The following is a 115,343-nucleotide window of genomic DNA, read 5'->3' as shown; positions in this document are numbered from 1 at the left end:
TTAAATTTAGGATCGTTCATCCAGTCATATTGACCGTGCATCACGTTATGACCGAGTTCCATGTTTTCCATAATTTTAGAGAAGCCTAACAGACCTGTTCCTAAAATCCATGCTGGTGGGAACCAACCTGCAAACAAACATGCACGACCTAAAAAGCTACTATAACGAATTGCAGCATAAACACGGCGGATATATTTAGCGTCTTTCTCACCCAAATCATCCAATACTTCTTGCTTGATCTGATCGAGCTCTTTTGCAAATGCATCAAGTTCTGCTGGAGTCAAATCTCGATTTTTAGGATTTTTAAAATATTCGACTTTCACTGGCATATTCATAAGAGTTCTCTCTTAAAGATCAATAACTAGATCGGATTGTGCTGAGTTCACACAAATTTTGAGTAATTGGCTTGGTTCAGTGTTTTCACTACCGTTAAGTAAATTACGTGTTGAACCTTGTGATTTATTACAAACACATTTATTACAAATTCCCATACGGCAACCATGAGTTGGTTTAAGGCCTTCATGTTCAAGGCTAACCAGAATTGACTGGCCTTTAGGAATTGCAATTACCTTATTAGACTGGGTTAATGTGACATTCACATAACCAATATCATCAGCAGAGCTTTCATTTGTTAAGCTAAAGGCCTCTGTTAAAACGGCTGGAGATTTTTCAAAAAGTTGCTCAACTGTCGCCACAAAGCCAGAAGGTCCACACGCATAAATTGTGCTGTTTTCTACATCATCAACTAATGCTAAATGCTCTGTATTTAAACGCTCATCATTTGGGGTTTCTTGTGTATAGAAAACCTGATAATTAAAGTTCGGATATTGCTGTGCAACTTTTTCAAAGTATTCAACAAAAGCCGCATCTGAACGTTGTTTCACCCAATATAAAAGTTGTACCTGAACTTTATCTAACTGCTGACTTTGTTTAATCGCAGTAATTAGGCTCAACATTGGGGTAATACCACTACCCGCAGCCAACATAATTAAATTCGGTGTTTTGATGTTTTGTTGCATGTCACCATAAGGTTGACCAAGCTCAAAAATATCACCGATTTGGCTTTCAGAAATAAACCAGTTACTCACGATACCATCAGCAACTTTTTTTACGGTTAAACGTAAGTGCTGCGCATCTATTTGCGTCAAACTATAAGTACGTTCATAGCGACGACCAGCAATTTCAACAATCACAGGATGATGCTGGCCTGCAACGCCCATTTTTACTAGGCGGTTGCATTTTAGCGTTAGGCTCACCATGTCGTGAGCGACAAATTCTTTTTTTACAATTTGAACAAGGCCATGTTTTACAGACCATAAAGGATTAACTTTTTGTAGCCAGAAATTAGCCATTTCTTTATCAAAGATGGCTTGTGTCAATGAATTGAATAGAGAATTTCTCTTTTCGATTGCTTGCATAACTGAAGGCTCTGTCGCTCTTTTTTAATTATTATACACATGTATATATATTTGTATATACACCCGTACTTTTAATTACAATTTCACAAGTTCAGCTTCTAAGGCTATAATCCTGAGAGTTTACAAATATATTGAACAGCATGACCCAATCTTCACTTTCTCAGAACCTGAATGACACACCTCAACAACAAGATGTCATTGAAATTAAAACAGCTACGCGTTCTGTTGGAAGAAAAGCGACAATTACTAAAGAAGAACTTTTTCAGGCCGCTTTAAACCTCATTGGTCCGCAAAAAAGTATTGCTTCATTGAGTTTACGAGAAGTAGCTCGAGAAGCAGGAATTGCGCCAAATAGTTTCTATCGACATTTTAAAGATATTGATGAATTAGCAATTTCTCTAATTGACCGCGCAGGTATCGTTTTACGTAAAATTATCCGTCAGGCTCGCCTACGTGCTTCTTTACAAGAAAGTATTATTCGTAGTTCTGTCGATATTTTCCTTCAACAACTCGATGCCGATGAAGGTAATTTAAGTTTATTACTACGTGAAAGTTTTACAGGTTCTGCTTCTTATAAGGCTGCCGTAGACCGCCAGCTCAACTTTTTTCAGCAAGAGCTACAAGAAGATTTAATTCGTCTTGAACGCTTAAATAACAATCACCTGTATCACCCAGACCTTGTTGCTAAAGCAATTACTCAACTTGTGTTTCACATGGGCGCCAAAGTGATTGATTTGCCGATCAATCAACGTGCAGAAGTTGCTGAACAAACCATGATTATGATTCGGATGATTTTAGAAGGTGCACGTCATTTAGATGAAGCAAAAATTCGCTAAAATGATCTAATGAATGGCTTGTTGATGAACAGGCCATTTTTACATCTAACTCCTCTATTTTCCAATAAAAATATAATTCACTGATTGAAGCGAATAGCTTGCCAGAGTATAAATAATCATTCCGTTTGCTCTTTCTCCTATATTCCCAACGATCTCAGGGATCCACATGCAAAATTTGAATAATCGTCAAAGTCTGATTGCAAGCTACATTCTAATGGGCATCTTTTTGCTTTCGGTTATCCCATTACATCTATTAGCAAGTTTTTTTGCAGGCTTTCTCATTTATGAAATTATTATTAGTTTAAGTTCGGTTGTAGAACGTTATATTGATGGCCAAAGAGCCCGTATTTTTATTAGTATTTTACTCAGTATCGTCACCATCTCACTTATTGGTTTTTTCATAACGAGTCTGATTAGTTTTGTTGTATACGATCTAAAAGGCGTCGGATTACATAGTATTAATAGCAAGGTTGATCAAACCCTCCTTCATTTGCAAGCAGAGATCACAAAATATCTTCCAGGTTATATTCCTGATAGCGTGACAGATCTAAAAGACGAAATCTTTGCATTTATGAAAGATAACGTCACCACCCTAAAAAACACCAGTTCCGATATTTTGCATAACTTCGTGACCATGGTCATGGGATTAATTATTGGTATTTTGGTGGCGATACATGGTTTTCATCGCCGTACGCCTCAGCCTGTTTTTAAGTCACTGCTTATCCAACGTATTCAAAAATTATCAATTTCATTTAAAAATGTTGTTTTTGCCCAAATAAAAATTTCAGCGATTAACACGCTGCTCTTTATTTTATTCGCCTTTATTTTATTGCCGCTTTGGGGAGTTCACCTTCCTTTTGCCAAAACTTTAACTATTTTGACCTTTATGTTTGGTCTCATTCCAATTTTAGGAAATCTACTTTCAAACACTTTAACGTTTATTGCAGCTCTTACCATTTCCCTAGGACTAGCAGGAGCAGCATTATTTTATCTCGTTCTGGTTCATAAACTTGAATATTTTATTAATGCTAAAATTATTGGGCATAAAATCAATGCAAATGCATGGGAGATTTTATTAGCAATGCTAGTATTTGAGTCAATTTTTGGCTTAGGCGGTTTAATCGCAGCTCCAATTTTTTATGCTTATTTAAAGTTAGAATTAAAAGACGCTGGTCTTATCTAATTCAAAATCGATATATAAAAAAAGCGCCCTCTCGGCGCTTTTTTCATTTTGAGTAAGTTACGGTTTAACCACAACTAACACTTGAATTGCTTCTGGTGTAACAGTTAAACCATCAAGTAAGCTCAAGCCTTCTTTTTGCAGTTTCTGTAAACGTTCAATTTCGTCTTGACGAATACTTGGGTTGAACTGTTTTAGATAAGTTAAACGGTCAATTTCATATTGCCATTTATTGCCATAATGCTCTTTTGCTTGTTGCTGAAGCTGCGGTAAATCAACTTTCGCAATTTCTAACGCTTGTTTATAGCGCTGCTCAATGATATCACGACGAGCTTTAACTACTTGGCGGCAGCTATTGCCATCTAAGTGATGTAAATATGGTTTTAAAATTGTCGGATCAATTTTTTCAGATAAATCCTGACCATTTTCACTTAACAATACACGGATAAGCTGTTTCGGCAAGCTTGATGGCAAGTTCAAAGATTTAGGTGCAATAACATCTACTTTAAACCAGACTTCAATTAATACTGAGCCCTGCTTTAATGCATTAGATTTAAGTACAGCAACATTGGTACTACCAAATGATTGCGTACGGATCATTTCCATAACACTTTCAATGAATGGATGCTCTAAAGTTAAATATTGAGCATCTTCACGAAGCTGAGCTTGATCGCGATAGAAAGTTGCTGTCATACCTTCTTCGTCTAAAGCCAAACCTTGCACTTGCATTTGGTCGGTTGGTTTAATAATCACCGTACCATTACTTTGCTCATCAAAATCGATATTGGTTGATGACATGAAACGCTTCACAAACATTGGTAGCGTTGTATTGTCGTCATAATCTTCAAGAGCTTGAACAATTTCTTGTGCCACAATAGGACGACATGAATTATATTCAAGTAAACGATCTCGGCCAGCTTGAAGTTCAGCTTCTAAGGCTTGACGTTGAACATTCACCTCTTCAAGCAAATCTTCAAATGTTTGACCTTGGTCTGCAAGTAAGCAGTCTTTTAATTCAACAATAAAATTCTCTTGCAGCGTTTGCGCTGTCGGAGAAATATTGCTGAAAATATTCAGTGCTTCGTTATACCAACGGAACATACGCTCTTGAGCTGTTCCCACAAGGTATGGCACATGAATTTGGATACGGTTTTCTTGACCAATACGGTCTAGACGTCCAATACGTTGCTCTAAAACATCTGGGTTAGCTGGTAGATCAAATAAAATTAGATCACTAGCGAATTGGAAATTACGGCCTTCCGAACCAATTTCCGAACACAATAGAATCTGAGCGCCATAGCTTTCTTCAGCAAAATAAGCAGCAGCTTGGTCACGTTCTAGTAAGCTCATGCCTTCATGGAACATTGCAGTACGAATACCTGCATGCAAACGCAATACATTTTCTAAAGACTCAACCACTGGTCCGCTACGCGCAATTAAAAGCACTTTTTTATGCTTAAGATCTTTGCGTAAAATTTCCATTAACCATGGCACACGCGGATCATTTTGCATCCATGAACCATCAATTTGTGCTTCTTCAGGCCACATCTGCTCACGCAGTTTGCCATCTTTTGACCAATCTTCTGGTGCTGGTAATGGTGCTGGCTGACAATCACGCCCTGGGAAGCCCTGAATGGCTTCACGTGTATTACGGAATAAAATACGTCCAGTACCGTGACGGTCTAATAATTCGTGAATTGCTCTAAAGCGTTGATCAGGCTGGTCTTCAATAGTGTGACCTAACAAACCTTCTAAAGCAGATAAATGCTCTGGCGTTAAAGCTTGATCAGACATGAGTACTTCAGCAATTTTTGCAGTTTGCTGATATTGGGTCTCTTCATCTAAAAAGCGTTCTAAACTACTAAAACGCTGTGGATCAAGTAAACGTAAGCGAGCGAAATGACTTTCTACACCTAATTGTTCAGGTGTTGCAGTGAGTAATAGTACCCCTGCTGTATTTTCAGCGAGCTCTTCAATTAAATCGTAACGATCATTACCGCCTTCTTCTTCGCTCCACATCAAATGATGTGCTTCATCGACTACGAGCAAATCAAAACCAGCTTCTATGGCTTGCTCACGCAAATCATCATGGTCAACCATTAAGTCAACGCTGGCAATAATGCATTGCTCAGTCAAGAACGGGTTAAGCTCTGGATCATGTTCTTTAATAGATGCGGTACGCGTTAAATCAAACAGAGAGAATTGCAAGTTAAAACGGCGACGCATTTCAATCATCCACTGATACTGAAGAGAATCAGGGACTAAAATCAGAATACGTTCTGAACGACCAGTTTTAAGCTGTTGGTGGATAATTAAACCAGCTTCAATTGTTTTACCTAAACCAACTTCATCGGCAAGTAAAACACGAGGAGCAAAACGTTTACCAACTTCATGTGCGATATAAAGCTGATGAGGAATCAGGCCAACACGTGCACCGACCATCCCACGTAGAGGACTGGTCTGCATTTGTGCTTGCATCAACATCGCTTCAATACGCAGGTCATACCACTCTTTATAGTCAACTTGACTTGCAAGCAAACGGTCTAAAGGTTTAGATAATTGAATTTGCGCACCAATACGTGTTTCATTGAGTGCTTTACGCTCTTGCTCGCCATTTTCTAAAGTACGAACAACGTTGTAACGCAAAACGCCATGACGATCTTCAACAGACTCAACGATCCACTTCTGGCCTTCTTGATCTTGAACTTCATCATTCGTATTGAAGATGATACGAGATAGTGGAGCATTGTTACGCGCATAGACACGTGTCTCATCACTTTTGGGGAATAAAATGCTGACAGATCTTTCATCTACATCAATAAGAACACCTAAACCGAGCTCAGTTTCTGTGTCTGATAGCCAACGTTGACCAATAGCATACTGCTGCAATTTTTCCACCTTTCTCTCAAGTTCGCACTACATATTGTACGATGCAAATTAGCTTATTTTTGCATCTTTTTATGTAGTCTTTAAAGCAAAATTTTGAAGCAAAAACCAATTAAATCGCTTTGCTACAAAAAATCACGCATTAAAATTTTTACATTAAAACGGTACAGGACAGTCAAAAGTTAATGTTTCTGCTGTGACAGGATGATTAAAACTTAACTGTTTGGCATGCAAACATAAACGCGGAACAAGTTGCTGCTCCGGTGTTGCATACAGCGTGTCACCTACAATTGGATGCCCAAGATATTGCATGTGTACACGGAGTTGATGAGATCGGCCCGTAATTGGTGTTAATTTCACACGAGTTACAGGCTGTCCCTGAATCTGAAAATGTTCTATGGCCTGCCAATGTGTTAAAGCAGGCTTATTGTGAGAAGCGTCGACAATATGTAAAGGTGGTCGGCTTGGGTCATAGATGACAGGAATATCTACAGTCCCCTCACCTTCTAAATGACCTGCGACAAGCGCTTCATATATTTTTGAAGTCTGACGATCTTGAAATTGACGTGCAATTGCACTTTGACCGCGCTTCGATAAACCAAATACTAAAATACCTGAAGTATCTCGGTCTAGACGATGAATGAGCAAAGTTTTAGGTTCAATCGCAACCAACCTTGTCAAAACACTATCATGTAAATCACCCTTACCAGGAACACTTAAGATGTCCGAAGGTTTATGAATCACCATAAAATCATCATCACGATAGATCAGATGTTCACTTAGAAAATCACTCAAAGTTGTATTCCCAAGGTAAGATGAAAAACAAGCGGGCAATAATAAAAAGCTTACGTCCGAATTACAATGCCGTTCGGGTAAATTAACAGCAGAATTTGCAAATATTATGGATCACTTGAGGTCTATAGTCAGTCAAGGCTTCAATAACTGCATAATATGTTGCAATGTCGGTGCTTGCATTATCTCTTCAGCACTTAAGCTCGCACCATTTGCACGCCATAGATCGACCAAATAATTCACAGCAGACTGATCTAGTCCGTAGTTTCTTAAATCAATTTCAGGATGGATCTCCATAGGATGTCGCCCCACCTGCTCAGCAATTGCCAATAAAATTCCTTTATCTGACAAGATATAAGAGGACGGCGTACTTAAAGACCATAACCGCATTAAGCTCTGCGTATTTAAATGTTTTATATGGTCAAAACTGATCTTTTCAACCCATTGGATATGCTGCTCTAGATTAGCCGCCAAGATCGCATCATTTACAACACTGACCTGATCTGTAATCGATAAAACAAGCTGCATGACTTGTTTAAACAGAGGCGACAAATCACCTGCCATCATAACTTGGGCTTTAGTATTTGATGACAAACGCTGACCAAGCTCCAACATGGTTTGTTGAAGCTGAGATGTCTCAATAAAAATAATTGGAATTTCGAGTGATTGAGCACGCTTACTCAACAGTTCCAAATGGTTCGCCAATGGTTGCTCAGACCAACCTGGTCGTAGTTTAAGCTCATTGAGCCCAACCATGAGCAAAATACTTTGCACTGACTCTATTGACCAATTTGAAGTACTTGCAGCTAATTGGATTTTTCGAGGAAAGGGATAAAACATTGTTCTCTACAAATATAAAAATAGCTCAAATTAAAAAGCCCGTTTAACACGGGCTTTTTTGCTTACTTCATTTCAGCGAATGTTTCTTTTGCAGCCTGAATCGTAAATTCAATATCTTCATCAGAATGTGCAGATGAAATAAAGCCTGCTTCAAATGCTGAAGGTGCCAAGTTTACCCCACGCTTTAACATGCCATGGAAGAACTTTTTGAAAGCTTCAATATCACATGCCAACATTGAGTCAAAGCTTGTAATGTCTTCTTGGTCAGTAAAGTAAAGACCGAACATTGCGCCAGCTTGCTGAGTCTTAAATGGAATCCCGGCTTCATCAGCTGCAGCTTGTAAGCCTGCAAGTAACTTTTCAAGTTGAGCAGATAATTTGCTGTAAAAGTCAGGTTGGCGTAAATGTTTAAACATCTCAATACCAGCACGCATAGCAAGTGGGTTACCAGATAATGTACCTGCTTGGTATACACCGCCCAAAGGTGCGATACATTCCATGATTTCACGCTTACCACCAAATGCACCAACTGGTAGACCTGCACCAATAATTTTACCTAAAGTCGTTAAATCAGGTTTAACGTTATAAACCGATTGCGCACCACCTAAAGCAACACGGAAACCTGTCATCACTTCATCAATAATGAATACAGATTTATATTCATCACAAATATCACGAATGGCTTGTAAGAAACCGTCAATTGGTTTCACCATATTCATGTTGCCCGCGACTGGTTCAATAATAACGCCCGCAATTTCATGGCCGAACTTAGCAAAGCATTCTTTTAATGCTGCAATATCGTTGTAAGGTAGTGTTAAAGTGTGTTTAGCAAAATCAACAGGAACACCTTTCGAAGTCGGTTCACCCTCACCTAAAGTAAGTAAGCCCGAACCTGCTTTTACTAAAAGTGAGTCAGAGTGGCCATGGTAACAACCTTCAAACTTCACAATTTTGTCACGGCCAGTATAACCACGCGCTAAACGAATAGCCGTCATGGTCGCTTCTGTACCCGAGTTAGTCATACGCACCAATTCAATGGATGGCATGATTTCACAGATAATATCTGCCAGTGTTGTTTCGTGTACTGTTGGTGCGCCAAAACTTAAGCCATCTTCTGCTGCTGTTTGTACAGCCTTAATAATCTCAGGATGAGCATGACCTAAAATCATTGGTCCCCAAGAACCAACATAGTCAACATAACGCTTACCATCCACATCCCACAAATAAGCACCTTTTGCTTTCTCGATGAAAACCGGTGTTCCTCCAACGCCATTAAAGGCACGTACCGGAGAGTTAACACCACCTGGAATGTGTTTGCTGGCTTGTTTAAATAACTGTTCTTGCTTTGGAGATAAACTCATGGAAATGCTCGTCTTAAATATCTAAAAAATAATTTTGAAAGCTTAAGAAAATAATTTTGCCCACGCCTGTACACGGGCAGGAATTTCAGCAGTTGATCGACCTAATATATCACTAATGACTGCACAGAGGTCAGCTCCGGCCTCAATCACAGGTTTTGAATTTTCGACAGTCAAACCACCAATTGCACAAATAGGTAAATCATATTGAGCTGCTGCTTGCTTAATCACTTCTATACCTACATTGCCAGCTTCCGGTTTAGTGGCAGTTGCATAAACCGCACCAAAGGCAACATAAGTTGCGCCATCGGCAATTGCTTTTTGGGCAAGTTCTAATGAGTTTAAGCAAGTACGGCCAATAATGACACCTTCTGGTAACTGCGATTTTGCATCGGTGATTTCACCATCACTTTGACCTAAATGCACACCTAAACCAAACTGAGCAGCCAGTTTTAGGTCATCATTAATGACAAAAGGAACCTGATATTTTTCACATAATTGTTTGATCTGTTCAACTTCAGCAGGCTGGTCGGCTTTGTCTACTTTTTTACGGCGGTACTGTAAAATTGCGATTTGATGAGTTACGAGCGCGGCGTCTAATTTTTCTAATAATAATTGGATTGGGTCATCATTGGTAATGAGATATAAACCGCGCATACTCTACTCTCGCTTTTTAAAAACTTCGCTAGTATAACGGATTTATAAGTCATCATAAGTACCGATTGATATAGGCTTATCAGTACCAATCGGTATATTTAGAATAGAAATAAATATTAGCTCGGAATTTTATCGTGCTTACGGTCAATCAAACTTAATCGACCAGTCGCAACGTCAGATAGCATTCGCCAATCAGAAATAAAGCTATAGAAAGGTTGTTTAAAACTGGCAGGCTTATTTTTTTCAAACACAAAATGCCCAACCCAAGCATTTGCATAACCCGCTACCAAACCATAGAGTACATATTTGGCTTGTTTCTTACGGACTGCTTTTGAAAAAAAGTATAGACCAATGCTACTGCCCACCACATGCAAACGTCTGCTCATGATGTTACGGTGTTCAGTTAAATAAAAACGATAAAATTCCTGATAGTTTTTAATCGGCAATTCAAACTCTGGCTGAGCTTCATGGCTAAAGTTTATTGGTGCATTCACGATCATCTTCCTGATTTTTATTTGATCAAAACGTCACCTGATTGTACACCTAAATAAAAGTGTAGCGTCATATGTTTGATTGTAACTTTCTCTATCAAAACCATTATTTTTAGAGCTAAGCTATTATACTTATTCAAGATAGTCTAAATACCTGATTCAGGGAGATATATTATGATCGAAGTCGAACTAAAGTTTCAGTTACCTGAATCGAAGAAAAAAACTGTCCAGCAATACTTAAAAAAACATAAAGCAAAGAACATTCACTTACAGGCAAAGTATTACGACACTCCTGATCGATTACTTGCAAAAAATGGTATGGCCTTACGTTTACGTAAAGAAGATGATCAATGGGTACAAACATTTAAAGCCGCAGGTCAAAGCCATCTCCACCGTGTTGAAGAAGAAACTTATTTAGGCGTTTGTGATCAAGAACCTGACTTAAACCTTGAGTTATATCAAGATAATAAAGTGGTAACTGATTTACTTAATGCGGCTTTAGGAACAGAAGCTGAAAAACTAAGTTTGCAGTTTGAGACTGATGTACAGCGCACCTACCATGTGTTTAAAGCAGATAATACAGCGATTGAAGTTTGCTTAGATGATGGTGTCGTAAAAACAGCGGATGCACAAAGTGTAATTTGCGAAGTCGAATTTGAACTCAAGCAGGGTGCAGTGAAAACGCTTATTCAATTTGCGCAGCAATGGATTAATCGTTATTCACTTTGGCTTGATGTAAGAAGTAAAGCCGAACGTGGCAACTTATTAGCACTAGGGCAAGCTGCCTCACCTGCTGTTCATGCTAAAACTTTGACATTAAATAAAGATATTACTGCTGAACAGGCTCTAAAAAAGATTGTCGAAAACTGTTTAGGGCAATTCTTACCAAATATGGCTGTCATTGCCGATGGGGTTGCGGAAGCTGAGCATATCCATCAGGCACGTGTAAGCTTACGTCGTTTACGTAGTGCCTTTAAGCATTTTGCAGGTTGGTCAAGCGAGCTAAATCTTGTTTGGGAAGAACAAATTGCTGAGCTTTTCCGTAAACTTGGAGACACTCGTGATGAAGATGCGATTCGCACCGAAGTGTTACCTATTATTCAACAACACGGTTCACCTGAACTTTTACTACCAGTTTCAGCCCAGCCCTCAAAAGAACTCTCAACAATCTTTACCTCTGCGGACACGATTAAGCTATTACTCGATTTATTAGCATTTGCTTATTCAGAAGAAGATTCAGACAGCAAAACAGGTGGATTAAAAAAATACATTAAAAAGAGTTTAGATAAGTTACATCATAAAGTGATTAGTAATGCTGAACACTTCTCTGAGCTTGAAGTGACTGAACAACACAAAATAAGAAAGCAAGCTAAGCAGTTACGTTATTGTGTTGAGTTTATTTCGAGTCTTTATCCAAATAAAAAAGTACAGCAATATTTAAAACAGCTACAACCTGTGCAAAATACCCTAGGTCAATATAACGATTTGTTTATTGCAGAAGGTATTTTTAACAATGTGGTTGAACAAGATCCGTCTTTCTGGTTTGCCTTAGGTTGGGTCAAAGCCAAACAGCCACAATTACAAAAGCGCTCAGCAAAAGCTTTACAAGCTTTTGGTGAGGTTGAAACTTTCTGGTAATTTATAAAAAGTCGCTGTAAACGTGCAGCGACTTTTATCGGTATTTACCAAATACTTTCCATACGCCGTTATCTGCTAAGGGATCACTATAGCTATCGCTGCGTTGCTTTCTTGGCTTATCACGAGCATCTACCAATTTAAAATGCGGTTCAACCCCTAGCACAATCCCATTGGTGTAAAACCGTGAACGTGTATATTCGCTTTGTCCATGCTGGAATACATAGGTTCTTAAATCGATGAATTCACGGTGAGCAACCAGAGCCGCGGTATCATCACTTTGCAACCATTCTTGCATCGTAAATATCTGGTCTGTTTCAAACTGCCCGCATTTTTCAATAAGACTCGCAACACCGCGGAAAGTTTTAGATTCTTTTGCACGTGTTTTATTAATCCGAATTCGGTCTACATGAAAAAAGAATAGCGGTAAATTTAAATGACTTGGCAGATGAATGGCATCTGGTAATTCATCTTCCATAAATGGCTGAAAAAGCTCTTGTGCCCTTTCAATTAGCCCCTGCCATTGTTGATAATAATTTTCGACTTCTTCTTGCAAGCCATAATAAATCGGCAATCCTTCAACATGCTCTAAATATTGAGGTGGGAAAACATGCTGGCGTAATAAAGCAATATCTGTCTTTAAACTTTGAATAGCAATTGCATCTTGCATATTAGTCTCTCCTACCAATACTTAGGCTATTTACAGACTAAGTCAAAGGTTTTGTTTCCGCAAGCGTTTGCCTATAATAAGCAGCTCTATTTTTGCGGGAATAAGTCATGTCTCAAAAGATTAATGCAACAGATATTACTGAAGAAGAAGCGTTAAATGCGGTTTTCTTTGAGCGTGCGGATGAATTCATTAAACAAGCCAATGATTTTTGTCGCCCGCCAAAAGATAAAAAAGTTGATCCGGCTGAGCTACGTGGTCAAGTGAGTGCTGCAATGTTATTTGCTACTGCCCGCTTCAATACATGGGTAGCAGCAAATAACTTTAAAGATGGTAATGAAATGCGTGATGCGAAAGATCAGGTTATGTCTTACCTTCTTCAGCAATTTCAAATGATGCTTGAAGATAACTTCGATGAATATTGTGAACAATTCGAAAATTATTTACGTTTCCGTAAAAATGAAGATTTTCACGCGCACAAACATGATCATTAATGTGATTTAAAGACCCAAATAAAAAGCCACATTTGAGTGGCTTTTTATTTGCGAGAAGACTTTATTTCTTTGCGGCCTGACCATATTGATCAGCCATCACTTCGACCAAATGTTCAGATTTAATATACTTCTTAATTACTCTGTTAACGTCAGCAACAGTCAATTTAGTTAACTCTTGGTCATGACGAATTCGGTCTTGCAATGTTTTGTTTGTTTCAAGCTGTAGATTTAACATGCCATGAATATTACGTTCATCTTCTAAAGCCGTAACTCGTTTCTTCATGATATCTGCTTTAGCAGCTTCAAGCTCTTGCTCAGTTACTCCATTTTTAACCAAGTCATTTAACACTTTGTGTATTGAAGCAGACACTTGTGCTGAGCGACCTGAAGTATAATTTGCACTAATACTCAAAGCTCCTACATTCGTGTCACGATCAAGTTGTAGCCCGCTTCCAAAACCATACACCAGCGCATTTTTCTCACGAAGCTCTTGAGCCAAACGTGATGAAATTTGAGACTCACCTAAAATATAGTTCATTAAAATGAGAGCAGATGCATCTGGATGGTTTTTCCCAACTGGAATTGAAAGCACACTTTGGTAGCTACCAAATTCACGTTGCTCTGATAAAACATGAACTTGCTGTGCTGGAAAATCAACGTGATCAATCAAGATTTTTTGATATGGTTGCTTACCGTTCCAACGACCAAATTCCTGATTTAGTAATTTCTGCATCTTCTTCGCATCAAATTCGCCTGTAATGGCAATTTGAGCATGGTTCATTGCAAAGAAACGCTCATATAACTCTTTCACTTGCTCTTGAGTTGCATTTTTCAACTGCTGTTTTGCCAGTTCAGGTTCGAAGTGATAACGCAAATCACCCGGTTGATATTCTTCAAGTAAACGTGAAAGTGTTAAACCCGCCACTACATCTGGCTCAGTATAAGGACGATCTAGGCTTGATAAACTTTGCGATTTAATTAAATCAAATTGAGATTGTTCAAATTTTGGATTTTTCATCACATCAAGAACAAACTTGAAAAACTCATCAAATTTTTCTGATTTAGACTGAATATTAATGGTCATGCCATTGCCGTCAGCACTTGCATAAGCTGCACCGCCTGCATCAATTGATTTATCGGCAATATCTTGCAAACTGTATTTATCAGAACCACGAAGCAATAAGTATGAGGTTAGATCAACTACCGTACCTTTATTAAATAAAGATTTTTCTGTTCCGAAGTCCATCGTAATCGTTGCATAAGTACGATCATCACGTGTTTCAACTGGGAATAAAGCATACTTCATTCCATTTTTTAGTTTTCCACGGATAATCTTCTTCTCATTGCTTTCAACATATTGCTTTGAAGTTTTTAAAAACTCAGCAACTTCTTGTTGATATACCTTCGGATCTTTTAAAGGCTCGGCCTTTGCTTCGACCTGATCTAGAGTTTTAGGTGTCTCTTTTGAATTTTGCTGTTGCGCTTTTTTCTGGTCTTCAGGTGTTGGCAAAATATCGCCATCAATACGATGATCAGCCACAAGGAACTGTTTTAAAGTTTGATTCACATCATCTAGCTTAACTTTTTCTACAGAATCTAAATCTTTAAAATATTGATCCCATTGCCCGCCAGCGACGGTGTAATCACTTAAACGTGACCCCAGTGCTACCGCATCTTTCGTGATTAGATCACCTTGAGTTTTCATTAAACTTTTAACACGATTTAATTCAACTTCAGTAAACGGCTTCCCTTTTTCAATGCCTGCTAACAAAGAACTTTCAACTTTTTTAGGGTCATTACTTGGTGAATAAATGGCGCCTAGAAACACCACATTAAAATCTTGGTCTAACCAAGTACTAGCTTCAACATTTGTGGTAATACCTGTTTCCACCATATTTTGGTATAGGTGGCCACTTGGTTGCATGGTATATAACAAAGGAGCTAAAGCGAGTGTCGGCTGAATTTTAGTATTTTTACCATTCATATAGATATGGAATTTAGCCAGATCACTGCCCTTTTTCACCATGAATTGACGATTTCTTATTTTTGTAGAGTCAAGCACAGGAATCTGTACAGTTTTAGGAACCGCTCTTGCCGCAATTGGACTAAAATATTGATCTATTGTTTTTAAGACATCAGTCTTATCAAATTTACCTGAAATGACCATAACAGCATTATTAGGTGCATACCAGCTACGATAAAACTGGTTCAATTCAGGCATTTTAATAGATTTAAGTTCAGGCAAATCACCAATCGGTAAACGACCTAAATATTGGTTACCATAAGCTGACTTCCACATTTGATCCATCAGCACAGCAAATGGCTGATCCATGCGAACTTCGCGTTCACGCTTTACGATTTCAATTTCGGAAGGAACAAACTTTTCTTGAAGAACTAATTTATCCATACGCTCAGATTCAAGATACAGTACCTGATCAAGCGCAGTTTTTTCTGGACGAACGATATTAGTATATTTTGTTGAATAATAATCGGTGCTGGCGTTTGTCATCAATGTATATTGATCTAAACGACGCTGGAATTCTTCCCCTTTAACATTTTGTGTCCCCTTAAAAGCCAAATGCTCAAGCAAATGAGCTAAGCCGCTTTTACCTTGCGGGTCATTTAATGAGCCAGTTAAATAAATGGTATTAATAAAGATTTTATTTTCTTTGTCATTCGGTGCAAGCACAATCCGAAAACCATTATCTAATTTATATTCCTCAATATTTTGCTTACTTTTTACTAGTGTAGTTTGTGCCCAAGACGCAGCACTTAAACCAAGAATACATAGGGAGAGTGTCAGTTGTTTAAACTGCATAAACATATAAATACCAATTAATTTGAATAATAAAAAATCAATAGTTGTGGGACTATAGTAGGAAATTTGAACTAACTTTCATAGTAAAGTTTTGAAAAAAAAGCCGTTTATTTAAACGGCCTTATATTTTAAGGAAAAATTTCAGCTTGCATATAAAGCTTCCCATACCCTGAAACTTCAATACGTTCCTGATTCAGGACATTGCAATATAAAACGCCTCCACGGCTAGAAGCCTGATAAGCAATAATATTATTTTTAGCAAGTTTCTCTGCCCATAATGGCGCTATTGCCGTATGAATTGAACCCGTAACAGGGTCTTCTTCAATGCCCGCGACAGGGGCAAAATAACGCGATACACAATCATATTGTTGATCGGCTTTTGAGGTGATGGCAACATCCATCCCTGCAGTAGTAATCGCAGTCCGTTTACCCAAGGCTTTAAGTAAGTTCATGTCAGGCTGCTCATCTAATACGTCCTGCACTGATTCATACTCAACAATGTAGGCTTGAACATTTTGATAAACCGCTTTAAAAGGCTTTGTTAATGCTTGACGTAAAATAGCTGGATAATCTTCAACTTGATGAGCTTTGCGAATTGGAAAATCCATTCTGATTTTGCCATCTTCATCTTGGTGAACTACAAAAAGACCTAAGTTTCGTACATGGAAATTAATGGTCTTTTTCTCGGTAAAATCTTTAAATAATACGAAAGCGCTGGCAAGCGTGGCATGCCCACAGAAATCAACTTCAACCGTTGGCGTGAACCAACGGATTTCATAGTTTTCAGAGTCTATAATTTTTACAAAAGCAGTTTCAGACAAATTATTCTCAAGTGCTATCTTCTGCATTAAATCTACATCTAACCACTCTTTTTCAACAACGACAGCGGCTGGATTTCCACGAAATAACTCTTTTGTAAAAGCATCGACTTGATACATTTTCATGATAGTGCTCTCTTTTGTAATAGGCCTATTTTCGAAAATTATTTAAAAGAAAAACAGATACAGTTTTTTTAAAATTAACATCACAGTGGCAATTTATGCATATAAAAAAACGGCTCATCCAGAATAGAGAGCCGTTTTTTTATTGATTTTTAATGATGTTGAGTTAACTCAATTTCATCTTCACTGTTTAATATTTCTTTATCAGTCTGACTCATCAATTGGCTCGTAACAACACCAGCAGTCATCGAACCATTTACGTTTAACGCAGTACGTCCCATATCAATGAGAGGTTCGATTGAAATAAGAAGTGCAACCAACGTTACAGGTAAGCCCATAGCAGGAAGCACAATCAACGCAGCGAAAGTCGCACCACCACCTACCCCAGCAACCCCAATTGAACTTAAGGTCACAATACCAACTAATGATGCAATCCACATTGGGTCTAAGGTGTTAATACCCATGGTAGGTGCAACCATCACTGCCAGCATTGCAGGATACAAACCCGCACAGCCATTTTGACCAATGGTGGCACCAAAAGAAGCAGAGAAACTTGCAATAGATTCAGGCACACCTAAACGACGAGTTTGTGTTTCAATGCTCAGTGGAATACTTGCTGCACTTGAACGGCTAGTGAATGCGAACGTTAAAACTGGAGCAACTTTCTTAAAGAATTTAAGCGGAGAAACACCGGTCATAGTCAAAATAATGGCATGTACGACAAACATAATCGCCAAGCCTAAATAAGATGCAACCAAGAAACCGCCTAGATTTAAGATATCTGCAACGTTTGAACTTGCCACGACTTTTGTCATAAGCGCAAATACGCCATATGGTGTAAGAGTCATCACTAAGCGCACAAGCTTCATTACCCATGACTGTAACGTCTGAATTGCAGTCAGAATACGTTGACCTTTTTCAGCATCATCCTTCATTAGGTTAAGCGCTGCTATACCTAAAAAGACGGCGAAAATAACTACACTGATAATTGATGTTGGGTTTGCACCAGTCAATTCAGCAAATGGGTTACTTGGAATAAAGGAAAGAATAAACTGCGGCACACTTAAATCGGTAACTTTGCCTACATAGTCTGTATTAATCGCAGTTAAGCGTGCAGTTTCAGCAGCACCTTGCACCAAACCTTTTGCAGTTAAGCCAAACAGGTTGGTAACAAATACCCCTACCAGTGCAGCAATCAGCGTTGTAAAGAGTAAAGTACCGATCGTATAAAAACTGATTTTGCCTAAAGAAGATGCTTGGTGTAATTTTGCCACCGCTCCCAAAATAGACACAAATACCAAAGGCATCACGACCATTTGTAAAAGTTTTACATAGCCGTTTCCAACGATATTAAACCAGCTAATAGATTCAGCAAGAATCGGATGGCCACCGCCATAAATCAAATGTAGTCCTAAACCAAACACCACACCTAGAACTAAGCCAGCCAGAACTTTTTTCGATAAGCTCCAGTCTGTTTTACGTGTTTGGGCGAGTAAAAATATTAACCCGACAAAAACCACAATATTGATGATTAAGGGTATATTCATTCCCAAACTCCAAATTATTGCTTGTGTCATCTTTCAAGGGGGCATATTTGACCATAGCCAGCCTATATAAACTACCCTTTTCCACAATTTTATAGCATCAAGATGATTACAAACCTCTGTGAGAATATAAAATGACTTTTTCATACATATATATCACTTTTAATTTATAAATTAAGTTGGATATTTACGTATGAAAATCAATCACAACCTAAGCAACCTTTAATTCAAATTGTTGCTCAATAAAATGAATAAACTGCTTTAAATTGCTTCCCCATGTTTCAGGCGACTGGGCAACCAAGTAGGTAGTAAAATGAGCGGATTCAGTATTAAGTTCAAAACAACTTAATGACACTTTCTCGACTACTTTGTTTAGATATGACTTTGGCAATAAAGCAAAACCAACGCCTAATTCCACACAGCTTACAATCCCGTCCAGACTGCCCATTTCTATAATTTGTGAAGGCGGAACACTGTGATCATTTAAAAATAACTCGATTGCATGACGATAAGAACAACCTTGTCGAAACGCAATAAATCGGGTCTTTGCAAGCTTGACAACATCTGGAAAGTGAGTTTGCTGTTTCGGACAAACCAAAACCAATTGTTCTTGCCAAACAGGTAAACTATACAACTCTGGAATTAAATATTTAGAAGCAACAAAAGCACAGTCGACCTCTCCTTGCTGCACAGCGCTTAACAAATATCGTGTCGGGTGAGTTTGCAGCTCAATCGGCAAATTCGGATATTGCTGCATACATTGATTGAGTAATTGAGGTAGACGTATTGCTGCTGTCGTTTCCATACTGCCCAAACGAATGGTTTCGTTCGGGTCAATATCACCCTCTTGAAAGATTTTTTTCGCTTTATTATGTAGAGCAATCATTTGAACAGCATAACTATGCAGCTGTTGTCCGGCATTCGTTAAAGTCACAGGGTTATTACGATTGAATAAAATAACCCCTAACTCTTCTTCAAGTTTTTTCACATGGCTCGTGATATTCGATTGCACCGTATACATTTTTTGTGCAGCCAAGGAAAAACTTCCACTCTCTGCAACAGCTAAAAAAAACTCTAGAGACTTAAGTAACATACCACCATCTCAAAACAAGATAATAACTATCATATTAAATCATTTTTAAAGATTTAAAAACTCGCTTTTAATAATAAAAAAATTGAGCGTCCTCTCATGTCTACGTTTTATCGAATGAGCTTAATTGTCTTTTTGGCAACTTGTTTGGGAATTGGTGTTTTTAGATTTTCCTATACTGCGCTTATGCCCATCATGATCGAGCAATACCAATGGACTCACGATTTTGCCAGTTACTTAGGGAGCGCAAATTTATTGGGATATCTCATTGGTGCCTTATTAGCGCTCTTAAGTATTAAAGAAAAGTACATCCCACCCATGATTGTCTTGTCGGCTATAGCTGGCAGCCTCAGCCTACTAGGCTGTTCATTTATGGATATGCCTTTGGTGTGGTTCATTTTTTGGCGTACGATTTCAGGTATTGCTGGCGGCTTACTTATGATTTTGGCGCCTAGCTTTGCAATGAAATACACTCCCAACACGCAAAGATTAAAAGTTAATTTCTTAGGATTTAGCGGGATTGGTGTCGGCGTTTTATCCGCCACTATTATTATTCCTCTACTTAAAAATATGCCCGTACATTATGTTTGGAATATTTTCGCGGGTCTTTCTCTATTAGGAAGCTTAACTCTTTATCGATTATTAACTCGTAATACTGCCCAGATTATTAAGCCGCAATCGACCACTATACAAGCCTTACAAAAATCACGTTTAGGCCTTGTCATTATTATTGCCTATATGTGTAGTGCCTTTGCATATATTCCACACTCTTTGTTTTGGATGGATTATTTATCTGGAACTCTGCATTTTCCCCTACAGCAAAGAAATCTATTTTGGGTTCTCTATGGAGTGGGAAGCTGCATTGGTGCACTTGTCGCTTATTGCTTAAGCAGACTAATCGGATATCTCCAGGCCATTAAATGGTTATATACCATTTACAGCTTAGCCGTTGTTTTGCCGTTCCTTTCACATACCGCATCTTTACTGGCCTTATCTTCGCTTCTGACAGGCTTACTGACTCCCGCAACCGTATTTATTAGTTCTTATAGTCTGCTACAGATTTATGAGCACCGTTCTCAAAAGCTTTGGAGCCTTGCCACCATTGGCTTTGCCAGTACTCAACTTTTGGGTGGTGTTGTCATTAGTACTTTGCATCATTTGCATTGGTCTTATGCACATCTCTTTCTTTTGGGTGGAACCGTTCTTCTCTTTGCGATTTGCCTTTTAATTCCCCTACGCCCTTCTTTCACCTCAACTCTCGGAGAAACCAAATCGTGAAAACTCTGCTCTTTCCTTTATTTCTAGTTGCTTTCGTTCTTGTTATTCAAGCCCTAGACCAGAGTTATCAAAAGAAAATCGGCTTTATTAAAACTCCGAAACATCCCGAATTTATGCAATAAAAAAAGCCCTCAACCGAGGGCTTTTTAATAGAAGATTACTCTCCCATATGTTTAATAATTGCATCACCAAATTCAGAACAACGTAACAAGGTTGCACCCGGCATTAGGCGCTCAAAATCGTAAGTTACGGTTTTGGCAGCAATTGCTCCAGAAATTCCTTTAATGATCAGATCAGCAGCCTCTGTCCACCCCATATCACGCAGCATCATTTCCGCAGAAAGAATAATAGAACCAGGGTTTACTTTATCCTGACCTGCATATTTAGGTGCTGTGCCATGCGTTGCTTCATACACAGCAATAGCACCACCAATATTTGCACCCGGCGCAATACCAATACCTCCGACTTCCGCTGCCAAAGCATCAGAAATATAGTCACCGTTTAAATTTAGCGTGGCAATCACAGAGTAATCGGCTGGACGCATGAGAATCTGCTGTAAAAATGCGTCTGCAATGACATCTTTGATAATGATGTCTTTACCCGTTCTAGGGTTTTTAATTTTAACCCATGGACCACCATCAATCAGTTCTCCACCGAAACGATCTAGAGCCAATTCATAACCCCACTCTTTAAATGCGCCTTCGGTGTATTTCATGATATTGCCCTTGTGAACCAACGTCACAGAAGGCTTGTCATTTTCGATTGCGAACTGAATGGCTTTACGGACTAAACGCTGTGTTCCTTCTTTCGATACAGGTTTAATTCCAATGCCACATCCTTCAGGGAAACGGATTTTTGTGACACCCATTTCTTCTTGAAGGAACTTAATGACTTTTTTTGCCTCTTCAGAATCAGCTTTCCATTCAATCCCTGCATAGATATCTTCCGAGTTTTCACGAAAAATCACCATATCGGTTAATTCGGGGTGTTGAACGGGTGATGGAACGCCTTCAAACCAACGCACTGGACGTACGCAAACATATAGATCTAATTCTTGGCGCAATGCAACATTGAGTGAACGAATACCGCCACCTACTGGTGTGGTTAAAGGACCTTTGATTGATACAACAAACTCGCGAAGTGCTTCAAAAGTTTCTTCGGGCATATAGTTGCCATAAATTTTATTGGCTTTTTCGCCACAATACACTTCCATCCATTCGATCGAGCGTTTGCCACCGTAAGCTTTTAAAATAGCAGCATCTACGACTGCTTTCATGGTTGGCGTAATATCTACACCAATACCATCACCCTCAATGAAAGGAATAATTGGATGATTTGGTACGTTCAGTGATAGGTCTGCATTTACTTTGATTTTGTCGCCGTCGGCAGGAACCACGATCTTCTGATAACCCATTGTGTAGATTCTCCCTTTTATAATACTTAAATAACTAAAAATAATTATCGATAAACAATACTTTCAACTTTTATTAACGCATAATAGCTTAATCGAATTTAATTCTTTTTGAGATTTATGTGGGAAATAAGCAAATTTCGCACTTAAATATAGCTCAATGTTTTCTCTAGTTATTTGAAAGAAGAAGCCATTTTTTATGAAAATTGTGATTCTCAACAAACCTTATGACGTTCTCTCCCAGTTTCGTAAAGACGAAGCGCACATGACCGTCTCTGACTTTGTTGATGACCCGACTTTGCGCTTGGCAGGCCGTCTCGATATGGACTCTGAGGGTTTAGTTTTTTTAACCGATCATGGTGGTCTGAATCAGTTCATTACCAACCCTGCAAATAAAAAATACAAAACGTATTTAGTTCAAGTTGATGGCGATGTAACCGAAGAAGCGCTTGAGCAACTTCGTAAAGGTGTAGAACTGAATGATGGTATGACGCTTCCTGCCAAAGCCATTAAAGTCAGTGAACCTGAATGGCTATGGGAACGCAATCCACCCGTACGTTACCGTGCAAATATTCCGACATCTTGGATTGAGATTTCAATTTGCGAAGGCCGTAACCGCCAAGTTCGTCGTATGACTTCTGCGGTAGGTTTTCCAACTTTACGTTTAATTCGTACTAAAATTGGCTCAATTGACTTAGTTCAACTTGGTTTAAGACCGGGTGATGTAAAAGAAATTGAACCATTACTCTACCCTGACTTTAAAGATGTACCAGCTGAACAGCCTTATCGCTCACGTTCATATGTGAAAAAGCCAGGCGGTACTGGTGGTAAACCAATGGTTCGCAAGAACAAAGATGGTTCTGCGAAAAAATCTGGTACAAAACGTATTTGGCAAATGGATGAAAGCGAGAAACCACGTCGTAAGACCAATGGTACAACTCGCCCAAATACCAAAGCACCACGTGGTCGTGGCCGCAATGGTCGATAAGATTTAATCTTTTAAAAGCTCACATCAGTGGGCTTTTTTAATATCTTTTTTAAGAAATAAAAAACCGGTGCATATGCACCGGCTCTTAAGCTATTTACTAACGAGTGAGTAATTAAGCCTCAACTGTTGCAAGAGCTGCATTGAATGTAGCACTTGGACGCATTACAGCATTTACTTTAGTTGGGTCAATTGCGTAGTAACCACCGATGTCCGCTGGTTTACCTTGTACTTGAGCAAGTTCAGCAACAATCTTCTCTTCATTTTCAGCTAAAGCTTTAGCAAGAGGAGCAAATTTAGCTTTCAACTCAGCATCTTCGTTCTGAGCAGCAAGTGCTTCAGCCCAGTAAAGTGACAAGTAGAAGTGGCTGCCACGGTTGTCGATTTCACCAGTACGACGTGATGGAGACTTGTCATTGTCAAGCAATTTACCAGTCGCTTCATCAAGTGTCTTCGCAAGTAACTTAGCACGAGCATTATTTTCTTTAATGCCCATTTCTTCTAAAGATACTGCAAGCGCAAGGAACTCACCAAGTGAATCCCAACGTAAGTGGTTTTCTTCAACAAGTTGTTGTACGTGTTTAGGCGCTGAACCACCAGCACCAGTTTCGTACATACCACCGCCCGCCATAAGCGGAACGATAGACAACATTTTTGCAGAAGTACCAAGTTCCATAATTGGGAACAAGTCAGTTAAGTAGTCACGTAAGATGTTACCAGTCACAGAAATCGTATCTAGGCCACGTACTACGCGCTCAAGTGTGTAACGCATTGCACGTACTTGAGACATGATTTGGATATCAAGACCAGTCGTATCATGATCTTTTAAGTACTTTTGTACTTTCTTGATCAATTCGTTTTCGTGTGGACGGTACGGGTCAAGCCAGAAGATTGCAGGCATACCTGAGTTACGTGCACGAGTTACTGCAAGTTTAACCCAATCACGAATCGGAGCATCTTTAACCTGACACATACGCCAGATATCGCCTTCTTCCACATTTTGAGTCAATAACACTTCACCAGTGTCAAGATCGGTAATGTTTGCAATACCAGCTTCTGAAATCTCAAAAGTCTTGTCGTGAGAACCGTATTCTTCAGCTTTTTGAGCCATCAAACCAACGTTTGGTACTGTACCCATAGTCTTCGGATCGAAGTTACCATGCCATTTACAGAAATTGATCATTTCTTGGTAAATACGGGCAAATGTTGATTCTGGCATTACTGCTTTAGCATCGTATTGCTTACCATCAGCACCCCACATTTTACCACCAGCACGAATCATTGCTGGCATAGAAGCATCTACGATGATGTCGTTTGGAGAGTGGAAGTTTGTGATGCCTTTTGCCGAGTCAACCATTGCAAGTGCAGGACGGTGTTCTTGACAAGCATGTAAGTCTTCAATGATTTCTTCACGTAATGAAGTTGGAAGAGTTTCGATTTTCTCGTACAACCCAGCCATACCGTTATTAACGTTAATGCCTAATTCGTCAAATAACTTACCGTGCTTTTCGAAAGCTTCTTTGTAATAGATTTTCACACAGTGACCGAAAACGATCGGGTGTGAAACTTTCATCATTGTCGCTTTTACGTGTAAAGAGAATAAAATTCCCGCTTCTTTACAATCATCAAGTTCTTTTTCATAGAAATCACAAAGTGCTTTCTTGCTCATGAACATTGAATCAATGATTTCACCTTCTTGAAGCGCAACTTTTGGCTTAAGAACAATGCTCTTACCACTATTCGTGATAAGTTCCATTTTCACATTACGTGCGCGATCAAGTGTCATTGATTTTTCACCATGGTAGAAGTCACCTTCTTCCATATGTGAAACGTGAGTTTGTGACCACTGTTTCCACTCGCTCATTGAATGAGGGTGTTTTTTCGCATAGTTTTTAACTGCTGCTGGAGCACGGCGGTCAGAGTTACCTTCACGAAGGACAGGGTTTACTGCTGAACCAAGGCACTTACCATAACGAGCTTTGATTGATTTTTCTTCTTCAGTCGTTGGATTTTCCGGATAATCTGGAATTGCATAACCTTTTGATTGAAGCTCTTTAATACATGCAGTTAATTGCGCAACAGACGCACTAATGTTCGGGAGTTTGATAATGTTTGTATCTGGATCTTGTGTAAGACGACCTAGCTCTGCAAGGTTGTCGGATACCTTTTGCTCTTCACTTAGGTAATCAGCGAATTCTGCGAGCACACGTGCAGCTACAGAGATGTCACTTTTAATAATCTCGATGCCAGCTGGCTTGGTAAAGGTCTCAATGATCGGCAGTAGCGAATAGGTCGCCAATAATGGCGCCTCATCAGTCAGTGTGTAAATAATAGTTGACTTTTCACCAGCCATATATAGCCCCTTCCGTTTGATTGAGTGTTGAGGACCGAGCTTGTGGCCCAGTGCCTACGAACCGATATGCTTAAATAAAACCCTGAGAGTATCGGCTCTCATTGTCTTCCAGTCAACGAAATATCCAGTGATAACGACATTTCGCAGCGAAATAATAAATAATTTAAATCTATTGATAATATTCCTATACCCAACTTTAAGTAATACATAATTCATCATTACTTTTTTAGGGACTGAATACGATTAAATTACATGAGATATCTTTCAGAGTTCTGACAATTATTATACTTTTCATTCAAAACAAACTCAAAGATAAAACGAATCTCATCGTTTAGCAGCACTTAAAAAATAAAAAACCGACGTACAAAACATCGGTTTTTTATAAACTATTTATTTGTTATTTAAGCTTTTAACCATTTTTCAGTTTTAGCCTGATCTTCAATAATAAGTTCAACTTCAGTTAAATCAGATGTAGCACATTCAACTTCAAAAGATAGTAACTCATCGCGACGGAAAGCAAACACAGTATAAGTACCGCCCTGCTTTGCATACTTCTCAACAAGTTTAGTGGTCGCTTTTAGCCCATCAATTGCAATAATTACATCATTGGCAGAAATACCTGCTTTAGCTGCTGCGCTATCACGGCGAGTACTTTGCACGAGTACACCTTCAGGCTTATCAACAAGTTTCAAACCAAGTGGCAAAGATTTGTCAGTTTTAACTCTATAACTTAAGCCAAACTCAGGGAACAGTTGATCAAGTGGCAATTCATCAGTGGTATTAATCAAATGATTAATTTGTTCAATCCAGCTATCACCCGTCAGTTCTTTACATAAATCAAAAATGGTTCTTTCGTTTACTTGCATACCATTTTGAGTGTTTTCATATAACCGACGCATTAAAGCATCAAGACTAGAACCCCGTAGACGTAAACCTAAATCTAGACATAATGCTACAAGCGAACCTTTATTGTAGTAACTAGTGCCCGCATTATTCGAGTTTTCATCTTGGCGATAAAATTTAATCCACGCGTCAAAACTTGACTCTGCAACTGTTTGAACAAAACGACCTGGGTTTTGCAAATAACGGTCAATTTGTGCTTTGAGTAAATCAAGATAAGACTTCTGAGAAATTACGCCACTACGTAATAAAATCAGGTCATCGTAATATGAAGTAAAGCCTTCAAATATCCAAAGTAAAGAAGTATAGCCTTCTTGATGCAAATTATAGTTTGCAAAGTTTTCTGGGCGGATAAACTTGACTAACCATGAATGAAAATATTCATGACTACATAAGCCTAAAAAGCGTTGATAATCTTTAGAAGGTTCAGTTGGTTCATTCGACTTTGGCAAATCATCACGCGGTGTAATCAAGCTTGTGCTATTACAATGCTCTAATCCACCATAACTATTACCTGTTGCCATGGTCATAAAGGTATAGTTTTTAAATGGTGCCGAACCGAACATATTTATTTCAGCTGCACAAATCTTTTCAATATCGGCTTTTAGGCGATCAATATTGGTATTGTGCGAACCAGAAATTACGAACTCATGTTCAATGCCGTTCGTCTCAAAACTAAAGCGTGTTTGATCAGCCAATTCAAATGGACTATCGATCAGTTGATCGTAGTGATCTGCTTTTAAAGTAAATCGACCTTTAACTAAGCTTTTTGAAGCTAAGCCTGTTGCTAACTGAAAATGCTTTAATTCATCCGGCAAGAAAACTTCGACTTCACAAGCAGACTGCTCCTGCCCCTCTAACGCTAAACATACACACGCAGGATTAATATATAGACGAGTCTGGTCTACATACGCACCACGGACAGACAAATCATATGCATATACATCATATTCAATCGTCATTAATTCGTGGTCTGTATTAAATAAACGCCAGCGATTCTTGCTCGTTTTTTTAATGTCCAGTAGACGTCCAGCTTCATCATAAGCTTTAACGGATTCAATATGTTTTGAGAACTCTCGAATTAGATAACTACCCGGAATCCACGTTGGTAACCAAAGTTCCTGATTCGGGTTGGCTAAAAAACGAATTGTCACGTGAACGAGGTGCTGTTTGTAATCATCGAACTCAATTTGATAATGCAACATAAATTCTTCAATTTAAAAATAAGAACGGCTTCACATTAGATTATCACTTTTTTGTATCGTCTTGCGTAGATGTATTTTTTGGCAACAATTCCCACTAGCCTTCCACGAAAAAAAGGCATAGCATGCTGTGCATCTGTGTCCCGTATTTGCCAGTGAAAGTTAAGGTCATCCGTGAAATTTTTTCTATCTCTTTTTACCCTCTTTAGTATTTTTTGTACTACCCTAACCAATGCTGCATTACTCAATATTGCACCTGAAAGTGTTGAAGCTGCTGCATGGACTATTGTAGATACTCAATCGGGTCAAATCATTGCTGAGCATAATAGCCATGTTCAACGTGCACCAGCATCTTTAACCAAAATGATGGTTGCATACATTGCCCTAAAAGAGATTAAAGCTGGAAAACTGAAAAAAGAAGAAATCATTACTGCAACTCCAGTGGTTAGTGTTGTGCAGTGGGATGAATCACAAATGTATCTTAAAGCTGGTGAACAAATTTCAGTTGATCAGTTATTGGCAGGTTTAATCGTGATGTCTGCTAATGATGCAGCCGTGACTTTAGCTGAAAAAATCTCTGGTGATGTTCCGCGCTTCGTACAACGTATGAATCAGGAAGCTCAAGCTTTGGGTATGAAAGATACTCATTTTAGTAATCCTGCCGGAATTACGATGCCTGATCATTTCACTACAGCACACGACCTTAGCTTATTAAGTCAGGCATTAATTAAACAAACCCCTGAATATTTACATTATTCAAAAATGCCAAGCTTTAGCTATAACCAACGCTTCCATCATGCGACAAACCTTGCGCTCAAATATGACCCATATGTAGATGGCCTTAAAACGGGATATACCAAAGCAGCAGGTTATAACTTGGCACTCACAGCTTCACGTCCTTCATTCTCATCTGACTTAACTCAAAGACGTTTATTAGTCATTGTTTTAGGTACACCGAGTGCTGTAAAACGCGCTGAGATTGCAGATAAATTAATGAATCTTGCTTACGCCTATACACGTGATGAAGTGATTATTCCTGAGCAGAAATTAATTGCTGAACTACCTGTTGTAAAGTCGACTTTAAAAATGTTTAAGGTTGAAACAAAGCAACCAACAATTGTAACGACATCTTTATATGCAGACCCAGCACCAATTGACTTAAATACTTTTGATAATGTGACTCAACGCGTTCAAGTACTTGATAGCAATCAACAGCTCAATGTGATTACTCCACTTGAAACGACTCAGACCCATGTAAACATTGAACTCAATGAAAAACAATTAACTGCGCCATTAATGAAAGTCGTAAGTTTGGCAACAGTATCGATTTATCAAAATAATCAACTTATCCGCAGTCTTCAAATCGAAGATAACGTACATATTGAAGAAGCCAATATTTTCCAAAAAATCGCAATGTGGTTTTCTAGCCTCTTCTCTATTTTTTCATCAAGTGAACATAGTGCTGCTAAACTCTACCCAGTAGATTCGCACTAAAAACATCAAATTGTGCACAGACGCACAATAATTTTTATAAATAAAAGATGGCATAATTTAGCCATCTTTTTTTATAGAAAAATAATTAGGTGAAAAAAATGACCCAAAATTTACATCATATTGTAATTGTTGGTGGTGGTGCTGGCGGCTTAGAACTGGCAACACAACTCGGTGAAACTTTTGGGAAAAACCGTAAAGCAAAGATTACATTGGTTGACCAAAACCTTACTCATATTTGGAAACCATTGCTTCATGAAATTGCTGCTGGCTCTTTAAATCCACACGAAGAACAAACTAACTATTTTGCGCACTCAGAAAAACATCATTACGAATTTGTGCTCGGAACATTAGTTGGGGTTAATAAAGATAAAAAATTAATTGAACTAATGCCCCCTCAAGTGTCTAAGGATCAACAGAATCATTCGCAAGAGCTAAGTTATGACACACTTATTTTAGCGCTTGGTTCGGTATCAAATGATTTTAATACCACTGGAGTGCGTGAAAACTGCCATTTCCTTGATAGCAGAAAACAAGCCGATATTTTCCAGCAAGATTTATTACATCTTTATATTGAAGCTCAAAATCAACCCAATCAACGAACTTTAAATATTGGAATTGTTGGTGCGGGAGCAACAGGTGTAGAGCTGGCAGCTGAGTTAATTGAAACAACTAAAAACTTTTATCGATATGGTTTAAAGAAGATTCATCCAAACCAAGTCAAAATCACACTGATTGAAGCTTCTGAACGTATTTTACCTGCTCTAAGCGATAAAACTGCTGAACACAGTGCTGGGCAACTCAAAAAAATGGGCGTTGAAATTTTAACTCAACACCGCGTTGAAAAAATTGATGAGCATTGCATCTACTTTAGCAATGGCAACCAACTCAAAAGTGATATTACCGTTTGGGCCGCAGGCGTAAAAGCACCAAAGGTATTAGAAAGTTTTACCGATTTTAAACGCGATAACATTAACCGCCTGATGGTCTATGCAACGTTGCAGACCTATTCTGATCCAAATGTATTTGCGTTTGGTGACTGTGCTCATTGCCAACTTGATGCAAGACATCCTCCACTTGGCCCACGTGCTCAAGTTGCAAGCCAACAGGCCAGCTTCTTAGTTGATGCTATGGCTGCTCGACTAAATGGCCGGTCACAGCCGATGTTTACATTTAACGACAAAGGTTCTCTCGTGTCTTTAAGTCGTCATACAGCCGTTGGAGAATTACTTGGAGATGTCAGCGTACAAGGCTATATTGCAAAAACAATGTATGTCTCTTTATATCGTTTACATCAAGCAACGATTCACGGATATACTCAGGCTGGACTACTCACAATGAAAGATTTACTTACAAGACGTGTACGTCCAAAAATTAAGCTGTATTAAGTTGAATTTTTTAAGTTCGTCCCTATTTATATAAAAACGCATCAGAAAAAGTGCCAAAGATTAAGATTTTGTAGTCTACAAAATTTATTTTTCACTTTATGATGTACGCTTCAATTGATTGAATGGATCAAAAACATGACTGCTATTGCAAATAACCACGTGGTTTCATTCCACTACAAATTAACAAACGCTGAGGGTGAAACACTTGATCAATCTCAAGGTGAACCACTTGCCTATTTGCACGGTGCAGGCAATATCATTCCTGGTTTAGAAAATGCATTAACAGGTAAAACTGTTGGTGAAAAATTCACTGTTAACGTTCCAGCTGCTGAAGGTTATGGCGAATACAACCCAGACCTAGTACAAGAAGTTCCAGCTCAAATGTTCCAAGGTGTTGAGAACATTCAACCTGGTATGCAATTCCAAGCTCAAACAGATGACGGCGTACAGATCGTTACTGTTAAAGCGGTTGAAGGCGACAACGTTGTTGTTGATGCTAACTTCCCACTTGCTGGTCAAGATTTAACTTTTGAAGTTGAAATCGTAGAAATCCGTGATGCTTCTCAAGAAGAATTAGATCACGGTCACGTACACGGTGCTGGTGGTCATCACCACTAATTCATCTTTAAAGATGATAAGGGCAAAGCTTCGGCTTTGCTTTTTTTATGTATTTATTTTTATATAATATTTTGATAATAATCCTTTAACTCACCTCACTCTATAAGGGCCAATTTTCATGTCAAACGTAAATCAGCTAATTTGGTTTCGTCAAGATTTGAGAGTTCGAGACCATGCTGCTTTATGGCATGCCTCTCAACAAGGGCCTTGTATTGGGTTAATTATTTTATCGCCTGAACAATGGAAAATGCATCACGATGCGCCTATAAAAATTAATTTCTATTTACGTCAACTTCAACAACTCAAAAAAGAACTAGAACAACTTAATATTCCCCTTATTATCCAAGTCATTCCTTACTGGAAAGATATCGCTGATTATATTGGTGAACTTAGCACTCAACTTAATATTGAAAATGTCTATTCAAATATAGAGATCGGCGTTAATGAATTAAAAAGAGATAAAACTGTACAAGATTTTTTAAATCAACAAGGTAAAGAGCTCTTTTTATTCCATGACCGTACGATTTTTCCTTTATGCTCTATTCGCAATCAGTCACAGCAGCCCTATCAGGTTTTCGGTGCATTTAAAAAAGCATGTTATTCAAAATTGGATATCAGTGGTTTACCTCAATGCTATCCAATTCCTGAAAAGCAAAGTAGCTATCCAGCGTCTTTTTCAAAAATAAACAGCTTAACTCTAGAAGATATTGAAGCTTTTTTTGATCCTTCTGTTTCTAAAGAGCAACAAGGCTTATGGCCAGCTGGAGAAAATTTTGCTCTAGAGCAGCTCGACATATTTATTAAAGATCGTTTATCTGATTATAAATTAGAACGTGACTTTCCCAATGTAAGAGGAACTAGCCAACTTTCCCCCTACTTAAACATTGGGATTTTGTCTATCCGCCAGTGCCTGCAAGCTCTTTTTAGGGCTGAACATGGCAACTTTCATTTGACAAATGAAGGCCAGCAGACTTGGTTAGATGAACTCATTTGGCGAGAATTTTATCAACATATTTTATTTGATTTCCCCCATGTTTCTAAACATATTCCGTTTAAAAAAGACACTCAGAAAATTAAGTGGAATCACAACCCAGAGCACCTAATTGCATGGCAAACGGGCCAGACAGGTATACCGATTATTGATGCTGGAATGCGTCAACTTTTAAAAACGGGATGGATGCATAATCGTGTTCGCATGATTACCGCTATGTTTTTATGTAAAAACTTACTCATCGATTGGCGAGTAGGTGAACAATGGTTTATGGAGCATTTAATCGATGGGGATTTAGCAGCAAATAATGGTGGCTGGCAATGGTGTGCTTCTACCGGAACTGATGCCGTACCTTACTTTAGAATTTTTAACCCTATTGCTCAATCAAAGAAATTTGATCCAAATGGAGATTATATTCGTCAATGGGTTGAAGAATTAGCTCATCTAGACAATAAAGCCATTCATGAGCCCTACTCGACTAAAACGAATATTCAGTTAAATTATCCAAAACCAATTGTAGATTTAAAGGAAACTCGTCTTAAAGCAATTGAAACTTTCAAGAGTATTTAAATAAGAATTACGTCTTAAGTGTTTATTTTTAATTAAAAAATAATAACAGTATTTGACTATAGTGAGACTTTGTTCTACAAATAAACATAATAGATACTTAAAAAAGGCCATAAACAACAACAACTTCGCAATGTCTCACATTTAGTAATAAAAGTATAAAAAAATTAACATTACAATAAGGTAGCTATAGCTCACATGCAACAAAAGAACCCTGGAAGAACACTCGTCTTATGGATTATCGCAGCTCATCTATTTATGGGCATGGTGGCGTATGAGTGGTTACCTGTAAGTTTTAGAGGAAGCTGGATTTTTATTCTCATTCTTTTAATTTCTGGAGCTTTTTTACAAGTTGGTGCATCCTTAATTGTGGGCTTACTCGCTTTTATCGGTGTTGCAGTATATTTTCTACTCGACTTAGGGGCTCAGACGCATATTGAACGTCAGCTTCTTTTACTTTTTATTATTCCCCTCATTCCTCTTTTTCTGAGTGCTGTTCGCCATAATATTGAAATTAACGTTCAAAAATACCGCGATATTCAAAGTTATGACCGTAATTATCGCCGTGATATTTTCCCGCTTAGCGCACTCAAGTATTTTCAACGCAGTTTCTTTAAGCTTCTTGATCATCATCACATTCAAGACTATGAAGTCTTTGAAATTAGTATTCTCAACCGAAGCTTAATTAAAGAAATGTTAGGCGACGATGTGTGGAAAACCACTCAAAATGAAATGATTAAAATTTTGAGCCAACATCATCCACAAGAAATCGTTTTCCAGTTTGCTGATGATGATCTTGAAACTATATACAGCATTGTAATTCGCAAGCAAAAAACGGATGAAGAACCTGAATTTATTAAAAAGCTAAAAGAAATTATGACTTTGCGGCTTGAAGTCGAATATAAAGTTATTCAGATTCCACCTGAAGAGGAGATTACTTAATGTCTAATCTTCTTAATATTTGTGGAATTATTATTGCATCTAGTCAGTATCCTGATGCCACTTTACAGCAGTTCTATCGGCAATATTATCATTGTGAGATTAAAACGGAACAAACAAAAACAGAAGTTCAGAGTACCGATGATCTTTCAATGTTTTTTCCATATCAGGATACATGGTGGCCTATCTTTACAATTGACCAGATCAGCTCGGATAGCTTTCAACGACTTATTCATAAAGGGTTCAAGCCTGGCATTATATTGCCGGATGAAGTTTTTAGCTTTTCTCATTATTTCTTGCTCAAAGAAGCAGTCAGCCAAGGTGCGATTCCGATTGCACTTTATAAATCAGAGCAACCTCAATATTTTGCGGCTAAAGCCACATTTTCGACTGCAATTGGGTTGCGCCCAATGGCTGCTTTTGTCTCAACGGGATGGGATGAAAATTTAATTTCACAGACCGCTGGTAGTTATATTATTCAATTTAACCCTTCGCAGCTCCCGTTACCCTCTAGAGAAATTAAGCAAAAACAGCATTTATTTTATTCGGCTAAACGTTTTAACGGTCATATTTCTGGGTATGAAATTATTATTAATCCTCCTGCTGATCTACCCACAACAAATATTCGATATCCTCAACTCGGAATATCTTGGAAATTTAATAAGATTAATTACATAAGTACGCCAGAGCATGTAAAAACTAATTTCCTTGGATACATTTTTATCGGTTTAAGTACTGTTGTAGTTCCACTCGATCTAATTCTGACGAGTACCTACCCTGACCTCCTTGGTACGTTTGGTAGCTATATTTCATGGTTCTCTCTTGTAATCGGGTTGATTTTATTAGTCTTGCTCATCTCGTCTATTATCAGGAGGGTTAAATCAAATGGCTCCCATTGATATTCTCTTCTTATTTGGATTTTTAGGGATTTGGATTCCACAAGCATTTTGGGCGTGGTTAAGTTATCAAGCTTGGAAATATTCAAAAACAGCAGAAAAAGAGTTACAAAACCTTCCAATACCAGAGAGATGGCCCGTTTTGAGTGTCTTGATCCCTGCCTATAATGAAGGTGTTGTGATTGAAGATACTTTGCATGCAATTGCTCAACAAGATTACCCAGCCGAAGCATATGAAGTTTTACTCATTAATGATGGGTCAAAGGATAACACCCTAGAAATCGCCGAAAATTTGGCAAAAATTTATCCTTGCATAAAGATTGTTAATGTTCCTAAAGGAATGGGGGGGAAAGGTAAATCTAGAACGCTTAATAATGGCCTCCCCCATGCTAGAGGCGAATTGATTGTTGTCTATGATGCGGACAGTACACCAGAACCCGATTGTGTTCGCTTGCTAGCTCAAACCCTACTTGCCGATAAAAAATTAGTAGCCGTTAATGGAAAAGTAAGAACACGTAATTGGCAAGATAGTATTTTGACCCGATTTATTGCCATTGAGTTCATCTTTTTCCAATGGATTTTCCAAGGCGGTCGTTGGCAACGTTTTGAGCTATCGACATTAATGGGTACTAACTATGTGATTTGGCGTGATGCTTTAGAAACCTTAGGCGGTTTTGATGAAAAGTCATTGGTCGATGATACAGAAATGAGTTTTAGGATTTTCATTGGTCAAAAACGGATTAAATGGGTGCCCTATGCAATTGGTTGGCAGCAAGATCCTCCATCTCTGAGTGTGTTTGTTAAACAGCGTTCACGTTGGACCCAAGGTAATTTTTATGTGACTCGTAAATATTTACCCGTCGCATTAAGAACGCCTTTTCCTATCGGAATTGAAATTCTTAACAACATTATGTGCTACATACTTTTTGTACCCGCTTTATTCTGGAGTCATATCACGTTAACCCTTGGCATACTTGATATTGCGGGTATTTCAGTTCCAGGCCCATTCACAACTCTATGGGGACTGTCATTTTGCCTATATGTGGCACAAATGTGGTTTACGCTTTCACTCGAAAAAGTTAAACCAGAACTCTACTTTTATTCAGTTCTATCTTACGTAAGTTACTCACAAATATTTCTATTTATTGTTTTTAAAGCCGCATATGACATGCTTAAAAATAAAATACAGGGCAACTCCCTTCAATGGTACAAAACGGAACGTAGCAAGGAGAAAAAATAAATGAAAAAGACTTTTGATCTTTACAAAACAGCTCAAGTGCTCCTTGCCAGCACCAGTCTTATGCTCGCCATGTCTGCTCATGCGTATACATGGGAACTGGACGATATTAGTACTTCTACTAAATACACAGTCGAGCCTCATTTTTTCTATATTGGCAAAGGTGCCCAGTGGCAAAACATTCAATTTTCAAGTGATTATTCCACTGAAAGCGATACAACTTTACTTGTAAAATATGATGATAAACTCATTTATAACACTACCCTAAGTGGGGATGGTCAAGTCAAATTTGATATTCCAGCAAGTCAGAGTGGTTTTCACCGTTTAGATTTTATTATTCAACAATATGCGAAACCGACTACGCTGAATCAAACCAAAGAAACATTCTGTACAGAAGATATTGATCACCTAACTTATTTAAGTAATTCCCAGCTCGACTTTACACCTATTCGTAATGAATATCGCTTAAAAGATTTGCCAGATGCTTTATATAACCCACAAGCGAGACGGCCTACTCCATTTGTTGGTATTTTAAAATACAACCGTAAAGAGATTATAGAAGCCTCCATGCTCGCCAGATTAGCAAGTTCATGGACCTCCATAACACCTGTTGAATGGGTTGATTCAGGACAAACCAATTTAAATCCTGAAACAAACTTTATTATTGAAGTTATTCGCTCAGCAGCACCACTAAAAGGCGGAGCACTAGTACAAATTGCAAAACCTGTAGAAGGTGTGCCTACCTTATCAATTACTTATCATACTCAACAAGATTTAACGAGCGCAGTAAATGGACTAATTAATTCTTCTTATGTACAACAATTGAGTACAGGAAACGCAGTTTTTCCAAATACAATATCTAATCCAACATGGGCTCAATTTAAAAAAATCGATACACTCGCCGATTTAGGTATTCAAGATTTCAGATTAAATCACGCTGAAAAAAACTTATTTCTTGATTTCCCTGCGGTATGGCAACCAACCGATATCTTGCAAGGACAAATCGCACTTCGTATTCAAAGTGGTTTATTACAAGGTTCCAATATTACAGCTTGGATTGATGGAGGACTTGCTGGAAGCATGAAAACAGCCGACCTTGCTTCAGACCCAGTAAACCGTCAGTTCAATATTTTTGCAAAAGCTATTTCTAATACGACAAATTTTAGTCTAAAGCTGGAAAATTCAGTGATAGCCAATTCCCAATGTTTACCTAACGCACATGGTTCACTTTGGATTGATACAGCCAAATCTACTGTAAAGCTACCTCATAAACTTAAAAATGGTGTAGCCGCAATTTCAGTGACTTTAGCAACAACCCCCACAATTGCGGTTGATGGTCAATCTGGTGCATTAAATATCGCGATTGTGTTAGGTCAAACTGCGAAAAAAATGCTTTTAACCCAAGCACCAATGCCTCTCAACCTAGTCCGTTATTCACCGAGCGCGCCACAATCTGTAAATGTCCGCGTTAACAAAGATATTTATCAACAACAAGTACTAATGCATCAGGATATTATTTATGCACCTGCTGCCCAAAATGGTTTTATTGTCAGTTATAACAATAACCGCTTTGATGTGATTACCGACTCACAAGGTGGCGCACAAACGTTTATGCACCTTTGGGAAAAAATACAACATAAAATTCCAAACAACGTGACGAAAATGCTGGTTTCAGAAAATGGAAATATCTATGTTTTACAAAAACTCATTGTCGGAAATCAAAAGGCGCCTCTAGTCCAACAGTCTTCTTTCTTCTTATTAGTTGTGATTATCTCTGCAATTATGATAATAATTATCTTCTTGTGGTACTGGTTAAGACGAAATAATGAGAAAACAGATACCAATTAAAATAGCTGCTTTTATTATTTTAATTATATGTAGTGTCATCGTATATGCGGGGCTTTTCAAACATCAAGGTCAAGCCCCTCATATTGAAGGTGTTTTCTGGCAACCTGACAATAACACTACTCCTCCAGAAGGAAATTGGCACTATTTAGGTGTTGATACATTTGTTCCCCAATGGTCTGTTGTTGAATCTAAATCTTGGTGGAAAGAATCAAATTTTCCACAATGGGAAAAAGCTATTAATTTAGAAAAGATTAAACAAGAACCTTGGGCAAAAAATCTCATATTGGGCTTAGCCGGTGAATATAATGAACCTAAAGCTCGGGCTAATGTCATTGAATTAGGCGAAAAATCTGCCCAAATTATAAAAGAGCAAAAAACAGCATTTAAAGGTTATTACTTTCCGGTAGAAGCAGATCCAACTTGGCTACGAGTCAGTGCTTTAGGTCATGTGTTATCGAAGCTTCCTTCACCAGTCTGGGTGAGTATTTATAGTGGCGAAACTGAGCCTGAAAATTATGATTTATGGGTTAAAAGCTGGCTGCCTGACCATACGGGAGTTTTTTTCCAAGATGGTGTTGGCGTAGGCGTTCGATCACCTAAACAGGCCAAACATATTTTAGATCAGCTTGAAGATAAACTTGGAAAAGACAAAGTAATTATAGTATTAGAAGCTTTTAGAGTGAAAAAGAATGGGCAATTTAGAGCCGCATATCCTTGGGAAATTATTTCTCAGCTAAAAGCATATGAAGGTAAAACTGTTTATATTTTTGATGGTCCTCATTACATGAGCCGCTGGTGCGTTAATATTGTGAGCTTATGGTACCGCCTCACTTATGGTCATGCCAACAAAACCATAAATGAGACGAGATCCTTAAATCATGATTATGCCAATTCATAAGATTTAGCAATTTGATTGAGAATACGTTGAGCTGCTTGCCCATCGCCGAATGGGTTTTCTACATGCGCCATTTTTTCATAGTGCTGTTGGTCAGTGAGTAACTTTTCAGCTTCTTCAATAATTTTTTCTTGATTTGTCCCCACCAAAACGCCTGCCCCCACCTCAACCACTTCTGGTCGCTCGGTAGTGTCCCGCAAGATTAAAACTGGCTTATTAAATGATGGACTTTCTTCTTGTAAGCCTCCCGAATCCGTCAAAATAAAAGTAGATCGGTCTATCACTGCCAATAGACTTGGGTAGTCTAATGGTTTAACAAGATGAATTTGGGAATGGTCTTTAAACTTATCATGGACTACGTCATGGACGGCTGGGTTTAAATGTACAGGCCAAATGAAATGTAAATCAGGATGTGCTTGAGCTAAGTGCTCAACCGCATTGCAAATATTTTGAATTCCACCGCCAAAATTTTCACGACGGTGGGCAGTAATAAGTACTACTTTGTCATCTTGCTTTAATTGAATTCCATAAGGTTCAAGCCGGTTCTTCAAATCAGATTTTTCAGCAATTAATTTACGCCCTAAATACACCGCATCAACAACTGTATTGCCTGTAACCGTAATGAGCTCTGACGGAATTTGTTCATTGAGTAAATTTCTTTTTGATTGTTCAGTCGGGGCAAAATGCCATTTAGTAATACGTGAAACCAACTGACGATTTCCCTCCTCTGGAAAAGGATGATCTAAATCATAAGAACGTAAACCAGCTTCAACATGCGCAACAGGGACTTTCATTGAAAACGCGACTAAGCCAGCTGCTAAAACAGTTGTTGTATCACCCTGAATAACAATTGCATCTCGTTTTTGCCCATCAGTGTATACATTCTCGATTTGGCTCAAACCATGAATTAAGAGCTGATTTAAACTTTGTCCAGCATTCATAATTTTAAGACGGTGGTCAATTTCAACCCCAAAGAAATCTATCGCATCTCTTACTAGTTCGTCATGCTGTCCAGTAAAAATCACTTCAACTTGAAAGCGAGGGTCTTGTTTTGCCAATAAAATAACAGGGGCAAGTTTGATTAATTCAGGACGGGTTCCAAATACAATAGATATAAAAACTTTATTCACTTTAGAAATCCTTATAAAAAACGAGTTCTACTCGAGTATTGTTGTAATGATCTTTCGTATTTACTGGCACATCTTTAAAGTAATTGCCATATAGTCGTTCAACACGTAGTTTTATTGGTTGATAATTAAAAGGCTGCCATGAAATACCTGGGCCATATTCAAATAAATTATTGTAATATTCATCTTTACTGTCAGCTAAGCCATGCAATTTCATATAAGCTTGTACAGTGCCTGTTTCACCCTTATAGACATTCAAACCCGTACGTAAGCGTAAATCGCCAATAACATTATAATCTTCTCTAGAATAAGTCGCAGCATTGCCATATAAATCAGTGAAGTACTCATTAAAACAAAGTGACTGATCACAATTATTTTGAGAATACCATTCTTGATAACCTGTCACCCCACCGACAACACTTTCACGAAATTTATCTCTATTTCGATCAATCAGATCGTAACTTCCACCTACTTCTAAATACATGCGCACAGGTATAGAAGTCCAAGGTTGATAATTAGCACCTACACCTAGAGTTACTGCATTTTCATCAATAATTTCAGGTCGTACACCACCTTGAGATTGAGTATCGCGGTTTAGATTTAAAAAGCCATACACCTGCGCTCGACCATTATCGAGGTTCTTACCATAGCGAGCTTTAAGTGGGAAAATTACATCGTCGTAACGTGATTCATATGAAGGCGCAAAATACACATCACGGAAATAAGTTTTGACCTCTCCTCCACTCAGATTTTTTATAGCCTGTGTCGCTTTACTCGCAATATCAGCATCTTTAGATTGGGTAAGTTCCTTAAAAACCACCAAAGCCTCTTTGTTATTTTTTTGAGAATTCAGTAGATAAGCTTCTTGGAGTTTTAAATTATCATCTGCTGGATCTAATGCCTCTGCTTTTCTTAGACTTTGCAAAGCTGCATCTTGTTTCCCTAGTCGAATTTGTAAATAAGTTAAGCTTTTCCAAACTTTAATATCTTGTGGCGTCATCTCTCCAAGTTCTAATAATAACTTCTCGGCATTTTCAGGTTGAGTCTTTTCAATTTTATAAAATTGATCCCATTTATCATAAATTGGATTACCTGGTTTATATTCTTGATTAACAATCTCTTGTGCAAAACTAGTCTCAATACTTAAGAGGCCTAAAGCTGGACAGATCGAACCAACAACGATAAAGGAACGAGTTATAGATTTTATTGTTTTGCTATTCATTGGGACCTCTAGAGTACAATAGGTAGAATGCTTGCGTAGCAATCAAATTAAAATTTAATCAATAAGTATTATAATTAAACCCATAAATGACACTGTTTATATAAGTAGATGAGTTCTTTAAATTGTTCATTTTATCTCCTTTAATATTATGTTTTAAAAAGTTCTTATCTGTTTGTTTTTCCTATAATGACACATTTTTTAATCGTATTATTGTAAATAATCTTATAGGATAAGATAAAAATTTATAACTACAAATAGGGGAAAACATGTCCTTTTCTCAACATCCAGAACATCATTTTATTCACCGCTCAGGGTGGTTAAGGGCGGCCGTTTTAGGGGCAAATGATGGAATTATTTCTGTTACTAGTCTAATTATGGGAATGGCTGCAAGTGGGGCTTCTGCTCATACACTTCTTATTGCATGTATTGCTGGTTTAATTTCCGGTGCAACCTCTATGGCTGCAGGAGAATATATTTCAGTAAAATCACAAGAAGATATTGAAAAAGCCGACTTAAAATTTGAAGAACAAGAACTTAAAAAGCATCCGCAGCGTGAACTGGACGAACTCACTCAAATTTATATATCCAGAGGCTTAGCACCTGATTTAGCGCTACAAGTTGCTACTGAACTTACAAATCATGATGCTTTAGGGGCTCACGCGCGTGATGAAATAGGTATTCATGAAAATACCGCAGCAAATCCTATTCAAGCCGCATTAGCTTCAGCTGGCTCATTTTCATTTGGGGCATTGTTTCCTATGCTGGCTATTTTACTCAGTTCAGATATATGGATCGAAAAAACAGTCTTAATATTTGGCATTATTTCATTAGCTTTTTTAGGAGCGCTATCAAGTCATTTCGCAGGTACTTCCAAGCTTAAAGGGAGTCTACGCATTACCTTGTGGGGAATTTTAGCGATGGGCTTTTCAAGCTGGATCGGCTCTTTATTTCATGTTACTCCACTTTAAAAAATCAGAACTTATCAATGTTTAAGAACTAAATATTTAAAAACTAAATGCCCAATATTATTTGCTCTTGGTTCTGCTTTCACGTTATGGTGAACAGAAAGAAATGAGGTGAATAAAATGGACCTATTACAACAACTTGAAATTAAACATCCAATTTTTCTTGCCCCTATGGCAGGTGTATCTACACCTGAACTTGCAGCAGAAGTTTCTAATCAGGGTGGTCTTGGGTCCTTAGGTCTAGGTGCAAATACGGCACAAAGTGCACGTGAACAGATTTTAAAAACCCAAACACTTACAGAAAAATCATTTCAGGTTAATTTTTTCTGTCATCAACCCGAGCAACTTAATCTTCAAACTTCTGCTCAATGGATTGAATATTTACGCCCACAATTTGAAAAGTTCGGAGAACAGCCTCCTCAAAAGTTAAACTGTATTTATCCAAGTTTTCTTGATAACGATGATTTTCTAAATGTCGTATTAGAAACCAAACCTAAAGCGGTAAGTTTTCATTTTGGAATTCCCCATCCCCATCAAATTCAGGCATTAAAAGATGCCGGAATTATCACGATGGTGTCTGCTACCAACTTAGTTGAAGCACAAGCCATTGAAACGGCTGGTATAGATATTATTATTGCTCAAGGGATTGAAGCAGGCGGACATCGTGGAATCTTTAATAAAGCCTTTGATGCAGCAATTAAAACGAGCGATTTAGTACACCTTATTGTCAAGCATTGCAAACCACCTGTGGTAGCTGCAGGCGGTATTATGAATGGAGCACAGGCACGGCATATGTTGAGCTTAGGAGCTGCTGCGGTTCAACTCGGAACAGCATTTGTTCAATGCCATACATCAAATGCATCTGCCGAGTATCGTAAAGCTTTATTTAATGAACCTGTAACACAAATCAGCGCCAGTCTTTCTGGGCGTCCAGCCCGTGGCCTGCTCAACCATTGGCACACACAAATTGATTTACCTAATCGCCCTCCTCAACCCGAATATCCATATGCATACGATCTAGCCAAGCAATTAAATGCCATTGCAAGCAAGAATAAAGACTATGGCTTCGGTGCTTTTTGGGCGGGTAGTAATGTCTCTCAAATACGAGAGCTAGATGCTGCTGATCTGGTTAACCAGTTAGTTGTAGAAATGCTAGAAGATGAGTAAATCTTAAAAAGCCAGTAATCATATACTGGCTTTTTATTTAATGGGTTTCTAGTAAGTTAACCTGCTCAACCTGAACATCACTCATCAAATTGCCTTCAGCTAATAACTGATTAAAATAATTTTCGACTACTATTGCCTGTTCAGCAGTGCTTTCAACTTTATACATATTTTGGCGGAATTCATTACTCGAACGTAATCCTTTGGTGTACCAAGCAATGTGTTTACGGGCAATACGGCAGCCAGAGTATTCACCATAAAATTGATAAAGTTCTGATAAATGTCCTAGTAACACCTGCTTCACCTCTTCAATATTAGGTGCAGCTAAGTGTTCACCAGTTTTTAAATAATGAGCAATTTCACGAAAAATCCATGGTCGACCTTGAGCAGCTCGACCAATCATAATTGCATCTGCCCCAGTATAGTCGAGTACATATTTTGCTTTTTCAGGACTATCAATATCACCGTTCGCAATAAGTGGAATATTGATTAATTCTTTAACATGTTTGATCAAATCATAACGCGCTGTATTTAAATACATGTCTTCGCGAGTACGGCCATGTAAAGCTAGCGCGGCAATCCCCGCTTCTTCTGCCCTTTTTGCGACTCTTAAAATATTTTCCTGACCATTTAAAAAGCCCAAACGGGTTTTCAAAGTCACGGGAACATCAACAGCAGCGACCACTGCATCAAGTATTCGGGCCACTAAGTCTTCATCTTGCAATAACGCTGAACCTGCGAGTTTATTACATACTTTCTTGGCAGGACATCCCATATTGATATCAACAATTTGCGCGCCATTTGCTACTTGATAACGTGCAGCCTCTGCCAATTGCTCAGGATCAGAACCTGCAATTTGAGCAGAGATTGGAGCGAGTTCACCATCAAAGTTCGCACGGTAGAGGCTCTTTTTGCTCATCCGCAAAGTTTTATCAGCAGTCATCATTTCACTGACTGCATGGCCTGCGCCAAAATACTTGCAGAGTGTTCTAAATGGACGGTCAGTAACTCCCGCCATAGGAGCAACAATTAAATTATTTGACAGTTGATAGGGACCAATATACATATATATTCATACAATTGATGATCAACATAGTATACTTCATCCGCTTAATCGGCTCATCTTTTTATGCAGGTGCTTTCCTCGCCATGAACAAACCGTTGTCTTCCCGTTTTTTATTAAAATCATTCGGCATGGCTGCCGTATGCATGAGTTTAGCTGCTTGTGGTGATAAAGCTTGGTGGTCAAACAATGATGAGCCTGAACTAGAAAGCCAACAGATTAAACGTCTAATTCCATCGCGTGTGCATGACCGTGAGTCATGGGCTAAAGATATTGATGACATTATGAAAGACTTGGATATTCCTAAAACCAAGAAAAATGTCTGTAGTATTGTGGCTGTAGTGGATCAGGAATCTAACTTTGTTGCCAACCCTCAAGTGCCTGGGTTAGGACAAAAGGCAGTTGAAGAAGTTAGTACACGTTTAAATGAAAAATTTGAAGATAAGCTTGGCAAAACCGTTGGTGGAACAATTGCTGGTTACTTTGAAGAAGTTCTAAGAACTCAGCCCTCTCCTGATAACAACTATATGAGTCAAATGCGTAAAGTTAAAACCGAGAAAGAACTCGACTTACTTTACCGAGAAATTTTCGACTTCATGGCTAAACACTATCATGTGAGTGCCTTAACTGGTGCAGCCAAATTGGTTGGTCAAGATATTGGCGAGAAAATGAACCCTATTACGACTTTGGGCTCAATGCAAGTTCATATTAATTATGCGAAAGCCAATAAGCGTTCGAGTATGAGTACTGCTGCGCTCCGCGATGACCTATATACTGAATACGGTGGTTTATATTACGGCATACATCGTTTAATGGTTTATCCGGCAGACTACGATAAAGCCATTTATCGTTTTGCGGATTATAACTCTGGTATGTACTCTAGCCGTAATGCAGCTTTTCAAAAAATGCTAAAAGAACTTACCGATAAAGATATAAGTCTTGATGGCGATCTACTTCTTTATACAAAAGATGGTGATCCACGCGCAGCTCAAAGCGAGTCAGAAAAAGAACTGATCACGGTATTTGCAAAAAATAATGTATTGGTTACCCCACGACAAATCCGTGATGATCTTAAATTAGAAAAAGAGAAAAAGTTTGAAAGTACTCAAACTTATATTGCGCTGACTAAACTTTATAAATCAAAAACTGGCAAAGAACCACTCTATGCAATTATGCCTCAAGTGGTAATTTCTGGGCCTAAATTAAGTCGTGATTATAATACCAATTGGTATGCAACCCGCGTAAACGGACGATATGAAACATGTATGCAACGAGCGAAACGAATAAGACTATAAAAAGTCTCGCCCTGTTCGATTTTGATGGAACCTTGTGTAGTAAAGATAGTTTTACAGGGTTCATCTTTTATGCTTTATCTAAGCGTCACATTGTTAAGCAAGGCTTGAAAATTCTGCCATGGATTCAAGCCTACTATCTTAACTTTTATCCTGCCCATGCTATGCGTGCTAAGTTATTCCGTAGCATGTTTAAAAATACGCCTGCAATTGAATTACAAAAATTAGGTGAAGAATACGCACAAGAGTTAGTCTCTGCGCTTTCGCCTGAAATTTTTACTCAGTTACAACATCATCAATTGCGTGGTGATCAAGTCGTATTAGTTTCAGCTTCAATTGATGTCTATCTTGCTCCACTTTGCAAGTTACTAGATATCGAGTTGATTTGTACCGAAACTCAAATTAAAAACGGCAGGATGACGGGTTACTATTCTACTCCAGACTGTAGTAGTGAACAAAAGAAGTTAAGGATACATCAGCAATATACGCTACAGCATTACCACCAGATTTATGCTTATGGTAATAGCTCGGAAGACTTAGACATGCTTAGTCTTGCCACACATCCATATATGGTAGGTGAAGATCGTGTTTTACCTCGTTTAACGCCAGAAAAAAAGCTCGCATAAAGCGAGCTTTTTTATTTGAGCAAAACTTAATAAATTGCCATATGATCACGATGAATCATTTCAAGTGAACGAGCTTCACCAAGTACTTGATAAACCTTATCTGAGGCTAAGCCTTTAATAATTTCGGCTGATCGTGAGCTAAAGTTCACTCGACCTACCGCAATACGTTTACCTTGTTTATCGACACATTCAACCACATCACCACGATCAAAATGTCCTTCAACATTTTTAACTCCAACAGGGAGCAAACTGCGATGTTTCAATTTAATCGCTTCAACAGCACCATCATCAATCACAAGACGACCTGCTGTTTGTAAATGAGCAGCAAGCCACTGTTGATGAGCAGTCATGCGGTCTTTATCTGTAGTAAATAAAGTACCTAGCATCTCACCAGCCATCGCACGTGACAGGACATTATCACTTTCACCACTCGCGATGAGGGTTGGGCAGCCCGATTTAGCAGCTAAACGTGCAGCACGAACTTTAGTGACCATGCCACCTCGCCCGAGCACACCACCACCGCCGGCCATATCGAATAAATCATCATCCATGGCACGAACAGTAGAGAGTAATTTAGCATCAGGGTTATGACGCGGATCTGAGTCAAACATACCTTGCTGATCGGTTAAAATGATCAGCAATTCTGCATGAACCTGACCTGCCACCATAGCAGCTAAAGTATCGTTATCACCAAAACGGATCTCATCGGTAGACACCGTGTCATTTTCATTAATGACAGGAATCACACGCCAATCAATCAAGTTTTGCAAAGCATCACACGAGTTCAGATAACGACGGCGATCTGCCAAATCATCATGAGTCAATAAAACCTGAGCAGTACGAATACCGTGGTTTTCAAGCACACTAGACCAAGTATGAATTAAGCCCATCTGCCCAATTGCAGCACAGGCTTGTAGACTGGGTAGATCGGTGGGTCGACTCGCAAGCTTCATACGAACCATACCTTCTGCTACAGCTCCTGATGACACTAAAATAATCTCGTGTCCGGCATTGTGTAGATCTGCAATCTGTTTCGCCCAATGCGAAATAGCATCTAGATCTAAACCTTGCCCATTAGCTGTAAGTAAAGATGATCCGATTTTAACAACGATTCGTTTACACTCACTGAGCTGACGTTGCCCATCGACCACTTCTATCATGTTTCCCTCGGTTTTCTAGTCACGAACGTAGATGACTTCTACATCATTGTCGTCTTCATCATCGTCAAAATCGTCATCATCGTCCATCATGCTTTCGAGACGTTGTGCTCGACGCATTGCACGATATGCTTCTTTTGCCGCAATGGTTTGTTCACGTGTTTCAACTTCTAGTTGTTCACGGAAAGCTCTTACTTCTGCTGCGTATTCAGGATCTTCAACTTCGCGTTCACGTTGCTGTTCAATCTGATCCATCAAGTAATACACAACTTCTTTTGTACCTTCGCTTAATAAGCCCGATGTCTTAAAGACAGGTCCAGTCCACTCTAGTTCATCTAGAATGTGCTGACACCACTCTTCACGGCTTTCTTCAGCAATCTGATCAAGTTTGTTGAGTACTAAAACAACTGGTAATTTAGCCAAAGTTGGTGAGAACTTAGCCAACTCATTCATAATCGCTTTTGCATTATGTGCTGGATCTGAACCATCAATTGGTTGTACATCAATAATGTGTAAAAGAATACGCGTACGTGCCAAATGTTTAAGGAAACGAATTCCTAAACCTGCACCTTCTGCTGCACCCTCGATTAACCCAGGAATATCGGCCATTACAAATGAACGATGGCGGTCAGCATCGACTACACCCAAGTTTGGAACCATGGTTGTAAATGGATAATCTGCCACTTTTGGTTTTGCAGCACTTACAGCACGAATAAAAGTAGATTTACCGGCATTTGGCATACCAAGCAAACCAACATCTGCCAATACTTTTAATTCAAGACGAATTTCGCGGAACTCACCTTTTGTACCAGTCGTACATTTACGCGGTGCTCGGTTAGTTGATGATTTAAAGTGAGTGTTACCTAAACCACCTTCACCACCACCAGCAACCAGAATTCTTTGGCCGTCTTCAACCAAATCGCCAATAATATCGCCTGAATCTGTATCAACAATTGTTGTACCAACGGGTACTTTTAAAACCACATCTTCACCACCACGTCCAGTACAGTTAGCACCTGCACCGTTTTTTCCACGCTCAGCACGGAATTTACGTGTGTAACGGTAATCGACTAGCGTACTTGTATCATCATCAGCTTGAATATAGATACTTCCACCACGTCCGCCATCACCACCATCTGGGCCACCAAATGGTACAAATTTTTCACGGCGAAAACTGGCTACGCCATTGCCACCGTCGCCAGCCTCTACGGTAATGACTGCTTCATCAACAAAGCGCATCTGCCAATCCTCTAAAAACTCTAAAACCGCCTATTCTGCCATATTTTCATAAAATTCTCGAATAGAAAATGGAACAATTCCATTTATAACGATCTGTTTTATCTTTAATCCAGCAGATGCTTTTAGTTTTGCAAATAAGATCCTTATAAAAAATAAAATTTAGCCAATTTATTTAATTATCAAGGATGAACATTGCGCAGAGGTAAGGTCATTTGCATATCAAGATTTGCTTTTGTTTTTGGCACAGAATTATACATGATGGCATTAAATGAAGAGACATTCCCCATTTCCATAGGATCATTTATGTTTAGGCTTGGTTTAAACTGATGTTTCACCGATAAATTTACAGGTTCATCGAATTCAAAATAAACCGGACCATCAAAAACAATTTTAACGGGAACGGTATAACTACGTTTTAAATTAAAAGGCACATCTAATTTAATAGGGATATCTAATTTAAGGGGAAATTTTGGTAAAAACTTACTTTGATAAACCAAGTCTGTGGTGGTTTCTAAAGGCATAACCTGATCAATTTTTAGAGTCGTTGAATAATCGACACTTACCGTAATAGGTGTTTCTACAGCAAAATTTAAATCTGCCAAATATTTCCCTTTTAAGGGTAAAGTTAATTGGCGATCTATATCTAAAGTTGTATCAAGTTTACCAATAGACTGAACCTGCAAAGTATTACCAACTTGAATTTTTGTTTCTAAAGAGTCAGGTAAACTAATATCGGCATTATGAGCCGAAACGACTAAATTTGCTTGAATATTGAGATATACCCAAAACATAATAGCGGCAAGTATCATCATTAAAAAGAAACTGATTAACATACTCTTGAGTGAACGGAACATTAGCATCCACCCTATTGATCAGTTGTCTTTTGTGATGTTTCTGAACCTAATACTCGATTTAATCGCATAGTGGACAGAGGAATCTTTAACTCACCATTTGCAATCTTAACAGGCAAAGTATTTTTCACATCAACTGAAGCATTTAATGCAGTTTTAACAGGTACATTTAAATTCCCTTCGATTGGGATATTCGTGTCTAATCTTGCTTTTAAAGGAATATGTAGATTTTCTTTTAATACCGTGCGTACTGGGGCATCAAATTTTAAATGAACCTTTTGCTCAAGTGGGACATTAATATCAATTGGCACATCAAGTTTTAGTGGAATTGTCCCTTTCAATGGCAAGGTAATATCACGTCCTAAAACTCGCACCTGAACCTTGGTATCAATTGGTAGATTTTGCTCAACTTTTAATGTTTCTTTGACCGGAATGGTTGTGCTAATCGGCACCATATTATCGAAGTAAACACGCGGAGTTAATGTTTGTGTTAAAGGAATATTCAGTTTCTCATCAATTGGAATACTGGCATTTACGCGCCCCTTTACATCCACATTTAAAGCATCTTGTACTTTAACCTTAACCTGTAGAGGCTCTTGCAAATCAATAGCAACTGCCTGATTTTTCAGTGGAATATAAATATTAAAGTGCTTAAATACCCATATTGCAATGAGTACACCACATAAATTGGCAATAATGATGAATATAAAAACGACCAACAAACGTTTAAACTGCGACAATTCCAATCCCTTACTATTTTCTTTTTTTCCTTAATTTGTATTCTCATTTATTTACAAAAAATAGTCAGCATATATTTTGTACGGTTGTAAAAAAACCCAGTCTAAACTGGGTCTTTTTGTGAAAATATTTTATAGATCGTTAAATGATCTTAAGCATTCAATTCTGCTGGAATTTTTTTGTAGCTTACGCCGCACATTTGTTCAGCGATACGTAATACCTGACAGCTATAACCAACTTCGTTATCGTACCAAACGTAAGCAGTTAAACGGTTACCAGAAGTAATCGTTGCTTGAGCATCGTATACACCTGCTGTACGAGAACCAATAAAGTCACTTGATACGACTTCAGTCGAGTTGGTATAACCAATTTGACCTTGAAGGCTAGAGTTAATCGAGATTTGACGAATGTATTCATTCACTTCTTCGCGATCAACTTCTTTATCAAGTGTTAAATTCAAGATTGCAAGAGATACGTTTGGTGTAGGAACACGTACAGAGTTACCAGTTAATTTACCTTTCAATGCAGGTAATGCTTTAGCAACTGCTTTAGCTGCACCAGTCTCTGTAATTACCATGTTCAAAGTAGCAGCACGGCCACGACGATCTGCTTTATGGTAGTTATCGATTAAGTTCTGGTCATTTGTAAATGAGTGAACAGTTTCAACATGACCGTTAAGAACTTTATATTTGTCATCCAATACTTTAAGAATTGGAGTAATTGCATTTGTTGTACAACTTGCAGCAGAGATGATTTTGTCTTCATCTAAGATATCTGTGTTGTTTACGCCAAATACAACGTTTTTCATTTCGCCTTTACTTGGTGCAGTCAATACAACACGTGCAACGCCTGGGCATTTCAAGTGTTGGCTTAGACCTTCAGCATCACGCCATTTACCAGTGTTGTCGATTAAAAGTGCGTTTTCAATACCGTATTCAGTATAGTCAACTTCACTTGGGCTAGACGCATAAATCACTTTAATGAAGTTACCGTTAGCAATGATTGCTTCGTTTTCTTCATCAACAGAAATTGTACCAGCGAAAGTACCGTGAATAGAGTCACGGCGAAGTAAAGAAGCACGTTTTGCCAAGTCACCGTCAGAAGACTTACGTACAACAATTGCTTTAAGGCTTAAACCACGACCTAAACCTGATTGGCTAATGATTAAACGAGCCAAGATACGACCAATACGACCAAAACCGTAAAGAACTACATCTTTAGGTTGTTCAGAAGTTGCGCTACCTTTGATTGACTCAACTGATTGAGCAACAAAAGCATCAACATCACCGCCTTTTTCTTTATATTCAACAGCAAGTTTACCGATATCAACTTCTGCAGAACCAATATTTTCAACTTTTGCTAAAGCTTCTAAAATTGGGAAAGTATTTACAACAGAAAGCTCAACGTCTACAACACGTGTACGACGGTGAGTTTTCAAAATTTGGATAACAGAACGGTTAATTAAAGAGCGACCGTAAACAGATACGACAATATTTTTTTCACGGTATAATTGACCGATTAATGCAATCATACGTTCCGCGATTTCTTCACGGTTTTTCCAACGGCCTTGGTGTTCAGCGTGCAGGGCGATGATAGTGTCTTTGCTCACAGATACGTCCTCTAATTAATTATATCTAGGCGTGATTTTTAAAACCCCGTAATTGTAATGGAATTATTGGCAAGAATGAATCAAAAGCTGACGTTAGTGACTAGATTTTCCTAAAATTCATCATAAATTCATAAAATACCTATAATTATTTTTTATTATCTTATTGTTTAAAGCAGCTAAATTTTTGCTTTTTCTTACTTTTTAGGTTCTGACAACCTAATTGAACTCATCATTTTTTAATCTTTTTTGATATTTCGTGATATTAAGTTGCAGATTTTGGGCTTTTTGCCGTTGTTGATAAAGATGAATTGCCCCTTCTAAAACGAGTACAAAAACAGCACACCAAATCGGAATATAAGTGAACCATTCTTCCTGGCCAATGCTCTCCCCTAAAACTAAAGAAGCTAAAGCAAGTAATACAGGTTCCAAATACCCCAAGAGTCCAAACACAACTAAAGGTAGAAAGCGACTTGCCAGAATATAACTTCCCAGACCAATAGCACTTAAAATTCCAAGCCCAATAATGATCAAAGAAAGACTTGGTTGGTCTATAAATTTACTGTATGGTAGCAAACCTGTATGAGTTAAATAAATCGCAACGGGCATAATAATGACCAAATCCCACCAAAAGCCCCCTAAATTATCTGTTTTAATTTTTTTACGTAATAAAAAGTAGGCAGAATATCCAACTGCTACCAATGCAGTTTCCCACGCAATACTTCCTAAACGCCATATCTCATGGCTAACACCAATGACTGCAAGAATAATTGCTACCCATTGAAATTTTGATATTTTTTCGCCATACAACACACTTCCAGCTAAGACAAGAACCAGCGGTAATAAGAAATATCCCAAAGAGACTTGTAACCCACGCCCATGCATCGGCCCCCACAAAAAAAGCCAAAGTTGTACTGAGGTTAAAATAGAGGTTGTGATTAATAATAATAGTAAAGAAGGCTTAGCCAAAATACGTTGATAGATATTTTTGATATAAGCTAAATCACCACTCCACCACATAAATAAAGTAAGGAACGGTAGTGTTGCAATAATGCGCCATCCAAAAGTTTGCTCACTATCGAGCTGGCTTAATAATTGAGTATAAAAATAAAGTACACCAAAAGTGAATGATGCCATGACAGACAAGATCACGCCCTTAAACATCATTAACCTCTTAGACTTTAATAAAAACAACTCACTACAATACTTGATTTATCCACTATAAAAAAGAAAAAACCATGTAAAAACATGGTTTTTTCTTAATCAGACATATACCACTATTCTTTATGTTCTGTACGAATAACATCTCGAATATCAAAACCCAATGTTTTTGCATAATTTAAATATTCATCCACCACTTCTTGCTCTGGATGAGGGTTTCTTGATAGCACCCAAAGGTATTTACGTGAAGGCTCCCCGACTAAAACAGTCTGATAGTCTTCATCTAGCTTTAAAATCCAGTAATCCCCACGGATTACCGGAATCCATCTTACAGCTTCCGGTAAAAAACTTACCTTCAATTTGGTGTTATATGGCGGGTTAACCACAAAGGCCTCCCCGATAGATTGCTGTAATTGTTTTCTATTATCGTAGCAGCGATTATCTACTACTACATTTCCATTTTCGTTTAAGGTGTAGGTTGCAGATACATTATAAGCACACTTTTTTTGGAAAAATGCAGGTTTACGCGCGACTTCATACCAAACACCTAAATATCGGTCCAGTTCAACTTTATAGACAGTTTGCAAAGGTTTCGGCTGGGCATAGACATAGGTTCCAACAGCCAAACCAGCCAAAACGACACCGCCCAACGCAATTTTAGCCAAACGCCAGCTGGCTTGCGGAACATTATTTCGAAATGCCATTGTTGCCCTCAACGATTAGTTGTGAATACAAAAGAACTCAAATATCTACAGTAGCTTGTTTTTTAAACACATTATGTAGCGTTATGTATTCGTTTATTGCAACATTTGCGCTTTCAGTCGAATGATTTCATCACGTATCCGTGCTGCTTGCTCAAACTGTAAATCTTTCGAAGCTTTTAACATCTCTTTTTCAAGCTTAGTAATATGCTTACTAAACAATTTTGGGTCAGAGAGAATATGTCTTTCGTCAGCACTTAAAGCTTGTGCTTGTTCAAGCACCTTCTCATCAATTTCGTCGTCTGAAAGCACTTCGCCTGAATCAATTTCTTTGATGACCTGACGAACAGCACTACGTGGCGTAATACCATGCAACTCGTTGAACTCGATTTGTTTAGCTCTACGGCGTTCAGTCTCATCTATTGCTTTTTGCATAGAATCAGTAATTCGGTCAGCATATAAAATTGCTTTACCTTTCACGTTACGCGCGGCACGACCAATTGTCTGAATGAGTGAGCGTTCTGAACGTAAAAAACCTTCTTTATCTGCATCTAAAATAGCAACTAAAGAAACTTCTGGCATGTCGAGACCTTCACGCAACAAGTTAATACCGACTAGAACGTCGAATACACCTGTACGTAACTCATGAATAATTTTGACACGTTCAACCGTATCAATATCCGAGTGTAAATAAGCGACTTTAACCCCATATTCTTTTAAATAAGAAGTCAGATCTTCCGCCATACGCTTTGTTAAAGTGGTCACTAACACACGTTCATTTAGGTTCTTACGAATATTGATCTCAGAAAGAACATCATCAACTTGAGTTAATACAGGACGAACTTCAATTTCAGGATCGATTAGTCCTGTTGGACGTACCACCTGTTCAACCACTTGGTCAGACTTTTCTAGCTCATATTTAGCAGGTGTTGCACTGACAAAAATGGTCGTCGGTACAATGCGCTCCCACTCTTCAAATTTCATTGGTCGATTATCAAGTGCGCTTGGTAAACGGAACCCGTAATTCACTAAATTTTCTTTACGTGATCGGTCACCTTTATACATCGCTCCAATTTGCGGAACTGTAACGTGTGACTCATCAATAATCAGTAATGCATCTTCTGGTACATAATCAAATAAAGTTGGAGGCGCTTCACCAGCTGGACGGCCCGATAAATGACGTGAATAGTTTTCGATACCATTGGTATAGCCCAACTGTTGCATCATTTCTAAATCATAACGGGTACGCTGCTCAATACGCTGGGCTTCCAGCAATTTGTCATGTTCACGGAAGAATTTAAGTTGATCTTGTAACTCATCTTTAATTGTATCAATAGCACGAGTTAGATGATCTTTCGGCGTTACATAGTGGCTTTTTGGATAAATCGTAACACGTGGAACTTTACGGACCATTTTACCCGTTAACGGGTCAAACCAACGGATCGAATCGACCTCGTCATCAAATAGTTCAATACGAATCGCATGTTGATCAGATTCGGCAGGGAAAATATCAATAATTTCGCCGCGAATTCGATATGTACCACGTAAGAACTCAAGTTCATTACGCGTATATTGCATTTCAACCAAACGTCGGATAATTTCATCACGACTTACGCGGTCGCCCTCAACCACATGCAGTAACATTTGCATATAAGCATTTGGGTCACCCAAACCATAAATTGCAGAAACCGATGCCACAATAATTGCATCACGACGCTCTAATAAAGCGCGTGTTGCCGATAGTCGCATCTGGTCAATGTGATCGTTAATGGCAGCATCTTTTTCAATAAAAGTATCTGAGGATGGAACGTAAGCCTCGGGTTGATAGTAATCATAGTAACTTACGAAATACTCAACCGCATTATTAGGGAAGAACGCTTTAAACTCTCCATAAAGCTGGGCAGCCAAAGTTTTGTTATGAGCCATCACAATTGTAGGTCGCTGTGTTTGAGCGATCACATTCGCCATGGTATAGGTTTTACCCGAGCCAGTTACACCCAGCAATAACTGATTACGAAAACCATGCTCGATACCATTTACCAGCTTTTCAATGGCCTGTGGCTGATCACCTGCTGGCTGATAATGAGTGACCAAATCAAAAGGTTGATTTTCGTTCAAAGTTATCTCTCTTTATGAAAAATTGAATTTAACGTCTCCCCTTTTAATGGGGATTTTTATCTTAATTTAAAGTCTAAATTGAGCTTGAAATTCAATGTAAAAGATTAAGCATCTTAACACTTGACCAATACCCTAATCGGTTGCAACATGAAGCTATCCATTAAACAAAAAGTATAACCATGACCTATCAATATCATGATGAAAGTATTGTAACCGAACTTCCCGAAGATACAGTTTTTGTATTTGGAAGTAATCTTGCTGGACAACACGGTAGTGGTGCAGCGCGCGTTGCAAGTCAGCACTTCGGAGCAGTTGAAGGTGTAGGTCGTGGCTGGGCTGGTCAAAGCTTTGCAATTCCAACTTTAAATGAACACATTCAACAAATGCCACTTTCACAAATTCAACATTATGTTGAAGACTTTAAGGTATACACAAAAAATCATCCTAAAATGAAATATTTCATTACTGCATTAGGCTGTGGCATTGCGGGTTATAAAGTTTCTGAAATCGCTCCTCTTTTTAAAGGGATTTATCATAACGTTATCTTTCCGGAATCTTTTAAACCCTATGTAGAAGATAATGCAGTATCACAATTTCCGACTTTAACTCAAAAGATGGTACAAAGTTTCATTAATGATGAAGTTATTTTTTACTTTAATCATGGCAGTGAATCATTTGAAGAAGCTTTAGATAAAACTGATTTATCAGATGCTGAAAAAGCCATAGCTCTTATTGTTTTAAATGAAGAGTTGTATCCACGAGATCGTTATGGACGAGGCCGTGATCATGAGCTTAGTGATATTTTAGGGAAGTTAAACGGTAAAATTTTCAATCTTCATGGAAACTCTGAAGGTGCCATGATTTTTGTGAGTGCTGTTGTTGCACTGATGGAACTTTACGATTTTGATGAGCAAGATTTTATTAAGTTATGGCGTGGTGAAAAAAACATTGATCACCCTATTAATCGTTAAGTTTTCTTATAAATTTATGAGTTAAGCAGATAATCTCTGCTTTCTCATTATTTTATTTTTAATTACATTTAATCCTTTTATTTTTAATTATTCTAATATATTTAAACTCTTTATCCTCCCAAATCTTAATTTTTCTCATTATACTTTAAGGCAAACTGAATACTTAAAGAAACATATGGAAACTTTAGATTCTTCGATTTTTGACCTTAGCCCAATTCCAATGTGGATTGAGGATTTCAGTGAAGTTAAACAACAATTTGATTTATGGAGAAAGCAAGGAATTGAAAACCTCCATGAATTTTTAAATCAAAATAAACACTTAGTTATTGAATGCGCTCATAAAATTAAAATTATTCGTGTTAACCAAAAAACCTTGGAACTTTTTGAAGCAACAACGCGCGAGGAACTATATTCAAATTTGAATCTTATTTTTAAAAAGGAAATGTTCGAATCACATATTTATGAGCTTGAAGCGTTATGGAATGGTAAAACCCATTTTTCAAGCACTACCGTGAATTACACCTTATCAGGCAAACGTATTGATGTTCAGTTAAGAGGGTCTATTTTACCTGGTTCTGAATCTAATTTTGAGCGGGTATTAATTACTACCGAAGATATTACCCCCTATCAAAATGCACTTCGACAGGAAGAAAAAAATCGTCGCTTGGCTGAATCTATGTTTATCTACTCGCCTACTTCGCTGTGGGTCGAGGATTTCAGCCGTATAAAAAATAGAATTGATCAACTTAGGCTATTGGGAATTGAAGACTTCAGAACTTTTCTAGATGTTCATCCTGAGTTTGTCCGCCAGTGTGTAGAAGATATTTTAATTTTAGATGTTAATCAGGCCACGATAGATTTATTTAAAGCTCCTGATAAGTCGACACTTTTAAGAAATACACATAAGATTTTTGCTGAAGAAATGGTTGAAACCTTTCGAGAACAACTCATCGAGTTATGGCAAGGTAATATCCATCATAAACGTGAAGCCGTTAACTACGCTTTAGATGGCCAAATAAGAAATGTCTTGCTTCAATTTACCGTTTTTCCGGGATATGAAGAGACTTGGGGATTAGTGCAAGTTGCGCTGACAGATATTACTGCCCGGAAAAAAGCGGAAAACTATCTTGAATATTTAGGGCAACACGATGTTCTTACTAAACTATATAACCGTGCTTTTTTTACAGAGGAACTTAATCGCTTAAACCGAAGTATTATTCGACCAGTTTCTTCAATTTTTTTAGATATGAACGGATTAAAAGAAACAAATGACCAGTTTGGGCATGATATTGGAGATGGTTTATTACGCCGTGTTGGAAATATTTTAAGTCAGGCTATTTCAAATACAGCATATACTGCATCCAGAATCGGTGGTGATGAATTCGTGATCTTAATGCCAGGCGCAGATGAAGCGAACGTTCAAATTATGCTTCAAACGATTCAGGAGCTTTTTAATATCGACAATCAATATTATTCAAGCCATCCAGTAAGTATTGCAATTGGACATGCAACCACTCAAACAAATGAACAGATTGAGGACATGTTAAAACGAGCAGACCATCACATGTATCAAAAGAAAAAAAGTTATTATCAAGAAATTTTATTCAATCAATAAAAAACAGGCATATTGCCTGTTTTTCAAAAATTAGCGTTTTCCCATAGAACGACGCGTACCACGTGGAGGCATCCATGTTCTATCCGCATATTGCTCTGGTTTTGGACGCACTTGGTTGTGTACCGCATCATCTGCTTGATTGCTTTCATTCGGCATTGGGAATGGCAATTTCACCAAAGCCTTTTTCTGTTTTGGCTGTTGCTCAGTCATGATTCATTCTCGAAATTTCGATTGCGACCTATTATAAATGATTTTTATCATTTCTTTTCAAAAAAGCTTCAATTGAGTAAAACAGCAACAAGAATCTTCTTAAATTAAACTTTTTTACATCTAAAAATACCCGTATCCGCAAATTGCTTAATTTTTGCGATAAGATAGTATGCTTTTTATTTTTTAATCCCATAAGAGGAATATTGCCGTGGACGTACGTCTTTCTGATCGTGTCAATGCTATCAAACCGTCCCCTACACTTGCTGTAACAAACAAAGCTGCTGAACTTAAAGCTGCTGGCAAGAACGTGATTGGTTTAGGTGCTGGCGAGCCAGATTTTGATACCCCTCAACACATCAAAGATGCTGCAATTGAAGCGATTAATAATGGTTTCACCAAATATACGGCTGTAGATGGTACTCCTGGGTTAAAAAAAGCAATTATTGCTAAGTTCAAGCGTGATAATAATCTTGATTATCAAGCGAACCAGATCTTGGTTTCTTGTGGTGGTAAACAAAGCTTCTTTAACTTGGCACTTGCTCTATTAAACAAAGGCGATGAAGTTATTATTCCAGCACCTTTCTGGGTAAGCTATCCAGATATGGTCATTATTGCTGAAGGTACTCCAGTCATTGTGAAATGTGGCGAAGACCAACGCTTCAAAATCACTCCTGAACAATTAGAAGCTGCTATTACACCTAACACTCGTTTAGTTGTATTAAACAGCCCATCTAACCCAACAGGCATGATTTATAGCAAAGCTGAATTAGAAGCTTTAGCTGAAGTTTTACGTCGTCATCCACAAGTATTTGTTGCATCTGACGATATGTATGAACCGATTCGTTGGGAAGATGAGTTCTACAACATCGCAACTGTTGCACCTGATTTATATGACCGCACGATTGTTTTAAACGGTGTTTCTAAGGCATATGCAATGACAGGTTGGCGTATTGGCTATGCAGCCGGTCCAGCGAAAATCATTGGTGCAATGAAAAAGATCCAATCACAGTCAACTTCTAACCCAACTTCTATTTCGCAAGTTGCTGCTGAAGCTGCATTGAATGGTCCACAAGACGTTTTACAACCTATGATTGAAGCGTTTAAACGCCGTCATGACTTAGTTGTAAATGGCTTAAATGATATTAAAGGTATCTCTTGCTTACCTGCTGATGGCGCTTTCTATGCCTATGCAAACATTCGTCCTCTTATTCGTGCAAAAGGCTTAAAATCTTGCACAGAGTTCTCTGAATGGTTACTAGAAGAAACTGGCGTAGCAGTTGTTCCTGGTGATGCATTTGGTTTAGGCGGTTTTATGCGTATTTCATATGCAACAGCTGACGAAGTACTCGTTGATGCGTTAGCACGTATCAAAAAAGCTGCTGACTCAATTGAAGGTGTAGACGCTGCTATTGCTTCAATTGAAGCTGAAAAAGCTGCGAAATAATCTGCATTTTGCATAAAAAGGGTTCTCTTGAGAGAACCCTTTTTTAATTCACTTATGCATTTTTGGCTTTTTGAGGTCTTATATAAATGACTAATAAAATTCCAAATAAAACCATAAAACTCGATAAAATCACTCGCCCTGTCACAGTCTCATTTACAAATAGGCTTCCACCTATAATCGCCAAACATGGCACACTTAGCTGTACTGTACTCGCTGTCACTCGATCAATATGCTTCAAAATTGCATACCAGAGTACATAAGCCCCGCTTGAAGTGACACCGCCCGACAAAATCGCTAAGACCCATCCTTGCATGTCAATGTAGCGATCTTGGGCAAGTAATACATTCGCCAACAAAACCATTGGCACAGCTAGCGTAAAATTTGCCAACGTACTACCAATCGGTTGTGTCATATTACGACCAGCAATGCTGTATCCTGCCCATGCCAACCCAGATATCACCATAATTAGAGCATATCCCCAATCAGGCGCATGAGTATCGGGTAATAACAAAACAATGATTCCAGCCAAAGCAATACATAAGCCTATACCACGGTATATGCCAATCTGTTCACCCTGCCAATAGCCATAAAGCACCATAGTCAGCTGTACAACCCCAAACAATAAAAGAGCACCAATACCAGCGTCGATCTGAAGATAAGCATATGAAAATGCCAAAATATAAACCGCTAGAAAAAATGCGTTTTTTAAACTCCATTGGACTTTGGTTTGAGACGATTTTGAATATAAAAACAGTCCAAATAAAACAACCGCACCACTTCCCACTCGTATTAGACTAAAAGTCATTGGGTCAATATGTCGGCCAACCAAAGCCAAACGACACAATACAGAATTTGCTGCAAAAGCCGCCATTATGAGTGCAATTTTAAAAAGCATTGTCCTTATGCTCCTGTTATTTCTTATAGTGTAAAAGAAGTCTTTCTTATCTATCTAATTCATTATGCAACTCATTTAATTCAATTTTTATAATAAAGGAATTTTATATTAAATGGACAAGTTTTTAAGATTCAACTTATCAGTTCAATCTTTAACTCTAGAATTGACTTATCGATGACTTAATAATAGGCTAATATCAAGTTCTATTTTAGAACCTAAAGAATTAAAGGACCCAAAAATGAAAAATCCGATGGAAATGACTGGCCTTGAATTTTTACAAGCAATGATAGAAGGCCATATTCCACCTGCCAGCATTAGTAAAACAATACCTATGCAACCTACTGAAATTTCAGAAGGATCTGTTACTTTTAAAGCTCAAGCAGATCATAACCATTTAAATCCACTCGGTGGCGTACATGGCGGTTTTGCTGCTACAGTTCTAGATTCAGTGACTGGCTGTGCAGTACATACGATGTTACCTGCGGGTGTAGGTTACGGCACAATCGACCTTAACGTAAAAATGTGCCGCCCTATTCCCCAAAATCAGGCTTTAATTGCAACAGGCAAAGTTATTAATTTAAGTAAAAATTTAGGTATTTCTGAAGGAAAGATTATTGATGAGGAAGGTAAACTGTATGCCTATGCAACAGCAACCTGCATGATTATTCGTTCATAATTATTAAAGGCAGCCTTAAACCGCTGCCTTTTTTATTAAGTCATCTGAATTATCTGGACGTTCACAAGTTTGTGCAATCACATACGGCGCCCAAATATTTTTAAGTTGAAGTTCTATAATTTCTTGATGCTCTACAGACCAAGCTAAAACTTTATTTTTACCCAAAAATAACTCCCCTTCTAATTGAAAAATATATAAAGATTCAGAAGAGTTTAGTAGTTTCGAGCTTTTTAAAATCTTAAGTGAATTATGCACATTCCATTTAGCGCTAAACCAAAGCTGCAATAAATCGCCTAAATATAAATCCTGCTTTTTGAAAGGATAAGCATTAATCCATGCACCTTCTACAAGTGTGTAATAAGATTCTGATTGATTTAAGATATTGAGATAATTGTGTTGATAGAAATCAAAATTAGAAAAAATAGAAGCGATCGTAAGCGTTTTCATACTTATCTCCGATTTAGCCATTTTAGTGCTGGCAAGTTGGTTTAAATCCACACTGTTTGGATTTCTCCAAACGCTTGTTCTTTTTTGAATCTAGCAATTGATTTTTTAAAGTGCAAGTAATTTCTTAACTCATCACTCAACTGATCAAATAAAAAGCATACGACACAAAAATGAAGTAAACATGACAATTTAGACTTGACCCTTCTCAAAATCTCCTTATAATCGCATGCAGATTCTCCCATAGCTCAGTCGGTAGAGCGACGGACTGTTAATCCGCAGGTCCCTGGTTCGAGCCCAGGTGGGAGAGCCAAATACTAAAAAGCCCGCAGCATTAAAGCGGGCTTTTTTTTGCCATAAATTTATCAATAACTATAAAAAATCCTCTATCAGCAGATAGAGGATTTAATTTTTTCTTAGAGTCTTTATTAGGTTTAACGCTCTAACCTAACTCGAAAGAATATATTTTCTTCTTAAATTATTATTCCACTTCAACCACTTTTAAAGGATTAAAAGATTGAGTGGTCGGCATCATTTCAATACGATTAATATTAATGTGTGGAGGTTGGGAAGCAATCCAAGCTACTGTATTTGCAATATCTTCAGGCAAAAGTGGATTCTTTTTATCATATAGACTGTTTACTTTATCCTCATCACCTTTAAAACGCACAAGAGAAAATTCAGTACCTCCACACAACCCTGGTTCAATGTTAGTTACGCGCACACCAGTACCAGCCAAATCAGCACGAAGATTTAGACTAAATTGCTCCACGAAAGCTTTGGTTGCCCCATACACATTGCCCCCTGGGTATGGATATGTGCCTGCGATAGACCCCATATTAATAATCAAACCTGATTTTTTCTTTACCATACTTGGCAAAATTAATCGGGTAATCGTAACAAGCCCCTTAACATTGGTATCAATCATCGTGTACCAATCATCTAGATCTGATTTATCTGCTGGTTCCAATCCTAATGCCAAACCTGCATTATTCACCAATAAATCAATTTGGCCGATTTGAAATTCGGCTGGCAAATCAACCAATACTTTATTTATATTTTCTGCCGTATCTGTCATGTCAAATACTAATGGGTAGAATTTTTCACCAAGTTCTTGTTTTAGTTCTTCTAGTTTTTCTGCTCGTCTTCCGCAACCAATAACGTTATATCCTAACTCAATCAGTTTTTTTGAAATGCTATAACCAAAACCCGCTGAGGCACCTGTAACTAATGCTAACATTCTTATATCCTTAGAAATGATCAACTATTTCAGTTGAACTCATGATGAACATATCAGCCTTTATATTTACACAATATTTATTATTAGCCTAAAAAAATAAAAGTTTTTTAAAAATTTTAAGAGAAATTAAAATCTATAAAAAATATATTTATTAAATAATTATATGCATTAAAAAACTAAAAGCAGAACATGCTTACCTAATAAAAAAGTTTACCGTGAAAGGTAAACTTTTTTATTTGAGACATCCAAGACTAAGCAGGAATACCACTATGAAAACGGAAAGTATTATCTGGGGTTAAAATCAGATTCTTTTCAACTTCACGGATATGATCAATTCGCTGCTGAATATCCTCTTTAGGATCTTTCATTTTTGCAGTTTTTGCTACATCAAGCGCAAGTGCGAGATAGTCTTCAAAATGACGAGACTCTGACTTAAGCAAGTATCGATAATAACGTCCTAACTCATCATCTACACGCGGAGCAAGTGCATAAAAACGCTCACATGAACGAGCCTCTACGAATGCCCCAATCACCAGCACATCAATTAAAGCTTCAGGCTCATACGTACGAATCTCTTTACGCAACCCACCTGCATAACGCCCAGCACTTAAACCAGTCCACTCTTGACCGCGCTTAGCCATAAGCTCAAGTACTTGTTCGTAGTGAAGCATTTCTTCTCGTACAAGTTGAGCAAGTTTTACTTGTAAGTCAGGAAAGAAGCTATAGCGGAACATTAAGTTCATTGCTGTACTAGCAGCTTTCTTTTCACAATTAGCATGATCTTGCATCAAGATATCTAAATTATTGATTGCCTCATCCAACCATGCATTTGGTGTTTGACATCCTAAAAAGGCCACCACAGGTTGCATTAATTCATCGTAATTGATACTCGACATAACCAACTATCCTGCTGCCTGAATCGCTGTTTTCATATCTTTAACCGCTTGAACCAGACCTACAAAAACACTTTCAGCAATAATTGAATGACCAATGTTTAATTCATGAATTTGTGGAATAGCTGCAATTGGCGCAATATTTTTAAGGTTAAGGCCATGACCTGCATTTACAACCAAACCTTTTGAAGCTGCATATTCAACACCTTTGATAATACGCTCTAACTCGGCTTGTTGATCTTGCTCTGTTTCCGCATCTGCATATGCACCTGTATGCAACTCAATCGTAGGTGCGCCACACGCAACTGCTGCATCAATTTGGGCTAAATCAGCATCAATAAATAATGATACGTCGCAACCAATGGCCGCTAAAGTTTGAGTTGCAGCTTTAACTTTTTCAAAGTTACCCACTACATCCAAACCGCCTTCAGTTGTTACTTCTTGGCGTCTTTCTGGAACAAAACACACGTGCTGCGGCTGAATTTCTTTCGCAAACTCGACCATTTCATCAGTAACAGCCAACTCTAGGTTCATACGCGTTTTTAATAATGGACGCATGCGGCGTACGTCATCATCTTGAATATGACGACGATCTTCACGCAAATGCAAAGTAATCCCCTCTGCACCCGCTTCTTCACAAATAAGAGCAGCTTCTACAGGGTCTGGATAAGTAGTACCGCGCGCCTGTCTCAAAGTAGCAACATGGTCTATGTTTACACCAAGCAATGCAGCCATAAATAAATCCTAATTACGATTGAGTTTGAGTATTTTGAATCCACAATTGTCGACTTTTTAGGGGACGATCTCCTAAAAGCGATGTAATCATTTGACGGTATAGTTTACCTAATAATTGCAATTGTTCGTGAGAAAAATCCTGGCCTTGCTCATAATCCAACATAGATAAAATTGCTTTACCTGACAATGAAGAACGACTTGCCTGAACAACGGGCGCAAAACCTTCCGTCACCTGAAATTGATAAAACTGGTGAGCCTGTATTGGCTGTTGTTGAGTATCAATTGAGAAATCAATCGCGTAACCCAGCTCAGGAAGCAAAACATGTTCGAACTGGCGCAAAATCTGTCTCAGAAAAAGATCAGGATTTTCGTGGGAAGATAATTGCTGTAATTGAAGCAAAGTTAATTGATATTGCTCAAAAGTTTGTGGCATTGCCTCTTCTAATGGGCAAAGTCTAAGAACAATTTCATTTAGATAAAAACCAGCAAAAAAAGCATCACCAAAAAAGAAAACAGGCTGATTTAATATTTCCAGCTTAGTAAAATTTTTGAGTTCACTTTTACCTGTGGCTTGCAGTCGAATAGGTTGATATTGAGGGGGCGGAGTCTGCCTTAAGATGCCATCGACTCGCCCATATTCCTGAGTAAAAAGATGCACAATATGACTTTTTTCACGGTACTTACGGTGATGAATCATATATCCATGGAGGACTTCATTGCGCATCATAAAAAGAATCTATTCCTCAGATTCTTTTTCTTTTTTATCATCCTCATCATCACCGTCAGGAATAACAGCACCTACAACAGCTGCTGTACCTTTAACTACACCTTTAGTAGTTTTATAGGCGATACCTACTGGTACGGTTACAAGCTTATATACACAACCTTGTAACATCAATGTACATCCAACTATAGCGATTAATGATGTAATTGTTTTCATACCAGCATCCTTATCCTTTAGATATCACTGTATCCTAAGCTTTTGAGAGCTCGCTCATCATCAGACCAGCCACCCTTCACTTTTACCCAAAGTGTGAGCATAATTTTTTGCTCAAACATTTTTTCCATGTCTTTACGAGCATCCATACCAATCGTTTTAAGCTTGGCACCTTTTTCACCAATCACAATGGCTTTTTGACCAGCGCGGTCTACAAAAATCGTTGCATCGATATAGGTACAAGCCGGCTTTAAACGACCAGTTTTTTCATTAACAGTTGCTTCTTCTGTTTTGAAAGATTCAATTTGTACTGTTAAATCATAAGGAAGCTCTTCACCCAACTGACGCATAATTTTTTCGCGAATAATTTCACTTGCTAAGAAGCGTTCAGAGCGGTCAGTAATCTGATCAAATGAATACAATGGTGGTTGGTAAGGAAGGTATTTCTCAATCGTTTCACTCAAGTGTTCCAAGTTTGCACCACGCAAAGCAGAAACAGGAACAATCTCAGCAAAATTCATAAGTTTGGCACGTTCTTGAATGAGAGGAAGAATCTCTCTTTTATCTTCAAAAGTGTCCGCCTTATTAATGACCAAAATAACCGGCATTTCAGCGTTCTTGAGTTTTTCAAGCACTAAATCGTCATTTTGAGTCCACTTATAAGCATCGATAACGAATAAAACTAAGTTAACGTCACGTAATGCAGAATGAGCAGCACGGTTCATCATTTTATTAATAGCACGCACTTCTTTTTTATGCATACCTGGGGTATCTACATATACCGCCTGCATCTTTTCGCGCGAATCAATACCAATAATTTTATGACGTGTTGTTTGAGGTTTACGCGAAGTAATAGAAAGTTTTTGACCCAATAAATGGTTCATGAGGGTAGATTTACCCACATTTGGACGCCCCACAATCGCCACAAATCCGCTCTTAAAATCCGAAGGGATTGTTACGCCTTTGGAACTAAAAAATTGATCAATCAGATTATTAGGATCTTGGTTTTCATTTGAATCTGGATTGATTTGATCAGAATGCATCGACATGCAGGTTATTGCTCCAATAACTTTAAAATTTCCGCCGCTGCTGCCTGCTCGGCAAAACGACGACTTGAACCCTCACCATAAATCTTCGGTAAACCATCTACCACACATTCCACTTTAAAGTGCTGATGAGGTGCATCACCCTGAATATCTACAACCTCGTAAACAGGGAGAGGTTTTTTACGTGCTTGTAGATACTCTTGTAAACGTGATTTCGGATCTTTGAGTTGATCCGTAGGTTCTATATGGTCTAAATAGGGTATGTACCATTTTAGCACAATATCTTTAAGTAAGTTGAGATCACCACTATCAAGATAAATTGCACCAATAATCGCTTCTACCGTATCTGCTAATATTGACTCACGATGATGACCACCAGATTTCAACTCGCCTGTACTTAATATTAAACACCGACTAAGTTGCAAATCGGTTGCAATCTTACCTAACGCTTCTTGGCGAACTAAGGTCGCACGCATACGCGTGAGACGACCTTCATTTTCATTTGGATAGGCATGATATAGATAATTGGCGATTATCATGCCTAATAATGAATCACCGAGAAACTCTAAGCGCTCGTAATTGTATTTGTGACTCACCGAACGATGAGTCAAAGCTAACTGTAACAATTCAAGCTGCTTAAATTGATATCCGATTCGACTCAGTAAGCGAGGATCACTTAGTTTGAACTGATGTTTTATCAAAACTCTTCTCAAATGTTAAAACTAAATCAATATTGAATAAGAAAGGTTTTCTTACTTCATATTTCTTTTTGACCGTTAGACCTGACTGATTAAACACTTGAGCGATCTCTTTAAAGTGGAGATCACGAATATTGTTCATTTCGAGTCGCTGATCCATTTGTGCTACAAACTTTTGTGGTGTGATCTCAGAAGAGCTTTCTTGTAAAAGCTCTTCTATCTGATTATTAATCAGCCGATCATCCCAATATGCTGGCCAAACTGCAAGTACAGCTTTTACTGCAATCGCAAATATAACCACCCCAAATAAAATTGCTAAATACGAAGTACCCTGTTGTGCCTTACGCATTTCTTTTTTTCCTAATGGTTGTTTTTAATCTATTTTTCCATTTCGGCTAAAGTTAGGAAGGTGTAAACCCGGTTCTTTATGCATCCACACGTAGAATGCTCGTCCTGTTAAGTTTTCTTCAGGAACGAACCCCCAGAAACGACTGTCTGCACTTTGATCGCGGTTATCCCCCATTGCAAAGTAATGTCCTTTTGGTACAGTCACTTCCCAATATAAACCGTCTTGGTTCGCATATTTACCATTTTCAACATAGTTGATAAACGGTGCTTGGCGCGCCACATTTACGCCTTCAAGCTCACGCATCGTAAAGGTATGCTCACCAATCGTCTCTTTATGATAAATAGACGTTGGCGTATCCATCACATCTTTTTCACGACTGAACTGTGTTAATACTTTCGGTACTTTTTTCCCGTTAATAATCAATTGCCCATGGTCATAAACAATATGATCACCAGGTAAACCGATTACACGTTTAATATAGCTAATAGTCGGTTGAGGTGGATAACGGAATACAATTACATCACCACGCTTCGGTTCGCCTACATCAATAATCTTCTTATTAACGATAGGTAGACGTACACCATAATCAAATTTATTCACCAGAATAAAATCACCAGTTTCTAAAGTTGGCACCATAGAGTCCGATGGAATATTAAATGGCTCATAAAGAAATGAACGAAGCACAAGTACTACAGCTAAAACTGGCCAAAAGTCATAGGCCCATGTAATGACAAAATTTTCGTTCCCGCGTCCTTTATTTGCACGCTGTTTTAATACAAGTTTATCTAACAACCACACTGCAAATAGAATCAGCGTAACTGGAACAAGAATTAAATTAAAATCAAAATCCACATGACCTCACTCGCAGCCTCGCTGCTTGTATTACAGTGGGGAAAAGAAATTGTTCACTTCCCCCACCCTCATTTCTTATCTTTCTACTTTCAATACAGCCAAGAACGCTTCTTGTGGAATTTCAACACTTCCCACTTGTTTCATACGTTTCTTACCTTCTTTTTGTTTAGAAAGTAGTTTTTTCTTACGCGAAACGTCACCACCATAACATTTTGCCAATACGTTTTTACGCATCGCTTTTACGGTAGAACGGGCAATAATTTGCGCACCGATTGCTGCCTGAATAGCAACATCGAACATTTGGCGAGGAATTAAGTCTTTCATTTTCTCAACCAATGCAATACCACGATGACGTGCATCATTACGGTGACAAATCATAGCCAAGGCATCAACCTTTTCGCTATTAATTAACACATCAACCTTAACTAAAGCTGAACTTTCAAAACGTACAAAGTTATAGTCTAAAGATGCAAAGCCACGAGAGCATGACTTTAATCTATCAAAGAAATCCATAACAACTTCAGCCATCGGGATTTCAAAAGTAATAGAAACTTGGTTACCCAAGAATTTCATATCTTTTTGTACACCACGACGTTCGATACAGAGCGTCATTACGTTCCCTAAATATTCTTGAGGAACAAGGATATGACATTCAGCAATTGGTTCACGCAAATCTTCTACAGTCGATCCATCCGGCATTTTTGATGGACTATCGATGTAAATCGTTTCGCCTTTCTTAGTTAATGCTTCATAAATTACGGTAGGTGCAGAACTGATGAGGTCAAGATCGTATTCACGCTCTAAACGCTCTTGTACAATTTCCATGTGCAGCATACCTAAGAAGCCACAACGGAAACCAAAGCCTAAAGCATCCGAACTTTCTGGTTCAAAGAATAAAGCCGAGTCATTGATCTGTAATTTTTGTAATGCTTCACGGAATGGTTCAAAGTCACTCGCATCAATAGGGAAAAGACCAGCATATACTTGCGGTTTAACCTTTTTGAAACCCGGTAAAGTTGCAACGTCTGGTGTAGAAGCAAGAGTAATCGTGTCACCTACTGGTGCACCAAAAATATCTTTAATACCCGCAATAACAAAACCTACTTCACCAGCTTCAAGAATATCTGTTTCGGTATGCTTAGGATTAAACACACCTACAGAAGTGACCGGATGAGTTTGCCCTGTCGATTTAACCAACATTTTGTCGCCCTTGCGGATACGACCTTGTTTAATACGAACAAGAGAAACTACGCCTAAGTAGTTATCAAACCATGAGTCGATAATTAATGCTTGTAATGGTGCTTCACGATCACCTTCTGGCGCCGGAATAACATCGACTAAACGCTCGAGTACACCTTCAACACCTAAACCAGTTTTTGCTGAACAGGTTGGTGCATCTGTCGCTTCAATCCCGATAATTTCTTCAATTTCATGAATTACACGTTCAGGTTCAGCCTGTGGTAAATCAATTTTATTTAGAATAGGAAGAACTTCTAGACCTTGTTCAATTGCTGTATAACAGTTTGCAACTGATTGAGCTTCAACACCTTGTGCAGCATCTACAACCAGTAGCGCACCTTCACATGCAGCTAATGAACGAGAAACTTCATAGGAGAAGTCAACGTGCCCTGGCGTATCAATAAAGTTAAGTTGGTATTCCTGACCATTTGGATGGGTGTAATACAGCGTGACAGAAGCGGCTTTAATGGTAATCCCACGTTCACGCTCAAGCTCCATTGAGTCTAAGACCTGAGCTTGCATTTCACGATCTTGTAGACCACCACACATCTGAATAAAACGGTCAGCCAATGTAGACTTACCATGGTCAATGTGGGCAATAATCGAGAAATTTCGTATATTTTTGATATCGACGGATTTTTTAGCTTGCGCCATGGGTTACCTTGAGAAAATATAGAGTGCTATGTAGCTTGTTTTAATACACAGCCAAAGCGGTTAAATAAATTGCGTGAGATTATAACAGATTGCCGATATGAAAAAGATATAAATTCTTTCTTTTAAAAAAGCTTTTTAAACTTCTCAACATAACGATCTATTTCTCTTTGAAGAGTACTTAAATCAGAACAGTTTTAGCTCGAACTTAAGTAGACTTGCAGATAAATTATTACCTGTCTCATTAGCTATATCCCCAATCAATTCAAATCCGAGTTTCTGCACGACTTGTTGAGATCTAATGTTCTGTTCAAATATTTCAGCCCAAACATATTTTATTTGTTTTTGGAATAATCTCTCTTGTTTCAAATACTGGATGAGCCCTACTAGAGCCTCTTGCATATATCCCTCACCCCATGCATTAGGATGAAGTTCATAACCAATGACAACCGCAAAATCATCATCACTCTGTTTGATAGTATTTACACCACATGTTCCCAACATACTTCCATCTTTTTTAAGACGAATAGCATGCCTAAAACCTAGCTGTTGATTCCATTTTTTATGCATTTTTTCAATTAAAGCCCCAGCTTCTTCTAATGAAGTAAAGGCTTTTAAATCATAAAATTCGAGTACGCTTGAATTTGAAAATAAGTCAAAGACAAAATTTTTATCAGCTTCTGTAAGATCACTTAAGATTAATCGATCGGTTTCTATGGAAAATAAATTCTTCAAATTCCAGCCTCTCTTTTTTACTTACTTATCATACGAAACGGTAAAATCGTAAGGGTTTATGCTTGAGTCAAGCGGCTTGTATGCATGGGTAAAAGTTGGCGACATTCGTTTTGGACGTCCTGTAGCAATTTCAATACATGCCCATTTGGTATTCCCAACAAATAATACGGCCTGATCTGATGGACGAAAAAACACATACTGGCGGAATGAATAAAGTGCATTAATGTCATCTAACCATGTACGTAACACAATTTGTTCGCCTTCAAATGCAGCTTTACGATATTGCACATGATGCTCAACCGCGACCATGGCGTGTTTTAACTCAAGATATTTAGTTACCCCTACTCCCAAAGTTTCAACATGAGCAGCAGCTACATCCTGCATCCATTGAACATACATTACGTTATTTACATGCCCTAACGCATCAATGTGATGTGGCTGCACCTGAATATGTAAATCAAAAATACTACTCACAAATGAACACTCTTATTTATTAACCTTAAAACTGAAATAAGTGTAGGTAGATATCGCTAAACGCTCAAGATAAATAACAAAAACCACCCATTTTCAGGGTGGCTTATTGATTCGGTTGAGGATTATTGAATACGTAAACCAAGCATTGCGCGCTGTCCCTGACGAATAATAGCAACACGTGCTACGGTATTTTTCGGCAAGTTAGAAACAACTTTTGCAAAATCCTGACTATTCAAAATCTGGTTATTATTGACTTGAGTAATCACATCACCCGGAATGATATTTGACAGTGACGCTAAACCACCACGGCGAACATCTTGTACATAAATACCGCCTTTTACGCTCAACGCATTTTTTTCCGGTTCAGCTAGATCACGAATACTCATGCCTAAAACTGGCCCCTTAGATGCAGCACCTTGTGCACCAGTAGCAGGTGTTTCATCTGGTGCAGTCGTTAAAGTCGCTGAAATATTGCGTGTTTTATCATCACGTAATACTTCAAACTGAACGGTTTGATTTGGCTGTACTTTGTTTAATGCATAGAGTAAATCACTCGTACGGAGCACAGGTGCACCATTTAGTTTTAAAATCACATCTCCGGCTCTTAATCCTGCTTTTTGTGCAGGTGAGTTCGGAGAAATTTGAGTAATTAAAGCACCTTCAGGTTTTGGTAATTTGTAGGCATCAGCAAGGTTTCGATCAATATCTTGCATCATCACACCAAGATAAGAGCGTGTGACTTTACCTTTTGTTTTAAGCTGATCGGCAACATCCATTGCTACATCAATCGGAATAGAGAAAGACAAGCCCATATAACCGCCAGTACCACTAAATATTCGAGAGTTTACCCCGACCACTTCACCATTTTGGTTAAACAATGGACCACCAGAGTTACCCGGGTTTAAAGCCACATCAGTTTGAATAAACGGCACCGAAGTTTCACCGCTCATGTTTCGTGATTTTGCGCTGACAATACCGGCCGAAGCTGAGTAGTCAAAGCCAAACGGAGAACCAATAGCTAAAACAGGTTCTCCGACACGTAAGCGATCAACATTTCCTACTCGTAAAGCTGGATAGTTAGTTCCGTTTACTTTTAATAAAGCAACGTCTGTACGCTCATCGCTACCCACTACGGTTGCATCAATTTCACGGCGGTCATTTAGAGTGATGCTAATACGAGAGGCATTTTCAATCACATGGTGGTTTGTAAGCAAATAACCATCTTTACTAATGAAGAATGCACTTCCGTAAGCTGTCTTTTCTTGTGGACCTTGTTGCTGTGGAATGATGACCTGATTGCCAAAGAAACGTTTTAAAATTTCAGGAACTTGCTGCTGCAACAGTTCATCCTGAGTCATTTTTTTTACGACATTTACACTCACGACTGCTGGACTAACTTGTTCAACAAGATTTGAAAAATCAACAGCAGCATTTGCTTGAACAGCAGCAACTGTAAATACCGCTGCATACATTCCTTGTTGTAAATAGCGAGATTTCATTCGGTGCTCACCCACAATTGGTCTACGAGAATAAGGATAAAACTGTTGTATCACAACGCTTTGAGGTTGTGCGTAACAATATGTTTATTTGTAATACGTCATCACAAGGAATATTTTACGCATTGCAACTTTTTAAGCCAATTGCAATTTTTCTCTGAGTTAGAGCGCTTAAGCTCTTGCCTTTTTAGGTAAAAAGGGGTGTCATTAGCGGACGTTTTAAATTGATGCGAATGGACATGCCTAATTTACAGACAATTCACCACTTTGACGTGATTATTGTGGGCAGCGGCGGCGCTGGTTTAAGTCTGGCTTTATCGTTACCAAATCATTTTAATATTGCAGTTTTAGCCAAAGCTGCTCTAACCGAAGCAAGTACCTTTTATGCTCAAGGTGGCGTTGCTGCTGTTCTTGATGAGACTGACTCTATTCAACAGCATATTAATGACACTATGATTGCAGGCGCTCATTTATGTGAAATGGACGCGGTACAACATACCGTAGAAGGCGGCCGCCCTTCTGTTGATTTTCTTTTAAAACAAGGCGTGCAATTTACCTTAGATGAAGATGAACAGCTTCATTTGACTCGCGAAGGTGGTCACTCGCAGCGTCGCATTATCCATTCTGCTGATGCAACAGGCAAAGCCATTTCAACCACTTTGGTTGAACGTGCCAAAGAACGTAAAAATATTACTATTTTTGAAAATTATATTGCGATTGATTTAATCACCTCGCATAAATTAGGTCATACCGATCAAGCGAATCGCGCTATTGGTTTGTATGCCTTAGATGAAAATACGGAAAAAGTTCATACATTCCTTGCACCATTTACCGCACTGGCTTGCGGCGGTGCAATGAAAGCTTATCTGTACACATCTAATCCAGATATTGCCACAGGTGACGGTATTGCAATGGCTTATCGTGCAGGTTGCCGTGTAGCCAATATGGAATTTAATCAGTTCCATCCAACTTGCCTGTACCATCCACAAGCCCGCTCTTTCTTAATTACTGAAGCTATGCGTGGTGAAGGTGCTTATTTGCGCTTAACTGATGGCGAACGTTTTATGTTGCGTTTTGATGATCGTGCAGAACTGGCTCCTCGCGATATTGTGGCACGTACCATTGACCATGAAATCAAGCGTCTCGGTATTCGTCACGTGTGGTTAGACATTACCCATAAATCACCTGAGTTTATTAAAGAGCACTTCCCTACACTTTATGCACGATTGCTTGAGTTAGGTATCGACATTACCAAAGATATGATTCCTGTAGTTCCAGCAGCTCACTATACATGTGGGGGTGTGGTGGTTGACTCAAATAGCCAGACGGACATTGAAGGTCTCTATGCGATTGGTGAAACGTCTTATACAGGCTTACATGGTGCAAACCGTATGGCAAGTAACTCATTACTTGAGTGCTTTGTTTACGGTATGAGTGCGGCAAAAGATATCGAAAATAAATTTGATGAAAACTTCAAATTACCTGAAGTACCAACTTGGGATGACTCACAAGTAACCAATCCAGATGAAGATGTTGTGATTTTACAAAACTGGGATGAGTTACGTTCGACCATGTGGAACTACGTTGGTATTGTCAGAACCACAAAACGTTTAGAACGTGCTTTACACCGTATTGAAATGTTAAAGCGTGAAATCACGGAATATTATCAAGACTATCGTGTTAGCAAAAACCTGATTGAGCTTCGTAACCTTGTTTTAGTATCTGAAATGATTGTTCGCTGTGCCATGCAACGTAAAGAATCACGTGGTTTACATTACACGCTTGATTATCCGGAAACTTCCAGCGAGATTCGTAAAACTGTTTTGACTCCTCCAAATTTTGCAGTAGAACAGCCATTGGTAAATACCGACATTTAAGCTGTTCTTCTACTCTACAAAAAAGCACAGCTCTGGCTGTGCTTTTTTATTTGCTTTGATATTTATGCTCTAGGTGGGATTGAATAAGTCGCGGTCACATGCGCAACGGGTTCATCCAAACCGACTGAATAAATCCAGACTTCCCCAACAACCAAGCTCTTTCCGACCTTCATGAGTTTACATTCACTACGTAAGTCTTGATCACCTGCGGGTTTTCTTAAAAAATTAATATTAAAGTTGGTGGTTACGGCTAAACCAACAATACCGATCTCACCTAATATCGCAATATATAAGGCAAAATCAGCTAATGTCATCATGGTTGGACCAGATATGGTGCCACCAGGGCGTTGATGCCTTTGATCGACATGATAATAAACAACTGCAGCTTTGGGGGTGACTGATTCAATCGTGCAATGTTCAAGACTTGGTGGAAATTCCTTTTCAAGAAATGCCACGATTTCTTCTTTTGAGCTTTTCATCCTTGTTATTCTTCAATCTATAAATCATATGTAAGATAGCATAAGAAAATAACAGATATTTTCTATGACGTTTTAAATCAGAATTAGCGTCATTTTTCACCACTCCCAAAAATATGAGAGTGGCTAATCCGATGGCCTATGCTAAATATTGTAGAGCTTGCTCAAACACCTGATCTGGACTTTGTGTAGCATCTAAACGTTTAATACGCTCAGGCTCAGCTTTCCATAAGGTTTCATAACCTTCACGAACCTTAGTAAAGAAGCTTAACTTTTCTTGTTCAAAACGGTCTAAAGCTCCACGTTCACGTGCACGGTTCATACCAAGTTCAATCGGTGCATCTAACCAGAAAGTCACCTCCGGCATGCGTGAAACGAAGTTCTGATTTAAAAGTTGTAATTTATCTTGGCTTAAACCACGGCCAGAACATTGATAAGCAAAACTCGCATCGGTAAAGCGATCACTTAATACAATTTTGTTAGCTTCTAAAGCAGGCAAAATAACTTGTTGTAAGTGTTGAGCACGTGCTGCATAAATGAGTAATAACTCGGTATCATGACTCATATTTTCATCATGATTCACCGCCAAAAGCATCGAACGAATTTGCTCAGCTAACGGTGTGCCCCCCGGCTCTCGAGTTAAAATAACTTGTTTGCCTTGCTCTTCAAAATGCTGATGAATTTTTCGAATGAGTGTAGTTTTACCTACCCCTTCCGTGCCTTCAAAGCTGATAAACATCTCTTTTCCTTATTTCTTCAATCTCAACACGGATAAATATTCTTGCACAGCTTGATTATGTGCTTGCAAGTCTGCCGTAAATTTATGTCCACCATTACCAGTCGCTACGAAATAGATGTTATTTGAATCATCTGGATGTAATGCTGCTTCAATTGCTTTTTGGCTTGGCAAAGCAATTGGAGTTGGAGGCAAACCATTAATGGTATAAGTATTATATGGTGTTGGAGTACGGAGGTCTTCTCGGGTAATGTTGCCTTTATAATTATTACCCATTCCGTAAATAACAGTTGGATCCGTTTGTAAACGCATACCGAGTTTTAAACGGCGGACAAAAACTCCAGAAACTTGTGTAAGTTCACTGTCTAAACTCGTTTCTTTCTCAACAATAGAAGCCATAATTAATGCTTCGTATTTATCTTTATAAGGTAAATTCGGCGCGCGATTTGCCCAAGCTGTATCTAGAGCTTTTATTTGACGATGATATAAATCGGTAAGAATTTTCTTGTCAGTCTCGCCTTTGGCAAAGAAATAAGTATTCGGCGCGAATAAGCCTTCTGGATGATCGTAAGGAATCCCAAGCGCTTTCATAAGCTGATCATTAGGTAAATCCAATATTGTATTTTTTACATTTTTATCATTTTTGAGTGCAGTAATAAGCTGCTTAAAAGTTGTACCTTCAATCACCAAAACACGATTCATCTGAGCATTATCAGCATCAGATAACATCTCTAACACTTGTCTTACACTCATCCCTTGTTCAATTTCATACACACCAGCTTTCATGCTGTCATGAATCATAAACTTTTGATAAAGCTTTAATACGATAGGAAAGCTAATTTTGTCTTCTTTTGCTAAACGATCAATAAAACCAGAATAAGTTTCCCCAGATGTAATAGATAACATCTGTTTTTTGCCTTCGATAGGATAAGCCTTAAACAAACTTGACCATAAAATGGCAAACGTAAAGATTAAAACAATAAAAAGGCCAATTAGAACCAATCGCTTAGAAAATTTTGGAGCTTGTTTTTTGTTATTTTTCTTGGCGTTTTTTGCTTTCGCATTCACAGGTGGCTTCGGCATATTAATGAATCTGATTTAAGTTAAGGATATGAAATAAATCTATGCATGCCTGTGTATCTAGCGTTTTTTCGCCTAAATGAGTGACCACTCGCATAGGGTTTAAAGCATTACAAAAGAATAGACTTTGTATTTCAGATACTTCATCTAATTCAATCACACGTACTTCACAGGCAATACCATGGTGCTGCATACGCGCCAGAATTTCTGCCCGCATTACACCATGGACGCCATTATAGCGAAGTTCAGGAGTAATCCATCTATCATTTAAACGAATAAAACAATTACTACTGACCCCTTCAACAATATAACCTTGTACATCAGTAACTAATGCTTCAGCCCACCCGAGTTGATCTGCTTCTTTTTTTAGCAATACTTGTTCAAGACGGTTTAAAGATTTAAGCCCGACCAAGCTCGGCATGGTTAAACCTAGGGCCTGATTTAAAACACCGCACTGGATAGAGTCAGGCACAAACGGCTCTAAAGCTTTTGGATAAAACCAGATATAAATATCAGCTTCATGTTTCGGCAAACTATAACCGCGGTCGCCTTCCCCACGACTAATCACAATTTTTAAAGTGCCGTTGAGTACAAGGTTCTGCTTTTGCAGCTGCTGTAAACTCAGTTCGATTAATTCAAAATTTACAGTTAAAGACAGTTTTTGACATGCAAGTTTTAGACGTTGCCAGTGCCTTTCTTTAAGCTCAATCTGATTTTGAAAGACACGAATTGTGGTAAAGCATCCATCTCCATAATGAAAGGCTCTATCTAATAAAGGAATAGTCTCAACGGGTTGCCCATTTTTAAAACACCACATGTTTGCTCCATCCTTTGCTAAAAGCCGCACAACAATACAACACCTTTCATTTAAATAATAAATGATTGATTTTAAAAAATTATACCGATTTCGTATCTGCTTTTGAAACTTGTTATATATCAAGATTTAAGAATAGTTTATCTCTTTTTATTATTTCTATTTTTTTCATATTAAATTCGTTTTTTATTATTTTTTTAGAATAAAGACTAGCGCTATTCTGCGTTCATGTTTTGAACATTTCATATTTTTTGAGGACTTATCTCATGCGTTTTTCTCAATTAAAAGTCGGGGTTATCGCTGCACTTCTTTCTGTTTCGTCATTTGCAGCCCAAGAATTTTTAAACGTTTCTTACGATCCTACTCGTGAGCTATATACAGATTTCAACAAACAGTTCGGTACTTACTGGAAACAACGTACTGGTCAAGATATTGAGTTTAAGCAATCACACGGCGGCTCTGGTAAACAGGCTCGTGCGGTTATCGATGGCTTAAATGCAGATGTGGTGACATTAGCACTTGCAGCAGATATTGATGAAATTGCTGAAAAAGCAAAATTACTTCCAACTAACTGGCAGAAAAAACTGCCACAAAACTCAACGCCATATACATCAACCATTGTATTTTTGGTGCGTAAAGGCAACCCAAAGCAAATTAAAGACTGGGCTGATTTAATCAAACCAGGTGTAGAAATCATTACACCAAACCCGAAAACCTCTGGTGGTGCTCGTTGGAACTATCTTGCAGCCTGGGCTTGGGCAAAACATCAACCAGGCGGCAATGATGCGAAAGCACAAGAATACGTTCGCCAAATTTATAAACATACTAAAGTTCTAGACTCTGGTGCTCGCGGTGCGACGACTACTTTCGCTGAGCGTGGCATTGGTGATGTATTACTGGCTTGGGAGAATGAAGCTCATTTAGCTATTCGTGAACAGCCGGGCAAATTTGAAATTATTACTCCGTCTCTTTCGATATTAGCTGAGCCTCCAGTTGCAATTGTGGAGAAGAATGCAGCTAAAAAAGGCAACTTAACGATTGCTAAAGGTTATCTCAACTATTTGTACTCACCTGCTGGTCAAGAAATTGCAGCACGTAACTTCTACCGTCCGCGTAACGCAGCTGTTCTTAAAAAATACAGCAATGTATTTAAGCCATTGAAGCTTGTAACAATCGACAAAGAGTTTGGTGGTTGGACAAAAGTACAAAAACAACACTTCGATAATGGTGGTGTTTTCGATCAAATCGTGAAAATCAATAGTGCAGAGAAGTAATTCTTTGCACTAAAGGTAAGGAGAACAGACATGATTCACACTGTAATTGTTCCGGGTGTAGGTGGCAGTGAACATCAGCATTGGCAATCTTGGTTGCAGCGTCAACTCGTGTCTAGTTCTCGTGTTGAGCAAAAAAACTGGGATAGACCTGTATTAAGCGAATGGGTTGAGCAATTCGTTAAAACAGTTCAAGCAGCTCAAGCTCCTGTTCAAATTGTTGCACATAGTTTTGGATGCTTAACGAGTGTAGCTGCTTTGGCTGAGCATCCAGAATTAAGAAGCCAAGTTAAGAAACTAATTTTAGTCGCTCCAGCGAATCCGGCACGCTTTGGGGAAGCAGGGTTTGCTCGCCATAGCTTGACCGACTACAAAGATTATTTTCATCAATTAAAAATTGATGTGCCTGCAACGCTACTCATTAGTGAAAATGATCCATGGCTCGGCTTTTTTGATGCGTTACAACTTGCAAAATCATGGAAGTTAAATCCCGTTAATCTTGGTGAAGTGGGCCATATTAATGTTGCCTCAGGTTTTGGGCCATTCCCGGATTTGCTGAACTATTTGATCCCAGAAGATTCGATGTGTAGTCACTCATCTATCGACCCGGTAAAAGCACATTTCTCTCTGAAATTTGCTTAATACCAATCTTTATACCGCACTGTTTATCTTTTTTTATTCGCTTACTGGTTTCAGCAGGCTTTTCTCTTTGAGGAAATATCATGTCGCAGCGATCCCGAGTGCTGCCTGGGTTTGGTCTATCTTTGGGCTTCACCCTCGCCTACGTTTCTTTTATTGTGCTTATTCCATTAGCCGCAGTCTTTATCAAATCATTTGGAATCGGATGGGACGGATTATGGGAAATTTTAACGTCTGAGCGTATTTTGAAATCGCTTCAACTCAGCTTTAGTTCAGCTTTAATCGCAGCATTTATTAATGTTGTGTTTGGTCTGCTTTTGGCTTGGTGTCTTGTCCGCTATAACTTTCCAGGAAAGCGTCTAATTGATGCATTGGTCGATTTACCTTTTGCTCTTCCAACCGCAGTTGCTGGTATTGCACTGACTTCACTCTATGCACCTACTGGTTGGTTAGGTCAATATCTGGAACCACTTGGTATTCAGGTTGCCTATACGCCTATCGGGATTACGCTGGCATTGGTATTTATTGGTATTCCTTTTATTGTTCGGACCGTTCAACCAGTACTCAGCGATATTGAAACCGAACTTGAGGAAGCAGCTTCAGCACTTGGTGCAAATCGTTGGCAGACCATTACTAAAATTATTTTACCCATCTTACTACCTGCTCTATTTACAGGCTTTGCTTTAGCGTTTGCTCGCGGCGTGGGTGAGTATGGTTCTGTTATTTTTATTGCAGGTAACCAGCCATTTAAAACAGAAATTGCACCGCTGATGATCATTTCTCGTCTTGAAGAATATGATTATGCAGGTGCAACGACCATTGCAGCGGTCATGTTAGTTCTCTCTTTTATCATTCTATTTGTCATTAACTTACTTCAAGCATGGGCAAACCGTCGTACAGGGAGAAACATCACATGAATTTACATACCGACAGCAACGCACTTGCTTTGAAGTTACAGTCTCGTGATGCGACACGTGAGCCAACTTGGGTACGTTATACCCTTATTACAATTGCACTGATTTTTTTCCTCAGTTGCCTCATGCTGCCACTCATTTTAGTTTTCGTAGAAGCATTTAAACAGGGACTTGAAGTCTATGTTCAGGCTTTGATTGATCCAGATACCTTATCAGCAGTGAAATTAACATTACTCACCGCAGCAATTGCAGTTCCAATTAATGTGATATTTGGTGTTGCTGCAGCTTGGGCTGTCTCTAAGTTCCAGTTTAAAGGCAAGGCAATTTTAACCACTATCATTGATATGCCTTTTTCGGTTTCACCTGTTATTGCAGGTTTAATGATTGTTCTAATTTTTGGTGCGCAAGGTTGGTTCGGCGGCTGGTTAATGGATCATGACATCAAGATTTTATATGCCGTACCTGGAATTGTTTTAGCAACCATTTTTATTACAGTTCCTTTTGTGGCGCGTGAGTTAATTCCACTCATGGAAGCTCAGGGAACAGAGGAAGAAGAAGCAGCAATTGTACTCGGTGCTTCAGGTTGGCAAACTTTTTGGAAGGTCACCCTCCCTAACATTAAATGGGGTCTGATTTACGGCGTGATTTTGTGTAATGCCCGTGCAATGGGTGAGTTTGGCGCAGTATCAGTGGTTTCTGGTCATATCCGTGGTGAAACCAATACCCTGCCACTGCATGTTGAAATTTTATATAACGAGTACACCTTTAGCGCAGCCTTTGCCGTGTCCTCACTGCTTGCCTTCTTAGCTCTTTTAACACTGATTTTAAAAACTTGGTTAGAGCTACATCAAGATAAACCAGAACCGCATTCAACTGATTCGTAAGGAATGAAATCATGAGTATTCAAGTTAAAAATATTGAAAAACACTTTGGTGCATTCCATGCGCTTAAAAATATTTCCCTAGACTTTCCAGAGGGTGAACTGGTTGCGCTACTTGGACCATCTGGTTGTGGTAAGACGACTCTGCTTCGTATCATTGCAGGTCTAGAGTCAGCCGATGGCGGTCAGGTTTTACTTGAAGGTGAAGATGCGACTAATGTACATGTGCGTGAGCGTCAGGTCGGCTTTGTATTTCAGCACTATGCTTTATTCCGTCACATGACTGTATTTGACAATATTGCCTTTGGTTTACGTGTTCGACCTCGTGCAACCCGTCCTTCGGAAGCTGAAATTAAAAAACGTGTCACTCGTTTACTTGATCTAGTTCAACTAGGCTTTTTAGCAGACCGCTACCCTGCTCAGCTTTCTGGCGGACAACGTCAGCGTATTGCTTTAGCCCGTGCTTTGGCAGTAGAACCTCGCGTGTTATTACTCGATGAACCATTTGGCGCTCTAGATGCCAAAGTACGCAAAGAATTACGTCGCTGGTTACGCAACTTACATGATGAATTGCATATCACTTCAATTTTCGTGACTCACGATCAAGAAGAAGCACTTGAGGTTGCAGACCAGATTATTGTCATGAATAAAGGTAATGTTGAGCAAATCGGTTCACCTCGTGAAGTTTATGAAAAACCTGCAACGCCATTTGTGTTTGATTTCTTGGGTCAGGCAAATCGATTTGAAGGTGAACATACGGAAGGTATTATCCGTATCGGTAATGACCGTATTCAATTACCAACAGCAGTTGAGGCACCTCAAGGAAAAGTGATTGCTTTTGCCCGTCCAGATGAGTTACATATTCACTCGCAACCGCAAGCGAATACCATTGAAGCGACTTTTGTACGTGAAATCTGGATTGCTGGAAAAGTAGTGGCCGAATTACAAGACCGTAATGGACGTTTAATTGAAATTGCTCTGAGCAGTGAAGCTGCAAAATTACATGCATTTAAACCTAATCAAACTGTTTGGGTGAGCGCATCTCAATTGCACTTATTTGCAGACCAAGTTGCTTAAGAAATATATTTGGTGAGGAAATATCTTGCGGATCTTTAGACGCTCCTCACCTCTTTTGAGGAAAAGTGTAAATGAACTTTCAACAATTAAGAATTATCCGAGAAACAGTACGCCAAAACTTTAACTTGACGGAAGCATCGGCTGCACTCTACACATCTCAATCGGGTGTAAGTAAACACATCAAAGATTTAGAAGATGAATTAGGTGTTCAACTTTTCGTTCGTAAAGGTAAACGCCTTTTAGGTTTAACTGAACCAGGACAGTCACTTCTTAGCATTGTTGAACGCATGTTAGTGGATGCTGAAAATATTAAACGGCTTGCTGAAGATTTTAATAAGGTTGATGAAGGAACATTAACGATCGCAACAACGCATACACAAGCGCGTTATGTATTGCCTCCAATCGTTAATCAATTTAAGAAATTATTTCCAAAAGTTCATTTGATTTTACAACAAGCTAGCCCTGTCGAAATTTCAGAAATGCTTTTACAAGGCGAAGCGGATATTGGAATTGCAACTGAGTCTTTAACAACTGAAGAAAATCTGGCTAGTATTCCTTACTATCAATGGCAGCACAGTATTATTACCCCGCAAAATCATCCTCTGGTGCAGGCGGATAAGATCACTCTAGAACTTTTAGCAGAATATCCACTCATTACTTATCATGGTGGTTTTACAGGCCGATCTAAAATTGATAAAGCCTTTGAAGAAGCTCACCTAGATGCAGATATCGTAATGTCAGCTCTTGATGCCGATGTTATCAAAACTTATGTGGAACTTGGCATGGGTGTCGGGATTGTCAATGACGTGGCTTATGATACAGAACGTGATTATCGTTTAAAGCAAACCAAAACTGATATTTTTGGTGTTAATACTACATGGATTGCGGTTCGCAAAGGCCACTTATTACGCGGTTATGGTTACGAATTTATTTCTTTATGCTCACCTGATGCGGATATTAAAGCGCTTAAGAAAATTGCTTACCCAGACGAATAAAAATTAAAAATAAATAAAAGAGCTTTTTAGCTCTTTTATTTATTTTATTAAGTACAAAAAAAACGAGCCGTAGCTCGTTTTTTCTTTTGCGATCTTACCAGTAGAAGTTCACACCAACTTTACCAACTGGTAACCATTGGTATTTATCATCATTACGGATTTCGTTTTCTTCAGCACGTAAGTCTTTATCAAAGTCAGCACCATTAACATTAACAAATGTACCATTTGATTTAAGATTTACACTTGGGTTACCAGTATAGTAAGCACCTACCTCACCAAATACACCCCAGTTTTTATTGATTTTAGGTGCAAAACCAAAACCTAAATATGGAGCGATATCATTTTTATAACTTAATTTACCATCCACTGAACCATTAAAGTTATAATTATTACCATTTACTTTAATAGTACCGTCTTGCGAACGTTTAGTTAGATCGTAATCGTTATCTAAATAAGCAGCACCCGCAGCTACATATAAACCTTGAGCCCAACGGTTAGCACTTGCACCCCATGGACGAATCTCAGCATTTAAGTAGATATTATTGTTATCCATATCTAGGTCATATTTAGTACCATTTACAGAAACATCATCTGTCCATGAAATGTCACCACCATTATAACCAAGAGCCAAACCTACATATGGGTTTGCTTGCCATAACAAAGCACCACCGTAACCAGTTGTACCTACCTCAGCACGTGCCCCCACAGGAATTAATTGGTTTTTGTCAAATGCGTAGCTGTCATGAACAACGGCTTCATCTGCCATAGCAGCGCCAGCAGCGAATAAAGCTGTTGTAGTGACTAATACACGTAATGCTTTCATAGTTTTCTCCTCAAAAAGGCTCTGTTTTTAATTTATTCATCTTGTGACTGAAATCATAATAATGACAGCTTAGATTCTTTTTTATACAAAAAATGCTAGATTTCTGTTATTTTTTGATACAAATTGAGTTAAATTTTTATTTTCAAATCATTTTTGTGTAAAAAACACTTGATTATCTAATAAGCTTATTTTGGTTTATCTCATTTATATCATCAATTAAACGTAACACGTTTTTGAAAGATTCTTGTCACAAATTAGTGTAAAATCTTTAAAATTTTTTATGGAAGGAAGATCATGTCTCAGCTTTCTACAATCATTGAGCAAGCATTTGAAGACCGCGCAAATTTTACTGCAGCAGATTGTTCAAGCGAAATTCGCCAAGCTGTTGAAGAAGCAATTGCTGGTTTAGATAACGGTACACTTCGAGTTGCTGAAAAAATCAATGGTGAATGGGTTGTTCATCAATGGTTAAAAAAAGCTGTTTTATTATCATTTAAACTGAATGACAATAAACCAATCGAGTCATGTGATCTTCGTTTCTATGACAAAGTTGAAACTAAATTCTCTGGTTGGACTGAAGAGCAATTTAAAGCTGCAGGTGTTCGTGTTGTTCCTCCTGCTGTAGCACGTCGTGGTAGCTTCCAAGCTAAAAACGTGGTGTTAATGCCATCTTATGTCAACATTGGCGCTTATGTAGATGAAGGCACAATGGTTGATACATGGGCAACTGTAGGTTCATGTGCTCAAATCGGTAAAAATGTTCACTTATCTGGTGGTGTAGGTATTGGTGGTGTTTTAGAACCATTACAAGCTAACCCAACTATTATTGAAGACAACTGCTTTATCGGTGCGCGTTCAGAAATCGTTGAAGGCGTTATCGTTGAAGAAGGCTCAGTCATTTCAATGGGCGTTTTCATCGGTCAATCAACTAAAATTTATGACCGTGAAACTGGCGAAATCCATTATGGTCGTGTACCAGCAGGTTCAGTTGTAGTTTCAGGCAGCTTGCCATCTAAATGTGGTACTTACAGCTTATATGCTGCAATTATCGTGAAAAAAGTTGATGCGCAAACACGTTCAAAAACAAGCTTGAACGATTTGTTACGCGCTGACTAATTTGTTATAACTCTGTTGCGGAGCTTTAATCGCTCCTCATCTCTACGATCAAACTGATCGTAGAGATTTTATTTTTTATATAGTGTGGTATTTCTAGAATGGCTTCCTTACGTTCCTCTGCAATTCCTGTCTCAGACCCTGCGTCCGGTTTACGCATTACCGAGATTTTTTACTCGTTGCAGGGTGAAGCAAATGCCTCTGGCCTACCGACTGTATTTATTCGTCTAACAGGCTGTCCATTACGTTGTAGCTATTGCGATACCACCTATTCCTTTGAAGGTGGCGAACGTTTTTCACTTGAACATATCATTGAAACAGCTACACAATTTCAAACACCTTATATTTGTGTAACAGGTGGTGAACCTCTTGCTCAGCCAAACTGTTTGATTTTATTACAACGTTTATGTGAGGCAGGTTTTGACGTCTCTTTAGAAACCAGTGGCGCTCTTGATGTATCAAGAGTGGATCCTCGTGTTTCAAAAGTCCTAGATTTAAAGACTCCAACTTCTGGTGAAGAACATCGCAATCTCACCAGTAATCTTGACCATTTAACACCACGTGACCAAATCAAATTTGTGATTTGTAATCGTGAAGACTATGAATGGTCAAAGCAACAAGTTGAAAAATATCAACTGCAAACTAAAGTCAGTACCGTTTGGTTCTCCCCTGCCTTTGCGGTTGAAAAAGGTGCTGTAGGCCTGCCACGTCTAGCACGTGATCTGGCACAGTGGATACTTGATGATAAATTACCTGTTCGTTTCCAGCTTCAGTTACATAAACTGCTTTGGAACGATGAATCAGGTCGTTAATCACTCAATAAAATAAATCATTCCGAATATGGAGAAAAATATGCGCTCTCGTGCCATTGTTTTACTTTCAGGCGGCTTAGACTCAACCACTTGCCTAGCTTGGGCACAAGCGCGCTATGAATGTATTGCTATTAGTTTTATGTATGGTCAACGCTCAACCACTGAACTTGATGCTGCAAAAGTATTAGCTCAGCGTTCAGGTGTTGAACATCGTGTAATTAATATTGATCTAGCAAATTTAGGTGGATCAGCACTTACAGATCACAACATTGCAGTACCAGAACAGTTACAAGAAGGTATTCCTGTAACTTATGTACCAGCGCGTAACACTATTTTCCTCTCATATGCTCTAGCAGCAGCTGAAGTATTTAATGCTGAAGCTATTGTTATTGGTATCAATGCTGTTGATTATTCAGGATATCCTGATTGTCGCCCTGAATTTATTGATGCTTTTGCGAATATGGCCCGTTTAGCAACTAAAGCTGGCGTAGAAGGAAAACCACTTAAATTTGAAACACCCCTGTTACATTTATCCAAAGCGAATATCATACGTTTAGGGATTGAACATGGCGTAGACTATAGTCAAACGGTATCTTGCTACCAAGCAGATGCTCAAGGACGTGCGTGTGGTAAATGTGACAGTTGCCGTTTGCGTAAAGAAGGCTTTATCGATGCCGGTGTTACCGATCCAACACGCTATATACCGTAATAAGTAGGTAAAATTTATGAAGTTGTTAAAATCAAATCTTATTCTTTCATCTTTATTCTCAGCAGCTGCACTTATGGCGGGTTCAGCTCAAGCAGCTGAAAACCCAGTTCAAGCGGCATATAAAAGCACTAACGTTAAAGGTGCATTAGTTAACGTTTGTAAAGAACAAACTGCTAAAGGCGGCAAGTTAAGTTCATCTGAAGTTAGCAAATTCTGTAGCTGCCAAGTTGAAGCACAAGGTAAAGTGACTGAAGCACAAAAATGGGAAATCCAAAGCGCAATCAATGCGAAGAAAAGCCCAAGTTCTCTAGGATTTGTACAACAACAAAACCGTGATCTTAAAGCATGTTTTGGTCCTCAGTTAACAACTAAGCTTGAAAAGTTAACTGAAGATGCAATGAAGGCAGCTCAACAACAAGCTCCTAAAAAATAAGATTTTAATGTTTCAAATTAAGCCTGCATTTTTGCAGGCTTTTTTATAGCTCTGTTAAAATGACAGCACTTTTGACCAATTCATTTGATGTAAGCTATGCAAGAACAATGGAAAACTAATGCTAACCATAAAAGGTCTATTGTCTCGTTTAGTGGAGGCAAAGATAGTTCTCTAGCACTCTACCATGCAATGCAGACAGGCGAAGTTATTGGGTTGATCGTAATGCTAGAAGAACAAGGCCAACGTTCTCGCTCACATGCTATGCCTCTTGATATTATTCAAGCGCAAGCTAAAGCAATCGGCTTGCCCGTGTTTATGGCTTCATCAAGTTGGAATGACTATGAAGTAAAGTTTATTGAATTACTCAATCAAGCAAAGCAACAAGGAGCCGAGGTACTGGTTACAGGTGACCTTGATATGCCTGAACACGGCTGTTGGCATGATCGAGTAACGCAACAAGTAGGTCTTCAATTAGCAATGCCTCTTTGGCTACGTCCGCACCGTGAAGTTGTTGAGGAATTTATTCAACTTGGATTCCAGAGTGTAGTGGTGACCGTAAACCTTAAACTCGGGATGAATATAGAAGATTTAGGTAAAACCTTAACTTTAGAATACATCCAAGAGCTTGAGAACCGTGGCATTGATCCATGTGGTGAGGGCGGTGAATTTCATACGACCGTGATTGATGGGCCAATTTTTAACAAAGCAATTCCTGTAAGAAAACTCAATATTGTTTATCATGAGGAATACGCTTTTTTACCACTTGAATTAGATCAAATTTAACTTTTAAAGGATAAGAAATGTCTGAGAATATTCAACTGCCAAATCAGGTGTTCCCTACTACACACGGCGAAGTGAACTTGACCGAAGTCGAAAATGAATGGCTAATCATTTACTTCTATCCTAAAGATTCAACACCAGGGTGTACAACACAAGCAGTGGGTTTTTCTTGTTTGAAAGATCAGTTTGATGCTTTAGGTGCCCGTATTTTCGGTATTTCACGTGACTCGGTAAAAGCCCATCAAAATTTTACAGAGAAGCAAGCACTTACTATTGATCTGATCAGTGATAAAGAAGAAATTCTTTGTCATCACTTTGATGTGATTAAAGAAAAGAATATGTATGGAAAGAAAGTAATGGGTATTGAACGTTCTACTTTTATTTTCCATAATAAAACTTTAGTTAAAAGCTATCGCAAAGTTAAAGCAGCTGGGCATGCAGAGCAAGTTCTAGAAGACTTAAAAGCTCTACTAACAGCTTAATAAACTTAAGAAACAAAAAGCGGGCATAATGCTCGTTTTTTGTATATGAACAAATTACTTACTCCTTTACTTTGGCGTATGATAAAGACATTAGAATAATTCACGCTAAGGTATTTACATGAGTCTGCTCAAAGTTTGTAATTTACTGTCTAGTGGTCTTGTTATCTCTGCTTGCTCCGTTAGTTCATCCAGTATGCCGCCCTCAAGTACATCATCTACATCACAAGTTGAAACTCCACCTATAAAAATAAGTTGCCAAGATTTACAAAACCCTGCCCATCAACAAGCTGTACTTAAAATAATTAATCAGATTCGCCAGCAATCACGCCAGTGTGGACAACAACATTTCTCTGCAACCAGACCACTAAGTTGGAGTAATAATTTATATAAAGGTGCACTTTCTCATAGTGAAGATATGGCAACACACAACTTTCTCGGACATGTTGGCTCCACGGGACTAGATTTAAAATCACGTTTGAAAATTTATAATGCACTCGGTAAAGCCAATGGTGAAAATGTTGCGAGTGGACAGAAAACATTAGATGAAGTGATGTCTAGATGGCTATCGAGTCCATTACATTGTAGTAACCTAATGAACCCTAAATTTACAACTTACGCAATTGCTTGTGCTTCTGATCAATCTGTAAAACAAAAGAGCTATTGGACTCAACAATTTGGTACACGTTAAAAGGAAAAAAGATGCAATCAGGTTCGATCACCCCTATTTTAAGAATTTTTGATGTCGAGTTAGCTCAATCATTTTATCTTGAGTTCTTAGATTTTCAGCTTGATTGGCAACACCAATTTGAAGACAACTTTCCGTTATATTTACAAATTTCTAAAGATGATTGCGTTATTCATTTATCCGAGCATTTTGGAGATGCGAGTCCTCATAGTGCGATCCGTATTTATTGGGAACATATTTATGAGTTGCATAGTGAACTAAGCAAAAAAGATTATAAATTTTCTAAGCCTCAGGTTGAAAAAACAGATTGGGAGACACTTGAACTCTGTATCACTGATCCTTTTTCCAACCGAATCATCTTTTGGGCAGATGCTTAATTTATATGCACTTACTCAAAATCATCTAAATTAGAGCGATCATCTTCTTCAAAGCGTTGTTGCAACTGTTGATAAGTGCGTGTTTTTTTAAATTCATCCAAAAATTGAATAGTTCCTACAGGGAAAAATTCGGTCTGGATTTCACCACGATAATAAGCTTCACGCATTGGTGTTGCCGAGATAGAGTCTTTTAAACTATCAAGTTCAACCATAATCCACTCAGGAAATAGTCGTAAATAATATGAAGACTCATCCTTAAAGTGTCCAATCAAACCAACTTTTGAGTTCGGTTCAATTACGCCATTCACTAAAGATTTAACTTGTTTTACCCATTTTTCGTCATTATAAACATCTACTACATGGACAAAACGAATGCGTTTTTGCTCTTCTAACGAGAAATTTGACAAGATCATTTGCTCGCGCTCTACTGCTAAGAACGGATTTTTAATATTACGTTCCATTTGAGCAGAACCTAATGCCAAAACGACATAGTGGCTTTGTTGTAAGGCAATTTCAATTGTCTGCATATGAGCTAAATGAAATGGTTGAAAACGCCCTATAAAAACGAGATAGTCAAATTTATACATAATTAGATTTTCACTTTTTATGAACTCACCAGTTAACCGCATTACAAAAAATATGCGCCATAATGAGAACCTAAAAATTAACAACGTGGTTTAAAGCAAGGATAGTACGATGACACTTAGCTGTATTCAACAACCTCATCAACATTTACACGCAAATTTAGAAGGTGGCGTACTCACCTTAGCCATAAATCGCCCAGAAGCAAAAAATGCACTGTATGGCGAGCTTTACTTATGGATTGCCAAAGCACTTGATGAAGCTGACCAAGACAAAGATGTACGAGTAATCGTTCTACGTGGTGTAGAGCAAGATTTTACCGCTGGTAATGACATGAAAGATTTTATGGGTTTTGTACAAAATCCTAATCTAGGCCCAGCAGGTCAAGTTCCTCCGTTTGTACTCCTTAAATCTGCTGCTAGATTATCGAAGCCGCTTATTATTGCAGTAAAAGGTGTGGCTATTGGTATTGGTGTTACGATTTTATTACATGCAGATTTAGTTTTTGCTGACAATACCGCCCTTTTCCAAATTCCATTTGTAAGTCTTGGCCTTTCTCCAGAAGGCGGTGCAAGCCAATTATTGGTTAAACAAGCGGGTTATCACAAAGCAGCTGAACTTCTATTTACTGCGAAAAAATTTAATGCAGAAACCGCAGTACAAGCAAGCTTAGTTAATGAAGTTGTTGAAGATGCTTATGCATCTGCTCAGGCAACCGCTCAACATTTAGCAGCTTTACCACTTGCCTCATTAAAACAAACCAAAGCATTGATGAAACATGATTTAGATCAAATTATTGAATGTATTGACCATGAAGCTGAAATCTTTATGCAACGCGTTCAATCTCCAGAAATGCTAGAAGCTGTACAAGCGTTTATGCAGAAACGTAAACCAGATTTCTCGCAGTTTAATTAAAAATCAACTTCTATGATTTGAATAAACTCAAAGGCAGGCTCTTCATAAGGATGGCTTGCCTTTAATGCTTTTGCTACAGCCTTTGCATTTTCTTCAATTACAATTGTTTCAACCCGCCACTCATCCACTTGTTCAAGTTCACCCAGCTCTCCAATATAAGGATCTGCACCTTTGACTGGTTTAAATTGCCCTATTCCTTTCACTTGCCATGCGCAGTGTTCGTAATTACCGATACCCCCCGCACCAGCAGAAAAAATAGCTTGTTTAGTCGACTCAAGATGTGAATCTGGCACGTAATAAATCAGCTTTAACATAAGTAGAATGACTCAAAACTAGTGAACTTGCTTTAAATCATACCGTTAAAAAAGCTTCTAAATCAAAGTCAGCTCATCATTACCAAATAATTTGCTCCAATAAAGAGGATTTGAATGGCAAGCGCCAAGCCAAACAAGCGCCAGCCCTTATCTTTGGTATACATTGTTCTTATGTGATACTTATTTTTCATCATTTTGATCTCCGATTTTTATCGTTGTTACAGAGAAAGCAAAAATTGATCCAATTTTAAACAAACTATAAAGTGTTAAATAGCCGAATGTCTATAGGCTTATAATTTTTCTAAAATGCTTAAAAGAGCTACACTCATTTTTATGTAGCTCTTATTCTGAACAAAATTTTAAATTTCAGTGTGCTAGCTGCATCTTTATAATTTTAAGCATTCGATTTCTTTAAATATCTGTTCTCATATATTGTCACCATAAATGCTAAACCACATAAAATGACGAAGCCGCCAGTCATTGGTATTAATGTACCGTCATATAATTGCCCAATAATAGATGCAAGAATAAGTGACAAAACAGAAGAAGCTGCACCAATAATGGCCGATGCCATACCAGCAACATGTCCCATCGGTTCCATTGCAATTGCGTTTAAATTTCCAAATAAAGTTCCAAATAATAAAAATAAAATGCAGGCATAAAGCATAAACATCCAGAATGAAACAGCCACACCTAAAAGTTGAATTCCTAAGAAAACTAAAGAAATTAGGCACAAACCTAGAAAGCCGTAAATACAGATTGGACGCATACCAAACTTCATAACAATTTTAGAATTTGTAAATGAAGCGACTCCCATTACACCTGCAAGCACAGCAAAATATGCACTAAACTCTTGCCCTGTTTTCCCAAACTGCTGCATAAAAATTTGCTGAGAAGTACCTAAGTAACCAATGAATCCACCAAAGCAAAAACCTGCACATAGCAAATAGCTCATGGTGGTTTTATTACTTACAACTTCTTTAAAACCTTCCCGAAATGCTTGTAGACGCATAGGTAAACGATTTTCTGGAAGCAACGTCTCTTCCAAACGTAAAGCAACCCATACCCCGACAACTGTGGCATAGGCCATATATAAAACAAAGATCTCACGCCAACCAAAGAAATGGATAATGAGCTGTCCCAAACTTGGTGCAATTGCTGGGGCAACCATAAACACCATCATAATTAAAGACATGATGCGGGCCATTTGAGCCCCACTGTATTTATCTCTAACAATTGAAATAGAAGCCACGTAAGGACCTGATACGCCAACCCCTTGAATGAAACGTCCAACTAGAAACCATTCAAAACTTTGTGTGGTAAAGCACAATAAACTTCCCAGAAAGTAAATAACAATTCCTGTGAATAAAATGCGTTTACGGCCAATCGCATCGGATAGAGGGCCAGCAATCAATTGACCAATCGTCATACCAGAAAAAATACCAATAATGACCCACTGTGTCTGATTATTATTTTTTAAGTCAAAAACTCGTCCGATTTCGCCCAAAGCAGGTAGGACTGCATCTATTGAAAAAGAAACAATAGACATGAGCAATGCCATTAGTAATGCAAATTCATGGAAATGGATTTTTGATTTCATTTTTCTTCTCTGCTATTTATTAATATCGTACTACATACAAATAAGCCACCTTACGGTGGCTTATTTCACTTTTTATATTACCCGATAAACTTACGTGCATTACGGAACATACGTAACCATGCACCATCTTCAGTCCATTCTTCTGGACTCCAAGAGTGTTGAATTGCACGGAAAGTACGCTCTGGGTGTGGCATCATGATCGTTGCACGACCATCTTTAGACGTTACACCAGTAATCGCTTCAGGTGAACCATTCGGGTTCAATGGATAATGTTGAGTCGGGTTACCATGGCTGTCAACATAACGCAAAGCAACTTGATTCGCTGCATTCAAGCCTGCAATATCAGCTTCACTCGCAACTGCACGACCTTCACCGTGTGCTACAGCAATCGGTAAAATCGAACCTTCCATTCCATTAAGCAATACGGAAACAGATTTTTCAACACGAACGTTTACACTACGAGCTTCAAAAACTTCTGACATATTGCGGTGGAAACGTGGCCAGTGTTCAGCACCTGGAATAAGTGGCGCTAATTGTGACAACATTTGGCAACCATTACAGATACCTAAGCTAAACGTGTCTTCACGATGGAAGAATTGTTCAAACTGATCACGTAATTTCGCATTGAACAATACAGATTTTGCCCAGCCACCACCAGCACCCATTACGTCACCGTAAGAGAAACCACCACAAGTCACTAAACCTTCAAAATCACTTAGGCTAACGCGACCAGCAAGTAAATCACTCATGTGTACGTCAACGGTATTGAAACCAACCTTATCAAAGGCTGCCGCCATCTCAATATGACCATTTACACCTTGCTCACGTAAGATCGCCATATTAGGGCGACGTGTGTTAATGAACGGTGCTTCAATAGGTTCATTCAAGTCAAATGTTGGTTTAGCAATTAAGCCTTGATGTGATTTATCTGCAATTAAAGCAAATTCTTGGTCAGCAGTTTCTACGTTATCACGTAAACGTTGGATCTGATGAGATACCTCAGACCAAGCCTGTTGCAATTCTGCACGCTCTAAAGTCAAACCGTTTACAGATAATTGATCTGTGTTGTTTACACGACCAACTACAGCAATTGCATCTTTTAAGCTAGAAGCAGCAACTTCTGCTTGTAAAGCTTCCCAATCAGCTGCTTTGATTTGAACAACTGCACCAATTTCTTCAGCAAACAAACTTGCTGGAGTTTGGTCTTCTAATGCAACACCTAAACGTGCAGCAAACATCATTTCAGCAACAGTTGCAAGTAAACCACCATCACCGATGTCATGGTAAGCTTGAATCAAGCCACGGTTGTTCCAATCTTGAATTAAAGCAAAGAACGCTTTGAAATCATCAAAACTATCAACGTCTGGAGTGATTGAACCAATTGCTTTATATACTTGCGCAAGAATAGAACCACCTAAACGGAATTGTCCTTTAGATAAATCAATACGGACAAGTACTGAGTCTTCTAAATTCTTAAGTTCAGGTGTTAAAGTCATACGAACATCAGCTACTGGAGCAAATGCAGTAATTACACCAGTCATTGGAGATGTTACAGCTTTATCTTCACCATTATCATTCCAAGTGGTACGCATTGAAAGCGAGTCTTTACCTACAGGAATCGCAATTCCTAAAGCAGGACACATTTCCATACCAATCGCTTTCACACCTTCAAACAATGCTTGGTCTTCACCTTTTTGACCAGCAGCAGCCATCCAGTTTGCAGAAAGTTTGATATCGCTAATTTGTTCAATGTTTGCACATGCAATATTGGTAATTGCTTCAGCAACTGCCAAGCGAGCAGATGCTGCTGGATTTAACAATGCAACTGGTGGACGTTCACCCATTGCCATTGCTTCACCAGTGAACCCTTGTAGGCTCGTAGTCGTTACTGCTGCATCCGCAACAGGAATCTGCCAACGACCAACCATTTGGTCACGTGCAACCATACCTGTAATTGAACGGTCACCAATGGTGATTAAGAATGACTTAGACGCAACTGTAGGATTTTTCAATACACGGAAAATCGCATCTTTCAAATCAACTTTTGAAGCGTCAAATTCGTTACCTTTGCGTTCAATTGTTTCATAAGAACGTTGCATACGCGGTGTACCGCCAAGCATTACTTGCATTGGGATATCAACTGCATTGTTCTGGAACAATGGATCTTCAACAGTTAAATGACGAGCTTCAGTTGCTTCACCTAACACGGCAAATGGACAACGTTCACGAGCACAGATTGATTCGAACTGTTCTAAAGACTCTGGGCGAATTGCAAGAACATAACGCTCTTGAGCTTCATTTGACCAGATTTCCATTGGGCTCATGCCCGGCTCTAATGAAGGAATTTTACGAAGGTTAAGAACTGCACCTAACTCATGATCATTCACAAGTTCAGGCATAGCATTTGATAGACCACCCGCGCCAACGTCATGTACAGAAACGATTGGGTTGAAGTCTTCTAAACGCCAGCAAGTATCGATTACTTCTTGACAACGGCGCTCCATTTCTGGGTTTTCACGTTGTACAGAAGCGAAATCAAGGCTTTCACCCATTGTACCGCTATCTACAGAAGATGCTGCACCACCACCAAGACCGATTAACATTGCAGGACCACCCAACACAATGAGTAAATCACCTGGTTGAATCGCATCTTTTTCTACATGGTCAGGACGGATATTACCGTAACCACCAGCAATCATGATTGGCTTGTGGAAGCCTTTCACTTCACCATTTACATTCTGTTCGAAAGTACGGAAATAACCATTTAACGCAGGACGACCGAATTCATTATTAAATGCCGCGCCACCTAATGGACCTTCAATCATGATTTGTAATGGCGAAGCCATACGTGAAGGTTTACCGTAGTTTTCTTCCCAAGGCTGTTCAAAACCAGGAATATTTAAGTTCGAAACTGTGAAACCTGTTAAACCAGCTTTTGGTTTACCACCACGGCCAGTTGCACCTTCATCACGGATTTCACCGCCTGAACCTGTTGCAGCACCAGCAAATGGAGAAATTGCTGTTGGGTGGTTATGAGTTTCAACCTTCATTAAAATATGAGCAGCTTGGCTCTTATATTTATAAACAAAGTGACCATTTTCATCCGCTTTCGGATAAAAACGCATCGTGTCATAACCCACAATTACTGAAGCATTATCTTTATATGCCGATAACACATCAGTTGGAGATTCTTTATAAGTGTTTTTAATCATCTGAAACAATGATAATGGTTGTTTTTCACCATCAATTGTCCATTCAGATCCAAAGATTTTATGACGACAGTGCTCAGAGTTTGCTTGTGCAAACATCATCAACTCGATGTCATTTGGATTACGACCAAGCTTAATGAATGCTTCAGTTAAGTAATCAATTTCTTGTTCAGATAACGCAAAACCAAACTCATTATTAGCTTTAACCAAAGCTTCTTTGCCTTGACCCAAGATATCAATTGAATTTAATGGTTTTGGAGCTGTTTCTGAAAATAATGCTTTTGCATCATCAATTTGAGCAAAAACTGTTTCTGTCATACGGTCATGAAGTACTTGTTTAACTTCATTCGTAATTTCAGTAACACCTTTTAACGTAAATAAAAGACCACGTTCTAAACGGTGTACTGGTGTATTACAGTTTTTGAAAATATCAGTTGCTTTAGAAGACCAAGGTGAAATAGTACCCACACGTGGTGTAACTAAAATCTGAATCTCATCACTTGCAGATTGACGAAGTTCAAAAGACTCACCGTCATTCAATAATTGCAAAGCAGATTGATGTTGCTGCTCGTTGAGCGCTTGATCAAACAAATAGACCCATTGGCTGTCAAAAGATTGAACAGAACTAATTGACGATAAACGTGTTAATAGTTGAGCTTTCTTAAAAGAAGAATGTGCTGCTGCACCGGCCACGATAAACATGTTGATTTTGGCTCCACGGGCAGGTCTTGTGAACCTTACCGCAATGTGACTTTAGAGAGAGCGCATATTCTACTGCGTCTTGCTAAAATCAGCTAGATGTAGAATCAGTATTCTGTAACCTAATTCTGCAAGAAGTGATTTGTTTTTTGTTCAAAATCATTTTTTTAGTCATTCTTGCTAAAAATAAATTGTTGCATGTTTATTCAATAACATAATAAAACCCGAACTAAGACAAACTATGTCGCACCAAGCTAGTGCTTTTAAGTTTTTTTTGGCATGATCAGGTTTTATAGTTTTGAATAATGATAAATGGAACAAATGCGTTGGTTAGAGCTGCTGTCTGCAGTTCGTTTAGGTAGCAAAAAAAGTAGTACAGAACTGGCTCGTAGCCCATTCCATAAAGATTATGACCGCATTATATTTTCTCAAAGTTTTCGTCAGTTAAACCGTAAGACTCAAGTTCATCCTCTAGCACAGCATGATGGCATTCATACCCGCTTAACACACTCCCTTGAAGTTTCCTGCATTGGTCGCTCAATGGGTATGCTTGCCGCAGAAAAAATAAAAGACGAATTACCCGTCTGGATTTCACCTGCCGATGTTGGGGCAATTATTCAGGCAGCATGTCTGGCCCACGATATTGGTAATCCCCCTTTCGGGCATGCGGGTGAATATGCAATTCGCGAATGGTTCGATGATGCCTCGCATGATGATTTTTTGAAAAAACTAAGCCCCGAAGAAGAAGCTGATGTTCGTCAGTTTGAAGGTAATGCTCAAGGATTACGTCTATTAAGTCGCATTGACTATCATCCAAATGATGGCGGTATGCGCTTAACTTATGCAACTTTAGGTGCTTATCTAAAATATCCATGGCTTTCAAAAACAATTGCTTCTCAGGGTGACCGCCCTTCCCATCAAAGAGCAAAGTTTGGTTGTTATCAGTCTGAAAAAGAAATTTTAAAACAGATTGCAGAACAACTTGGATTGATTCAACTCGGCGAATATCATTATTGCCGTCATCCACTCACTTACCTGCTAGAAGCTGCTGATGACATTTGCTATGCCCTCATTGATTTAGAAGATGGCATTGTCTTGAATATGCTGAGTTACCAAGAAGTTGAACCAATATTCCTAAATCTTATTGCCGACTATGGTCAGCCTGAAGAGTTATCTCATCCAAACAGTACATGGCAACAAAAGATTTCGGCATTACGTGGTCGTGTCATGAAACGGCTTGTAGATGAAGTTACTACAGCCTTTGCTAAACATCATTATGAAATCATTACAGGTCAGCTTAAAGGCAATCTTTTGCAATATTGTTCGCCAGATATTGCAATTGGTATTGAAACTGCCAAAAATCTGGCACGTGATAAAATTTTTGAGCACCCGCAGAAGTCTGGTTTAGAAATTATTGCGCACCAAAGTTTACAAACGATTTTGGATGCATTTGTACCACTCACAACTCCGCATAAATCTTTAAGCTTTAAAGAACAACGTTTAATGTCTATCCTTAATCTATATGGTGCTAACTTTAGCAATAATCACTACAGCAATATCATGCAAGTCCTCGATATTATCAGTAAGTTCTCAGATCATCAGGCTTATAGCTTGGCGCAAGAGCTACAAGGCAATAAAATAGGTTTGTTTTAAGCTGGCTTGATATAGAAAGAAATAAAACTAGTGTCGTTTTCAATTCATTTTAGAACGACCAGATTTACAGTTATGAATAAGTGAAATTACGCTATGATCGGATGTTTAATTGGCGAAGTGTTTGCCCTAGAAGCCCCTACTGTCTTACTAAATGTAAACGGTGTGGGTTATGAAATTGATACGCCACTTTCAACATTTTGCCAATTACAAAAAGGCCAGAAAGTTACGTTATGGACGCATTTAGTTGTTCGTGAAGATGCTCAACAACTCTACGGTTTTAGCGATGCTCAAGAGAAAACAATTTTCCGCACCTTATTAAAAGTAAATGGTGTCGGCCCGAAAATGGCATTGGGTATTTTATCGACTCTAAGCGTTGAGTTATTGGTTCACACCATTGAACATGATGATATAAATACGCTGGTCAAAGTTCCAGGGGTTGGCAAAAAAACAGCTGAACGTTTAATGATTGAACTCCGTGATCGTTTCAAAACATTGGCTCAAGGCACTTCAACTGTGGCGACCATGCCTCAAATTCAATTTGCTGCAAACTCTCCTGTTGCAGAAGCAGAAGCTGCGTTGCAATCTTTAGGTTATAAGCCACTTGAAGCACAAAAAGCTGTTGCTGCGGTTAAAGCCGATTACACAGAATCAGCCGATATTATTCGTGCTGCTCTTAAATCCATGATGAAGTAAAACACTTATGCAAGACCGTTTAATCAGTGGAACAGAAAAACCTGAAGATCATTTTGACCGGGCTATTCGACCAACTTCTCTTGCCGACTATATTGGACAACCAGTCGTACGCGAGCAAATGGAAATTTTCATTGGCGCTGCTCGTGGTCGTGGTGAAGCACTCGACCACACACTGATTTTTGGTCCGCCTGGCTTAGGAAAAACAACACTAGCTAATATTATTGCACGTGAAATGGGTGGCAACCTCAAATCTACTTCGGGGCCTGTCTTGGAACGTGCAGGAGATTTAGCAGCAATGCTGACTAACCTTGAAGAAGGCGATGTTTTATTTATTGATGAAATTCATCGTCTTTCACCGGTGATTGAAGAAATTCTGTATCCAGCGATGGAAGATTACCAACTTGACATCATGATTGGTGAAGGCCCTGCTGCTCGTTCAATTAAACTCGATTTACCGCCTTTTACACTTGTCGCTGCCACCACACGTGCGGGTTTACTGACCTCACCACTACGTGATCGCTTCGGTATTGTGCAACGTCTCGAGTTCTACTCTGTAGAAGACTTGACTCATATTGTGTCACGCTCTGCAAACTTAATGGATGTACCCATTACAGTTGAAGGCGCAGAAGAAGTAGCTCGTCGATCACGTGGAACACCTCGTATCGCTAACCGTTTATTACGACGTGTTCGTGACTATGCACAAGTGAAAGGCACAGGCGAAGTGACCCATGAAATGGCACAGCGTGCGCTTGATATGCTCAATGTTGATAAAGCTGGCCTAGATACCCTAGACCGACGTTACTTGAGCATGCTACTCGAGCGTTTTGATGGCGGTCCTGCTGGAGTTGAAGCGCTTGCAGCAGCGATGGCTGAAGACAGCGGTACACTTGAAGACGTGATTGAACCTTATTTAATTCAACAAGGTTATGTCATGCGTACTGCACGAGGTCGGATTGCAACCAACCAATCTTATTTACAGTTTGGAATGACACCGCCTGAGCCTAAAAACTAATCAAAGGAAGAGAATTTTCTCTTTCTTTTTTAATTTAATCTCTCTATCCAATTAAAATAATAATTGTCTTATCAATAAATTAGCTACTCTATACCTTTTAAGTCTTTCTTTATACCTTATTGATTTTTTAATATTTCTAAAAACTACATTATAAGAAATCTAGATAGCAAATCTTATGAACAATAATATTTTTAGGATAAGGACATGTACAAAAAAGCCGCTTTGATTTTTCCACTCGCTCTAATGAGTCAGCTGAGCCTAGCAGATTGGGTAAAAGATGCTGCACAACAAAATGAAAATCAGGTTATTCAATTAAGACAACATATTCATGAGCATCCTGAACTTGGCAATATGGAATTTAAAACATCTGCACTAGTTCAAAAAGAATTAAAGTCCTATGGCATTCAGGTCAAAACAGGTTATGCGAAAACAGGTGTTATTGGCATTTTAAAAGGGAATAAACCTGGCCCTATTATTGCACTTAGAGCCGATATGGATGCACTACCTATGGAAGAAAAAAGTGGTGTTCCCTTTGCGAGTAAACAGAAAGCAATTTATCAAGGAAAAGAAACTTACGTAATGCATGCTTGTGGACATGACGCACACACTGCAATGTTATTAGGCGCAGCAAAAATTCTGGCTGCCAATAAAGATAAAATATCGGGTACCGTTGTCTTTGTTTTTCAACCCGCTGAAGAAGGTGGAGCAGATATAGACAACTTTACGCAGGGTGATCAAATCGGCTCAAGAAAAATGATCGCAGATGGCGCATTTAGAGATTATAAACCCGAGGCTATTTTTGGAATGCATGTCATATCTGGTATGCAAAGTGGACACCTTTATTATAAAGATGGTGCCATTTTAAATAGTGCAGATCACTTGCGTATTCAGGTCAACGGCAAGCAGGTACATGGCTCAACCCCTTGGTTAGGTAGAGATCCGATTTATGCATCGGCACAAATGATTAATAATTTGCAGAGCCTTATTAGCCGAAGAACTGATCTCACCCAAGGCATGGGCGTTGTCAGCATCGGTAACATTCAAGGGGGTACAGCAGGCAATGTGATTCCAGAACAAGTCAATATGATTGGGACTATTCGCTCTAACAACGAGCAGATACGGGCAAATATCTTAAAAAGTTTACCAACCCTGATAGAGCATAACGCTCAAGCCAATGACGTGACCGCCAAAGTTGAAATTGCTCCTTACGCTCCAGTAACCATGAACGACAAAGCGCTCACTCAGTTTATTCAGCCAACTCTAGCCAAAGTTGTTGGCGATTCAAAACTCCATGTTTTAGATCACAATGCAAGCGCAAGTGAAGATTTTGCCTATTATGGCAAGTTAATGCCCTCATTTTTTGTTTTCTTGGGCGCAACTCCAGAAAATCAGGACTTAACTCAGGCGGCACCAAATCATAGTCCTTATTTTATTGTAGATAACAAGGCTTTAAAAACTGGGACCGAGCTACATGTAAGATTCGTATTAGATTATCCGAATATATCAAAACAAGTTCAAACTTCATGGAAGCCCTCTTAACTTTAAAAGCTTGCTAGCCATAAGATGTAGCGTTTTTAGATTAGAAATACAGCAACCGCAATTGAAAGGTTGTGCCATAGGACTTAGTATGCAATCTGCTAAACTGCCCCGTATTTAAAAGCAGATGTATGGCTGTTGAATAGAGCTGATGTTTTATTCAAAGCCATATTTTAAATATAAAGCTCTATAGTGAACTAAAACGGAATACTCTCATGGCGAATCATTTTGAATTCAACATTCGTGTTTATATTGAAGATACGGACGCAGGTGGTATTGTTTACCATGCCAACCATATTCGCTATATGGAACGTACCCGTACTGAATGGCTCCGTGCTTCTGGCGTTGATCATTACTGGCATCAAAAAGACTACAACTTTGTCGTACACAAAATTGACGTAAAATACATGCGTCCTATTTTAATGGATGATTTAATTACTGTTACAGCACGTGTAGTTTCATGTAAAGCTGCGTCATTTGTGTTGCAACAAAATATTTATCGTGGTGAAATCTTGCTTGCTTCTGGCGAGGTTGAGTTGGCATGTTTAAGTAAAGAACTTGTAGCTCGTCGTCTTCCAGAAGAAATACGTGATCTTATTCGTAAAGAATTGGAACAAGACTAAAAAAACAACCGGCATATGTAACCTATGGCAACAAACATTGAATCAACCCTGCATATTTCTGACCTTATTTTACAAGCAAGTCCAGTCGTTCAGTTGGTCATGCTAATTTTATTGTTAGCATCGATCTTTAGTTGGTATCTGATTGCCAAGTTACATATGAGTTATAAAAAAGCACATCAAGACGATGAACATTTCCAAAAAATGTTCTGGTCTGGTGCCGAACTCAATACGCTTTATAACAATGCTCAACTCAACTCAAAGCGCTCTGGGCTTGAAGATATTTTTTATCAAGGGTTGAGCGAATTTTTTAAACTTAAAAAGCGTCAGGCTCCTGTTTCACAAACAATTGAAGGCACTGAACGTATTTTGCGTGTAGGTTTGAGTCGTGATCAGAGCCATTTAGAATACGGCTTAGGTACTTTAGCAAGTATCGGTTCTGTAGCACCGTACATCGGTCTATTCGGTACTGTTTGGGGTATTATGAATGCCTTTATCGGTTTAGCTGCGGTTGATCAGGTAACTCTAGCAACTGTTGCACCGGGTATTGCCGAAGCACTTATTGCAACTGCAATTGGTTTGTTTGCCGCAATTCCTGCTGTATTAGCTTTTAACCATTTCACTGCTAAAAGTGAAAGTGTTTATTCTGATCGCGCTTTATTTGCTGAAGAGATGATTGCTTTATTGCAACGTCAATCTGTGGGTTCATCACAGGAAGATGCATAATGGCAATTCAGCGTTCAGGGCGCTTTGAGCGCATAAAAAAACCATTAAAAAGTGATATGAACGTCGTACCTTATATTGACGTTATGCTCGTGCTTTTGGTTATTTTTATGGTAACTGCCCCTATGATTACCAGTGGTATCAAGGTTGATTTACCTCAAGCAAATAACCATCCAATTGAATCAAAAGATATGCCAGCCATGGTAACAATTGGCAAAGATGGCAATATTTATCTTCAGTATGAAGATTACAAAGATAATGAACCATTATCTCGTGAAAAACTTGAAGAAGTTTTAAGCGATGCTCAAAAACAAGCTGAACAAGAAAACAAACAACTCACAGTTTTAGTCAATGGTGATAAGTCTCGTCCTTATGGAGAAGTCGTATCATTGATGGCGAGTTTACAAGAAGCAGGTTTAACTCAAGTTGGCCTTCTGACAGAGCCTTTAAAATAAGCTATGAACAAAAATCAAAAGCCGCCCTTTAAACAAAATGCGATTGCATTGAGCTTTACACTCGGAGTTCATGCAATTGCCATTGTTGGCTTGCTTTTTTTAGGCTTGAGTAAACCACCTGAACAGCCAAAAAAGCTAACAACTATTTTAGTTAAGCCAGAAGATTTGCCTCCTCCTTTAGCAAAAGAAGTTGAACAAGAGACTACAGCTACCAATGAAGCAAAAGAGGTATTAGCCCCTATTGTGGATGAAACGCTTCCTCAAAATCTTCCGACTACGCCTCCTCCTCCAACAGCTCAACAACTTGCCGCCCAACAGCAAAAGGCTGAACAGGCACAACAAGCTAAGTTAGCTGAGCAAAAACGTAAAGCTGAAGAAGCTGCAAAAGCTAAACAAGCAGCAGCGGAACAGCAACGTAAAGAGGAAATACAAAAACAGCAGGCTGAAGCTAAAGCAAAATCAGAAGCTGAACAAAAGCGTAAGGCCGAACAAACGGCAAAAGCTCAAGCAGATGCCAAAGCTAAACAAGAGCAAAGTGAAGCTCGTAAAGCTGCTGAAGACGCTAAACGTAAAGCTGAGGCTGATGCAAAATTAAAACGTGAAGCTCAAAAGGCCGAAAACGCTAAGCTTCAAGCACAACAAGAGGCTAAGCGAAAAGCTGAGGCCGATGCGAAAGCCAAGCATGAACAAAGTGAAGCCCGTAAAGCTGCCGATGACGCTAAACGAAAAGTTGAAGCTGCTGCTAAAGCTAAACAGCAAAAAGCTAATGACGATGCTAAACGTAAAGCTGAAGCAGATGCTAAAGCTAAGCAACAAAAAGCTGAGGAAGCTAAACGCAAAGCTGAGGCCGATGCAAAAGCTAAGCAACAAAAAGCCAATGACGAGGCTAAACGTAAAGCTGAGGCCGATGCAAAAGCTAAACAGCAAAAAGCTGATGATGCTAAACGTAAAGCTGAGGCCGATACGAAAGCCAAACAGCAAAAGGCTGCTGACGATGCTAAACGCAAAGCTGAGGCTGATGCTAAAGCCAAGCAAAAAGCTGCTGACGATGCTAAGCGTAAAGCTGAAGCAGAGGCCGAAGCCAAAGCTGCATCTGCTCAAAAAGCACAAGAAGAGGCAGCTCAAAAGAAAGCTGAAGCTAAAAAGGTTGCTTCTTCAGCTAGACGCGATTTTGAGCAAAAAATTCGACGCTCTTGGGATGTTCCAACTGGCAGTAGTGGTAAAACAGTTGGTGTTCGTTTTACCCTCTCCGATTCGGGAAGCGTTAATTCTATTGTGATCACCCGTTCAAGCGGTGACGATGCTTTAGACGCAAGTATTAAAGCTGCAATTCAAGCCGCAGCGCCATATCCTATGCCATCAGATCCAGATGCAAGACGTGAAGCAAGAAGTGTTAGCTCTACATTTAGAGCGCAATAATTTTGAAAGAGTTACATGCTTTAAATAGTTTAAGGCATGTAACTATGCTACAAAATCAACAGTCACAAAAATACCTGCTATGACTTTAAACTTATGAATACGAGCCGCAAACACCTGCTATCTTTAGCACTGATCACTGCCTTAAGCCCTATTGCTTCTACCACTGCTTTTGCCCAGTTATATCTGGAAATTGCCAAAGCACCAGATCAGGCACCCAAAATTGCTATTGTCCCATTTACAAACGACAATGGGTTCTATCCTATTGTTGAAACAGACTTAAACCGTTCTGGGCGCTTTACAAGCTCATCTAAAAACTTACCTGCCAATGCTGCAATTAATCAGATTCAAGCTTCTGACTGGCAAGCCGCGGGTATTCCATATGTAGTTACTGGTCAAATTAAACAAACAGCGACAGGTTTTGAAGTTCACTACCAACTTTATGATGTACAAAAGCAACAATACATTTTAAATGAACTTTTAAATGTACCAGCTGCTCGCATACGTCAGGCTGGTCATATGGTAAGTGATGCTATTTATCAAGCGCTTACTGGCATTCCTGGTGACTTTAGCGGCCGTATTGCATATGTACTAAGAAACCCTGCAACACCTGCCGAGCGTTATACACTACAAATTGCAGATACGGATGGTGAACAACCAAAGACTGTTTTATCGTCTCGTGATCCAATTCTTTCTCCGGCATGGACACCAGATGCTAAAAAAATTGCTTATGTTTCTTTTGAAACTAAACGTCCAGCAATTTATTTACAGGATTTATCAACTGGAACACGTGAAGTTCTTACTAGTTTCAGAGGTCTAAACGGCGCACCAAGTTTCTCACCAGATGGCCAATCAATGCTGTTTACAGCATCTATGAATGGCAACCCTGAAATCTATCAAATGGATTTATCAACTCGCCAAGTCAAACGCATGACAAATGACTCGGCAATTGATACCGAAGCACGTTACACACCAGATGGAAAATCCTTTATTTTCACTTCTGACCGTGGTGGCTCTGCCCAAATTTATCGTTATACCTTTGCTGATGGCTCAGTAAAACGTCTAACGTTTAAAGGGTCATTTAATGCACGTGGAACTCTGAGTGCAGATGGCAAAAAGATTGCACTTGTTCATCGCCCAAGTGGCAGCAGTTATAAAGTTGCAATTCAAGACATTAATACTGGCATCACCAATATTCTTACCCCAACTAGTTTAGATGAATCACCAAGTTTCTCACCAAATGGGCAAATGGTGGTCTACGCAACTCGTGAAGGCAACCGTGGCTTGTTGTCTATTATGTCTACTGATGGACGTTTCCGTATGAATTTACCAAGCGAACAAGGTGAAGTACGTGAACCAGCCTGGGCACCAAAATAACTTTTAATTCCATTGACGGAGATGATCATGAAATCAATCAAATATTTAGCTCTACCCTTTCTTAGCGTAGCACTCGTAATGACAGGCTGTGCTAGCCGTAAACCTGCAGCGACTACCACAACTGGTACAAATCCAAGTACGGTAAACACTTCTGGTTTAAGTGAAGATGCTGCATTAAATGCTCAAAATTTGGCAGGCGCTTCATCTAAAGGTGTAACTGAATCAAATAAAGCGGCTTTGGCTAAACGGGTTGTTCACTTTGATTATGACAGCAGCGATTTATCTACTGAAGACTACCAAACACTTCAAGCTCACGCTCAGTTCCTTATCGCAAATGCAAATTCAAAAGTTGCATTAACAGGCCATACAGATGAACGTGGTACACGTGAATACAACATGGCTTTAGGTGAGCGTCGTGCTAAAGCTGTACAAAGCTATTTAATTACCAATGGTGTAAACCCGCAGCAACTTGAAGCTGTAAGTTATGGTAAAGAAGCTCCTGTTAATGCGGGACATGATGAATCAGCGTGGAAAGAAAATCGCCGCGTTGAGATTAATTACGAAGCAGTCCCTCCTTTATTAAAATAAGGGATATGCATAAAAAAACGCTCATAATAATATGAGCGTTTTTTTATTACTTAAGAAGATTTCTTTTCTTCTTCAGGATGTTGCATGGACTCAATCAAATCATGCTTATTAAAATCTTTATATTCAGGTTTTGCCTCATAATCTTTCCAAGCTTCCTGAACATTTTCTTTCGAAATTTCATCTAGATTGATTGGTTCACCTGCTGTGGGGGTCGCATCAAACTTCTTTGTTGTCATTTCGATTCTCCTAAAAATATACAATCCTTTGTAATGCAATCAACATACCATTTTAATTGGGGCTTGTAAGCATAAATCCAACACAAATAAAGTAAGATAATTTTTATTTTGTGACATTCTCATCTAGAATATGCCACGTATTTATCTGACTCATTTTGATGCTTGAAGCACAGGAGCGTTTTTTTATGTCCAACCTCACTTTGTCCCAATTTTTACAACAACAAAAAGGGAATCTAACACCTGAGTTGGCTCAAGTCATCGATACTATTGCCACGACCTGTAAAACAATCGACCAAGCATTACAAAAAGGTGCTCTGGCTGGTATTTTAGGTAGTGCTGGCAATGAAAATGTTCAGGGTGAAACACAGAAAAAACTTGATGTGATTTCGAATGACTACTTAATTGATGCTTTAAAAGTACACCCGCATGTAGGCGGTCTCGCTTCTGAAGAGCTTGATGAGTTCACACCTGCACAAGAAAATGGTAAATACCTCGTTTTATTTGATCCATTAGATGGCTCAAGCAATATCGATATCAATATGTGTGTAGGCACGATTTTCTCTATTTTGCCTGCAAAAAATGCCGTAACACAAGCAAACGATTTCATGCAAGCTGGTACACAGCAAGTTGCTGCTGGTTATGTACTTTATGGCCCATCAACTATGATGGCTTTAACGGTTGGAAATGGCGTAGCATTCTTTACTTTAGATCCAGAAACTCAAACATTCTTGCTGACGAATGAGAATGTACAGGTTGCAGCAGATACTCAAGAATTCGCTATTAACGCATCTAACCAGCGTCATTGGGAACAACCCGTAAAACAATATATTGATGAATTACTCGCGGGCAAGACATCTGTTCGTGAAAAAGATTTCAATATGCGCTGGGTCGCATGTATGGTTGGCGATATTCACCGTATCTTATGTCGTAGTGGTATTTTCCTTTACCCATACGACTTAAAAGATCCGAAAAAAGCAGGTCGTTTACGTTTAATGTATGAAGCAAACCCAATGAGTATGCTCATTGAACAAGCAGGTGGTGCATCAACTACTGGCCGTGTACGCATTCTAGAGATTGAACCTACAGAACTTCACCAACGTGTACCTGTAATTATCGGTTCTAAAAATGAAGTTGAACGCGTAACAAGCTACCACTAATAATTTTAATTACTTAGGGCATCATAGTATGATGGTGCCCTTTTGTTGGATATTTTCTTATGGCGGTTATTTTTTTAGAATCAAAAGACAATGCAAAAATTAAACATTTGCGTGGATTAATCGAACTCAGTAACGCCCGAAAAAAGCACCAACAAACCGTTCTTGAAGGCACACATCTTTGTTTGGCGTGGTTACAACAGCAAAAAAAGATTTTTTCTTTATTTACCACAGAACAAGCATTAGAACACGAAGATTTAAAGAAAATAACAGAACTACATCAAGGCCATATCTTTGTTATTAGTGAAGTTTTATATAGAGATTTGAGCACATTAGGTACAAGCTTACCTTGTTTAGCGATTATTGATTTACCTAAAACTGCATCAACTATCGACTACAATGTAGACACCTTAATTCTAGAAAATATTCAAGATCCGGGTAACGTAGGTACACTTCTACGTTCAGCAGCAGCAGCAAATATTAAACAAATCATTTGCACACAAGGCTCTGCATCACTTTGGTCACCACGAGTTTTAAGAGCAGGTATGGGCGCTCATTTTAGCTTACATTGTTTTGAAAACTTCCAGCTGACAGATATCCTTCCAAAATTTCAAATCCCGGTTTTTGTTACTAGCTCTCATCGCTCAACCAGTCTTTACTCAAAAGACCTATCTAAACCGTGTGTGTGGATTTTAGGAAATGAAGGTCAAGGTGCAAGCGATTACGCGTTAGATCACGCACAATCAGTGACTATTCCTCAACCGGGTGGACAAGAGTCATTAAACGTGGCAATTGCAGGATCTATTTGTTTTTTTGAGATGGTTCGCCAACGCCAATAAAACGTTAATTTATTTTACATCGCACATATTTGTGAAAAAAATCAATTACACTAGTAAAAAATAACCGATTGTTGTCAACCTCCCACCTCTTTTCAACGTTATATAAGAGATATATTGAAGATAAGGTGGGTATGTCCAATGACAGGATTTTCCATCTCCATGGATTTAGCACCGAAAAAGTCTCGATCGGAAACATCTAGTGCTCATGCCAGCACGGCTGAGCAACGCCTGAAAGTTTTCATGCAAGATGTTACTGGTCGTGCTTTGGTAATGATGGAGAGTGCTACCCAAGGTCAACAAGGTATTGCGATGGATTTGGTTCAAGAAGCATTTATTGCTTTACACAAATCTTATGCCGATAAAAGTACTGAAGAATGGTATCCCCTGTTCTACACTATTTTGAATAACAAACTTCAAGATTGGCGCCGCAAAGAAGCTCGTAGAGCAAACCCATTTTCATTCTTCAAAAAAGTTAGTCTGGATAATGACGACGACGAAGTTATCGATGTAGTTGATGAAAAAGCTATTAATCCTGCAGATTTTCTCGATCAAGCAGTAACGATAGAGGAAATTCGGGAAGCAATTGAAAAACTACCTGTTCGTCAACAACAGGCATTTATGTTACGTGCGTGGGAAGGGTTTGACACCCATACAACAGCTCAGATCATGAACTGTACCGAAGGTAGTGTGAAAACCCATTATCACCGAGCAATTCAGGGACTTAGAGAATACTTGGCACATTTAAATCCCTTGGGAGGTTCTGATGAATCATGATGATTTCACTAAAAAGGTGACATCCAAACTTGATAGTTTGGCAGATCACCATAAAAATAAAACAGTGGTCATGAATCATGTGCTTGACCATATTCAACAAAAACCAGCCTCTTATTATAGTGTCTGGAAAATGACTGGTTTCGCACTTGCCGCAGCAATTACAGGTTTTGTGATTCTGCCTAACTCAGTCGAAATTGTGGATAAGCCACAAAATCAAGTGATCGTAAATCCTAAATTATCTCCACAAATGGTGGAAGATTTAGAGATGTTAATGGTGTTGGGTGAGGATAAAGTACAACATGGCAGCTAAAAAATTAGCACTTATCCTGTGTTCATTAAGTTTCTTGCAGACAAGTTTTGCAGGTTTTGAACGCTTTTGGATTTTTTCTAAAGATGCCAATGCACAAGTCGATGACACATGGGATGCTCTTTCTGAAGAAGAGCAACGTGCAGTCATTAAACGTTACCAGAGTTTAAAAGAGTTACCAGCAAATCAGAGCAATAACTTACAGCAACGCATGGACTGGTTTACTCAACTTCCTGAAGCTGAAAAACAAAAAATGCGTGAAGCATGGCAAAAAATGAGTACGCAAGAGCGTAAAGACTTACGTGAACGGATGCTTAAAGCGAATGGTGAAGAAAGAACAGCGATTCGTGAAGAATACATGAACAAGTATTTAGAACACTAAGTTCTTATTTGGCTATCAAAGATAAGGCATCTAATCACTTAATTATTTTGATTTTATTTCTTATAAAAAGCCTCCAATTGGAGGCTTTTTTTATTCTTTGAGTTTATTTACGATAGCGTCTATAAGCTGCTAAACCAAGTAACGATGCTAAAGATAAAATTCCCAAGCTGCCACCACCGCCTCCACTATTACCACCTCCAGCAGTAGTATTACTACTCACTAAACTGATAGTACCTGCATTTGAAATTTTATTATCAGCATCATATACGTAATAAGTTAATGTATCATTGAAGTTATTAAAACTATTTTTAGCTTGAATATAAATATTACCACCATAACAAGTATTATCCTTATCTTCACCTGGACAAGGGCCTTCTCTATCTGCCTTAACTACTGTAAAAATTCCATCTTTTGAAGTTTTACTTGGCAAATATATAGGCAAGTCTGCAAACTGAGGTTTATTAGGCTTTGTAATAAGTGTATTAGCTGGACCATCTCCATCATCATTTGCGTATTTAAGTAAATTTAATGGAATTATTTCATTTGCTAAATATTGGAATACAACTTTACTATCACTTGCTACAGGTGCAACATTATCAAATCGTGCTTCTAAAAGACCAGATGATTGAGTAGAACCATCTTTACTACTAATCGTATATTTACAATAGTTGTAGTCACCAGCTTGAGTAGTAATATCATCCGATCGATAGAATATAATTTGCTGTAAAGCACTATTCCACTCACAAAAAAGTTTATCGTCTTTTTCCGTGCTTGCAACTTTGTCATCTATCAATCCTGTTCCAACAGATTCAAGATTAATATTATAGTCCGTACTATTAAAAAACTTTAGAAGATGGCTACTATCTTCATTTGGCAAAGGTAAGCCATTTGCCTTCAAATCAATATAGATCGCTCGGTATTTTGCATTTGCTTTAGTTTGATCAAGAAGATTTTTATAATTTGCCAAATCTATTTTTAAGACATTCCACAAATATGAATAAAGTGGATTAGTGAGATTTTTTTCTGCAGTATCATACTGGGTTTGGTATCCCTCAAGTAAAGTAGTGAGAGAGCTGTTGCCTAAACCTCTTAAATCACCAGCAGTTAATTTCATTAGTTCTACTGAACCTATATCACAGCTATTACGAGCAATGTTATCGGGCTGATAATATAGTTTATTAGTTGGGAGTCGAGCTAAACCACGTTGATCTATATCAGCGCATATAGCTTTACCCTCAGGGTCTACATCTATTAAATCTTCTTTTCCAGCAGCTACCAATGGAAAATAAAGTGGTAAAAAACCAGTTACTGCTGCAGCTTTTTCATGGCGCTCAAGTAAAGAGTTAAATGGAAAACCTGAAATATCAATTGTCTTATTAGCTGACGAAAGTACCTCTGTTGGTAAATCACATTTATCAGTATTATTACTTAAATTTAGTGCATTAAAAGATAATCTAAGACCTGAGTTCTTCAAATCAGCTGCTGAGCCTGCTAAATATCGACAAGCATATCCAACTGGATTGTATCCAATTATATTAAAATTCAATTCTTTCCCACCTAAACTGTCATATAGGAAAGTTGTATGTGCGTTATTTTCAACAATAGTGTTATTTTGTAGCTTTAAACTACTTCCACCACTTAAAATAGTTGATGGATTTGTTGTATTACTAGGAATCGCATCTCCTGTAAATTTTAAAATAACCCCATTTACAGTGCTGGCAATATTTTGAGCAATTGTATTAATTGTAAAAGTAGCTTTCGGCTCGCCACAAAATTCAAATGTACTAGCAGAATTGCTCGAACCATTCTTGATAATACTTGAGGATGTAAGAGTAACCTCTCGTTTGGCATACTCAGTACCATTTTTACAACTCATAGCTAACACGCTACCAGTACTTGCTTGATTGCCTTGCAAGAGGGAATGAGTTATTGATAAATTTACTCCGCTACCACCAAGAAAAACAGCTCCACCTTTTGGAGCTTGAGAGTTTAAAATTTGAGAATTTAATAATGTAACATTACCACCCGCATAAATAGCCCCACCTTGATTTGAAGCTATACCATTTTCTATAATAATATTTTGCAGGAATAGAGCTTTTTGATTTTCCGCTGTGTTAAATATACGCGACTTGCCCGCAGCATTAATACGTGTTTTAAGTTCTGGTAGAGCAGGATAGTCATTTGTTAAAACATTCTTTTCTGACCAAATTTTATCTTCTTCACGTTCACCATAGCCATAAATAGAAATATTAGCATTGGGCACCAATTCTTTATTTAAAGTATAAGTTCCAGCTTTTAACTGAATTACCTGATCAGTATCGAGGCTAAATACAGTACACCCATAAGCGGATTTACGAGTTTCTGCAACTTTAATAGCTTCTCTTAATGAACATGCGTTCGTATTTTCACCATCTTCATCAGCAAAAGTTGTGACCTCAATTCTTTTATTTGTGGTATCAGCAAAAAGTGGCATATTTGCAAGCACAGCTAACGCTAACAATGCCTTTTTATAATTTTTCATAGTCTCATCCCTGATTATGACTTGAAACGGCGTAAAGCAATTAAACCTAATAAACTTAAAATAAAGGCCCCACCAACACTACCTCCACCTCCGGTACTGACAGATTTGTCTTCAATTCCAGATAAAGGATCCTGAACAATTCTTGTCGGGATAGTGATATATTGAAACTCTACGCCTTCATTAAATCGAGACACACTCGTAACAACCTGAATACTAAAAATATCCGCGCCATGCCAGTTCCCATTTGGTGTATAAATTACATTTCCATTTTGATCTAAAGTTATATTGCCTTTAGAAACTGGTGTGTCTGTACTTTGTTTAATTCTAAGGCATCCTGGTTGCCATTCTTTTCCATCAGCTCGCTCGCCAAACAATCGCTTACACGTAGCTGGAGTCACTAAATCTGCTTCACTTAGAGAACCAAGAATATTAAATTTTGCAACTTGGCCATATCTAATATCTTGACCTACTGAGGATATCTCAGTATCTAAAATATATTCAATCGCTCCAAGATCACATAGCTCATCATAACCGCTACGTTTTTTCCCACGTTGATCAACACTTTCACAGCTTGCTAATCCGACTGAAGTGCCGTCACTATATAAACGACCTTTATTAATAATTAAGGAGTCAGCTAAAGTATTATAACTTTCTAAAAGTCGAGGCTTAAAAAAACCTAAAAAACTATCTTTAGGAGTGTTAAAAGGACAAAATAAACCTTCTTTCGCTGTTACATCGCATACTCCCTCATCTGTACTACCTGCTATTAATTTTTCATTAGCAGGATAAAGAATATTAGGGAGCTTAGAGGTCGCATTTCTATTACATTCTGTTGTCACCAAATTACTTTGTATAATTGCTTTATCGGCACTAGTAGCCTGGCAGTTGATCGTATTTCCAACTAAAACACTATTTGAAATAGAAGCATTACCTTGGGGAGCATCTAGAAATAATCCTTTATCATTTTTAATCATCGTAATGTTATTAACAAACATCCCATCTTGAACATTTGCAATAAAACCTACTTTATTATGAAAAAAAGTACTGTTACTCAGACCGGTAGAACGCTGGCTTAAATATCCCCCTGTACTTTCATCATCAAATTTATTTGCACTGAAGAAAAGTGATCCAGCAGCAGAACTAACTTCATTGTCTCGAATCACAGACTGCGTGATCAAATACAAAGGCTGCTCACTATAAATTACTCCACCTTGTGTTGCTTTATTATTTTGAATAAGAGTATTGGTAATTGTGACGAACCCATAGGTCTGGCCACTTTTCGTGACCAATCCTCTATTATAAATTGCTCCCCCTTGAGCTGCGTATCCATCAATTAAACGAGAGTTTTGAATTTTCAATATTTCATGATTATCAATCAAACCACCAGTGACGGCTTTAAATTTTAAACCCGCACCTTGTAAATTAAGATCAGTTAGCGAAACAGAAATTGATGCTTTTTCAATACTTTCATCATCAATTTTAAATAACT

At 38.5% G+C, this 115,343-nt stretch carries 112 protein-coding genes and 1 tRNA gene (2 of these 113 cut by a window edge); 56 read left to right on the top strand and 57 right to left on the bottom strand.

Going from position 1 to position 115,343, the window contains the following annotated elements; translation table 11 throughout:
* Both ACTJJG_RS06760 and ACTJJG_RS06755 read right to left on the bottom strand, forming a co-directional pair.
* Positions 1-335, bottom strand: the start of a protein-coding gene (locus ACTJJG_RS06760) for a fatty acid desaturase family protein (RefSeq protein ID WP_002118415.1). Its footprint begins 760 nt before the window's first position; only the first 335 of its 1,095 coding nucleotides appear in the window; its start codon is at positions 333-335; the stop codon falls past the left edge of the window.
* A 12-nt stretch (positions 336-347) separates the two neighbouring features.
* A complete protein-coding gene (locus ACTJJG_RS06755; RefSeq protein ID WP_032055266.1) occupies positions 348-1,418 on the bottom strand; it encodes a ferredoxin reductase in 1,071 nt (356 codons plus the stop codon).
* 140 nt (positions 1,419-1,558) lie between these two features.
* Here ACTJJG_RS06755 and fabR point away from each other — a divergent pair, with 140 nt between their 5' ends.
* Both fabR and ACTJJG_RS06745 read left to right on the top strand, forming a co-directional pair.
* On the top strand, positions 1,559-2,254 hold the full coding sequence (gene fabR, locus ACTJJG_RS06750) for an HTH-type transcriptional repressor FabR (protein WP_002118668.1): 696 nt from the start codon (positions 1,559-1,561) through the stop codon (positions 2,252-2,254).
* A 166-nt stretch (positions 2,255-2,420) separates the two neighbouring features.
* Positions 2,421-3,437, top strand: a complete 1,017-nt coding sequence (locus ACTJJG_RS06745) for an AI-2E family transporter (protein ID WP_032055263.1) — start codon at positions 2,421-2,423, stop codon at positions 3,435-3,437.
* Between the two features lie 57 nt (positions 3,438-3,494).
* Here the strand turns inward: ACTJJG_RS06745 and rapA are convergent, their stop codons facing one another.
* From rapA to ACTJJG_RS06715, 6 genes are all read right to left on the bottom strand, one after another.
* Complete coding sequence (gene rapA, locus ACTJJG_RS06740) at positions 3,495-6,332, bottom strand: RNA polymerase-associated protein RapA (RefSeq protein WP_032055262.1); 2,838 nt, start codon at positions 6,330-6,332, stop codon at positions 3,495-3,497.
* A gap of 144 nt (positions 6,333-6,476) precedes the next feature.
* Positions 6,477-7,115, bottom strand: coding sequence for an RluA family pseudouridine synthase (locus ACTJJG_RS06735; protein WP_005307342.1), 639 nt, complete (start codon positions 7,113-7,115; stop codon positions 6,477-6,479).
* 132 nt (positions 7,116-7,247) lie between these two features.
* Positions 7,248-7,952, bottom strand: coding sequence for an isochorismatase (locus tag ACTJJG_RS06730; protein ID WP_032055259.1), 705 nt, complete (start codon positions 7,950-7,952; stop codon positions 7,248-7,250).
* 62 nt (positions 7,953-8,014) lie between these two features.
* Positions 8,015-9,313 carry a glutamate-1-semialdehyde 2,1-aminomutase gene (gene hemL, locus ACTJJG_RS06725; RefSeq protein ID WP_016146072.1) on the bottom strand — a complete coding sequence of 433 codons (1,299 nt, stop codon included), beginning with the start codon at positions 9,311-9,313 and terminating at the stop codon, positions 8,015-8,017.
* 42 nt (positions 9,314-9,355) lie between these two features.
* Entirely contained in the window at positions 9,356-9,967 is a 612-nt protein-coding gene (thiE, locus tag ACTJJG_RS06720) for a thiamine phosphate synthase (protein WP_372552533.1), read from the bottom strand.
* Positions 9,968-10,083: 116 nt separating this feature from the next.
* Positions 10,084-10,467 (bottom strand): DUF962 domain-containing protein, encoded by a 384-nt coding sequence (locus ACTJJG_RS06715; protein ID WP_075383512.1) that lies wholly within the window; start codon positions 10,465-10,467, stop codon positions 10,084-10,086.
* 165 nt (positions 10,468-10,632) lie between these two features.
* On the opposite strand from ACTJJG_RS06715, the gene ACTJJG_RS06710 reads away from it, so the two are divergent.
* The gene (locus ACTJJG_RS06710; protein ID WP_372552534.1) at positions 10,633-12,096 is read left to right on the top strand and encodes a CYTH and CHAD domain-containing protein; all 1,464 of its coding nucleotides are present in this window, start codon (positions 10,633-10,635) and stop codon (positions 12,094-12,096) included.
* A gap of 34 nt (positions 12,097-12,130) precedes the next feature.
* On the opposite strand, the gene ACTJJG_RS06705 is transcribed toward ACTJJG_RS06710, so the two are convergent.
* The gene (locus ACTJJG_RS06705; RefSeq protein WP_017387283.1) at positions 12,131-12,763 is read right to left on the bottom strand and encodes a hypothetical protein; all 633 of its coding nucleotides are present in this window, start codon (positions 12,761-12,763) and stop codon (positions 12,131-12,133) included.
* 107 nt (positions 12,764-12,870) lie between these two features.
* Between ACTJJG_RS06705 and ACTJJG_RS06700 the strand changes: the two genes are divergently transcribed.
* Positions 12,871-13,254, top strand: coding sequence for a DUF3144 domain-containing protein (locus ACTJJG_RS06700; protein ID WP_002118682.1), 384 nt, complete (start codon positions 12,871-12,873; stop codon positions 13,252-13,254).
* Positions 13,255-13,315: 61 nt separating this feature from the next.
* Here the strand turns inward: ACTJJG_RS06700 and ACTJJG_RS06695 are convergent, their stop codons facing one another.
* From ACTJJG_RS06695 to ACTJJG_RS06680, 4 genes are all read right to left on the bottom strand, one after another.
* Positions 13,316-16,078: a M16 family metallopeptidase gene (locus ACTJJG_RS06695; RefSeq protein WP_372552535.1), complete on the bottom strand. Its 2,763-nt coding sequence runs from the start codon at positions 16,076-16,078 to the stop codon at positions 13,316-13,318.
* A gap of 122 nt (positions 16,079-16,200) precedes the next feature.
* Positions 16,201-17,016, bottom strand: a complete 816-nt coding sequence (locus tag ACTJJG_RS06690; RefSeq protein ID WP_032063308.1) for a PhzF family phenazine biosynthesis protein — start codon at positions 17,014-17,016, stop codon at positions 16,201-16,203.
* Positions 17,017-17,165: 149 nt separating this feature from the next.
* The gene (locus ACTJJG_RS06685; protein WP_069140834.1) at positions 17,166-18,560 is read right to left on the bottom strand and encodes an L-cystine transporter; all 1,395 of its coding nucleotides are present in this window, start codon (positions 18,558-18,560) and stop codon (positions 17,166-17,168) included.
* 208 nt (positions 18,561-18,768) lie between these two features.
* The gene (locus ACTJJG_RS06680; RefSeq protein WP_372552536.1) at positions 18,769-19,650 is read right to left on the bottom strand and encodes a LysR family transcriptional regulator; all 882 of its coding nucleotides are present in this window, start codon (positions 19,648-19,650) and stop codon (positions 18,769-18,771) included.
* Between the two features lie 96 nt (positions 19,651-19,746).
* Here ACTJJG_RS06680 and ACTJJG_RS06675 point away from each other — a divergent pair, with 96 nt between their 5' ends.
* Together ACTJJG_RS06675 and ACTJJG_RS06670 are read left to right on the top strand one after the other, a co-directional pair.
* Entirely contained in the window at positions 19,747-20,925 is a 1,179-nt protein-coding gene (locus tag ACTJJG_RS06675) for a YbfB/YjiJ family MFS transporter (RefSeq protein WP_372552537.1), read from the top strand.
* Positions 20,922-21,047: a hypothetical protein gene (locus tag ACTJJG_RS06670; RefSeq protein ID WP_017399280.1), complete on the top strand. Its 126-nt coding sequence runs from the start codon at positions 20,922-20,924 to the stop codon at positions 21,045-21,047. The genes ACTJJG_RS06675 and ACTJJG_RS06670 overlap by 4 nt, the downstream gene beginning before the upstream one ends.
* A gap of 35 nt (positions 21,048-21,082) precedes the next feature.
* On the opposite strand, the gene icd is transcribed toward ACTJJG_RS06670, so the two are convergent.
* A complete protein-coding gene (gene icd / locus ACTJJG_RS06665; RefSeq protein WP_005067916.1) occupies positions 21,083-22,339 on the bottom strand; it encodes an NADP-dependent isocitrate dehydrogenase in 1,257 nt (418 codons plus the stop codon).
* Between the two features lie 196 nt (positions 22,340-22,535).
* Between icd and ACTJJG_RS06660 the strand changes: the two genes are divergently transcribed.
* Entirely contained in the window at positions 22,536-23,324 is a 789-nt protein-coding gene (locus ACTJJG_RS06660; RefSeq protein WP_005067912.1) for an rRNA large subunit pseudouridine synthase E, read from the top strand.
* Positions 23,325-23,436: 112 nt separating this feature from the next.
* On the opposite strand, the gene ACTJJG_RS06655 is transcribed toward ACTJJG_RS06660, so the two are convergent.
* Together ACTJJG_RS06655 and ACTJJG_RS06650 are read right to left on the bottom strand one after the other, a co-directional pair.
* Positions 23,437-25,674 (bottom strand): NADP-dependent isocitrate dehydrogenase, encoded by a 2,238-nt coding sequence (locus tag ACTJJG_RS06655; protein ID WP_002118624.1) that lies wholly within the window; start codon positions 25,672-25,674, stop codon positions 23,437-23,439.
* 401 nt (positions 25,675-26,075) lie between these two features.
* The gene (locus ACTJJG_RS06650; protein WP_032055240.1) at positions 26,076-27,779 is read right to left on the bottom strand and encodes a M61 family metallopeptidase; all 1,704 of its coding nucleotides are present in this window, start codon (positions 27,777-27,779) and stop codon (positions 26,076-26,078) included.
* Between the two features lie 171 nt (positions 27,780-27,950).
* Between ACTJJG_RS06650 and ACTJJG_RS06645 the strand changes: the two genes are divergently transcribed.
* The 9 genes from ACTJJG_RS06645 (at position 27,951) to ACTJJG_RS06605 (ending at position 38,649) form a co-directional block, all read left to right on the top strand.
* Positions 27,951-29,270 (top strand): D-alanyl-D-alanine carboxypeptidase PBP6B, encoded by a 1,320-nt coding sequence (locus ACTJJG_RS06645; RefSeq protein ID WP_032055238.1) that lies wholly within the window; start codon positions 27,951-27,953, stop codon positions 29,268-29,270.
* Positions 29,271-29,368: 98 nt separating this feature from the next.
* Positions 29,369-30,655 (top strand): NAD(P)/FAD-dependent oxidoreductase, encoded by a 1,287-nt coding sequence (locus tag ACTJJG_RS06640; RefSeq protein ID WP_372552538.1) that lies wholly within the window; start codon positions 29,369-29,371, stop codon positions 30,653-30,655.
* A gap of 135 nt (positions 30,656-30,790) precedes the next feature.
* Entirely contained in the window at positions 30,791-31,273 is a 483-nt protein-coding gene (locus ACTJJG_RS06635) for an FKBP-type peptidyl-prolyl cis-trans isomerase (RefSeq protein WP_002118581.1), read from the top strand.
* A gap of 118 nt (positions 31,274-31,391) precedes the next feature.
* Positions 31,392-32,834 (top strand): cryptochrome/photolyase family protein, encoded by a 1,443-nt coding sequence (locus tag ACTJJG_RS06630; RefSeq protein WP_002118715.1) that lies wholly within the window; start codon positions 31,392-31,394, stop codon positions 32,832-32,834.
* A gap of 195 nt (positions 32,835-33,029) precedes the next feature.
* A complete protein-coding gene (locus ACTJJG_RS06625) occupies positions 33,030-33,773 on the top strand; it encodes a hypothetical protein (RefSeq protein WP_032055236.1) in 744 nt (247 codons plus the stop codon).
* Positions 33,773-34,669, top strand: a complete 897-nt coding sequence (locus tag ACTJJG_RS06620; RefSeq protein WP_002118561.1) for a hypothetical protein — start codon at positions 33,773-33,775, stop codon at positions 34,667-34,669. Before ACTJJG_RS06625 ends, ACTJJG_RS06620 begins: the two co-directional genes overlap by 1 nt.
* Positions 34,656-35,906: a glycosyltransferase family 2 protein gene (locus ACTJJG_RS06615; protein ID WP_002118919.1), complete on the top strand. Its 1,251-nt coding sequence runs from the start codon at positions 34,656-34,658 to the stop codon at positions 35,904-35,906. The genes ACTJJG_RS06620 and ACTJJG_RS06615 overlap by 14 nt, the downstream gene beginning before the upstream one ends.
* A complete protein-coding gene (locus tag ACTJJG_RS06610; RefSeq protein WP_032070357.1) occupies positions 35,907-37,751 on the top strand; it encodes a hypothetical protein in 1,845 nt (614 codons plus the stop codon).
* Positions 37,729-38,649 (top strand): hypothetical protein, encoded by a 921-nt coding sequence (locus ACTJJG_RS06605; protein WP_017386261.1) that lies wholly within the window; start codon positions 37,729-37,731, stop codon positions 38,647-38,649. Before ACTJJG_RS06610 ends, ACTJJG_RS06605 begins: the two co-directional genes overlap by 23 nt.
* On the opposite strand, the gene wecB is transcribed toward ACTJJG_RS06605, so the two are convergent.
* Together wecB and ACTJJG_RS06595 are read right to left on the bottom strand one after the other, a co-directional pair.
* A complete protein-coding gene (gene wecB / locus ACTJJG_RS06600; protein ID WP_032006957.1) occupies positions 38,634-39,776 on the bottom strand; it encodes a non-hydrolyzing UDP-N-acetylglucosamine 2-epimerase in 1,143 nt (380 codons plus the stop codon). The genes ACTJJG_RS06605 and wecB overlap by 16 nt on opposite strands.
* 1 nt (position 39,777) lies before the next feature.
* Positions 39,778-40,995, bottom strand: a complete 1,218-nt coding sequence (locus ACTJJG_RS06595) for a tetratricopeptide repeat protein (RefSeq protein WP_032055232.1) — start codon at positions 40,993-40,995, stop codon at positions 39,778-39,780.
* Positions 40,996-41,261: 266 nt separating this feature from the next.
* Between ACTJJG_RS06595 and ACTJJG_RS06590 the strand changes: the two genes are divergently transcribed.
* On the top strand, positions 41,262-41,963 hold the full coding sequence (locus ACTJJG_RS06590; RefSeq protein ID WP_032055229.1) for a VIT1/CCC1 transporter family protein: 702 nt from the start codon (positions 41,262-41,264) through the stop codon (positions 41,961-41,963).
* A 117-nt stretch (positions 41,964-42,080) separates the two neighbouring features.
* Entirely contained in the window at positions 42,081-43,127 is a 1,047-nt protein-coding gene (locus ACTJJG_RS06585; RefSeq protein ID WP_032070355.1) for an NAD(P)H-dependent flavin oxidoreductase, read from the top strand.
* Positions 43,128-43,164: 37 nt separating this feature from the next.
* Here ACTJJG_RS06585 and dusB read toward each other — a convergent pair whose 3' ends face one another.
* Positions 43,165-44,190 (bottom strand): tRNA dihydrouridine synthase DusB, encoded by a 1,026-nt coding sequence (gene dusB / locus ACTJJG_RS06580; RefSeq protein ID WP_005067871.1) that lies wholly within the window; start codon positions 44,188-44,190, stop codon positions 43,165-43,167.
* An 83-nt stretch (positions 44,191-44,273) separates the two neighbouring features.
* Here dusB and ACTJJG_RS06575 point away from each other — a divergent pair, with 83 nt between their 5' ends.
* Together ACTJJG_RS06575 and ACTJJG_RS06570 are read left to right on the top strand one after the other, a co-directional pair.
* Entirely contained in the window at positions 44,274-45,482 is a 1,209-nt protein-coding gene (locus tag ACTJJG_RS06575) for a DUF1615 domain-containing protein (protein WP_045126687.1), read from the top strand.
* Positions 45,449-46,105, top strand: a complete 657-nt coding sequence (locus ACTJJG_RS06570; protein WP_017386255.1) for an HAD-IB family hydrolase — start codon at positions 45,449-45,451, stop codon at positions 46,103-46,105. Before ACTJJG_RS06575 ends, ACTJJG_RS06570 begins: the two co-directional genes overlap by 34 nt.
* A 26-nt stretch (positions 46,106-46,131) precedes the next feature.
* Here ACTJJG_RS06570 and proB read toward each other — a convergent pair whose 3' ends face one another.
* The 8 genes from proB to uvrB form a co-directional block, all read right to left on the bottom strand.
* Entirely contained in the window at positions 46,132-47,265 is a 1,134-nt protein-coding gene (gene proB, locus ACTJJG_RS06565) for a glutamate 5-kinase (protein WP_002118789.1), read from the bottom strand.
* A gap of 15 nt (positions 47,266-47,280) precedes the next feature.
* Positions 47,281-48,501: an Obg family GTPase CgtA gene (gene cgtA, locus ACTJJG_RS06560; RefSeq protein ID WP_002118576.1), complete on the bottom strand. Its 1,221-nt coding sequence runs from the start codon at positions 48,499-48,501 to the stop codon at positions 47,281-47,283.
* A 179-nt stretch (positions 48,502-48,680) separates the two neighbouring features.
* Complete coding sequence (locus ACTJJG_RS06555) at positions 48,681-49,355, bottom strand: hypothetical protein (protein WP_005067862.1); 675 nt, start codon at positions 49,353-49,355, stop codon at positions 48,681-48,683.
* An 11-nt stretch (positions 49,356-49,366) separates the two neighbouring features.
* The gene (locus ACTJJG_RS06550) at positions 49,367-50,092 is read right to left on the bottom strand and encodes a hypothetical protein (RefSeq protein ID WP_005067859.1); all 726 of its coding nucleotides are present in this window, start codon (positions 50,090-50,092) and stop codon (positions 49,367-49,369) included.
* A gap of 149 nt (positions 50,093-50,241) precedes the next feature.
* On the bottom strand, positions 50,242-51,699 hold the full coding sequence (locus ACTJJG_RS06545) for a glyceraldehyde-3-phosphate dehydrogenase (protein WP_005067858.1): 1,458 nt from the start codon (positions 51,697-51,699) through the stop codon (positions 50,242-50,244).
* Between the two features lie 216 nt (positions 51,700-51,915).
* Positions 51,916-52,863, bottom strand: a complete 948-nt coding sequence (gene rarD, locus ACTJJG_RS06540) for an EamA family transporter RarD (RefSeq protein ID WP_014207355.1) — start codon at positions 52,861-52,863, stop codon at positions 51,916-51,918.
* 110 nt (positions 52,864-52,973) lie between these two features.
* Entirely contained in the window at positions 52,974-53,561 is a 588-nt protein-coding gene (locus ACTJJG_RS06535) for a lipocalin family protein (RefSeq protein ID WP_032055225.1), read from the bottom strand.
* Between the two features lie 93 nt (positions 53,562-53,654).
* Positions 53,655-55,676, bottom strand: coding sequence for an excinuclease ABC subunit UvrB (gene uvrB / locus ACTJJG_RS06530; RefSeq protein WP_002118463.1), 2,022 nt, complete (start codon positions 55,674-55,676; stop codon positions 53,655-53,657).
* Positions 55,677-55,855: 179 nt separating this feature from the next.
* Here uvrB and ACTJJG_RS06525 point away from each other — a divergent pair, with 179 nt between their 5' ends.
* On the top strand, positions 55,856-56,647 hold the full coding sequence (locus ACTJJG_RS06525) for an A1S_2505 family phage non-structural protein (protein WP_017386250.1): 792 nt from the start codon (positions 55,856-55,858) through the stop codon (positions 56,645-56,647).
* Positions 56,648-56,822: 175 nt separating this feature from the next.
* On the top strand, positions 56,823-58,262 hold the full coding sequence (locus tag ACTJJG_RS06520; protein WP_032063316.1) for a sensor domain-containing diguanylate cyclase: 1,440 nt from the start codon (positions 56,823-56,825) through the stop codon (positions 58,260-58,262).
* A 30-nt stretch (positions 58,263-58,292) separates the two neighbouring features.
* On the opposite strand, the gene ACTJJG_RS06515 is transcribed toward ACTJJG_RS06520, so the two are convergent.
* A complete protein-coding gene (locus ACTJJG_RS06515) occupies positions 58,293-58,472 on the bottom strand; it encodes a hypothetical protein (protein WP_002118942.1) in 180 nt (59 codons plus the stop codon).
* Between the two features lie 208 nt (positions 58,473-58,680).
* Here ACTJJG_RS06515 and ACTJJG_RS06510 point away from each other — a divergent pair, with 208 nt between their 5' ends.
* Positions 58,681-59,916: a pyridoxal phosphate-dependent aminotransferase gene (locus tag ACTJJG_RS06510; RefSeq protein ID WP_002118408.1), complete on the top strand. Its 1,236-nt coding sequence runs from the start codon at positions 58,681-58,683 to the stop codon at positions 59,914-59,916.
* Between the two features lie 52 nt (positions 59,917-59,968).
* Here ACTJJG_RS06510 and ACTJJG_RS06505 read toward each other — a convergent pair whose 3' ends face one another.
* Positions 59,969-60,811 carry a DMT family transporter gene (locus tag ACTJJG_RS06505; protein ID WP_002118781.1) on the bottom strand — a complete coding sequence of 281 codons (843 nt, stop codon included), beginning with the start codon at positions 60,809-60,811 and terminating at the stop codon, positions 59,969-59,971.
* A gap of 238 nt (positions 60,812-61,049) precedes the next feature.
* Here ACTJJG_RS06505 and ACTJJG_RS06500 point away from each other — a divergent pair, with 238 nt between their 5' ends.
* Positions 61,050-61,487, top strand: coding sequence for a PaaI family thioesterase (locus ACTJJG_RS06500; RefSeq protein ID WP_032063319.1), 438 nt, complete (start codon positions 61,050-61,052; stop codon positions 61,485-61,487).
* Positions 61,488-61,502: 15 nt separating this feature from the next.
* Here ACTJJG_RS06500 and ACTJJG_RS06495 read toward each other — a convergent pair whose 3' ends face one another.
* Positions 61,503-61,934 (bottom strand): hypothetical protein, encoded by a 432-nt coding sequence (locus ACTJJG_RS06495; RefSeq protein ID WP_032063320.1) that lies wholly within the window; start codon positions 61,932-61,934, stop codon positions 61,503-61,505.
* A gap of 41 nt (positions 61,935-61,975) precedes the next feature.
* Positions 61,976-62,122, bottom strand: coding sequence for a hypothetical protein (locus ACTJJG_RS06490; RefSeq protein WP_079381033.1), 147 nt, complete (start codon positions 62,120-62,122; stop codon positions 61,976-61,978).
* A gap of 46 nt (positions 62,123-62,168) precedes the next feature.
* Between ACTJJG_RS06490 and ACTJJG_RS06485 the strand changes: the two genes are divergently transcribed.
* Positions 62,169-62,244, top strand: a tRNA-Asn gene (locus tag ACTJJG_RS06485).
* A gap of 168 nt (positions 62,245-62,412) precedes the next feature.
* On the opposite strand, the gene ACTJJG_RS06480 is transcribed toward ACTJJG_RS06485, so the two are convergent.
* The 13 genes from ACTJJG_RS06480 to ACTJJG_RS06420 form a co-directional block, all read right to left on the bottom strand.
* Positions 62,413-63,171, bottom strand: coding sequence for an SDR family oxidoreductase (locus ACTJJG_RS06480; protein ID WP_032035927.1), 759 nt, complete (start codon positions 63,169-63,171; stop codon positions 62,413-62,415).
* A 251-nt stretch (positions 63,172-63,422) separates the two neighbouring features.
* Positions 63,423-64,067 carry a tRNA-(ms[2]io[6]A)-hydroxylase gene (locus ACTJJG_RS06475; protein WP_032055220.1) on the bottom strand — a complete coding sequence of 215 codons (645 nt, stop codon included), beginning with the start codon at positions 64,065-64,067 and terminating at the stop codon, positions 63,423-63,425.
* 6 nt (positions 64,068-64,073) lie between these two features.
* On the bottom strand, positions 64,074-64,799 hold the full coding sequence (gene pdxJ / locus ACTJJG_RS06470; RefSeq protein WP_002118629.1) for a pyridoxine 5'-phosphate synthase: 726 nt from the start codon (positions 64,797-64,799) through the stop codon (positions 64,074-64,076).
* Positions 64,800-64,812: 13 nt separating this feature from the next.
* Entirely contained in the window at positions 64,813-65,526 is a 714-nt protein-coding gene (gene recO, locus ACTJJG_RS06465) for a DNA repair protein RecO (protein WP_016140294.1), read from the bottom strand.
* A gap of 9 nt (positions 65,527-65,535) precedes the next feature.
* Positions 65,536-65,739 carry an NF038104 family lipoprotein gene (locus ACTJJG_RS06460; protein WP_005067833.1) on the bottom strand — a complete coding sequence of 68 codons (204 nt, stop codon included), beginning with the start codon at positions 65,737-65,739 and terminating at the stop codon, positions 65,536-65,538.
* Between the two features lie 17 nt (positions 65,740-65,756).
* Positions 65,757-66,779, bottom strand: coding sequence for a GTPase Era (era, locus tag ACTJJG_RS06455; RefSeq protein ID WP_079381034.1), 1,023 nt, complete (start codon positions 66,777-66,779; stop codon positions 65,757-65,759).
* Positions 66,780-66,790: 11 nt separating this feature from the next.
* Entirely contained in the window at positions 66,791-67,483 is a 693-nt protein-coding gene (rnc, locus tag ACTJJG_RS06450; RefSeq protein WP_005067830.1) for a ribonuclease III, read from the bottom strand.
* Positions 67,455-67,829, bottom strand: a complete 375-nt coding sequence (locus tag ACTJJG_RS06445; RefSeq protein ID WP_017480576.1) for a DUF4845 domain-containing protein — start codon at positions 67,827-67,829, stop codon at positions 67,455-67,457. The genes rnc and ACTJJG_RS06445 overlap by 29 nt, the downstream gene beginning before the upstream one ends.
* Positions 67,830-67,853: 24 nt before the next feature.
* Entirely contained in the window at positions 67,854-68,681 is an 828-nt protein-coding gene (gene lepB / locus ACTJJG_RS06440) for a signal peptidase I (protein ID WP_002118456.1), read from the bottom strand.
* A 75-nt stretch (positions 68,682-68,756) separates the two neighbouring features.
* Entirely contained in the window at positions 68,757-70,574 is a 1,818-nt protein-coding gene (gene lepA / locus ACTJJG_RS06435) for a translation elongation factor 4 (protein WP_002118606.1), read from the bottom strand.
* Between the two features lie 183 nt (positions 70,575-70,757).
* Positions 70,758-71,306, bottom strand: a complete 549-nt coding sequence (locus ACTJJG_RS06430) for a GNAT family N-acetyltransferase (protein ID WP_032063840.1) — start codon at positions 71,304-71,306, stop codon at positions 70,758-70,760.
* Positions 71,307-71,327: 21 nt separating this feature from the next.
* Positions 71,328-71,780 carry an acyl-CoA thioesterase gene (locus tag ACTJJG_RS06425; RefSeq protein ID WP_005073148.1) on the bottom strand — a complete coding sequence of 151 codons (453 nt, stop codon included), beginning with the start codon at positions 71,778-71,780 and terminating at the stop codon, positions 71,328-71,330.
* A gap of 122 nt (positions 71,781-71,902) precedes the next feature.
* On the bottom strand, positions 71,903-73,279 hold the full coding sequence (locus tag ACTJJG_RS06420; RefSeq protein WP_005067820.1) for a Do family serine endopeptidase: 1,377 nt from the start codon (positions 73,277-73,279) through the stop codon (positions 71,903-71,905).
* A 230-nt stretch (positions 73,280-73,509) separates the two neighbouring features.
* On the opposite strand from ACTJJG_RS06420, the gene nadB reads away from it, so the two are divergent.
* On the top strand, positions 73,510-75,153 hold the full coding sequence (nadB, locus tag ACTJJG_RS06415) for an L-aspartate oxidase (protein WP_372552550.1): 1,644 nt from the start codon (positions 73,510-73,512) through the stop codon (positions 75,151-75,153).
* A 62-nt stretch (positions 75,154-75,215) separates the two neighbouring features.
* On the opposite strand, the gene ACTJJG_RS06410 is transcribed toward nadB, so the two are convergent.
* The 4 genes from ACTJJG_RS06410 to pabC form a co-directional block, all read right to left on the bottom strand.
* Positions 75,216-75,632 (bottom strand): PaaI family thioesterase, encoded by a 417-nt coding sequence (locus tag ACTJJG_RS06410; RefSeq protein WP_000842533.1) that lies wholly within the window; start codon positions 75,630-75,632, stop codon positions 75,216-75,218.
* Between the two features lie 136 nt (positions 75,633-75,768).
* The gene (tmk, locus tag ACTJJG_RS06405) at positions 75,769-76,368 is read right to left on the bottom strand and encodes a dTMP kinase (RefSeq protein ID WP_032055218.1); all 600 of its coding nucleotides are present in this window, start codon (positions 76,366-76,368) and stop codon (positions 75,769-75,771) included.
* 9 nt (positions 76,369-76,377) lie between these two features.
* A complete protein-coding gene (mltG, locus tag ACTJJG_RS06400; RefSeq protein WP_440608918.1) occupies positions 76,378-77,448 on the bottom strand; it encodes an endolytic transglycosylase MltG in 1,071 nt (356 codons plus the stop codon).
* Between the two features lies 1 nt (position 77,449).
* A complete protein-coding gene (pabC, locus tag ACTJJG_RS06395) occupies positions 77,450-78,262 on the bottom strand; it encodes an aminodeoxychorismate lyase (protein ID WP_002118496.1) in 813 nt (270 codons plus the stop codon).
* A gap of 263 nt (positions 78,263-78,525) precedes the next feature.
* Between pabC and ACTJJG_RS06390 the strand changes: the two genes are divergently transcribed.
* The 6 genes from ACTJJG_RS06390 to ACTJJG_RS06365 all read left to right on the top strand — a co-directional run bounded on the left by ACTJJG_RS06390 (position 78,526) and on the right by ACTJJG_RS06365 (position 84,035).
* Positions 78,526-79,533 (top strand): sulfate ABC transporter substrate-binding protein, encoded by a 1,008-nt coding sequence (locus tag ACTJJG_RS06390; RefSeq protein WP_001212602.1) that lies wholly within the window; start codon positions 78,526-78,528, stop codon positions 79,531-79,533.
* Positions 79,534-79,563: 30 nt separating this feature from the next.
* Positions 79,564-80,172 (top strand): RBBP9/YdeN family alpha/beta hydrolase, encoded by a 609-nt coding sequence (locus tag ACTJJG_RS06385; protein ID WP_032055214.1) that lies wholly within the window; start codon positions 79,564-79,566, stop codon positions 80,170-80,172.
* A gap of 80 nt (positions 80,173-80,252) precedes the next feature.
* Positions 80,253-81,086, top strand: coding sequence for a sulfate ABC transporter permease subunit CysT (gene cysT / locus ACTJJG_RS06380; RefSeq protein WP_032055212.1), 834 nt, complete (start codon positions 80,253-80,255; stop codon positions 81,084-81,086).
* Positions 81,083-81,967, top strand: a complete 885-nt coding sequence (gene cysW / locus ACTJJG_RS06375) for a sulfate ABC transporter permease subunit CysW (RefSeq protein WP_002118746.1) — start codon at positions 81,083-81,085, stop codon at positions 81,965-81,967. The genes cysT and cysW overlap by 4 nt, the downstream gene beginning before the upstream one ends.
* 11 nt (positions 81,968-81,978) lie before the next feature.
* Positions 81,979-83,040: a sulfate/molybdate ABC transporter ATP-binding protein gene (locus ACTJJG_RS06370; RefSeq protein WP_002118816.1), complete on the top strand. Its 1,062-nt coding sequence runs from the start codon at positions 81,979-81,981 to the stop codon at positions 83,038-83,040.
* Between the two features lie 71 nt (positions 83,041-83,111).
* Positions 83,112-84,035, top strand: a complete 924-nt coding sequence (locus ACTJJG_RS06365; RefSeq protein WP_002118601.1) for a CysB family HTH-type transcriptional regulator — start codon at positions 83,112-83,114, stop codon at positions 84,033-84,035.
* 94 nt (positions 84,036-84,129) lie between these two features.
* On the opposite strand, the gene carO is transcribed toward ACTJJG_RS06365, so the two are convergent.
* On the bottom strand, positions 84,130-84,858 hold the full coding sequence (gene carO / locus ACTJJG_RS06360) for an ornithine uptake porin CarO type 4 (RefSeq protein ID WP_002118918.1): 729 nt from the start codon (positions 84,856-84,858) through the stop codon (positions 84,130-84,132).
* Positions 84,859-85,152: 294 nt separating this feature from the next.
* On the opposite strand from carO, the gene dapD reads away from it, so the two are divergent.
* The 8 genes from dapD to ACTJJG_RS06320 all read left to right on the top strand — a co-directional run bounded on the left by dapD (position 85,153) and on the right by ACTJJG_RS06320 (position 90,249).
* Positions 85,153-85,974, top strand: coding sequence for a 2,3,4,5-tetrahydropyridine-2,6-dicarboxylate N-succinyltransferase (gene dapD / locus ACTJJG_RS06355; protein ID WP_002118664.1), 822 nt, complete (start codon positions 85,153-85,155; stop codon positions 85,972-85,974).
* A gap of 98 nt (positions 85,975-86,072) precedes the next feature.
* A complete protein-coding gene (gene queE, locus ACTJJG_RS06350) occupies positions 86,073-86,783 on the top strand; it encodes a 7-carboxy-7-deazaguanine synthase QueE (RefSeq protein WP_270906272.1) in 711 nt (236 codons plus the stop codon).
* Between the two features lie 40 nt (positions 86,784-86,823).
* The gene (gene queC, locus ACTJJG_RS06345; protein ID WP_372552551.1) at positions 86,824-87,492 is read left to right on the top strand and encodes a 7-cyano-7-deazaguanine synthase QueC; all 669 of its coding nucleotides are present in this window, start codon (positions 86,824-86,826) and stop codon (positions 87,490-87,492) included.
* Positions 87,493-87,508: 16 nt separating this feature from the next.
* The gene (locus ACTJJG_RS06340) at positions 87,509-87,925 is read left to right on the top strand and encodes a hypothetical protein (protein WP_005073124.1); all 417 of its coding nucleotides are present in this window, start codon (positions 87,509-87,511) and stop codon (positions 87,923-87,925) included.
* A 96-nt stretch (positions 87,926-88,021) separates the two neighbouring features.
* The gene (locus ACTJJG_RS06335) at positions 88,022-88,708 is read left to right on the top strand and encodes a diphthine--ammonia ligase (RefSeq protein WP_151282789.1); all 687 of its coding nucleotides are present in this window, start codon (positions 88,022-88,024) and stop codon (positions 88,706-88,708) included.
* A 17-nt stretch (positions 88,709-88,725) separates the two neighbouring features.
* A complete protein-coding gene (locus ACTJJG_RS06330) occupies positions 88,726-89,187 on the top strand; it encodes a peroxiredoxin (protein ID WP_151282787.1) in 462 nt (153 codons plus the stop codon).
* A gap of 118 nt (positions 89,188-89,305) precedes the next feature.
* The gene (locus tag ACTJJG_RS06325; protein WP_372539778.1) at positions 89,306-89,875 is read left to right on the top strand and encodes a CAP domain-containing protein; all 570 of its coding nucleotides are present in this window, start codon (positions 89,306-89,308) and stop codon (positions 89,873-89,875) included.
* An 11-nt stretch (positions 89,876-89,886) separates the two neighbouring features.
* The gene (locus ACTJJG_RS06320) at positions 89,887-90,249 is read left to right on the top strand and encodes a glyoxalase superfamily protein (RefSeq protein WP_342063707.1); all 363 of its coding nucleotides are present in this window, start codon (positions 89,887-89,889) and stop codon (positions 90,247-90,249) included.
* 11 nt (positions 90,250-90,260) lie between these two features.
* Here ACTJJG_RS06320 and ACTJJG_RS06315 read toward each other — a convergent pair whose 3' ends face one another.
* On the bottom strand, positions 90,261-90,836 hold the full coding sequence (locus ACTJJG_RS06315) for a nicotinate-nicotinamide nucleotide adenylyltransferase (protein ID WP_002119001.1): 576 nt from the start codon (positions 90,834-90,836) through the stop codon (positions 90,261-90,263).
* Positions 90,837-90,945: 109 nt separating this feature from the next.
* Here ACTJJG_RS06315 and ACTJJG_RS06310 point away from each other — a divergent pair, with 109 nt between their 5' ends.
* A complete protein-coding gene (locus ACTJJG_RS06310) occupies positions 90,946-91,746 on the top strand; it encodes an enoyl-CoA hydratase-related protein (RefSeq protein WP_005073113.1) in 801 nt (266 codons plus the stop codon).
* Here ACTJJG_RS06310 and ACTJJG_RS06305 read toward each other — a convergent pair.
* The 4 genes from ACTJJG_RS06305 to purL form a co-directional block, all read right to left on the bottom strand.
* Positions 91,743-92,060: an NGG1p interacting factor NIF3 gene (locus ACTJJG_RS06305; protein WP_119684948.1), complete on the bottom strand. Its 318-nt coding sequence runs from the start codon at positions 92,058-92,060 to the stop codon at positions 91,743-91,745. The two genes, ACTJJG_RS06310 and ACTJJG_RS06305, sit on opposite strands and share 4 nt — an antisense overlap.
* Before the next feature lie 68 nt (positions 92,061-92,128).
* Positions 92,129-92,254, bottom strand: a complete 126-nt coding sequence (locus tag ACTJJG_RS06300) for a KGW motif small protein (RefSeq protein ID WP_002118600.1) — start codon at positions 92,252-92,254, stop codon at positions 92,129-92,131.
* Between the two features lie 200 nt (positions 92,255-92,454).
* Positions 92,455-93,660, bottom strand: a complete 1,206-nt coding sequence (locus ACTJJG_RS06295; RefSeq protein ID WP_060464855.1) for a multidrug effflux MFS transporter — start codon at positions 93,658-93,660, stop codon at positions 92,455-92,457.
* 77 nt (positions 93,661-93,737) lie between these two features.
* Positions 93,738-97,571, bottom strand: coding sequence for a phosphoribosylformylglycinamidine synthase (gene purL / locus ACTJJG_RS06290; RefSeq protein WP_372552553.1), 3,834 nt, complete (start codon positions 97,569-97,571; stop codon positions 93,738-93,740).
* A gap of 309 nt (positions 97,572-97,880) precedes the next feature.
* Here purL and ACTJJG_RS06285 point away from each other — a divergent pair, with 309 nt between their 5' ends.
* The 10 genes from ACTJJG_RS06285 to pal all read left to right on the top strand — a co-directional run bounded on the left by ACTJJG_RS06285 (position 97,881) and on the right by pal (position 107,641).
* On the top strand, positions 97,881-99,221 hold the full coding sequence (locus ACTJJG_RS06285) for a deoxyguanosinetriphosphate triphosphohydrolase (RefSeq protein WP_002118538.1): 1,341 nt from the start codon (positions 97,881-97,883) through the stop codon (positions 99,219-99,221).
* A 93-nt stretch (positions 99,222-99,314) separates the two neighbouring features.
* Positions 99,315-99,914, top strand: coding sequence for a Holliday junction branch migration protein RuvA (ruvA, locus tag ACTJJG_RS06280; RefSeq protein WP_002118762.1), 600 nt, complete (start codon positions 99,315-99,317; stop codon positions 99,912-99,914).
* A gap of 7 nt (positions 99,915-99,921) precedes the next feature.
* The gene (gene ruvB / locus ACTJJG_RS06275; protein ID WP_002052424.1) at positions 99,922-100,926 is read left to right on the top strand and encodes a Holliday junction branch migration DNA helicase RuvB; all 1,005 of its coding nucleotides are present in this window, start codon (positions 99,922-99,924) and stop codon (positions 100,924-100,926) included.
* A gap of 204 nt (positions 100,927-101,130) precedes the next feature.
* A complete protein-coding gene (locus ACTJJG_RS06270) occupies positions 101,131-102,465 on the top strand; it encodes a M20 family metallopeptidase (RefSeq protein WP_032055192.1) in 1,335 nt (444 codons plus the stop codon).
* Between the two features lie 212 nt (positions 102,466-102,677).
* Positions 102,678-103,085, top strand: coding sequence for a tol-pal system-associated acyl-CoA thioesterase (gene ybgC / locus ACTJJG_RS06265; RefSeq protein WP_004699892.1), 408 nt, complete (start codon positions 102,678-102,680; stop codon positions 103,083-103,085).
* 24 nt (positions 103,086-103,109) lie between these two features.
* A complete protein-coding gene (gene tolQ / locus ACTJJG_RS06260) occupies positions 103,110-103,808 on the top strand; it encodes a protein TolQ (protein WP_016140259.1) in 699 nt (232 codons plus the stop codon).
* Positions 103,808-104,260 carry a protein TolR gene (gene tolR / locus ACTJJG_RS06255; RefSeq protein ID WP_005067772.1) on the top strand — a complete coding sequence of 151 codons (453 nt, stop codon included), beginning with the start codon at positions 103,808-103,810 and terminating at the stop codon, positions 104,258-104,260. Before tolQ ends, tolR begins: the two co-directional genes overlap by 1 nt.
* 3 nt (positions 104,261-104,263) lie before the next feature.
* Positions 104,264-105,679 (top strand): cell envelope integrity protein TolA, encoded by a 1,416-nt coding sequence (gene tolA, locus ACTJJG_RS06250; protein WP_032055189.1) that lies wholly within the window; start codon positions 104,264-104,266, stop codon positions 105,677-105,679.
* 93 nt (positions 105,680-105,772) lie between these two features.
* A complete protein-coding gene (tolB, locus tag ACTJJG_RS06245; RefSeq protein ID WP_230445166.1) occupies positions 105,773-107,053 on the top strand; it encodes a Tol-Pal system beta propeller repeat protein TolB in 1,281 nt (426 codons plus the stop codon).
* A 27-nt stretch (positions 107,054-107,080) separates the two neighbouring features.
* Positions 107,081-107,641 (top strand): peptidoglycan-associated lipoprotein Pal, encoded by a 561-nt coding sequence (gene pal / locus ACTJJG_RS06240; protein ID WP_032055187.1) that lies wholly within the window; start codon positions 107,081-107,083, stop codon positions 107,639-107,641.
* A gap of 50 nt (positions 107,642-107,691) precedes the next feature.
* Here pal and ACTJJG_RS06235 read toward each other — a convergent pair whose 3' ends face one another.
* On the bottom strand, positions 107,692-107,877 hold the full coding sequence (locus ACTJJG_RS06235) for an NF038105 family protein (protein ID WP_002118730.1): 186 nt from the start codon (positions 107,875-107,877) through the stop codon (positions 107,692-107,694).
* 185 nt (positions 107,878-108,062) lie between these two features.
* Between ACTJJG_RS06235 and ACTJJG_RS06230 the strand changes: the two genes are divergently transcribed.
* The 5 genes from ACTJJG_RS06230 to ACTJJG_RS06210 all read left to right on the top strand — a co-directional run bounded on the left by ACTJJG_RS06230 (position 108,063) and on the right by ACTJJG_RS06210 (position 111,333).
* Positions 108,063-109,034 (top strand): class 1 fructose-bisphosphatase, encoded by a 972-nt coding sequence (locus ACTJJG_RS06230; RefSeq protein ID WP_017399238.1) that lies wholly within the window; start codon positions 108,063-108,065, stop codon positions 109,032-109,034.
* A 59-nt stretch (positions 109,035-109,093) separates the two neighbouring features.
* Positions 109,094-109,870 carry a TrmH family RNA methyltransferase gene (locus ACTJJG_RS06225; protein ID WP_002118372.1) on the top strand — a complete coding sequence of 259 codons (777 nt, stop codon included), beginning with the start codon at positions 109,094-109,096 and terminating at the stop codon, positions 109,868-109,870.
* 159 nt (positions 109,871-110,029) lie between these two features.
* A complete protein-coding gene (locus tag ACTJJG_RS06220; protein ID WP_002118814.1) occupies positions 110,030-110,644 on the top strand; it encodes an RNA polymerase sigma factor in 615 nt (204 codons plus the stop codon).
* A complete protein-coding gene (locus ACTJJG_RS06215; protein ID WP_002118556.1) occupies positions 110,634-110,954 on the top strand; it encodes a hypothetical protein in 321 nt (106 codons plus the stop codon). Before ACTJJG_RS06220 ends, ACTJJG_RS06215 begins: the two co-directional genes overlap by 11 nt.
* Positions 110,944-111,333, top strand: a complete 390-nt coding sequence (locus ACTJJG_RS06210) for a DUF3106 domain-containing protein (protein WP_016140251.1) — start codon at positions 110,944-110,946, stop codon at positions 111,331-111,333. The genes ACTJJG_RS06215 and ACTJJG_RS06210 overlap by 11 nt, the downstream gene beginning before the upstream one ends.
* 103 nt (positions 111,334-111,436) lie before the next feature.
* Here ACTJJG_RS06210 and ACTJJG_RS06205 read toward each other — a convergent pair whose 3' ends face one another.
* Complete coding sequence (locus tag ACTJJG_RS06205) at positions 111,437-113,854, bottom strand: CSLREA domain-containing protein (RefSeq protein ID WP_032055183.1); 2,418 nt, start codon at positions 113,852-113,854, stop codon at positions 111,437-111,439.
* A gap of 14 nt (positions 113,855-113,868) precedes the next feature.
* Positions 113,869-115,343, bottom strand: partial view of a rhombotarget A gene (rbtA, locus tag ACTJJG_RS06200; RefSeq protein ID WP_032055181.1) — the 3' portion only. 376 nt of this gene lie beyond the right edge of the window; the window shows 1,475 of its 1,851 coding nt (coding positions 377-1,851); the start codon falls outside the window, past its right edge; its stop codon occupies positions 113,869-113,871.

This window comes from Acinetobacter sp. 22512, assembly GCF_052044755.1.
Lineage (GTDB): Bacteria > Pseudomonadota > Gammaproteobacteria > Pseudomonadales > Moraxellaceae > Acinetobacter > Acinetobacter pittii.
Note: the sequence above shows the minus strand (reverse complement) of the source record. Positions and strands in the feature narration are given on the sequence as shown.

Bases quoted from the DNA above. Each gene is read 5' to 3' on its own strand.
- ACTJJG_RS06755 (WP_032055266.1), bottom strand. From the start codon at position 1,418: ATGCAAGCAATCGAAAAGAGAAATTCTCTATTCAATTCATTGACACAA.
- fabR (WP_002118668.1), top strand. From the start codon at position 1,559: ATGACCCAATCTTCACTTTCTCAGAACCTGAATGACACACCTCAACAA.
- ACTJJG_RS06745 (WP_032055263.1), top strand. From the start codon at position 2,421: ATGCAAAATTTGAATAATCGTCAAAGTCTGATTGCAAGCTACATTCTA.
- ACTJJG_RS06730 (WP_032055259.1), bottom strand. From the start codon at position 7,952: ATGTTTTATCCCTTTCCTCGAAAAATCCAATTAGCTGCAAGTACTTCA.
- hemL (WP_016146072.1), bottom strand. From the start codon at position 9,313: ATGAGTTTATCTCCAAAGCAAGAACAGTTATTTAAACAAGCCAGCAAA.
- thiE (WP_372552533.1), bottom strand. From the start codon at position 9,967: ATGCGCGGTTTATATCTCATTACCAATGATGACCCAATCCAATTATTA.
- ACTJJG_RS06715 (WP_075383512.1), bottom strand. From the start codon at position 10,467: ATGATCGTGAATGCACCAATAAACTTTAGCCATGAAGCTCAGCCAGAG.
- ACTJJG_RS06710 (WP_372552534.1), top strand. From the start codon at position 10,633: ATGATCGAAGTCGAACTAAAGTTTCAGTTACCTGAATCGAAGAAAAAA.
- ACTJJG_RS06705 (WP_017387283.1), bottom strand. From the start codon at position 12,763: ATGCAAGATGCAATTGCTATTCAAAGTTTAAAGACAGATATTGCTTTA.
- ACTJJG_RS06700 (WP_002118682.1), top strand. From the start codon at position 12,871: ATGTCTCAAAAGATTAATGCAACAGATATTACTGAAGAAGAAGCGTTA.
- ACTJJG_RS06695 (WP_372552535.1), bottom strand. From the start codon at position 16,078: ATGTTTATGCAGTTTAAACAACTGACACTCTCCCTATGTATTCTTGGT.
- ACTJJG_RS06690 (WP_032063308.1), bottom strand. From the start codon at position 17,016: ATGAAAATGTATCAAGTCGATGCTTTTACAAAAGAGTTATTTCGTGGA.
- ACTJJG_RS06685 (WP_069140834.1), bottom strand. From the start codon at position 18,560: ATGAATATACCCTTAATCATCAATATTGTGGTTTTTGTCGGGTTAATA.
- ACTJJG_RS06680 (WP_372552536.1), bottom strand. From the start codon at position 19,650: ATGTTACTTAAGTCTCTAGAGTTTTTTTTAGCTGTTGCAGAGAGTGGA.
- ACTJJG_RS06675 (WP_372552537.1), top strand. From the start codon at position 19,747: ATGTCTACGTTTTATCGAATGAGCTTAATTGTCTTTTTGGCAACTTGT.
- icd (WP_005067916.1), bottom strand. From the start codon at position 22,339: ATGGGTTATCAGAAGATCGTGGTTCCTGCCGACGGCGACAAAATCAAA.
- ACTJJG_RS06660 (WP_005067912.1), top strand. From the start codon at position 22,536: ATGAAAATTGTGATTCTCAACAAACCTTATGACGTTCTCTCCCAGTTT.
- ACTJJG_RS06655 (WP_002118624.1), bottom strand. From the start codon at position 25,674: ATGGCTGGTGAAAAGTCAACTATTATTTACACACTGACTGATGAGGCG.
- ACTJJG_RS06650 (WP_032055240.1), bottom strand. From the start codon at position 27,779: ATGTTGCATTATCAAATTGAGTTCGATGATTACAAACAGCACCTCGTT.
- ACTJJG_RS06640 (WP_372552538.1), top strand. From the start codon at position 29,369: ATGACCCAAAATTTACATCATATTGTAATTGTTGGTGGTGGTGCTGGC.
- ACTJJG_RS06635 (WP_002118581.1), top strand. From the start codon at position 30,791: ATGACTGCTATTGCAAATAACCACGTGGTTTCATTCCACTACAAATTA.
- ACTJJG_RS06630 (WP_002118715.1), top strand. From the start codon at position 31,392: ATGTCAAACGTAAATCAGCTAATTTGGTTTCGTCAAGATTTGAGAGTT.
- ACTJJG_RS06625 (WP_032055236.1), top strand. From the start codon at position 33,030: ATGCAACAAAAGAACCCTGGAAGAACACTCGTCTTATGGATTATCGCA.
- ACTJJG_RS06620 (WP_002118561.1), top strand. From the start codon at position 33,773: ATGTCTAATCTTCTTAATATTTGTGGAATTATTATTGCATCTAGTCAG.
- ACTJJG_RS06615 (WP_002118919.1), top strand. From the start codon at position 34,656: ATGGCTCCCATTGATATTCTCTTCTTATTTGGATTTTTAGGGATTTGG.
- ACTJJG_RS06610 (WP_032070357.1), top strand. From the start codon at position 35,907: ATGAAAAAGACTTTTGATCTTTACAAAACAGCTCAAGTGCTCCTTGCC.
- ACTJJG_RS06605 (WP_017386261.1), top strand. From the start codon at position 37,729: ATGAGAAAACAGATACCAATTAAAATAGCTGCTTTTATTATTTTAATT.
- ACTJJG_RS06595 (WP_032055232.1), bottom strand. From the start codon at position 40,995: ATGAATAGCAAAACAATAAAATCTATAACTCGTTCCTTTATCGTTGTT.
- ACTJJG_RS06590 (WP_032055229.1), top strand. From the start codon at position 41,262: ATGTCCTTTTCTCAACATCCAGAACATCATTTTATTCACCGCTCAGGG.
- ACTJJG_RS06585 (WP_032070355.1), top strand. From the start codon at position 42,081: ATGGACCTATTACAACAACTTGAAATTAAACATCCAATTTTTCTTGCC.
- dusB (WP_005067871.1), bottom strand. From the start codon at position 44,190: ATGTATATTGGTCCCTATCAACTGTCAAATAATTTAATTGTTGCTCCT.
- ACTJJG_RS06575 (WP_045126687.1), top strand. From the start codon at position 44,274: ATGAACAAACCGTTGTCTTCCCGTTTTTTATTAAAATCATTCGGCATG.
- ACTJJG_RS06570 (WP_017386255.1), top strand. From the start codon at position 45,449: ATGTATGCAACGAGCGAAACGAATAAGACTATAAAAAGTCTCGCCCTG.
- proB (WP_002118789.1), bottom strand. From the start codon at position 47,265: ATGATAGAAGTGGTCGATGGGCAACGTCAGCTCAGTGAGTGTAAACGA.
- cgtA (WP_002118576.1), bottom strand. From the start codon at position 48,501: ATGCGCTTTGTTGATGAAGCAGTCATTACCGTAGAGGCTGGCGACGGT.
- ACTJJG_RS06555 (WP_005067862.1), bottom strand. From the start codon at position 49,355: ATGTTCCGTTCACTCAAGAGTATGTTAATCAGTTTCTTTTTAATGATG.
- rarD (WP_014207355.1), bottom strand. From the start codon at position 52,863: ATGATGTTTAAGGGCGTGATCTTGTCTGTCATGGCATCATTCACTTTT.
- ACTJJG_RS06535 (WP_032055225.1), bottom strand. From the start codon at position 53,561: ATGGCATTTCGAAATAATGTTCCGCAAGCCAGCTGGCGTTTGGCTAAA.
- ACTJJG_RS06525 (WP_017386250.1), top strand. From the start codon at position 55,856: ATGACCTATCAATATCATGATGAAAGTATTGTAACCGAACTTCCCGAA.
- ACTJJG_RS06520 (WP_032063316.1), top strand. From the start codon at position 56,823: ATGGAAACTTTAGATTCTTCGATTTTTGACCTTAGCCCAATTCCAATG.
- ACTJJG_RS06515 (WP_002118942.1), bottom strand. From the start codon at position 58,472: ATGACTGAGCAACAGCCAAAACAGAAAAAGGCTTTGGTGAAATTGCCA.
- ACTJJG_RS06505 (WP_002118781.1), bottom strand. From the start codon at position 60,811: ATGCTTTTTAAAATTGCACTCATAATGGCGGCTTTTGCAGCAAATTCT.
- ACTJJG_RS06500 (WP_032063319.1), top strand. From the start codon at position 61,050: ATGAAAAATCCGATGGAAATGACTGGCCTTGAATTTTTACAAGCAATG.
- ACTJJG_RS06495 (WP_032063320.1), bottom strand. From the start codon at position 61,934: ATGAAAACGCTTACGATCGCTTCTATTTTTTCTAATTTTGATTTCTAT.
- ACTJJG_RS06480 (WP_032035927.1), bottom strand. From the start codon at position 63,171: ATGTTAGCATTAGTTACAGGTGCCTCAGCGGGTTTTGGTTATAGCATT.
- ACTJJG_RS06475 (WP_032055220.1), bottom strand. From the start codon at position 64,067: ATGTCGAGTATCAATTACGATGAATTAATGCAACCTGTGGTGGCCTTT.
- pdxJ (WP_002118629.1), bottom strand. From the start codon at position 64,799: ATGGCTGCATTGCTTGGTGTAAACATAGACCATGTTGCTACTTTGAGA.
- recO (WP_016140294.1), bottom strand. From the start codon at position 65,526: ATGATGCGCAATGAAGTCCTCCATGGATATATGATTCATCACCGTAAG.
- ACTJJG_RS06460 (WP_005067833.1), bottom strand. From the start codon at position 65,739: ATGAAAACAATTACATCATTAATCGCTATAGTTGGATGTACATTGATG.
- era (WP_079381034.1), bottom strand. From the start codon at position 66,779: ATGCATTCTGATCAAATCAATCCAGATTCAAATGAAAACCAAGATCCT.
- ACTJJG_RS06445 (WP_017480576.1), bottom strand. From the start codon at position 67,829: ATGCGTAAGGCACAACAGGGTACTTCGTATTTAGCAATTTTATTTGGG.
- lepA (WP_002118606.1), bottom strand. From the start codon at position 70,574: ATGGCGCAAGCTAAAAAATCCGTCGATATCAAAAATATACGAAATTTC.
- ACTJJG_RS06420 (WP_005067820.1), bottom strand. From the start codon at position 73,279: ATGAAATCTCGCTATTTACAACAAGGAATGTATGCAGCGGTATTTACA.
- nadB (WP_372552550.1), top strand. From the start codon at position 73,510: ATGGACATGCCTAATTTACAGACAATTCACCACTTTGACGTGATTATT.
- ACTJJG_RS06410 (WP_000842533.1), bottom strand. From the start codon at position 75,632: ATGAAAAGCTCAAAAGAAGAAATCGTGGCATTTCTTGAAAAGGAATTT.
- tmk (WP_032055218.1), bottom strand. From the start codon at position 76,368: ATGTTTATCAGCTTTGAAGGCACGGAAGGGGTAGGTAAAACTACACTC.
- mltG (WP_440608918.1), bottom strand. From the start codon at position 77,448: ATGCCGAAGCCACCTGTGAATGCGAAAGCAAAAAACGCCAAGAAAAAT.
- pabC (WP_002118496.1), bottom strand. From the start codon at position 78,262: ATGTGGTGTTTTAAAAATGGGCAACCCGTTGAGACTATTCCTTTATTA.
- ACTJJG_RS06390 (WP_001212602.1), top strand. From the start codon at position 78,526: ATGCGTTTTTCTCAATTAAAAGTCGGGGTTATCGCTGCACTTCTTTCT.
- ACTJJG_RS06385 (WP_032055214.1), top strand. From the start codon at position 79,564: ATGATTCACACTGTAATTGTTCCGGGTGTAGGTGGCAGTGAACATCAG.
- cysT (WP_032055212.1), top strand. From the start codon at position 80,253: ATGTCGCAGCGATCCCGAGTGCTGCCTGGGTTTGGTCTATCTTTGGGC.
- cysW (WP_002118746.1), top strand. From the start codon at position 81,083: ATGAATTTACATACCGACAGCAACGCACTTGCTTTGAAGTTACAGTCT.
- ACTJJG_RS06370 (WP_002118816.1), top strand. From the start codon at position 81,979: ATGAGTATTCAAGTTAAAAATATTGAAAAACACTTTGGTGCATTCCAT.
- ACTJJG_RS06365 (WP_002118601.1), top strand. From the start codon at position 83,112: ATGAACTTTCAACAATTAAGAATTATCCGAGAAACAGTACGCCAAAAC.
- carO (WP_002118918.1), bottom strand. From the start codon at position 84,858: ATGAAAGCATTACGTGTATTAGTCACTACAACAGCTTTATTCGCTGCT.
- dapD (WP_002118664.1), top strand. From the start codon at position 85,153: ATGTCTCAGCTTTCTACAATCATTGAGCAAGCATTTGAAGACCGCGCA.
- queE (WP_270906272.1), top strand. From the start codon at position 86,073: ATGGCTTCCTTACGTTCCTCTGCAATTCCTGTCTCAGACCCTGCGTCC.
- queC (WP_372552551.1), top strand. From the start codon at position 86,824: ATGCGCTCTCGTGCCATTGTTTTACTTTCAGGCGGCTTAGACTCAACC.
- ACTJJG_RS06340 (WP_005073124.1), top strand. From the start codon at position 87,509: ATGAAGTTGTTAAAATCAAATCTTATTCTTTCATCTTTATTCTCAGCA.
- ACTJJG_RS06335 (WP_151282789.1), top strand. From the start codon at position 88,022: ATGCAAGAACAATGGAAAACTAATGCTAACCATAAAAGGTCTATTGTC.
- ACTJJG_RS06330 (WP_151282787.1), top strand. From the start codon at position 88,726: ATGTCTGAGAATATTCAACTGCCAAATCAGGTGTTCCCTACTACACAC.
- ACTJJG_RS06325 (WP_372539778.1), top strand. From the start codon at position 89,306: ATGAGTCTGCTCAAAGTTTGTAATTTACTGTCTAGTGGTCTTGTTATC.
- ACTJJG_RS06320 (WP_342063707.1), top strand. From the start codon at position 89,887: ATGCAATCAGGTTCGATCACCCCTATTTTAAGAATTTTTGATGTCGAG.
- ACTJJG_RS06315 (WP_002119001.1), bottom strand. From the start codon at position 90,836: ATGTATAAATTTGACTATCTCGTTTTTATAGGGCGTTTTCAACCATTT.
- ACTJJG_RS06310 (WP_005073113.1), top strand. From the start codon at position 90,946: ATGACACTTAGCTGTATTCAACAACCTCATCAACATTTACACGCAAAT.
- ACTJJG_RS06305 (WP_119684948.1), bottom strand. From the start codon at position 92,060: ATGTTAAAGCTGATTTATTACGTGCCAGATTCACATCTTGAGTCGACT.
- ACTJJG_RS06300 (WP_002118600.1), bottom strand. From the start codon at position 92,254: ATGATGAAAAATAAGTATCACATAAGAACAATGTATACCAAAGATAAG.
- ACTJJG_RS06295 (WP_060464855.1), bottom strand. From the start codon at position 93,660: ATGAAATCAAAAATCCATTTCCATGAATTTGCATTACTAATGGCATTG.
- purL (WP_372552553.1), bottom strand. From the start codon at position 97,571: ATGTTTATCGTGGCCGGTGCAGCAGCACATTCTTCTTTTAAGAAAGCT.
- ACTJJG_RS06285 (WP_002118538.1), top strand. From the start codon at position 97,881: ATGGAACAAATGCGTTGGTTAGAGCTGCTGTCTGCAGTTCGTTTAGGT.
- ruvA (WP_002118762.1), top strand. From the start codon at position 99,315: ATGATCGGATGTTTAATTGGCGAAGTGTTTGCCCTAGAAGCCCCTACT.
- ruvB (WP_002052424.1), top strand. From the start codon at position 99,922: ATGCAAGACCGTTTAATCAGTGGAACAGAAAAACCTGAAGATCATTTT.
- ACTJJG_RS06270 (WP_032055192.1), top strand. From the start codon at position 101,131: ATGTACAAAAAAGCCGCTTTGATTTTTCCACTCGCTCTAATGAGTCAG.
- ybgC (WP_004699892.1), top strand. From the start codon at position 102,678: ATGGCGAATCATTTTGAATTCAACATTCGTGTTTATATTGAAGATACG.
- tolQ (WP_016140259.1), top strand. From the start codon at position 103,110: ATGGCAACAAACATTGAATCAACCCTGCATATTTCTGACCTTATTTTA.
- tolR (WP_005067772.1), top strand. From the start codon at position 103,808: ATGGCAATTCAGCGTTCAGGGCGCTTTGAGCGCATAAAAAAACCATTA.
- tolA (WP_032055189.1), top strand. From the start codon at position 104,264: ATGAACAAAAATCAAAAGCCGCCCTTTAAACAAAATGCGATTGCATTG.
- tolB (WP_230445166.1), top strand. From the start codon at position 105,773: ATGAATACGAGCCGCAAACACCTGCTATCTTTAGCACTGATCACTGCC.
- pal (WP_032055187.1), top strand. From the start codon at position 107,081: ATGAAATCAATCAAATATTTAGCTCTACCCTTTCTTAGCGTAGCACTC.
- ACTJJG_RS06235 (WP_002118730.1), bottom strand. From the start codon at position 107,877: ATGACAACAAAGAAGTTTGATGCGACCCCCACAGCAGGTGAACCAATC.
- ACTJJG_RS06230 (WP_017399238.1), top strand. From the start codon at position 108,063: ATGTCCAACCTCACTTTGTCCCAATTTTTACAACAACAAAAAGGGAAT.
- ACTJJG_RS06225 (WP_002118372.1), top strand. From the start codon at position 109,094: ATGGCGGTTATTTTTTTAGAATCAAAAGACAATGCAAAAATTAAACAT.
- ACTJJG_RS06220 (WP_002118814.1), top strand. From the start codon at position 110,030: ATGGATTTAGCACCGAAAAAGTCTCGATCGGAAACATCTAGTGCTCAT.
- ACTJJG_RS06215 (WP_002118556.1), top strand. From the start codon at position 110,634: ATGAATCATGATGATTTCACTAAAAAGGTGACATCCAAACTTGATAGT.
- ACTJJG_RS06210 (WP_016140251.1), top strand. From the start codon at position 110,944: ATGGCAGCTAAAAAATTAGCACTTATCCTGTGTTCATTAAGTTTCTTG.
- ACTJJG_RS06205 (WP_032055183.1), bottom strand. From the start codon at position 113,854: ATGAAAAATTATAAAAAGGCATTGTTAGCGTTAGCTGTGCTTGCAAAT.